At 68.8% G+C, this 100,009-nt stretch carries 92 protein-coding genes and 1 pseudogene (1 of these 93 only partly in view); 43 read left to right on the forward strand and 50 right to left on the reverse strand.

Annotation, left to right across the window (positions count from 1 at the left end):
- The 3 genes from ACZ6YV_RS22445 to ACZ6YV_RS22455 form a co-directional block, all read right to left on the reverse strand.
- Positions 1 to 933: the 5' portion of a type III PLP-dependent enzyme gene (locus ACZ6YV_RS22445; protein WP_465511476.1), read on the reverse strand. 210 nt of this gene lie to the left of the window's left edge; only the first 933 of its 1,143 coding nucleotides appear in the window; it begins with the start codon at positions 931 to 933; its stop codon lies beyond the left edge, outside the window.
- 45 nt (positions 934 to 978) lie between these two features.
- Positions 979 to 1,167, reverse strand: coding sequence for a hypothetical protein (locus ACZ6YV_RS22450; RefSeq protein WP_093935756.1), 189 nt, complete (start codon positions 1,165 to 1,167; stop codon positions 979 to 981).
- 152 nt (positions 1,168 to 1,319) lie between these two features.
- Positions 1,320 to 2,504 (reverse strand): MFS transporter, encoded by a 1,185-nt coding sequence (locus ACZ6YV_RS22455; RefSeq protein WP_465511477.1) that lies wholly within the window; start codon positions 2,502 to 2,504, stop codon positions 1,320 to 1,322.
- A 93-nt stretch (positions 2,505 to 2,597) separates the two neighbouring features.
- Here ACZ6YV_RS22455 and ACZ6YV_RS22460 point away from each other — a divergent pair, with 93 nt between their 5' ends.
- The 3 genes from ACZ6YV_RS22460 (at position 2,598) to ACZ6YV_RS22470 (ending at position 5,971) form a co-directional block, all read left to right on the forward strand.
- Positions 2,598 to 3,101 carry an Lrp/AsnC family transcriptional regulator gene (locus ACZ6YV_RS22460; RefSeq protein WP_378245776.1) on the forward strand — a complete coding sequence of 168 codons (504 nt, stop codon included), beginning with the start codon at positions 2,598 to 2,600 and terminating at the stop codon, positions 3,099 to 3,101.
- Between the two features lie 12 nt (positions 3,102 to 3,113).
- Positions 3,114 to 3,353, forward strand: coding sequence for an alpha/beta hydrolase (locus ACZ6YV_RS22465; RefSeq protein WP_465511478.1), 240 nt, complete (start codon positions 3,114 to 3,116; stop codon positions 3,351 to 3,353).
- A gap of 233 nt (positions 3,354 to 3,586) precedes the next feature.
- Positions 3,587 to 5,971 carry an ATP-binding cassette domain-containing protein gene (locus ACZ6YV_RS22470; protein WP_465511604.1) on the forward strand — a complete coding sequence of 795 codons (2,385 nt, stop codon included), beginning with the start codon at positions 3,587 to 3,589 and terminating at the stop codon, positions 5,969 to 5,971.
- A gap of 82 nt (positions 5,972 to 6,053) precedes the next feature.
- Here the strand turns inward: ACZ6YV_RS22470 and ligD are convergent, their stop codons facing one another.
- Complete coding sequence (ligD, locus tag ACZ6YV_RS22475) at positions 6,054 to 6,992, reverse strand: non-homologous end-joining DNA ligase (RefSeq protein WP_465511479.1); 939 nt, start codon at positions 6,990 to 6,992, stop codon at positions 6,054 to 6,056.
- 61 nt (positions 6,993 to 7,053) lie between these two features.
- On the opposite strand from ligD, the gene ACZ6YV_RS22480 reads away from it, so the two are divergent.
- Entirely contained in the window at positions 7,054 to 7,740 is a 687-nt protein-coding gene (locus ACZ6YV_RS22480; protein WP_465511480.1) for a TetR/AcrR family transcriptional regulator, read from the forward strand.
- Here the strand turns inward: ACZ6YV_RS22480 and ACZ6YV_RS22485 are convergent.
- Positions 7,694 to 8,014, reverse strand: a complete 321-nt coding sequence (locus ACZ6YV_RS22485) for a sporulation protein (RefSeq protein ID WP_465511481.1) — start codon at positions 8,012 to 8,014, stop codon at positions 7,694 to 7,696. The genes ACZ6YV_RS22480 and ACZ6YV_RS22485 overlap by 47 nt on opposite strands.
- Positions 8,015 to 8,581: a TetR/AcrR family transcriptional regulator gene (locus ACZ6YV_RS22490; RefSeq protein WP_465511482.1), complete on the reverse strand. Its 567-nt coding sequence runs from the start codon at positions 8,579 to 8,581 to the stop codon at positions 8,015 to 8,017.
- A gap of 86 nt (positions 8,582 to 8,667) precedes the next feature.
- Here ACZ6YV_RS22490 and ACZ6YV_RS22495 point away from each other — a divergent pair, with 86 nt between their 5' ends.
- Positions 8,668 to 9,825, forward strand: a complete 1,158-nt coding sequence (locus ACZ6YV_RS22495; protein ID WP_465511483.1) for an agmatine deiminase family protein — start codon at positions 8,668 to 8,670, stop codon at positions 9,823 to 9,825.
- Here ACZ6YV_RS22495 and ACZ6YV_RS22500 read toward each other — a convergent pair.
- A complete protein-coding gene (locus ACZ6YV_RS22500) occupies positions 9,813 to 10,472 on the reverse strand; it encodes a GntR family transcriptional regulator (RefSeq protein WP_378245763.1) in 660 nt (219 codons plus the stop codon). The two genes, ACZ6YV_RS22495 and ACZ6YV_RS22500, sit on opposite strands and share 13 nt — an antisense overlap.
- Positions 10,473 to 10,575: 103 nt before the next feature.
- On the opposite strand from ACZ6YV_RS22500, the gene ACZ6YV_RS22505 reads away from it, so the two are divergent.
- Complete coding sequence (locus ACZ6YV_RS22505; protein ID WP_465511484.1) at positions 10,576 to 11,376, forward strand: carbon-nitrogen hydrolase family protein; 801 nt, start codon at positions 10,576 to 10,578, stop codon at positions 11,374 to 11,376.
- Positions 11,377 to 11,484: 108 nt separating this feature from the next.
- Here ACZ6YV_RS22505 and ACZ6YV_RS22510 read toward each other — a convergent pair whose 3' ends face one another.
- The 3 genes from ACZ6YV_RS22510 to ACZ6YV_RS22520 form a co-directional block, all read right to left on the reverse strand.
- The gene (locus tag ACZ6YV_RS22510; RefSeq protein WP_465511485.1) at positions 11,485 to 12,822 is read right to left on the reverse strand and encodes an alpha/beta hydrolase family protein; all 1,338 of its coding nucleotides are present in this window, start codon (positions 12,820 to 12,822) and stop codon (positions 11,485 to 11,487) included.
- On the reverse strand, positions 12,819 to 15,140 hold the full coding sequence (locus ACZ6YV_RS22515) for a penicillin acylase family protein (protein ID WP_465511486.1): 2,322 nt from the start codon (positions 15,138 to 15,140) through the stop codon (positions 12,819 to 12,821). Before ACZ6YV_RS22515 ends, ACZ6YV_RS22510 begins: the two co-directional genes overlap by 4 nt.
- A 114-nt stretch (positions 15,141 to 15,254) precedes the next feature.
- Positions 15,255 to 15,818, reverse strand: a complete 564-nt coding sequence (locus ACZ6YV_RS22520) for an ArsR/SmtB family transcription factor (RefSeq protein WP_465511487.1) — start codon at positions 15,816 to 15,818, stop codon at positions 15,255 to 15,257.
- Between the two features lie 250 nt (positions 15,819 to 16,068).
- On the opposite strand from ACZ6YV_RS22520, the gene ACZ6YV_RS22525 reads away from it, so the two are divergent.
- Together ACZ6YV_RS22525 and ACZ6YV_RS22530 are read left to right on the forward strand one after the other, a co-directional pair.
- On the forward strand, positions 16,069 to 17,274 hold the full coding sequence (locus ACZ6YV_RS22525; protein WP_465511488.1) for a lytic transglycosylase domain-containing protein: 1,206 nt from the start codon (positions 16,069 to 16,071) through the stop codon (positions 17,272 to 17,274).
- An 80-nt stretch (positions 17,275 to 17,354) separates the two neighbouring features.
- Entirely contained in the window at positions 17,355 to 17,783 is a 429-nt protein-coding gene (locus ACZ6YV_RS22530) for a pyridoxamine 5'-phosphate oxidase family protein (RefSeq protein ID WP_465511489.1), read from the forward strand.
- A gap of 48 nt (positions 17,784 to 17,831) precedes the next feature.
- On the opposite strand, the gene gcl is transcribed toward ACZ6YV_RS22530, so the two are convergent.
- The 3 genes from gcl to ACZ6YV_RS22545 are packed head-to-tail and all read right to left on the reverse strand — an operon-like array spanning position 17,832 to position 21,241.
- Positions 17,832 to 19,526, reverse strand: coding sequence for a glyoxylate carboligase (gene gcl, locus ACZ6YV_RS22535; RefSeq protein WP_465511490.1), 1,695 nt, complete (start codon positions 19,524 to 19,526; stop codon positions 17,832 to 17,834).
- Between the two features lie 3 nt (positions 19,527 to 19,529).
- Complete coding sequence (locus ACZ6YV_RS22540) at positions 19,530 to 20,417, reverse strand: NAD(P)-dependent oxidoreductase (protein ID WP_465511491.1); 888 nt, start codon at positions 20,415 to 20,417, stop codon at positions 19,530 to 19,532.
- Positions 20,414 to 21,241, reverse strand: coding sequence for a hydroxypyruvate isomerase family protein (locus tag ACZ6YV_RS22545; RefSeq protein ID WP_465511492.1), 828 nt, complete (start codon positions 21,239 to 21,241; stop codon positions 20,414 to 20,416). Before ACZ6YV_RS22545 ends, ACZ6YV_RS22540 begins: the two co-directional genes overlap by 4 nt.
- A gap of 112 nt (positions 21,242 to 21,353) precedes the next feature.
- On the opposite strand from ACZ6YV_RS22545, the gene ACZ6YV_RS22550 reads away from it, so the two are divergent.
- Both ACZ6YV_RS22550 and ACZ6YV_RS22555 read left to right on the forward strand, forming a co-directional pair.
- Positions 21,354 to 22,538 carry an epoxide hydrolase family protein gene (locus tag ACZ6YV_RS22550; protein ID WP_465511493.1) on the forward strand — a complete coding sequence of 395 codons (1,185 nt, stop codon included), beginning with the start codon at positions 21,354 to 21,356 and terminating at the stop codon, positions 22,536 to 22,538.
- Between the two features lie 45 nt (positions 22,539 to 22,583).
- Complete coding sequence (locus ACZ6YV_RS22555) at positions 22,584 to 23,399, forward strand: MerR family transcriptional regulator (protein ID WP_465511494.1); 816 nt, start codon at positions 22,584 to 22,586, stop codon at positions 23,397 to 23,399.
- A 57-nt stretch (positions 23,400 to 23,456) separates the two neighbouring features.
- On the opposite strand, the gene ACZ6YV_RS22560 is transcribed toward ACZ6YV_RS22555, so the two are convergent.
- On the reverse strand, positions 23,457 to 24,278 hold the full coding sequence (locus ACZ6YV_RS22560) for an alpha/beta fold hydrolase (protein ID WP_465511495.1): 822 nt from the start codon (positions 24,276 to 24,278) through the stop codon (positions 23,457 to 23,459).
- A 51-nt stretch (positions 24,279 to 24,329) separates the two neighbouring features.
- Between ACZ6YV_RS22560 and ACZ6YV_RS22565 the strand changes: the two genes are divergently transcribed.
- Both ACZ6YV_RS22565 and ACZ6YV_RS22570 read left to right on the forward strand, forming a co-directional pair.
- The gene (locus tag ACZ6YV_RS22565; RefSeq protein WP_465511496.1) at positions 24,330 to 24,896 is read left to right on the forward strand and encodes a GNAT family N-acetyltransferase; all 567 of its coding nucleotides are present in this window, start codon (positions 24,330 to 24,332) and stop codon (positions 24,894 to 24,896) included.
- On the forward strand, positions 24,893 to 25,519 hold the full coding sequence (locus ACZ6YV_RS22570) for a LysE family translocator (RefSeq protein ID WP_465511497.1): 627 nt from the start codon (positions 24,893 to 24,895) through the stop codon (positions 25,517 to 25,519). The genes ACZ6YV_RS22565 and ACZ6YV_RS22570 overlap by 4 nt, the downstream gene beginning before the upstream one ends.
- Positions 25,520 to 25,542: 23 nt before the next feature.
- Here ACZ6YV_RS22570 and ACZ6YV_RS22575 read toward each other — a convergent pair whose 3' ends face one another.
- The gene (locus ACZ6YV_RS22575; protein ID WP_465511498.1) at positions 25,543 to 26,601 is read right to left on the reverse strand and encodes a cobalamin-independent methionine synthase II family protein; all 1,059 of its coding nucleotides are present in this window, start codon (positions 26,599 to 26,601) and stop codon (positions 25,543 to 25,545) included.
- Positions 26,602 to 26,858: 257 nt separating this feature from the next.
- Here ACZ6YV_RS22575 and ACZ6YV_RS22580 point away from each other — a divergent pair, with 257 nt between their 5' ends.
- From ACZ6YV_RS22580 to ACZ6YV_RS22605, 6 genes are all read left to right on the forward strand, one after another.
- A complete protein-coding gene (locus ACZ6YV_RS22580; RefSeq protein WP_465511499.1) occupies positions 26,859 to 27,125 on the forward strand; it encodes a DUF3040 domain-containing protein in 267 nt (88 codons plus the stop codon).
- Between the two features lie 62 nt (positions 27,126 to 27,187).
- On the forward strand, positions 27,188 to 27,613 hold the full coding sequence (locus ACZ6YV_RS22585) for a YciI family protein (protein ID WP_465511500.1): 426 nt from the start codon (positions 27,188 to 27,190) through the stop codon (positions 27,611 to 27,613).
- Between the two features lie 9 nt (positions 27,614 to 27,622).
- On the forward strand, positions 27,623 to 28,684 hold the full coding sequence (locus ACZ6YV_RS22590) for a DNA polymerase IV (protein WP_465511501.1): 1,062 nt from the start codon (positions 27,623 to 27,625) through the stop codon (positions 28,682 to 28,684).
- A gap of 250 nt (positions 28,685 to 28,934) precedes the next feature.
- Positions 28,935 to 30,410, forward strand: a complete 1,476-nt coding sequence (ahcY, locus tag ACZ6YV_RS22595; RefSeq protein ID WP_465511502.1) for an adenosylhomocysteinase — start codon at positions 28,935 to 28,937, stop codon at positions 30,408 to 30,410.
- A 479-nt stretch (positions 30,411 to 30,889) separates the two neighbouring features.
- Positions 30,890 to 31,045 (forward strand): DUF6131 family protein, encoded by a 156-nt coding sequence (locus ACZ6YV_RS22600; RefSeq protein WP_005159014.1) that lies wholly within the window; start codon positions 30,890 to 30,892, stop codon positions 31,043 to 31,045.
- A 117-nt stretch (positions 31,046 to 31,162) separates the two neighbouring features.
- The gene (locus tag ACZ6YV_RS22605; protein ID WP_465511503.1) at positions 31,163 to 31,369 is read left to right on the forward strand and encodes a DUF2795 domain-containing protein; all 207 of its coding nucleotides are present in this window, start codon (positions 31,163 to 31,165) and stop codon (positions 31,367 to 31,369) included.
- Between the two features lie 157 nt (positions 31,370 to 31,526).
- On the opposite strand, the gene ACZ6YV_RS22610 is transcribed toward ACZ6YV_RS22605, so the two are convergent.
- The 7 genes from ACZ6YV_RS22610 to ACZ6YV_RS22640 all read right to left on the reverse strand — a co-directional run bounded on the left by ACZ6YV_RS22610 (position 31,527) and on the right by ACZ6YV_RS22640 (position 36,763).
- Entirely contained in the window at positions 31,527 to 31,739 is a 213-nt protein-coding gene (locus ACZ6YV_RS22610; RefSeq protein ID WP_378239269.1) for a hypothetical protein, read from the reverse strand.
- Positions 31,740 to 31,889: 150 nt separating this feature from the next.
- The gene (ku, locus tag ACZ6YV_RS22615) at positions 31,890 to 32,744 is read right to left on the reverse strand and encodes a non-homologous end joining protein Ku (protein WP_465511504.1); all 855 of its coding nucleotides are present in this window, start codon (positions 32,742 to 32,744) and stop codon (positions 31,890 to 31,892) included.
- Positions 32,745 to 32,859: 115 nt separating this feature from the next.
- On the reverse strand, positions 32,860 to 34,086 hold the full coding sequence (locus ACZ6YV_RS22620) for a styrene monooxygenase/indole monooxygenase family protein (protein WP_465511505.1): 1,227 nt from the start codon (positions 34,084 to 34,086) through the stop codon (positions 32,860 to 32,862).
- A gap of 24 nt (positions 34,087 to 34,110) precedes the next feature.
- A complete protein-coding gene (locus ACZ6YV_RS22625) occupies positions 34,111 to 34,728 on the reverse strand; it encodes a GTP-binding protein (protein WP_465511506.1) in 618 nt (205 codons plus the stop codon).
- Positions 34,703 to 35,086 carry a DUF742 domain-containing protein gene (locus ACZ6YV_RS22630; protein WP_039918479.1) on the reverse strand — a complete coding sequence of 128 codons (384 nt, stop codon included), beginning with the start codon at positions 35,084 to 35,086 and terminating at the stop codon, positions 34,703 to 34,705. The genes ACZ6YV_RS22625 and ACZ6YV_RS22630 overlap by 26 nt, the downstream gene beginning before the upstream one ends.
- A gap of 19 nt (positions 35,087 to 35,105) precedes the next feature.
- Entirely contained in the window at positions 35,106 to 35,540 is a 435-nt protein-coding gene (locus ACZ6YV_RS22635; RefSeq protein ID WP_005159022.1) for a roadblock/LC7 domain-containing protein, read from the reverse strand.
- Entirely contained in the window at positions 35,537 to 36,763 is a 1,227-nt protein-coding gene (locus ACZ6YV_RS22640; RefSeq protein ID WP_465511507.1) for a sensor histidine kinase, read from the reverse strand. The genes ACZ6YV_RS22635 and ACZ6YV_RS22640 overlap by 4 nt, the downstream gene beginning before the upstream one ends.
- A 272-nt stretch (positions 36,764 to 37,035) precedes the next feature.
- Between ACZ6YV_RS22640 and ACZ6YV_RS22645 the strand changes: the two genes are divergently transcribed.
- The 4 genes from ACZ6YV_RS22645 to ACZ6YV_RS22660 all read left to right on the forward strand — a co-directional run bounded on the left by ACZ6YV_RS22645 (position 37,036) and on the right by ACZ6YV_RS22660 (position 43,045).
- Entirely contained in the window at positions 37,036 to 37,689 is a 654-nt protein-coding gene (locus ACZ6YV_RS22645) for a TetR/AcrR family transcriptional regulator (RefSeq protein WP_465511508.1), read from the forward strand.
- A 31-nt stretch (positions 37,690 to 37,720) separates the two neighbouring features.
- On the forward strand, positions 37,721 to 39,454 hold the full coding sequence (locus ACZ6YV_RS22650) for an ABC transporter ATP-binding protein (protein ID WP_465511509.1): 1,734 nt from the start codon (positions 37,721 to 37,723) through the stop codon (positions 39,452 to 39,454).
- Positions 39,454 to 41,478, forward strand: coding sequence for an ABC transporter ATP-binding protein (locus ACZ6YV_RS22655; RefSeq protein WP_465511510.1), 2,025 nt, complete (start codon positions 39,454 to 39,456; stop codon positions 41,476 to 41,478). Before ACZ6YV_RS22650 ends, ACZ6YV_RS22655 begins: the two co-directional genes overlap by 1 nt.
- A 127-nt stretch (positions 41,479 to 41,605) precedes the next feature.
- Positions 41,606 to 43,045, forward strand: a complete 1,440-nt coding sequence (locus ACZ6YV_RS22660; protein ID WP_465511511.1) for a DNA polymerase ligase N-terminal domain-containing protein — start codon at positions 41,606 to 41,608, stop codon at positions 43,043 to 43,045.
- A 4-nt stretch (positions 43,046 to 43,049) separates the two neighbouring features.
- On the opposite strand, the gene ACZ6YV_RS22665 is transcribed toward ACZ6YV_RS22660, so the two are convergent.
- The 3 genes from ACZ6YV_RS22665 to ACZ6YV_RS22675 all read right to left on the reverse strand — a co-directional run bounded on the left by ACZ6YV_RS22665 (position 43,050) and on the right by ACZ6YV_RS22675 (position 45,915).
- On the reverse strand, positions 43,050 to 43,403 hold the full coding sequence (locus ACZ6YV_RS22665; protein ID WP_465511512.1) for an STAS domain-containing protein: 354 nt from the start codon (positions 43,401 to 43,403) through the stop codon (positions 43,050 to 43,052).
- A gap of 75 nt (positions 43,404 to 43,478) precedes the next feature.
- Positions 43,479 to 44,987: a CYTH and CHAD domain-containing protein gene (locus tag ACZ6YV_RS22670; protein WP_465511513.1), complete on the reverse strand. Its 1,509-nt coding sequence runs from the start codon at positions 44,985 to 44,987 to the stop codon at positions 43,479 to 43,481.
- Between the two features lie 70 nt (positions 44,988 to 45,057).
- The gene (locus ACZ6YV_RS22675) at positions 45,058 to 45,915 is read right to left on the reverse strand and encodes a helix-turn-helix domain-containing protein (protein ID WP_465511514.1); all 858 of its coding nucleotides are present in this window, start codon (positions 45,913 to 45,915) and stop codon (positions 45,058 to 45,060) included.
- Positions 45,916 to 46,508: 593 nt separating this feature from the next.
- Here ACZ6YV_RS22675 and ACZ6YV_RS22680 point away from each other — a divergent pair.
- Positions 46,509 to 47,627 carry an erythromycin esterase family protein gene (locus ACZ6YV_RS22680; RefSeq protein WP_465511515.1) on the forward strand — a complete coding sequence of 373 codons (1,119 nt, stop codon included), beginning with the start codon at positions 46,509 to 46,511 and terminating at the stop codon, positions 47,625 to 47,627.
- Positions 47,628 to 47,799: 172 nt separating this feature from the next.
- Here the strand turns inward: ACZ6YV_RS22680 and ACZ6YV_RS22685 are convergent, their stop codons facing one another.
- Complete coding sequence (locus tag ACZ6YV_RS22685; RefSeq protein ID WP_465511516.1) at positions 47,800 to 50,766, reverse strand: AfsR/SARP family transcriptional regulator; 2,967 nt, start codon at positions 50,764 to 50,766, stop codon at positions 47,800 to 47,802.
- Between the two features lie 87 nt (positions 50,767 to 50,853).
- Complete coding sequence (locus tag ACZ6YV_RS22690) at positions 50,854 to 51,564, reverse strand: DJ-1/PfpI family protein (RefSeq protein WP_378239283.1); 711 nt, start codon at positions 51,562 to 51,564, stop codon at positions 50,854 to 50,856.
- Between the two features lie 98 nt (positions 51,565 to 51,662).
- Between ACZ6YV_RS22690 and ACZ6YV_RS22695 the strand changes: the two genes are divergently transcribed.
- Positions 51,663 to 52,640: a GlxA family transcriptional regulator gene (locus ACZ6YV_RS22695; protein ID WP_465511517.1), complete on the forward strand. Its 978-nt coding sequence runs from the start codon at positions 51,663 to 51,665 to the stop codon at positions 52,638 to 52,640.
- Between the two features lie 41 nt (positions 52,641 to 52,681).
- Entirely contained in the window at positions 52,682 to 54,112 is a 1,431-nt protein-coding gene (locus ACZ6YV_RS22700; RefSeq protein ID WP_465511518.1) for a YibE/F family protein, read from the forward strand.
- Between the two features lie 93 nt (positions 54,113 to 54,205).
- On the opposite strand, the gene ACZ6YV_RS22705 is transcribed toward ACZ6YV_RS22700, so the two are convergent.
- Both ACZ6YV_RS22705 and ACZ6YV_RS22710 read right to left on the reverse strand, forming a co-directional pair.
- Positions 54,206 to 54,862 carry a hypothetical protein gene (locus tag ACZ6YV_RS22705; protein ID WP_465511519.1) on the reverse strand — a complete coding sequence of 219 codons (657 nt, stop codon included), beginning with the start codon at positions 54,860 to 54,862 and terminating at the stop codon, positions 54,206 to 54,208.
- Positions 54,862 to 55,470 (reverse strand): MBL fold metallo-hydrolase, encoded by a 609-nt coding sequence (locus ACZ6YV_RS22710; RefSeq protein WP_465511520.1) that lies wholly within the window; start codon positions 55,468 to 55,470, stop codon positions 54,862 to 54,864. Before ACZ6YV_RS22710 ends, ACZ6YV_RS22705 begins: the two co-directional genes overlap by 1 nt.
- 156 nt (positions 55,471 to 55,626) lie before the next feature.
- Between ACZ6YV_RS22710 and ACZ6YV_RS22715 the strand changes: the two genes are divergently transcribed.
- From ACZ6YV_RS22715 to ACZ6YV_RS22725, 3 genes are read left to right on the forward strand one after another with little or no spacing between them, the layout of a single operon-like run.
- The gene (locus ACZ6YV_RS22715) at positions 55,627 to 56,487 is read left to right on the forward strand and encodes a peptidylprolyl isomerase (protein ID WP_378239289.1); all 861 of its coding nucleotides are present in this window, start codon (positions 55,627 to 55,629) and stop codon (positions 56,485 to 56,487) included.
- Between the two features lies 1 nt (position 56,488).
- Complete coding sequence (locus ACZ6YV_RS22720) at positions 56,489 to 57,274, forward strand: aminotransferase class IV family protein (RefSeq protein WP_465511521.1); 786 nt, start codon at positions 56,489 to 56,491, stop codon at positions 57,272 to 57,274.
- 59 nt (positions 57,275 to 57,333) lie between these two features.
- Positions 57,334 to 58,047 (forward strand): LysM peptidoglycan-binding domain-containing protein, encoded by a 714-nt coding sequence (locus tag ACZ6YV_RS22725; RefSeq protein ID WP_465511522.1) that lies wholly within the window; start codon positions 57,334 to 57,336, stop codon positions 58,045 to 58,047.
- A gap of 43 nt (positions 58,048 to 58,090) precedes the next feature.
- On the opposite strand, the gene ACZ6YV_RS22730 is transcribed toward ACZ6YV_RS22725, so the two are convergent.
- A complete protein-coding gene (locus tag ACZ6YV_RS22730; protein WP_465511523.1) occupies positions 58,091 to 58,870 on the reverse strand; it encodes an enoyl-CoA hydratase/isomerase family protein in 780 nt (259 codons plus the stop codon).
- A gap of 60 nt (positions 58,871 to 58,930) precedes the next feature.
- Between ACZ6YV_RS22730 and ACZ6YV_RS22735 the strand changes: the two genes are divergently transcribed.
- Complete coding sequence (locus tag ACZ6YV_RS22735; protein WP_465511524.1) at positions 58,931 to 61,105, forward strand: NACHT domain-containing protein; 2,175 nt, start codon at positions 58,931 to 58,933, stop codon at positions 61,103 to 61,105.
- On the opposite strand, the gene ACZ6YV_RS22740 is transcribed toward ACZ6YV_RS22735, so the two are convergent.
- From ACZ6YV_RS22740 to ruvC, 8 genes are all read right to left on the reverse strand, one after another.
- The gene (locus ACZ6YV_RS22740; protein ID WP_465511525.1) at positions 61,102 to 63,432 is read right to left on the reverse strand and encodes a RelA/SpoT family protein; all 2,331 of its coding nucleotides are present in this window, start codon (positions 63,430 to 63,432) and stop codon (positions 61,102 to 61,104) included. The two genes, ACZ6YV_RS22735 and ACZ6YV_RS22740, sit on opposite strands and share 4 nt — an antisense overlap.
- Before the next feature lie 78 nt (positions 63,433 to 63,510).
- Positions 63,511 to 64,029, reverse strand: a complete 519-nt coding sequence (locus tag ACZ6YV_RS22745; RefSeq protein ID WP_465511526.1) for an adenine phosphoribosyltransferase — start codon at positions 64,027 to 64,029, stop codon at positions 63,511 to 63,513.
- Positions 64,030 to 64,137: 108 nt separating this feature from the next.
- Positions 64,138 to 65,346 (reverse strand): protein translocase subunit SecF, encoded by a 1,209-nt coding sequence (gene secF, locus ACZ6YV_RS22750; RefSeq protein WP_465511527.1) that lies wholly within the window; start codon positions 65,344 to 65,346, stop codon positions 64,138 to 64,140.
- Positions 65,343 to 67,040 carry a protein translocase subunit SecD gene (gene secD / locus ACZ6YV_RS22755; protein ID WP_465511528.1) on the reverse strand — a complete coding sequence of 566 codons (1,698 nt, stop codon included), beginning with the start codon at positions 67,038 to 67,040 and terminating at the stop codon, positions 65,343 to 65,345. Before secD ends, secF begins: the two co-directional genes overlap by 4 nt.
- Before the next feature lie 232 nt (positions 67,041 to 67,272).
- A complete protein-coding gene (gene yajC / locus ACZ6YV_RS22760) occupies positions 67,273 to 67,680 on the reverse strand; it encodes a preprotein translocase subunit YajC (RefSeq protein ID WP_378239299.1) in 408 nt (135 codons plus the stop codon).
- Positions 67,681 to 67,825: 145 nt separating this feature from the next.
- Entirely contained in the window at positions 67,826 to 68,902 is a 1,077-nt protein-coding gene (ruvB, locus tag ACZ6YV_RS22765; protein WP_465511529.1) for a Holliday junction branch migration DNA helicase RuvB, read from the reverse strand.
- An 8-nt stretch (positions 68,903 to 68,910) separates the two neighbouring features.
- Positions 68,911 to 69,510, reverse strand: coding sequence for a Holliday junction branch migration protein RuvA (ruvA, locus tag ACZ6YV_RS22770; RefSeq protein ID WP_465511530.1), 600 nt, complete (start codon positions 69,508 to 69,510; stop codon positions 68,911 to 68,913).
- Positions 69,507 to 70,106 (reverse strand): crossover junction endodeoxyribonuclease RuvC, encoded by a 600-nt coding sequence (ruvC, locus tag ACZ6YV_RS22775; protein WP_465511605.1) that lies wholly within the window; start codon positions 70,104 to 70,106, stop codon positions 69,507 to 69,509. The genes ruvA and ruvC overlap by 4 nt, the downstream gene beginning before the upstream one ends.
- 85 nt (positions 70,107 to 70,191) lie before the next feature.
- On the opposite strand from ruvC, the gene ACZ6YV_RS22780 reads away from it, so the two are divergent.
- A complete protein-coding gene (locus tag ACZ6YV_RS22780) occupies positions 70,192 to 70,638 on the forward strand; it encodes a cupin domain-containing protein (protein WP_465511531.1) in 447 nt (148 codons plus the stop codon).
- Positions 70,639 to 71,330: 692 nt separating this feature from the next.
- On the opposite strand, the gene ACZ6YV_RS22785 is transcribed toward ACZ6YV_RS22780, so the two are convergent.
- Positions 71,331 to 72,764: a carotenoid oxygenase family protein gene (locus tag ACZ6YV_RS22785; protein WP_465511532.1), complete on the reverse strand. Its 1,434-nt coding sequence runs from the start codon at positions 72,762 to 72,764 to the stop codon at positions 71,331 to 71,333.
- A 75-nt stretch (positions 72,765 to 72,839) separates the two neighbouring features.
- Here ACZ6YV_RS22785 and ACZ6YV_RS22790 point away from each other — a divergent pair, with 75 nt between their 5' ends.
- Both ACZ6YV_RS22790 and ACZ6YV_RS22795 read left to right on the forward strand, forming a co-directional pair.
- The gene (locus tag ACZ6YV_RS22790; protein ID WP_465511533.1) at positions 72,840 to 73,538 is read left to right on the forward strand and encodes a TetR/AcrR family transcriptional regulator; all 699 of its coding nucleotides are present in this window, start codon (positions 72,840 to 72,842) and stop codon (positions 73,536 to 73,538) included.
- A 97-nt stretch (positions 73,539 to 73,635) separates the two neighbouring features.
- A complete protein-coding gene (locus tag ACZ6YV_RS22795) occupies positions 73,636 to 74,577 on the forward strand; it encodes an alpha/beta hydrolase-fold protein (protein ID WP_465511534.1) in 942 nt (313 codons plus the stop codon).
- Positions 74,578 to 74,583: 6 nt separating this feature from the next.
- On the opposite strand, the gene ACZ6YV_RS22800 is transcribed toward ACZ6YV_RS22795, so the two are convergent.
- The 6 genes from ACZ6YV_RS22800 to tig all read right to left on the reverse strand — a co-directional run bounded on the left by ACZ6YV_RS22800 (position 74,584) and on the right by tig (position 80,450).
- Positions 74,584 to 75,504, reverse strand: a complete 921-nt coding sequence (locus ACZ6YV_RS22800; RefSeq protein ID WP_465511535.1) for an anti-sigma factor RsbA family regulatory protein — start codon at positions 75,502 to 75,504, stop codon at positions 74,584 to 74,586.
- Positions 75,505 to 75,581: 77 nt separating this feature from the next.
- On the reverse strand, positions 75,582 to 75,965 hold the full coding sequence (locus ACZ6YV_RS22805; protein WP_465511536.1) for a hypothetical protein: 384 nt from the start codon (positions 75,963 to 75,965) through the stop codon (positions 75,582 to 75,584).
- Between the two features lie 101 nt (positions 75,966 to 76,066).
- On the reverse strand, positions 76,067 to 77,362 hold the full coding sequence (clpX, locus tag ACZ6YV_RS22810) for an ATP-dependent Clp protease ATP-binding subunit ClpX (RefSeq protein ID WP_465511537.1): 1,296 nt from the start codon (positions 77,360 to 77,362) through the stop codon (positions 76,067 to 76,069).
- 230 nt (positions 77,363 to 77,592) lie between these two features.
- On the reverse strand, positions 77,593 to 78,264 hold the full coding sequence (locus tag ACZ6YV_RS22815; RefSeq protein WP_016332354.1) for an ATP-dependent Clp protease proteolytic subunit: 672 nt from the start codon (positions 78,262 to 78,264) through the stop codon (positions 77,593 to 77,595).
- 27 nt (positions 78,265 to 78,291) lie between these two features.
- A complete protein-coding gene (locus ACZ6YV_RS22820; RefSeq protein ID WP_026466638.1) occupies positions 78,292 to 78,894 on the reverse strand; it encodes a ClpP family protease in 603 nt (200 codons plus the stop codon).
- Positions 78,895 to 79,079: 185 nt separating this feature from the next.
- Entirely contained in the window at positions 79,080 to 80,450 is a 1,371-nt protein-coding gene (gene tig / locus ACZ6YV_RS22825) for a trigger factor (protein WP_465511538.1), read from the reverse strand.
- A gap of 451 nt (positions 80,451 to 80,901) precedes the next feature.
- On the opposite strand from tig, the gene ACZ6YV_RS22830 reads away from it, so the two are divergent.
- Both ACZ6YV_RS22830 and ACZ6YV_RS22835 read left to right on the forward strand, forming a co-directional pair.
- Entirely contained in the window at positions 80,902 to 82,914 is a 2,013-nt protein-coding gene (locus ACZ6YV_RS22830) for a fatty acid desaturase (protein ID WP_465511606.1), read from the forward strand.
- A gap of 153 nt (positions 82,915 to 83,067) precedes the next feature.
- Positions 83,068 to 83,277 (forward strand): annotated as a pseudogene (locus tag ACZ6YV_RS22835) (transposase); the annotation flags it as partial.
- Positions 83,278 to 83,467: 190 nt separating this feature from the next.
- Here the strand turns inward: ACZ6YV_RS22835 and ACZ6YV_RS22840 are convergent.
- Positions 83,468 to 84,001, reverse strand: a complete 534-nt coding sequence (locus ACZ6YV_RS22840) for a hypothetical protein (RefSeq protein ID WP_465511539.1) — start codon at positions 83,999 to 84,001, stop codon at positions 83,468 to 83,470.
- 174 nt (positions 84,002 to 84,175) lie between these two features.
- On the opposite strand from ACZ6YV_RS22840, the gene ACZ6YV_RS22845 reads away from it, so the two are divergent.
- The 6 genes from ACZ6YV_RS22845 to ACZ6YV_RS22870 all read left to right on the forward strand — a co-directional run bounded on the left by ACZ6YV_RS22845 (position 84,176) and on the right by ACZ6YV_RS22870 (position 92,597).
- Positions 84,176 to 85,714, forward strand: coding sequence for a sensor histidine kinase (locus ACZ6YV_RS22845; RefSeq protein WP_465511540.1), 1,539 nt, complete (start codon positions 84,176 to 84,178; stop codon positions 85,712 to 85,714).
- Positions 85,715 to 85,718: 4 nt separating this feature from the next.
- Positions 85,719 to 87,632, forward strand: a complete 1,914-nt coding sequence (locus tag ACZ6YV_RS22850; RefSeq protein ID WP_465511541.1) for a glycosyltransferase family 39 protein — start codon at positions 85,719 to 85,721, stop codon at positions 87,630 to 87,632.
- A gap of 74 nt (positions 87,633 to 87,706) precedes the next feature.
- On the forward strand, positions 87,707 to 88,969 hold the full coding sequence (locus ACZ6YV_RS22855; protein WP_465511542.1) for a bifunctional glycosyltransferase family 2/GtrA family protein: 1,263 nt from the start codon (positions 87,707 to 87,709) through the stop codon (positions 88,967 to 88,969).
- 4 nt (positions 88,970 to 88,973) lie between these two features.
- Positions 88,974 to 90,860 (forward strand): glycosyltransferase family 39 protein, encoded by a 1,887-nt coding sequence (locus tag ACZ6YV_RS22860; protein ID WP_465511543.1) that lies wholly within the window; start codon positions 88,974 to 88,976, stop codon positions 90,858 to 90,860.
- A 44-nt stretch (positions 90,861 to 90,904) separates the two neighbouring features.
- Positions 90,905 to 91,726, forward strand: coding sequence for a hypothetical protein (locus ACZ6YV_RS22865; protein ID WP_465511544.1), 822 nt, complete (start codon positions 90,905 to 90,907; stop codon positions 91,724 to 91,726).
- A 172-nt stretch (positions 91,727 to 91,898) separates the two neighbouring features.
- Positions 91,899 to 92,597, forward strand: coding sequence for a PP2C family protein-serine/threonine phosphatase (locus ACZ6YV_RS22870; RefSeq protein WP_465511545.1), 699 nt, complete (start codon positions 91,899 to 91,901; stop codon positions 92,595 to 92,597).
- A 9-nt stretch (positions 92,598 to 92,606) separates the two neighbouring features.
- On the opposite strand, the gene ACZ6YV_RS22875 is transcribed toward ACZ6YV_RS22870, so the two are convergent.
- Genes ACZ6YV_RS22875 through ACZ6YV_RS22890 form a run of 4 tightly spaced genes read right to left on the reverse strand, consistent with a single transcriptional unit; the run spans position 92,607 to position 95,539 of the window.
- Entirely contained in the window at positions 92,607 to 93,071 is a 465-nt protein-coding gene (locus tag ACZ6YV_RS22875; RefSeq protein ID WP_465511546.1) for a DUF2127 domain-containing protein, read from the reverse strand.
- A gap of 59 nt (positions 93,072 to 93,130) precedes the next feature.
- Positions 93,131 to 93,535: a hypothetical protein gene (locus tag ACZ6YV_RS22880; RefSeq protein ID WP_465511547.1), complete on the reverse strand. Its 405-nt coding sequence runs from the start codon at positions 93,533 to 93,535 to the stop codon at positions 93,131 to 93,133.
- A gap of 44 nt (positions 93,536 to 93,579) precedes the next feature.
- The gene (locus ACZ6YV_RS22885) at positions 93,580 to 95,037 is read right to left on the reverse strand and encodes an amidohydrolase (RefSeq protein WP_465511548.1); all 1,458 of its coding nucleotides are present in this window, start codon (positions 95,035 to 95,037) and stop codon (positions 93,580 to 93,582) included.
- A 49-nt stretch (positions 95,038 to 95,086) separates the two neighbouring features.
- Positions 95,087 to 95,539: a MarR family winged helix-turn-helix transcriptional regulator gene (locus ACZ6YV_RS22890; RefSeq protein WP_465511549.1), complete on the reverse strand. Its 453-nt coding sequence runs from the start codon at positions 95,537 to 95,539 to the stop codon at positions 95,087 to 95,089.
- 143 nt (positions 95,540 to 95,682) lie between these two features.
- Between ACZ6YV_RS22890 and ACZ6YV_RS22895 the strand changes: the two genes are divergently transcribed.
- The 3 genes from ACZ6YV_RS22895 to ACZ6YV_RS22905 all read left to right on the forward strand — a co-directional run bounded on the left by ACZ6YV_RS22895 (position 95,683) and on the right by ACZ6YV_RS22905 (position 99,786).
- Positions 95,683 to 96,864 carry an MFS transporter gene (locus tag ACZ6YV_RS22895; RefSeq protein ID WP_465511550.1) on the forward strand — a complete coding sequence of 394 codons (1,182 nt, stop codon included), beginning with the start codon at positions 95,683 to 95,685 and terminating at the stop codon, positions 96,862 to 96,864.
- A gap of 29 nt (positions 96,865 to 96,893) precedes the next feature.
- Positions 96,894 to 97,727: an aldo/keto reductase gene (locus tag ACZ6YV_RS22900; protein WP_465511551.1), complete on the forward strand. Its 834-nt coding sequence runs from the start codon at positions 96,894 to 96,896 to the stop codon at positions 97,725 to 97,727.
- Between the two features lie 217 nt (positions 97,728 to 97,944).
- Positions 97,945 to 99,786, forward strand: coding sequence for a M48 family metalloprotease (locus tag ACZ6YV_RS22905; RefSeq protein WP_465511552.1), 1,842 nt, complete (start codon positions 97,945 to 97,947; stop codon positions 99,784 to 99,786).
- The last annotated feature ends 223 nt before the right edge of the window (positions 99,787 to 100,009 follow it).

The raw sequence follows: 100,009 nt of genomic DNA on the forward strand, positions 1-100,009 counted from the left end.
TTCCGGACCTTTGACGCCGACGGCCTCCAGCCGATACGCGACAGCTTCGTTCTCGCACTCCGCCATCCCGTTGTACCTGCCGACGTCGAGATAGACCCAGCGGCGTTCGTCGGCGGCGGCGCGAGTGGTCACCAAGACGACTTCGGTCCGGATGAGCCCGGCGTCGGCGACGATCACGCGGCCCGGCTCCAACAGCAACTCCGGTCCTGACAGGTGCTCTTCGAGGGCGGCGTGGATCACCGCCGCGTAATCCGTCAGTGACGGCACGGATTCGCGGTGCTCGGTGGCGAACCCGCCACCGATGTTGAGCCGCTCCAGGCCGACGCCCGCGTCGGCGGCGACCTTGGCCGCGGTCGCGATCCCGATCTCCCAGGCCGCCGGGTCAGGCTGCTGCGAACCGACGTGGAACGCGATTCCGGGCCGCAGCCCGGCTTCCGCGGCCTGGCGCAGCAGCGTGGCGGCCACCGCAGGTTCGCAGCCGAACTTGTGGCCGAACGGCGTCACCGAGTCCGGGCCGCCGGTCAGCAGGCGGACCGAGACCAGCGAACCGGGCGCGTGCTCGGCCAGGTTCGCCAGATCACCGCCGGAATCCGTGGTGAACTCGCGGACCCCGCGCGCATACGCGAACGCGATGTCCGCGGGCTTCTTGATCGTGTTGCCGTAGGCCAGCTCCGCCGCCCGCGCGCCACGGGACAGGCACAGCGCGATCTCGGCCGTGCCTGCCACGTCGAACCCCGCTCCCGCCGACAGCACCGCGTCGAGCACCTCGGGAGCGGGATTCGCCTTGACCGCGTACCTGATCAGCGCGTCCGGGAACGCCGTCGACACCGCGGCCGTGCGCTCCGCCACCAGGTCGGTGTCCACGACCAGGCAAGGTGTCGGCGGCTCGCGGTCCGCCAGGAAGGCGCGGATCCGGTTCAGGCTTTCGGTCACACGCCCCAGGGTGTCAAAGGCCGATCACCGGTACGGAACCCGGGGTCACGCCCGGGCGTCGTCCGAGGCCTGCTCCGGCAGGTCCACGCCGTGCTCGGCGGCCAGTCGCTCCAGGTTGGCCAGATCGGCGCCGACGGCCGAGGCGCGATCGTCGTCCGAGTCACGCCTGGCGATCCGGACGTCTTCCCTGGCCTGTCGTACCCGGTCCCGCAGATTCACCGCGAACTCGCTCATCGTGCACCCCCGATCTCCCGCACCTTGTCTGCTTTCACCCTAAGACCCTCCGAATCGGTCACCGACGTGATCTGCGTCATCACGGGTTCGTTCGTGTCGGTTCGTTCGTGTCGGAGTGAAGCAGTATGACGGCAGGACCCGGGTTTCGCAGATCAGCGGAGCCCGGCTTTTTCACCGGGCGCCGGAACACCCGCCCGGCGGCCGATCACCGCGAGCGGGACGAGGGCGCACAAACCGCCCGCGACGGCGACCAGAACGTAACCACCCAGGCCGAACAACTGCCCCGCGAGCAAGCTCGCCACCGCGGAGGTCCCCCACACGAAGGCGTCGACAGTGCCCTGCGCCCTCCCGCGCTGGGCGGGCGGGAGATCACGGCTGAGCATGCCGCTGCCGCCGACGAACACCAGGTTCCAGCCGTAGCCCAGCAGGAACATCGCGAGGGGGATTCCCACGTGATGCGAATCGGGGGCGCCGATCGCGGTGACCGCCGCGACGGTGAGCGTGCCGATCCCGCCGAAGATGGTCGCGCGGCCGCCCCAGCGGTCGGTGATCCAGCCGGACAACGGCGCCAACGCGAACATCCCGATCAGATGGGCGCTCAGCACCCAGCCGACGACGTCGAGCCCCTGACCGTGCTCGTGCAGCTGGACCGGGGTCATCGTCATCACCGCCACCATGGCCAACTGCGCGCCGACCATCGCCACGAGTGGCCCGAGGATCACCGGGTTCCGCACGGACATCCGCTCACTCCTCGGCGCCCTCTCCGCCGGGCCGGCGAGGCCCCGCGGCAGAGTGGCGACGGCGATCACGGCGATGGCCACGACGATCGCCCCCGCGGCGATCGGACCGGACAGGGCGGGCAGCTCGGCGGCTTCCGCCCGCGCCGCGGCGGGCGCGATCAGCGCGGGCCCCGCGACCGCGCCCACGGTCCCCGCCCAGACCATTGTGGACAGTGCGAAACCCTTGCGGTGCTCGGGCGCCAGGTCGGCCGCCGTGTACCGCGAGAGCTGTGCCCCGCTGTTGCCGAAGCCGATCAAGGGCATCCCCGCCACCAGCGCGAGCACGGAATCGCCGAGCACCCCGGCGAACGAGATCACCGCGCCCGCCACCGCCGCGCCGTACATCAGGATCAGGACGAGCCGCCTGCCGTAGCGGGCGGCCAGCGTTCCCGACGACAGCGAACCCACGGCCGAGCCGAGTACCAGCACGGCGTTCGGCAGCCCGCTCCACGCGGCACCGGCGTGCTCGACCACGATCAACGCCGCCGTGGTGGACAGGCCGACGACCGCGGTACTGAGGCAGGCGACGCCCGTGAAGAGCGCGAACATCGGTTTCATGATTCAAACCTAGGTTTTCCCGGTGCTCCGGCGAATAGGCTGACGAAGGCCTCGCGGGGGTGCGAGGCGCATCATGAAAGGAATCCGGGCTCGATGACCTTACGATCGGAAAGAGCGCTGGACGACCTCGACTGGAGGCTCGTCGAAACGCTCCAGAACGACGGCCGGCTCTCGTTCAAGGAGCTGGGCCGACGGGTGAACCTCTCCGCCCCCGCGGTCGCCGAACGGGTCCGGCGGCTGGAGGAGGCGGGCGTCATCACCGGCTACCGCGCCCAGGTCGACGCGCGCCGCGCCGGGTACGGCCTGCAGGCGTTCGTCGAGATGCGCTGCTCGCTCGGCAGCTGCCTGCTGCGCACCAGCAAGTCCGAGGACTACCCCGAGGTGGTCGAGCTGCACCGGCTCAGCGGCGACCGCTGCACCATGCTGAAGGTGCGGGCCGTGTCGCTCGAACATCTCGAAGGCCTCTTCGAACGGCTGGGCAAACACGGCGAGATCAGGTCGTCGGTGGTGCTGTCGACCCAGTACGAGGGCAGGCCGGTCGGGCCGCCGGTCGAGGACTACCTGAAGGCCACCAAGAGCGAGGGCTGGAGCGTCTGAATACTGGGCTCCATGAGTTTGCTCTTCGCCGGCGGGTGGTTCGGTCCCGAACCCGGGGACTGGCAATCCGAGTGGTGTGACCGGTACCCGGGTTCGAAACGCTTCGCGCAGGACGATTGGGACGAGCCCGTCCGCGAAGACTGGGTCACCAGACTGGACGAGGCGCTCGCGCCTCCCGTCCTCGTCGGGCACCTCACCGGCGCCCACGGGCCGTGGCCCGAAGGCGAGAAGCTGCTCGCTCCCCTGCTCTAGTGCGGTGCAGGTGGTCGTGAGTGGCAAGTGGGGTTAGAACGACACTTGCCACTCACGACCGAGGTCGTCACCGGTCAGGAATCGAGAAGCGACGGCGGCCCGGATTCACCTAGCGTGATCATCGTCGCGGACGTACCGCACGAACGAAGAGGACGAACGGCTCGAAGCTGGTTAGATCGAGCCCGGTGAGGCTGACGGACCGTACACGCGGCCCACATCAGGATGGAGACATGATGCGCAAGACCACCAGGCCGCAGCCGCCCGAGGAACACCCCGCCGACAGCCACGACCTGATCCGTGTCCTCGGTGCGAACGAGAACAACCTCAAGAACGTCGCTGTCGAGCTGCCGAAGCGCCGGCTGACGGTGTTCACCGGTGTTTCCGGATCGGGCAAGAGCTCTCTGGTCTTCGACACGATCGCGGCCGAGTCACAGCGGCTGATCAACGAGACGTACAGCACCTTCGTGCAGGGCTTCATGCCGACGCTGGCCCGGCCCGAGGTCGACGTGCTCGACGGCCTGACCACCGCGATCATCGTCGACCAGCAGCGGATGGGCGCCGACCCCCGCTCCACGGTCGGCACCGCCACCGACGCCCACGCGATGCTGCGCATCCTCTTCAGCCGGATCGGCAAACCGCACATCGGTTCGCCGCAGGCCTTCTCCTTCAACGTCGCCTCGATCTCCGGCGCGGGCGCCGTGACCACGGAGAAGGCCGGACGGACCACGAAGGAACGCCGCGAATTCAGCATCACCGGCGGGATGTGCTCCCGCTGCGAAGGCCGGGGCAAGGTCAACGACATCGACCTCACCGCGCTGTACGACGACACCAAATCCCTCAACGAGGGCGCGCTGTCGGTCCCCGGGTTCTCCATGGAGGGCTGGTTCGGCCGCATCCTCCGCGGCTGCGGCTTCTTCGACCCCGACAAGCCGATCAAGAAGTACACCAAGCGGCAGCTGGACGACCTGCTCTACAAGGAGCCGGTCAAGCTCAAGATCGACGGCATCAACCTGACCTACTCGGGGCTGCTCCCCACGATCCAGAAGTCGTTCCTGTCCAAGGACAGGGAGGCGATGCAGCCGCACATCCGCGCTTTCGTGGACCGGGCGGTCACGTTCACCGTCTGCCCCGAATGCGACGGCAGCCGCCTCAGCGAGCTCGCGCGGTCTTCGAAGATCAAGCGGGTCAACATCGCCGACGCGTGCTCGATGCAGATCAGCGACCTGGCCGACTGGGTCCGCGGGCTCAAGGAGCCGTCGGTGGCGCCGCTGCTGGAGAAGCTGCTCCACACGCTCGACTCCTTCGTGGACATCGGCCTCGGCTACCTCTCCCTTGACCGGCCGTCCGGCACGCTTTCGGGTGGTGAGGCGCAGCGCACGAAGATGATCCGGCACCTCGGCTCTTCGCTCACCGACGTCACCTACGTCTTCGACGAGCCCACCATCGGCCTGCACCCGCACGACATCCAGCGGATGAACAACCTGCTCCAGCAGTTGCGCGACAAGGGCAACACGGTGCTGGTCGTGGAGCACAAGCCGGAGACGATCGCGATCGCCGACCACGTCGTCGACCTCGGCCCCGGCGCGGGCACCGCGGGCGGGACGATCTGCTTCGAGGGCACCGTCGAAGGCCTGCGCGCCAGCGACACCAGCACCGGCAGGCACCTCGACGACCGCGCGTCGCTCAAGGACAGCGTCCGCAAGCCGACCGGCAAACTGGAGATCCGCGGCGCGGACCGCCACAACCTGCGGAAGGTGAACGTCGACGTCCCGCTCGGCGTCCTCTGTGTCGTCACCGGTGTCGCCGGCTCCGGCAAGAGCTCGCTGATCCACGGCTCGATCCCCGCCGCGGAAGGCGTGGTCTCGGTCGACCAGACGCCCATCCGCGGCTCGCGGCGAAGCAACCCCGCCACCTACACCGGCCTGCTCGAACCGATCCGCAAGGCCTTCGCCAAGGCCAACGGCGTGAAGCCCGCGCTGTTCAGCGCCAACTCCGAGGGCGCCTGCCCGAACTGCAACGGCGCGGGCGTCATCTACACCGACCTCGGCATCATGGCGGGTACGTCGACCACCTGCGAGGAATGCGACGGCAAACGGTTCCAGGCCTCGGTGCTGGAGTACACCTTCGGCGGCAAGAACATCAGCGAGGCGCTCGCGATGCCGGTGTCCGAAGCGGTGGAGTTCTTCTCCGAAGGCGAGGGACGCATCCCCGCCGCGGCCGCGATCCTCGGCAGACTCAACGACGTCGGCCTCGGCTACCTCAGCCTCGGCCAGCCGCTCACCACGCTCTCCGGCGGTGAACGGCAGCGGCTGAAGCTCGCGACGCACATGGGCGACAAGGGCGGCGTCTACGTCCTCGACGAGCCGACCACCGGTCTGCACCTCGCCGACGTCGAGAACCTGCTCGGCCTGCTGGACAGGCTCGTCGACGCGGGCAAGTCCGTGATCGTGATCGAGCACCACCAGGCGGTCATGGCGCACGCCGACTGGATCATCGACCTCGGCCCCGGCGCCGGTCACGACGGCGGCAAGGTCGTCTTCGAGGGCACGCCGTCCGATCTCGTCGCGACCGGTTCGACGCTGACCGGCGAGCACCTGGCGGCCTACGTCGGCAAGTGACTCTCCCGGCCCAGTGAGTGGCGGCCTCGTGAGTGGTAAGTCGCGTTCTAACAATCCTTGCCGCTCACGAGGTCAGGGAGCCTCACTCACCGTCGGCGTCGAGACCGTCCCGGTCCGCCCACTCCAGCAGGGTGTCGAGCGAGTAAGCCGTGTCGTCGATGCCCGCGTGCAGGTCGCCGAGTTCGGCGAAGCGCGCGGGCACGGTGGCGATGGTGCACTCCCGCGGCTCGACGTCGTCGATCTCGTCCCACCTGATCGGCGTCGAGACGACGGCTTCAGGCACTCCGCGCACCGAGTAGGCGCTCGCGATCGTGTGGTCGCGAGCGTTCTGGTTGTAGTCGACGAACAGCTTTGAGGGGTCGCGGTCCTTGCGCCACCAAGTGGTGGTGACCTCGTCGGGCATCCGGCGCTCGACCTCGCGGGCGAAGGCGAGCGCCGCCCGGCGGACCTCCTGGAAACCCCACCGTGGCTCGATCCGGACATAGACGTGCAGACCGGCGCCACCTGAGGTCTTCGGCCAGCCGACGATGCCGAGTTCGTCCAGGATCTCGTGGACGGTGTGGGCGACCTTCCGCACGGTGGAGAACGGGCAGTCGGGCATCGGGTCGAGGTCGATCCGCCATTCGTCGGGGCGTTCGGTGTCGGCGCGGCGGGAGTTCCAGGGGTGGAACTCGACGGTCGACATCTGCACCGCCCAGATCACGTCGGCGGGATGCGTGACGCAGAGTTCGTGGGCGTGCCTGCCGGAGGGGAAGTCGACGCGGACGGTCTGCAGCCAGTCCGGGGCGCCGTTCGGGACCCGCTTCTGGTGGACCTTCTCCCCCGCGACCCCGGACGGGAACCGGTGCAGCATGCACGGCCGCTCCCGCAGCGCCCGCACGATCCCGTCGCCGACGGCGAGGTAGTACTGGACGAGATCGAGTTTGGTCTCACCCCGCGCCGGGAAGTAGACCCGATCCGGGCTGGAGACGCGCACCGTCCGGTCGCCGACCTCGATCTCCACCGCCGCGCTTTTCGCCATACACGGAAACTAGCCCGAAAGTGACCGGCCCGCGTCCGCTCGATCCTGTCAGGATGGCGGCATGGCACAACGGACCCGCGCGGACGCCCTGACGCGCGAGCGCATCGTCGAGGCCGCCGTCGAGCTGCTCGACGCGGACGGCGAGAGCGGGCTGACCTTCCGGACGCTGACCGAACGCCTCGCCACCGGCCCCGGCGCGATCTACTGGCATGTGGCGAACAAGGGCGAACTGCTCGACGCCGCGACCGCGTCCGTCATCGGCGGCGCCCTGGCCATCGAGGTCACGGGTTCGCCCCAGGACGAGATCCGAGCCATCGCGCTCGGCCTCTTCGACGCGGTCGAGCGGCATCCGTGGCTTCCCCCGCAACTCGCCGTCCAGCTCTCCCGCAGTCCGTGGAGTTCGGTGACGCCGCGGATCTTCGAAAGCATCGGGCAACGGGTCAGCCTGCTGGGCGTCCCCGAGTCCACTTGGTTCACCGCGACGTCAGCGCTGGTGCACTACGTTTTCGGCGCAGCGGGCCAGAACGCCGCGAACGCCCGCGTGCTCGCGCGAGGCGTGGACCGCGCCGAACTCCTCGACGCCGCCGCGAACGCTTGGGAAGAACTCGATCCCGGCGATCACCCGTTCTTGCGGGCCATCGCCGGCCAGGTGCGGGGGCACGACGACCGGGAGCAGTTCCTCACCGGGATCGACCTGATCCTCACCGGGATCGCCGGCGCCGCGCCTTGTGGATCGACGCGACCGTGATGGCGAAGACCACGCCCAGGAAGGTCAGGTCCATCGCGGGCACCCAGCGCACGTCGCCGCCCTTGAGCACGTACGCGCCGACAGGCCGCGCGGCGAGCATGAAGCCGCCGCCCTCACCTTCCTTGCCCTGTTCGGTGCCGTGCCCGCCGCCTCCGCCGCCGATGACGCTCGCGGCCGGGATCACCACGACGCCGTCCTTCTCGACGGGCTCGCCGTAGACGCGCCTGACGGTGAGGTTGTCCCGCATGACGCTGACGATCTTTTCGAGTCCCATTCAGGCCCCCAGCCTGTCCAGTTCCAACGCGATCGCGCCCCGCAGGAGGCCTCGCGCCCGGTCCAGGTCCATCGAACCAGAAAGCCACCGCTCGCTGAGTCCTTCGACCAGGCTGGTGAGCCGTTCCGCGGCGTCCTCCGCCTCGACTCCGGCGCTGTCGACACTCCGGATCACGTCGGCGACCTCGTCCACCCAGATCCGGGTCGACTCCGCCAATGGTTCCCGCAGTTCGGGGGTGAAGACGGCACTGGCCCGCAACTCGCCCCAGGCCGTGCTGTTCTCCCGCACCGCCTGGGTTTCCTGGAATTCCCCGAACAGCATCAGTTCCAGCTCGGCGCGGGGATCCGCCGCCTCGGCCGAGGCCTCTTCGGTGTACGCCGCGGCGCGGTCGCTGACGAATTCCAGTGTCTTCCGGAGCAGCCCGGCGCGGTTGGTGAAGTGGTAGTAGATCAGCGATGTCGAGATCCCGGCCTCGGCCGCGATCTTCTCGACCCGCAGGCCCCGTACACCGCTGCGCGCGATCACCCGCACGGCCGCTTCCAAGATCTTCTGCTGACGTTCGAACACGAGTGCTCACCCTAGCGGTCTGATCCTGACTGAATTTTCAGTCAGGATGCTATCGTGTCGTCATCGGTTCAGCCAAGGAGTGCACAGTGTTCGATTCGTCCCTTCCCCGTCGCACGATCCTGCGTGCCCTGACCGCGGTCGGCGCCGTCGCCGTCGGGAGCGCGGCGTGTTCCGATCCGGGCGGAAGTCCCGCCGCACCGGCGGCCGGCTCGCCGGAGCCCGCCGCGGCGGGGGTTCGCAGGCTGGGCGCCGAATGGGAAAGCCACGCGCGGACGTACCTGTCGTGGCCCGCGTCGAAGTCCATCTGGGCGGAGGATCTGCCCGCCGTCCGCGAGGAGATCGCCGGTCTGGCCAAGGCGATCGCCGGTTACGAACCGGTGGTACTCCTCGCCCGGCCCGAGCACGCCGAAACCGCTCAACAGGCGTGCGGCGACACCGTCGAGGTCGTCCCGATCCCGGTCGACGACCTGTGGGCGCGTGACACCGTCCCGGTGTTCGTCGAAGAGGCAGGCAAGGTCGCGGGCGTCGATTTCAACTTCAACGGCTGGGGCGGCAAGCAGAAGCCGCACGACAAGGACAACGCCGTCGCGCGGTCCGTGCTGGGCAAGTACGGCCTGGCCCGCACCGAAACCTGGATCACCGCCGAGGGCGGTTCGTTCGAGACCGACGGCGCCGGCACGCTGATGGTCACCGAAAGCTCACTGGTCAACGACAACCGCAACAAGGGCAAGAGCCGCCAGGAGATCGAAGACGAGCTGAAGAAGGTGCTCGGCGTCCGGAAGGTCATCTGGTTCGCGGGCGTGCGCGGCGAGGACATCACCGATGCCCACGTCGACTGCCTGGCCCGGTTCACCGCTCCCGGCGTCGTGCTCCTGGACAAGGCGGCGCCCGGCACCCCGCCGGACTCGTGGTCCCGCGCGGCCGATCAGGCGAGGTCGGTGCTCGCGAGCGCCACCGACGCCGACGGCAAACCCTTCAAGGTGATCGACCTCGTCCAGCCGGCTCCGGACAAGGTCGAGGGCTACGGCGAGGACAGCGTGATCTCGTACGCAAACTTCTACGTCGCGAACAAGTCGGTCTTCGTACCGAAGTTCGGCGACGCGGAGGCGGACGAGCGCGCGCAGCAGATCCTGCGCGAGCAGTTCCCCGGCCGCGAGATCGTTCCGGTGAAGATCTCGACCATCGCCTCGGGCGGCGGCGGGATCCACTGCTCGACGCACGACCAGCCGGGTCAGCCTTCCTGAGGCAGCACCGACATCACTTCGGACACCGGGCGCAAATGCTGCTCCAGCAACCGTGACGCCTCTTTCGCGTCATGGTCGTCCAGCGCGGCGACCAGCTCCCGGTGTTCGTCGTTGATCACCGTCAGCCTTTCCGGGCGTGCCTCCAGCGCGCGGACCGTGACGCGCTGCTGCCGCGAGCGGAGCGTGTCGTACAGCTCGGTCAAGACGGTGTTGCCCGCGGCGTTCACGATGGCGCGATGGAAGCGCCGGTCCAGCCCCGAAACGGCGAACCAGTCGCTTTCGGCACCGGCGCGCACCATCGCTTCGATGAGTTCCGTCATTTCGGCGGGAGCACCGGCCCTGTTCGCACAGAGCGTCGCGATGGCGTGGCCTTCGATCAGCCGCCTGCTCTGGTAGACCTCTTCCAGCTCCCTGGCGGTGACCGTGCGCACCTGGGCGCCCTTGCGCGGCAAGAGACTGATGAACCGCTCGGCGGCCAGCCGGTGGAACGCCTCGCGCACCGGCGTCCTGGAGACCCCGACGACACCGGAGACCCACATTTCGTCGAGGAAACGGCCGCCCTCCAGCTCACCCGAGATGATTCCGTCGCGCAGCCACGTGTAGACCCGCTCGCGCGCCGGGCCGCCCCCTTCGGCGGTCACAGTCATCTCGTTCCCCCTCTATTCCGTTACTTTCCGCGACTGAGCCTACACCTGGACCAGCCAAGTATCCATCATGTATACAAGACTTCCACTGATTGGAAGGGGTCCCATGGTGCACGTCGCGGTGGCGCAGTTCGCGCCCGGCAACGACAAAGAGGCCAACCTCGCCCGCATCGCCTCTCTCGTCGGCGAAGCGGCCGACCGAGGTGCGCGAGTGGTCGTGCTCCCCGAGTACTCGCTGTTCACCGTACCGACGATGAGCCGGGAATTCGTGACCTCGGCGGAAGAACTCGACGGACCGTTCGTCACCGAGCTGCGCGGTCTCGCGAAGGACCGCCAGATCACCGTCGTCGCGGGAATCAACGAAGCCCTCCCCGGTGGCGAGCGGATCTCGAACACCCTCGTCGCCGCCGGTCCCGACGGCGCCATCGCCGCGCTCTACCGCAAGCTGCACCTGTACGACGCCTTCGGTTTCCGCGAATCGGAGCTGGTCCGGCCCGGCGACATCGAAGCCCCGGAGACGTTCGAGGTCGACGGGATCACCTTCGGCCTCCAGACCTGCTACGACCTGCGGTTCCCGGAAGTCACCCGCCGCCTGGTCGACGCGGGCGCCGACGCGGTGGTGCTGCCCGCGGAATGGATGCCCGGCCCGCTCAAGGAGGACCACTGGACCACGTTGGTCCGGGCGCGGGCGATCGAGAACACGATCTACCTCGTCGCGGCGGGACAGGCGGCTCCGGCGGGCTCGGGGCACAGCATGATCGTCGACCCGATGGGTGTCGTCGTGGCCTCGCTCGGCGAGCGCACGGGCACCGCGACCGGCGAGGTCTCCGCCGAGCGGATCTCCGAGGTACGCGCCAAGAATCCCGCGCTGGAACTGCGCCGGTTCGCCGTCACCCCGAAGTCCTGAGTATCTTCTGAACCGGAGGTCCGTTCGTGAAGACACGCCCTCGGGCGTGGTGACGCGGCTTCCGTTCGCCTGGGTGCCGGGTGGCCGCCCGGCACCCAGGCTCTCACGTCACGGCACCAGCAGTCCCCAGTGGACGGCCCACGGCACGAACAGCACGGCTCCGGCCAGCAGCAGACCGACCCGGACTCCGCCCTGTTCCTTCCTGCGCCACCACGAAACCGCCGTGACCGCCCCAGCGGCGACGACGCCGACAGCGATCAGCTGCAGCGCGAGCCACGGCAACGTCCGTCCGAAAAGGACCGGACCCGGCGCCATCGCCGCACCCGTCGTCAGCACGACGTAGTAGACGAGGAATCCCGCCGTGGCAGCCAACCCTGTCGACGCCAGCCAGCGTGCCGGCCGGGCGAGCGGGACATCCTTACGTCGGCGGAACAACGCCGTCACCGGATAGGCCGCGAACGCCAGCAACGCCAGCGCCCACACGCCGATCTGCACCCACGGCGCCTCGTACCAGGCAAGCGGTGCCAGGGCGACACTCGCGCTCGCCTGTACCGGTGGCGGGTCGGCGGACGGCCGGACCGGCCCGTCCTTCAGGCCGTTCACCCAGGTCCCGACGAGGTCGAGGTAGCCGGGAGCGAAGCCGTCGAGCTTGTCGAAACCGTCCGTGGTCCGCCGAAGCCCGTGCTGTGCCTGCGGGAACACCTTCAGCGTGTACTGCCGGTTCCCTGTCCTCTCCAGCGTTTCCCGGAAGATCCGGACGGCTTCGCCGGGTGGGGTCAGCCGGTCCAGCTCACCCCACAGCCCGAGCACCGGCTGCCGCAGCTTCTCCAGCACCGGCACCGGGTCGTACCCGGCCTCCGGGAACGCACCGGCGCCCGCGAGGGTCCGCATGTTCGTTGACGCCACCATGTCCACCATCGAGCCGGTGACCCCGCCGTGCCGCAGGTAGGTCTCGAAGGCCCACGACTGCTGGCGGTCCGGTGAGACCCCGTTGGCCCCGACAGTGACCGCGAAAGCGACGTCTTTCGACTTCGACGCCGCCAACGGCGCGACCCAGCCGCCTTCGCTCAGGCCCCACACCCCGACGCGGGCCGGGTCGACCCCCGGACGCGAACGCAGTGCCTGGACCGCGGCGAGCGCGTCGTCGGCCAGCACCGAGTAGTCCCGCTCGAACAGCGAATAGCCTTCGGTCCGCTTGTCGTAGATCAGGGTCGCGATCCCCGCCTTGGCGAACGCTTCGGCCTCGGTGCGGTAGTCGTCCCTGTCGTGCTCGCCCGAGCCGTGCACCATGACGATCCCCGGCACCGGGCCGCCGCCTTCCGGCGCGACCACCGTTCCGTGCAAGGTCACGCCGTGGCTGGTGAACGAGACGTCGCCCGCCGGAGCGGCTGCGGGCACCGGCGACGACACCGCCACCACCGCCGCCGCGAACAATGCCGCGATCATCGCCTGCTCACCCGGACCACCTCGAGCGACGGCGACGCGAGGATGTCCTTCTCGCAGTACCGTTCGGTGACCCACTGCTTGCGTGAGTACAGCTCCGTCTGGTCGCTGTGGTGCGCCGACCTCGGGTTCGCGGACTGGGAGTAGGTCAGCAGCGTCGTCGTGTCCGGGCAGCCGGTGCCGTTGAACGCGACGACGTGCAGGTACGTCCCGCCGTGCACGATCTCGGTGTACCCACGAGCCGGATCCCAAGGCCCGCCCAAGGAGTCATAGACCCCACGCCCGGCGGTCCCGCCACCCAGCGGGACCTTCCGGCCGTCGCGGACGACGTAGTGATTGTCACCGTAGGGCGCGTCGAGCGGGATGTTCGCCGCTTTCAGCTCCGCGACCGCACTGGAAAGCGCCTTGCGGATCGCCGCGTTCCCGGTGTCAAGGGTGTTCGGGGTGTTGACCGGATCCTTGACGTCGAAGGGGACCTTCCAGATCTCCGGCCCCATCCGGCCCACCCTGGACCAGAACCGGTCGAACAGCAGCGCGCCCCGGCTCTCGGCGTCGGAACGCCCGTCCCAGTTCGCCAGCGCCGCGCAGGCCGCGTCCATTTCCGGCATCGTGCGGCACATCCCGACGACGTCCTCCCGGACGAGTTCGGCGGCGTGGTCCCGATGAGAGAACATCAGGTCTCGCATCGCTTGCCCGGTGAAGCCGCCTTTCGCCAACTGGTCGGCGATTGCGACGAAGCCCCCGCGTGTCCGCATGTTCTGCTCGTACCGGACCGGTCCCACGATGCGAGGGAAACCGGTCTTCGGCTCGGCGGGATTGAACAGCCAGTAGCTGTCGTTCGAGTTCGCCAGGTAGTCGTCCCTGCTCAGGGTGGGCAGGCTGGAAGGGCCGAAGACGCCGGGCCGCAGCGCGTCACGGTCGCGGCCCCACGCGCAGGCCGTCCTGGAACCGTCGAGCACCGCGATCCCGTCGGCGTCGAACAGTTCCTTGCCCAGCGGCGTGTCGCAGCGCGCCGCCTTCTCGTCGGTGACGTGCGGGACTCCGTGGATCTGGCTGTACTCCACCTTCCCGCGATCATCGGTGGCGAGGATGTTCATCCACGGCAGTCCCTGCGTCTTGCGGACCGCGCCGATCATCTCCCCCGCCGTCCGGCCGCGGGCGATCTCGAACATCGAGTTCGTCATCGCGAGGTTCCCGGCGTTGGCGTCCGCTATCGCGAAGGCGCTCGACGCCGTCCACGGCAGTTCCCGCTTCCCGAGCCGGGTCGTCACAGGCCCGTACCTTGTCGTCCACTGTGGACGCACGACGCGCTCCAGGGAGCCGTCCGCCTTGCGCGACAGCACACTCACGTCGCCGCGCCGCATCGGCTCGAGCTTCCCGTCGACCAGGTACGTCGTCGGCGAACCGGGCACGAGCTTCAGTTCGAACAGCGTGTACGTGCGGGTGGTGTCGGTGGCCGTGCCGCTCCAGGCGGCGGTTTCGTTGTGTCCCAGCCACATCATCGGGATACCGGGGATGCCGGCGCCGCTGACGTTCAGCTTGCCCGGCAGGCTCAGCTGCGACTGCCACAACCTGGTCCCGCTCAGCTGCCACGGCAGATGCGGATTGGCCAGCGAGACACCCCGCCCGTTCGCCGAGGCGGCCGAGCCGATCGCGATCGCGTTGCTGCCGATCCCGCTCTCCCCGGTCATCTGCTCACGGCCGGTGCCCGCGGGCGGGGCGCCCGGCAGGGACGCGGTGATCGAGTCCGCGACGCCGCCCTGCCCGAAGATCATCCCGACCGCGTGGCTGTGCCGGTAGACGTCGAGTTCGGTGATCGGCTTCAGCCAGCCGGCGCCCCGGCAGGCCGGGTCGGTGATCTCGCCGGTGCGCAGGTACTTGTTCACGCCCTCGACGTACCCGCGGATCAGTTCGCGGACCTCGCGATACGGCCCGCGTGGCGCGGGTTCCGCGGCGAGGCGTTCGACCACGCCGCTTTCGTTGAGGCCTTGGAAATACAGGTCACTGGCGAGGTTCGTGCTCGCCTGGCTCACGCCGCTCGTCGGCGGCGCGTCCGGGCCGAGCCAGCGGGAGCGCTCGGCCCGGGTCGTGACAGCGACGTCCTCGATCGTGCAGAGGTTGTCCTTGGCCGCGGCGTATCCCTGCCCGAAGCCCAGGCTCACCCAGTCGTTCGCGACGATGTGCGGGATGCCGTACTCGGTGTAGCGGATAGTGGCACCGTCACGGGATGCCCCGTCCGGCGGTTGCGCGGCCGTCGCGGTCCCCGCCGCGAGCAGGCTCGCCGCGGCGCCGACGGCCGCGATTCTCTTCCAGAGCAGCATGCTGCTCCCCCTTTGTGTGGAGTTGTCGTTCGTGAAGACACGCCGTCCGGCGTGGTGACGCGATCCGGTGGTCGAGTGGCCGCTCTCCCACCGGGCTTTTTCAGCTCCCCTCCCTCACTCTCCGTCCGGATCCGGGAACGCCGTCCAGCGCACGAACACCTTCCGCGCGTCCGGGCCGGGTTCCGGCCGCCAGTAGCGGCGCAGCAGGTCCAGGTACTCCTCCCAGAACTGCTTGAGCTCCTCGAGGTTCACGTGCACCGCGCCGCGCGAGAACACCAGCGCGTCTCCCCATTCGCCCAGTTCGTCGCGACGCCGCAGGAAGCGCGCCATCTGCTCCAGGTCCTCGGTGAACGCGGCGCGATGTGCCTCGCCGAACACCGCGCGCATCTCTTCGCTCTGCTCGCTGTGCCGTGGCCAGCGGATGTCTCGATGCCGGGCGCGCCACCAGCGTTCTTTGCCGTGCGCGAGTTCCGGCGCCTCGTCGACGAACTCGTACTTCGCCAGTTCTCGCAGGTGGTAGCTGGTCGCGCCCGAACTCTCCCCCAGTTCCTTGGCCAGCTTCGTCGCCGTCGCGGGTTCCCTGCCCAGCGACTCCATGATCCGCCTGCGCAGCGGATGCATCATCGCCTTCAACACGGCGGGATCGGTGATCTCTTCGGGTGACGGCGGGCCGGTCATGCCACCAAGATAGCCGTGCAAAGGAGATTGTGCAAAGACGTCTTTGCACGCAGTCCGGACCGCGTTCCCGAAATGCCGGACGATTGTGCTGGCGTTTCGGTGAACTCAGCGTGAAATTGACAACTTCACTACGAAGGTCTTGTGCCGGGCGGACGAAAACTCGACAGGTTCGCGGATTTTTCGTTGTGTCCTCCCCGGAATTCGGTTGTATCGGATAGTTTTGCCCGGAGTCGACCTTGCGGGAGAAAACATGCCGAAGCACCGCCCTCGACAGACGGACAAGTTGTCCGCCCGGCACCGGACGGCCTTCGCGCTCGCCGGTGGCGCGCTCGCCGTCCTGCCCGCGGTCACCGCGTCGGCAGGTCCCGATGCGCCCATCGCGGCACCGAAGCCGGCCGTACCGCAGAACCAGGCGGCGGCCTGGCAACCGCCGGTGGGCACGGTCCCGGAGATCGCCGTCGACGGCAGCCTCCCCGAGCCACCCAATCCGGACCCGCTGACCGTCCCCGGCGGCACCGGCAACTCCGGTGGCTCGTTCGCCCCCTCGGGCGCGCTCGGCATCCCGGCGAGCATGATGAAGGCGTACAAGAACGCGGCCGACATCCTCGCGAAGGAACTGCCCGGCTGTCACATCGACTGGGCGCTGATCGCCAGTATCGGCCGGATCGAGTCGAACCACGCGCGCGGCGGATATGTCGACGCGAAGGGCAACACCCTCGAACGGATCCTCGGCCCGCAGCTCAACGGAGCCGGTCCGTTCGCCGCGATCCCGGACACCGACGGCGGCAAGTACGACGGCGACACCGTGTGGGACCGCGCCGTCGGCCCGACGCAGTTCATCCCGTCCACGTGGAAGGGCTACGCCTCCGACGGCAACGGCGACGGCGAGTCGAACCCGAACAACATCTACGACGCGACACTGGGCTCGGGCCGCTACCTCTGCTCCGGCGGCGTCGACCTGACGTCCGAGCAGACCCAGCGCGTTGCCGTGTACCGGTACAACCACTCGCTGTCCTATGTGGACACCGTGATCCGCTGGGCGGTCTCCTACCGCGGCGGTGTCGCGACGTTCCCGGACAGCCAGGTCCCGGTCGGCGCGCCCGACTCCTCGAACGTCGCCGCCGACACGCCCGGCGGCCAGCTCCCGGTCCCGACGCTGCCCGGCACTCCCCCGCCCGGTACGACCACGCCGCCGCCGATCCCGTTGCCCGGCACGTCGTTCCCGCCGAGCAGCAGCACCCCTCCGAGCAGCAGCACCCCTCCGAGCAGCAGTTCGCCCTCGAAGCCGACGAGCACACCGCCGTCGTCGACGCCTCCCTCGTCGACTCCGCCTTCGAGCACTCCCCCGTCCTCGACGCCTCCGCCGTCCAGCACGTCTTCGGCGGCGCCGTCGTCGACCCCGGCGGGGAACACCGGCGAGACGACCCCGACCAGCTCCACCTCGGCCAAGCCCTGACCACCGCCGCCCGGAATGTCCTGAACCCGGCCCGCGTTATCGCTTCTCGTAGATCGTCAACCGAGAGAAGCGAGACACGGATGTCGTCTTTCGTCATGACCGCCGAGGAACGGGAAGCCTTCCTGAGCGAGGTCCACATCGGGGTCTTGGCCGTGGAGCGCGAAGGGCGGGCCCCGCTGGCCGTGCCGGTCTGGTACGACTACGAGCCCGGCGGCGAACTCCTGATCTGGATGGACGGCGGTTCGGTCAAGGACAAGGCGATCAAGAAGGCGGGCAGGCTCAGCCTGGTCGCGCAGTCGGAGACCTTGCCGTACAAGTACGTGACGGCCGAGGGTCCGGTCGTCGCCAACGACGCGCCGCCGAGCCGGGAGCAGGCGCTGAAGATCGCGCACCGCTACCTGCCGGAGGACGAGGGCACGAAGTACGTCGACGGCGCGCTCAGCGACAACTCCGTTCTGGTCCGCGTCCGGCCGGAGAAGTGGCTGAGCAACGACCAGGGCAAGGCCTGACGAACCGACGGTGCCCGGTCGCCGCAGGGCAGCGGCCGGGCACCGTCATCAGCCCGCGATCGGCTCGAACTCGACGACACTGTCGAGCGCCTTGCCCATCGCGGCGTTCCCTTCGCGTTCGATCATGATCTCCACCAGCACCGGCCGCGAGGTCCGCTCGGCCTCCTTGCGCGCCCACTCCAGCGACGCCCGGATCTCGCCCGGCTCGGTGACGCGGGTCCCGGAGCAGCCGTAGGCCTCCATGACCTTGACGTTGTCCGTGCCGTTCTTGTCGTAGTGGATGTCGACCTCGAAGTTCATCTCGTAGCCGGTCTCGGCCTGCCGGATGAGCCCGAGGTACTCGTTGTTGAGCATGATCAGCACGAACCCGACGTCGTACTGCGCGGCCACCGCCAGCTCCTCCACCAGGAACTGGAACGAGTAGTCCCCGACGACGCCGACGACCTCGGCCTCCGGTTTCGCCTTCTTGACGCCGATCGCCGCCGGGATCTCCCAGCCGAGCGGGCCGGCCTGGCCGCAGACCTGGTAGTGCCGTGGCTTGTGCGCGCGCTGGAACTGCCCGGACCAGATCTGGTACAGCCCGATCGCGGTGACGAAGTAGGCGTCCTCGCCGTAGAACTCGTTGATCTCCTTGAACACCCGGGGCGCCTTGATCGGCGTGTCCTCGAAGTCTTCCCGTCGCGGCAGGCTCTCCCTGAGTTCGCCGATCCGCCGCGGCCACGCGCGATCCCGCGCCGGAGAACGCTTCGACGCCGCTTCGATCAGCGCGTCGAGGAAGGCGCCGGTGTCCGACACGATCCCGAGGTCGGGCCCGAACACCTTGCCCAGCTGTGTCGGCTCGATGTCGACGTGGATGAACTTCCGGTCGCCGCGGTAGACGTCGAGGTCGCCGGTGTGCCTGTCGCCGAACCGCGCGCCGAGCGCCAGCACCAGATCCGCTTCGAGAAAGGCCGCGTTCGCCCAGCGCTGCGACGTCTGGATGCCCGCCATGCCGGCGAACAGGTCATGGTCTTCGGGGAAGGTCCCCTTGCCCATCAGTGTCACGCCGACCGGGACGCCGAGCAGTTCGGCCGCGGTCCGCAGCCGGTCGCTCGCGCCGCCGAGCACCACGCCACCGCCCGCGAGGATCAGCGGTCGTTCGGCTGCCAGCAACAGATCCAGTGCTCGTTCGACCCTGGCGGGCGACGGCGTCGCCACGATCACCGGCAGCGGCGAGTCGATGCTGGAGTCCCATTCGATCTCTTGGCGCTGGACGTCGATCGGCAGGTCGATCAGCACCGGACCCGGGCGGCCGGACCGCGCGATCCGGAACGCCTCGCGGAACACCCACGGCAGCTGGGCCGCCTCTTTGACCTGCACCGCCCACTTCGTCACCGGTTTGGCGATCTCGACGATGTCGACGGCCTGGAACGCCTCGGTGTGCAGTTTCCGCGAGTCGGCCTGCCCGGTGATGCACAGGATCGGGATCGAATCGGCCTGCGCGGTGTAGAGCCCGGTGATCATGTTCGTCCCGGCGGGCCCGGAGGTGCCGATCGCGACCCCGACGTTGCCGGTGGTCCTGGCCCAGCCGTCGGCCATATGGGTCGCGCCTTCTTCGTGGCGCACGATCAGATGCTCGATGCCGCTGCCCTGCATCGCGTGGTAGAGCGGGAGGATCGCGGCGCCGGGACAGCCGAAAGCGGTGTCGACGCCTTCACTGACCAGGACGTCGACGACGGCCTGCATGGCGGGGATTCTGGGCATTCCTCACTCCTTGCTTTCCGCGCCGGACAGCGCTTCGACGACCTTCAGCAGTGCGGAGTGATCGAGCGAGCCGTGGCCCATCGCCCGTCCGGCGGCGACGAGCTGGGCGACCAGCCCGGTGATCGGCAGCGCGACGTCGGCCTGCCTGGCGGCGGCGAGCGCGATACCCATGTCCTTGTGGTGCAGGTCGATCCGGAAGCCCGGCGCGAATTCCCGCGCCACCATGGACTTCCGCTTGAGTTCGAGGATCCGGCTGCCCGCCAGGCCGCCCGCGAGGACGTCCAGCCCGACTCCGGCGTCCACGCCGGAAGCCTCCAGCAGCACGATCGCCTCGGCGATCAGTCCGTACGTCCCACCGACCACCAGCTGGTTCGCGGCCTTGACGACCTGTCCGGCGCCATGCGGCCCCACATGGACGATGGTCTTGCCGACGGCCTCCAGGATCGGGAGCGCGGCGACGAAATCCTCGTCGTCACCACCGGCCATGATGGACAGTGAGGCCTGCTCGGCGCCGGCCTGACCACCGGAAACGGGCGCGTCCAGCACGCGGATCTCCCGTTCACCGGCCCGTTCGGCCACCTCGATGGAGGTCTCCGGCCGGATCGTGCTCATGTCGATCAGCAGGGTGCCCGGTTTCGCCGATTCCAGCACGCCGCCCGCCGCCAGCACGACCGCCTCGACCTGCGGGTGGTTCGGCAGCATGGTGATGACGACTTCGGCGCCGGCCACGGCGTCCGTCACCCCGTTCGCGGCCCGGCCGCCCGCCGCTTCCAGCCTCGCGAGCGCGTCGGCGTTCGTGTCGAATCCGCTCACCTCGTGGCCGGCGGCGGCGAGATGTCCCGCCATCGGCCCGCCCATGATCCCCAGGCCGATGAATCCCAGCTTGGTCATGCCAGTCCCCTTCGTTCGAAAGGCAGCCACGACAGCGATTCCGCGCTCGGCCCGTCGGGTTTGTACTCCACGCCGACCTGCCCGCGGTAGCCCGCCGTCTGCAGCTTCTCCAGGTATCCTTCGATGTCCAGCGTTCCGGTCCCCGGCTGGTGGCGCCCTGGGGCATCGGCGATCTGCACGTGGCCGATCCGTCCGGTGTGGACGGTCGTGACCGTGTCGAGGTCGTCTCCGTTGACCGCCAGGTGGTACAGGTCGGCCAGCAGCTTCACGTTGTCCCGCCCGAGTTCGTCGAGCACATTCAGGACGTCGTCCGCGGTCTTGAGCGGGTACTTCTCCGCTCCCGACAACGGTTCCAGGACGATCTCCGCGCCGATCCGCGCGGCCGCGTCCGCCGCGAGCGCCAGGTTCGACAGGCCGAGCTTGTCCTGTCCCGCCGGGTCCGCGGCGTCGATCCGGTTGCCGTAGAGCGCGTTGAACCGGCGGCACCCGAGCCGCTCGCCGAGGTCGATCGCGGAAGCGACGCCGCGGGTGAAGTCGTCTTCGCGGCCGGGCCAGGTGACCAGGCCTCGGTCGCCTCCCGCCATGTCGCCGGGAAAGAAGTTCAGTCCGGTCACCGCGACGCCCGCCCGCTCGACCGAGGCCACGAACGCGTCGACCTCGGCGGCGTCCGGCACCGGCGTCTCGAACGGCCACCAGTACTCGACCGCGGTGAAGCCCGCCGCGCGCGCCGCCTCCGCGCGGTCGAGCAGCGGCAACTCGGTGAAGACCAGCGACAGGTTCAGCACGTAGGGCAGCGCATGACGCGAACCCGCAAGATCAGCCATCGAAACCTCTGCAATTTCGCTCTGCGGAAACTTTCTTTCGTATATCGAGAATAGCCCGCCGACCTGCCTGCGGTCAACGGGCGGTATACCGGATGAGTGGTCCTACGGATTTTTGTCGGACACCCTTGTTAGCGTCGGCGGGTATGGAGACCACGCCCTTCCGAGCCGGATTCCGGAGGCCGATCTCGAAGACCTCCGCACCCGGCTCCGCCGCACCCGCCGGCCCGAAGACGAGACCGTCGAAGACTGGTCGCAAGGGGTACCCGCCGCGTACCTGCGTGAGCTCTGCTCCTACTGGGCGGAGACCTACGACTGGCGTGCCGCGGAAGCGCGGCTCAACGCGATTCCCCAGTTCCGCACCGAGATCGACGGGCTCGGCATCCACTACCTGCACGCCCGCTCCCCGCATCCCGGCGCACTGCCGCTCATCCTCAGCCACGGCTGGCCGGGGTCGGTCTTCGAATTCCTCGACGTGCTCGGCCCGCTCACCGATCCGGTCGCCCACGGCGGCGACGCGGCCGACGCCTTCCACGTCGTCGTGCCTTCCCTGCCCGGGTACGGCTTCAGCGACAGGCCCGCGAAGACGGGCTGGTCGATCCAGCGCATCGCCGACGCGTGGATCCACCTCATGGACGGCCTGGGTTACGAACGCTACGGCGCCCAAGGCGGCGATTGGGGCACGAGCATCACCACGCTCATGGGGCGGACGGCGCCCGAGCGCCTGGCCGGGATCCACCTCAACCCGCCGCTCGCGGCACCGGATCCGGCGACGTTCGGCGATCTCACCGAAGCCGAGCGGAAATCTCTCGACGATCTCGAACGCGGGAACGCGGACGGGTCGGGTTACGCGAACCTGCAGAGGACGCGACCGCAGACGATCGGCTACGCGCTGGCCGACTCACCGGTCGCGCTGTGCGCGTGGATCGTCGAGAAGTTCCAGGCGTGGACGGATTGCGACGGCCGTCCGGAGAACGCGCTGAGCCGCGACGCGATGCTCGACGACATCACGCTCTACTGGCTGACCGGCACCGGCGCCTCGTCGGCCCGGTTGTACTGGGAGAGTTTCGCCGAAGTGTCGAGCTGGTTCACCGAATCCCTTGTGGACACGATCGCCGTGCCGACGGGCTGCTCGATCTTCCCTCGCGAGTCGCCGCGCCCGTCCCGTCGCTGGGCCGAACGCCGGTTCACCGACATCCGGTACTGGAACGAACTGGAGCGGGGCGGCCACTTCGCGGCCTTCGAACAGCCGGCCGTGTTCACCGAGGAGGTGCGGTCGTTCTTCCGGCTCGTACGGTGACCGCTTGACTGTGACACCGTGTCAGGCTGTCCGGTGGGAGGCATCATGTTCAGCATCGGAGATTTCGCCAAACACGGCCGGGTATCGGTCCGGATGCTGCGTCACTACGACGCCATCGGGCTGCTGCGGCCCGCCCACGTGGACCCGTTCAGCGGCTACCGTTCCTACACCGGCGACCAGCTGGCCCGGCTCAACCGGGTGATCGCGCTCAAGGATCTGGGCTTCACGCTCACCCAGGTGCAGGAGATCCTCGACGCGGAGATCGGCGCGGACGAGCTACGCGGGATGCTGCGGCTGCGCCGGGCCGAACTCGAAACGGCCATCGCGGCCGACGAGGCACGGCTCCAGGCCGTCGAAGCGAGGCTCCGATCGATCGAAAGCGAGGGAAGCATGCCTTCCGAAGACGTCGTCGTCAAAAGCCTGCCCGCGGTGCGCGTCGCCGAGCTGACCGGGACGGCGAGCGGATACGTGAACGAAGAGATCGGGCCGGTCGTGCAGGGGCTGTACAAGGACCTGTTCGGCGCGCTCGGCCCGATCACGCCGTCGGGACCGCTCATCGCCTACTACGAGGACGACACCGACGGCGAACGGGTGCTGATCCACGCCGCCGTCCCGATCGCGGCCGAAACCGACGGCTCCGAAGGATTCTCGACGGTGAGCCTCGCCGAAGTGGCGACCGCGGCCACGATCCTGCACCGGGGCTCGATGGAGACCGTGCTTTCCAGCTACCAGGCGCTGGCGAGGTGGGTCGACGCGCACGGATACCGCGCGAACGGCCCGGCGCGGGAGTTCTACCTCGAGTGCCCGGACGACGGGGACAAGTGGGTCACCGAGTTGCAGCAGCCGATCATCAAGGCCTGACGCGCGGCGATGTCATGAAAGGGGCTTTCAAGACGTTTTTCGTCCTGAAAGCCCCTTTCATGACACCCCCGGGCGGCCATCCAGGAAAGCGACCACGGCGGCGCGGAACTCGTCCGGCGCCTCCAGCCACGGCACGTGCCCGACACCGGGCAGCCGCACCCGGGTCACCGAGGGCAGCGCCCGTTCCAGCGAGTCGACGGCCCATCGGGGCCGGTTGTCCGCCATCCCGTCCACGATCAGCGTCGGCACCGGCAGCGACCGGCAAGCCGGGACGAGCGCGGATTCCGACACCGTCCGCATTTCCTCGCTCAGCGCGGCATTCGCCTCGTAGTTGATCGGGAACCAGGGCGTCGCCATCGCTTCGGCATGACGCGCGCCCTCCGCCACGAAATCGGCCGTCCACTGCAGCACAGCGAGTTCACGTTCTTCGGCCTCGTCGCGATCCTTCTCGCGAAGCTCGGCCCACCGCGAATATCGCTCCCCCAGCACCCTCTCGAAGTTCCGCTCGAACTCCGGGCGCCAGTCGTGCCCGAGGCCGACACCCGACACGTAGACGAGCGCGCTCACCCGCTCCGGATGCGCGAGGGCGTAGAGGAGACCGAGATGAGCGCCCCACGAATGCCCGAGCACCGGGACGCGGTCGAGTCCGTGCCACGCACGGACGGCGTCGACGTCGGCCACCATCCGCTCCAGCGTGTACGGGCCGCGCGCCTCCGAGCGGCCGGCGCCGCGCTGGTCCCACCGGATCAGCCGGAACCCCGGGCGTGGATCGAGGGTGCCGAACATGTCCCACAGACCCGGGCCGCCGTGGCAGCACAGGATCGGTTCACCCCGGCCGGTCGCCGAAGTCCACAGCTCGCAGCCGTCGCCGGTGATCATCCCGCGATTATCCGGTAGGCGCGGCCGTCGTCGTTGGCTATCTTCCGCGGCATGACGACGTACACGCCGCCGCAGCGGACGGCCACCCTCGCCGACGCGCCCGCCATCGCGGCACTGATGCGGGCTTCGGTGCTGGAGTTGTTCCCCCGGTTCTACGACGAGACGCAGACCGCGAGCGCGGCGGAGCACATCGCGGCCATCGACCTGCGGTTGATCGAGGACGGCACCTACTTCGTGCACGAGGCGGACGGCGAGATCGTCGCCTGCGGAGGCTGGAGCAGGCGCAACAAGACGCACGCCGGCGCGGGCGACGCGGCCGACGACGAACGCCCGCTCGACCCGGCCACCGAACCGGCGCGGGTGCGCGCCATGTTCGTCCGCGGCGACTGGACCCGGCGCGGGCTCGGACGCGCGATCCTCGAGTCGTGCCGTCTCGCGGCGAAAGCCGAGGGGTTCACTTCGCTGACGCTGACCGCGACCATGCCCGGTGTCCCGCTGTACCTGTCGTTCGGCTTCACCGAAGTCGAACGGGTGACGGTGACGACGCCCGACGGCGTCGATCTTCCGGGCGCTGTCATGGCCAGGGACGTCGAACAGCCGGATAGGATCGGAGAATGATCTCCGGGGCCACCGCACTTTCGTTCGTCTTGATCTGCCTGCTCGGCGCGATGGCACCGGGCCCGGATTTCCTGGTGGTGACCCGCAGCGCGATCCTCGGCGGGCGCAAGGCCGGGATCGCCGCCGGACTCGGCATCGCGCTCGGCGTCTTCGTCTGGGTGGTCGCGATCGCGCTCGGCGTCGCGGCGGTCCTCACCGTGTCCGCGATCGCCTTCACCGTGGTCAAGCTGATCGGCGCCGCGTACCTGGTCTTCCTCGGCGTCAAGGCGTGGCTGGCGGTGCGCCGCGGCGACTACAGCGACCTCAAGGACAAGGTGGCGCCCGTCCTCGCGCCCAGGGAAACGTTTCGACAGGGCCTGCTCACCAACCTGCTCAACCCGAAGGTCGCGGTCTTCTTTCTCGCGCTGATCCCGCAGTTCCTTCCGCACTCGGCCTCGACCGGGCAGACCCTGCAGCTGGCTGTGCTGGCCACGACGGTGGCCGTGGTGTGGACCTTCACCCTGGCGACGCTGGTCGGTTCACTGCGGCGGTTCTTCAGCTCCGGCCGGGTGCGTCGCGCGATGGACGCGGTGATGGGCACCTTCCTGGTCGGGCTCGGGATCCGCGTCGCGGTCCAGAACTGACCGAAGGCGCCCATCACACGGCGTCAGAGGGATTCGGCGGCGAGGCGGGTGCCTTCGACGCGGGCGGCGATCTTGGCGAACGCGGTCTCCCGCGACGTCGAGGTGTCGTCTGCGAACGGCGAGAACCCGCAGTCGTCACAGGTGCCCAGCTTCTCCGGCGGGATGAACTGCGCCGCCCTCAGAACCCTGTCCCGGACCTCTTCGGAGGTTTCGACGCGCGGGTCGATCGGATCGGTCACGCCGACGAAGATCCGCTGCTCAGGACGGGAGTGCTCGGCGATCACCCGCAGCGCCCGATCGGGATCCGCCTCGCTGGCCAGCTGGACGTAGACGTTGCCCACCTTCAGCTGGAACAACGTCGGCAGCAGCCCGGCGTAGTCGACGTCGAGACTGTGCACCGAGTCCTGGTCCCCACCGGGGCAGGTGTGCACGCCGATCTTCGTCCGCTCCTCGTCGGAGAACCGGTCGAGCACGGCGTTGTTCAGGTCCACAAAGGATTGCAGCAATCCCCCGGACGGGTCGAGCTTCAGCGACAACCTGCCCTCGGTGAAGTCGATCTGAACACTGTCCGCGCCCGCGTCGAGACTGCGGCGGATATCGGCCTCCGCCTCATTCACCAGGTCGGCGATGAACTGTTCTCTGTCATATCCGGCCAATTCTTCACCGGGGTAGACGAGCCCGATCGCCGAAGCCGCGATCACCGCCTGTTTCACCGGTTTGGCCGTGTGCTTCTTGGCCTCGCGCAGATAGGTGTCGGCATAGGTCTGATAGCGGAAAGGCCCGGCGGTGAGCCGCGGAAGCTGCCGGGTGTGCCCGTCGGCGAAGGGGATGACGACACCGTCCGGCGCCAGCGACGTGAGACCCGCCAACGGGTAGGTGGCGAAGCTCGGCTTGCCCTGTTCGCCATCGGTGATGACCGGCGAACCGGTCTCCTCCAAGCGTTTGATGGTGTCGACGAGGGCCTGCTCCTGCAACTCGCCGAGCCCGTCGGCGTCGAGCCGTCCAGCCGAATGCTCACCGAGCGCTTCGATGAGATAGGCCGGACGGGGAATGCTGCCGATCGGTTCGGTGGGTATGGTCATCGCGCGCGTCCTCCCGGATGGAGCAGCTTGCGGCCGCCGTGGCCACAAGCGCAGAAACTACCGATCACGCCACTCCTTGACGATCTTTCTGCGTGCCGAAACCACTAATGGTGCAACCATTCGGCCTAAACGGGGTGTTCCGCTCGCCGAGACGTATAGGTCGTTATACGAAATTTCGCGAAATTCGATGCTTACCTCGCCTTGCGCCTGGGTATTCCGTGGATGTCGACGGGCGGGGCGCGCCGAAGGAGAAACCGATGCTGAGCCATCACGATCGGCAAGAGCTGGAGAAGATCGAGCGCTGGTTCGAGCTCACCGAGCCGACGCTGGCCGCCCGGCTCCGTTCCGGAAAGCCCGCGCGGCCTCCCCTGGTCCGCCTGGCGGTCGTCCTGAGTCTCGACATCACCGCGGGTTTGCTGATGCTGCTGGGCATGGTGCTGAACAGTCCCGCTCTCCTGCTGGCCGGGATGATCACCGTGACCACGGCGGTGATCGTGCACCTGTCCCGGTTCGGGCGCGACTGATCCGTCTTCCCGTCCGCCGGTAGAGTCCGGGCGATACGTCCGGTTCACTGGGAGGAAGACGCATGCGGTTCATGATCATCATCAAGGCGGACGAGGATTCCGAAGCCGGGAAGATGCCGCCGATGGAGGCCTTGACCGCGATGGCGAAGTTCAACCAGGACATGCTCGACGCCGGGGTGCTGGTGGGCGGCGAAGGCCTGCAGGAGAGCTCGAAGGGCGCGCGGGTCACGCTCAGCGCCGCCGGGTCCACGGTCACCGACGGGCCGTTCACCGAGGCCAAGGAACTCGTCGGCGGCTTCTGGATCGTCGATGTCCCTTCTCGCGCCGAAGCGATCGAGTGGGCGAAGCGCTGTCCCACTCCCCCGACCGGTGACACCGTGCTCGAGGTCCGCAAGATCCTGGAAGCCGAGGACTTCGGTGAGAACTTCACGCCGGAGCTGCAGGAGAACGAGCAGCGGATGCGCGACGAGATCGCCGAACGGTCCTAAACTCCCGGCATGGCCGTCCGGGAGTGCGTGAGCTGGGTACTTCACGTCGACCTCGACCAGTTCATCGCGGCGGTCGAGGTCGCCCGGCGGCCTGAGCTGCGCGACAAGCCCGTGATCGTCGGCGGCACGGGCGATCCGGCCGAACGGGCCGTGGTGGCGACGGCGTCCTACGAGGCGAGGGAGTTCGGCATCCGGTCCGGGATGCCGTTGCGAACCGCCGCGAAACGCTGTCCCGACGCGATCTTCCTGGCCACGGACGCGCCCGCGTACCAAGAAGTCTCCGATCGGGTGATGGCGACGCTGCGGGAGTTCCCGGTGGTGGTCGAGGTGCTCGGCTGGGACGAAGCGTTCCTCGGCGCCACCACCGACGACCCCGAAGCACTCGCCGCCGACATCAGGCGTGCGGTGGCCGAGGAGACCGGGCTGTCCTGCTCGGTCGGTGTCGGGGACAACAAGCTGCGCGCCAAACTCGCCACCGGATTCGCCAAACCGGCCGGGATCTTCCGCCTCGTCCAGGAGAACTGGTGGGACGTCATGGCCGAGAAGCCGGCGGACGCGCTCTGGGGCATCGGCGCCAAGACCACGAAGAAGCTCGCCGAGGCGGGCTACCGCACCGTGCTGGAGCTGGCAGGCGCCGATCCGGCGGACCTCGCCGCCCGGTTCGGCCCGAAGCTCGGCCCGTGGTACCGGATCCTCGCCGGCGGGATCGGCGACGCCGAGGTCACCGCGACGCCTTACGTGGCACGGTCCCGCAGCCGCGAGACGACCTTCCAGCAGAACCTGACCGATCCCGGGGCCATGGCCGCCGAGGTCGTCGCGCTGGCGAAACGGGTCTCACAGGACGTCGCCGAGGAAGGCAGGCCCGCCGCACGGGTCGCGGTCAAGGTGCGGTTCGCACCGTTCCTGACCCATACGCACAGCGTGACCCTGCCCGCACCGACCTCGGACCCGGCCGAGATCGAGAAAGCGGCGTTGGCCGTCCTCGACATGTTCGATCTCGCCAGACCGGTCCGCCTGCTGGGCGTCCGGGCCGAATTCCTCTCGGTGGCGGCGCGACCCACGTCGCCTTGACAGCGCTCGCGGCGCTTTGCCATCCTGGTTCCGGGCCGAGAGGCGCTGCGACGGAATTCTTCCGCCACGCTCGGCCCGCTGCGACAGACGTAAGGGCGCCTCCCGCTGCGGAGGTGCCTTTCTTGCGTCAGAACCCTTTTCCGGCCGTCGTCGTCGAGGCCGTGCGCTGAACCCCCGCACTGACACCGTTCTTCCCGCCACCGGCGAGAAGGACCGCTCCGCCTTGCCTTCCTTGATGAATGGAGAACCAGTGAGCCCCACCCTGTCCAAGGTCAACGGGATCGAATTCGCCGTCGCCGACCTCTCCCTCGCCGAGGCCGGTCGCAAGCAGCTGCGCCTCGCCGAGGTCGAGATGCCCGGCTTGATGGCGCTGCGCCGCGAATACGCCGACTCGCAGCCGCTGAAGGGCGCGCGGGTCGCGGGTTCGCTGCACATGACCGTTCAGACCGCCGTGCTGATCGAGACGCTCGTCGCACTGGGCGCCGAGGTGCGCTGGGTGTCCTGCAACATCTTCTCCACGCAGGACGAGGCGGCCGCGGCCGTCGTCGTCGGCCCGGACGGCACCGTCGAGAAGCCCTCGGGTTCGGCCGTGTTCGCGTGGAAGGGCGAGACGCTCGCCGAGTACTGGTGGTGCACCGACCAGCTCTTCGACTTCGGTGACGGCCTCGTCCCGAACATGGTCCTCGACGACGGCGGCGACGCGACCCTGCTGATCCACAAGGGCGTCGAGTTCGAGGCCGCCGGCGCCGTGCCGCAGGCGACCGAGGAGGACGGCGAGGAGTACGGCCTCGTGCTGGAGACCCTGCGCCAGAGCCTGACCAAGGAGACCGGCCGGTTCACCCGCATCGCCAAGGAGGTCCGCGGGGTCACCGAGGAGACCACCAACGGCGTCAAGCGGCTCTACAAGCTCGCCAAGGAAGGCGAACTGCTCTTCCCGGCGATGAACGTGAACGACTCGGTGACGAAGTCGAAGTTCGACAACAAGTACGGCATCCGCCACTCGCTCATCGACGGCCTCAACCGCGGTACCGACGTGATGATCGCGGGCAAGGTCGCGGTCATCTGCGGCTACGGCGACGTCGGCAAGGGCGCGGTGGAATCGCTGCGGGGCCAGGGCGCCCGCGTGGTCGTCACCGAAATCGACCCGATCTGCGCGCTGCAGGCGGCGATGGAGGGCCTCGACGTCGTGGAACTCGACGACGTCCTCGAGCGTGGCGACATCTTCATCACCACCACCGGCAACTTCGACATCATCATGGCCGACCAGATGGCCAAGATGAAGCACAACGCGATCGTCGCGAACGTCGGGCACTTCGACAACGAGATCGACATGGCAGGCCTCGCGAAGATCCCGGGCATCCAGAAGATCGAGATCAAGCCGCAGGTGCACGAGTGGGTCTTCCCCGCGACGGCCGACCGCGAAGCGCACTCGATCCTCGTGCTGTCCGAGGGCAGGCTGATGAACCTCGGGAACGCGACCGGCCACCCGAGCTTCGTGATGTCGAACTCCTTCACCAACCAGACGATCGCGCAGATCGAGCTGTTCACGAAGCAGGGCGAGTACGCCACCGACGTCCACGTGCTGCCGAAGCACCTCGACGAGAAGGTTGCGCGCCTGCACCTCGACGCGCTGGGCGTCCGGCTGACGAAGCTGACCAAGCGCCAGGCCGAGTACATCGGCGTGGACGTCGAAGGCCCGTACAAGCTGGACCACTACCGGTACTGAGGTCTTGCCGCCTCGTGAGTGGCGATTCGGGTTCTATTTGAGGGGTAAGGCAAAGGTGTCGGGTCGACGAGGGCGCGAGTTGTCACTCAGGGTGAGGGGTGTGTGGAAATAGGGACGCTCAACGTCCCTATTTCCACACACCCTCCCTGTCCGACTGTCGTGACCGGTCCGGTCACGACAGGACTGTGTGGATTTCTGGTCATCCAACGCACCAAAATCCACACAGTCGACGCCACAGGCCCGGTGTCGCGCAGAGTCACCGACACCGTCCACAAACACGCCAGGTTTGCCTTACCCCTCAAATAACCCCAATCGCCACTCACGACCCGGCACCTCACCAACCCGGCGAAGCACTAGGCCGAATGCGTGAAAACTACGGCCGGATGGACCTGTTTCTCGCGGTTTGAAGCGGGAATCCCCTTAGTAGCCACACCCCGGCAGCAGTCGAGCCGGGCGACTACGAAGGAGAAGGTGCCCCCGTGATCATTCTCGGCGTCATCCTGATTGTCATCGGTGTCATCGCCAGCATCCCTGTTCTGTATTCGATCGGGATCGCGCTTGCGGTCATCGGCATCATCCTGGCCGTTCTCGGGAACACCGGGAAGGCCATCGGCGGTCGCGCCCACTGGTACTGAGCACCAGCCCTCAAGCAGACCGGGCACCCGGCGTTCCCCTCACGCCGGGTGCCCGGTCTGTTTCCGTTCTCCGCCCGTCGGGTATCCGCAGCGGACGAGCAGAAGGAGAGATGGCCGATGGCCGGAACGGACCCTCGCCCGTACTTGGCGGAGGCGAGCTACCCGTGCGGACGCGACGAACTCCTGCGTGCCGCCGCGGCGGCCGGAGCGGGCGACGACGTCCTAGGTCCGCTGGGAGCACTTCCCGCGAGTGACTACGCGGACGGAGACGGGGTTTGGGACGCGGTCTGCGTTTCTGACGGCACCACGAAGGAAGCACAGTGACATGAAGGGGTCCCCCGGCTCCGAGGGGGAGGGAGAGCCGGAGGACCCCGTCATAGTTAACACATGTCCGGCCACTATGTACACGAATGCATACACCTTCGAGTGGCAATCGGTCCTGATCACCCGATTCGGGCGGGACTGGTGTATTGACCGTCGGTCAAGAAGCTCGCAACAGCAGCTGAGCCGACACCTCCGCGCACGAGCAACCGCCATCGACGTCGAAGCAGTCGATCGTCAGCGTGTGCCGGGCGAAGTCGAGGTCGACGCAGCCGTCTTCGCTGCATTCGGCGAATCCACCGTCGAGGTGGACCACCAGGGTTCCGTGGCAGTGGTCGAGTCCGCCAGTGCAGAACGCGCACTCCATGCTCATGCCGCCTCCCGCGATCAGATCGAAGATCGCTCCGGAAAAGTTCTCCTCGATTGCCTTACTACCACCGAGGGGCGACAGATCCTGGCATACGCACGGCGTGTCGCGAGACCCGGCCGGGTGATGCCGGGCACAACTGTCCACAAAGGAGAGTCAGGCGCTCTTGGGGGTCCGCTTGCCGGAAGCGGGTTTCTTGGCGGCGGTGGCCTTCTTGGCCGTCGACGGTTTCCGGCTCTTCTTCGCCTCGCTCACGCTGGCCTGCAAGGCCTCCATGAGATCGACGACGTCGGCTTTCGCGCCGACGGCCTTCGGTTTCGCCGTCTCGTTGCCCGCGGCCTTGGCCTCGATCATGGCCTCCAGCGCCTCGCGGTAGGAGTCGTTGTACTTCTCGTGCTCGAACACCGGCTCCGACAGGGAGTCGATCAGCGAACCCGCCATCGTCAGTTCCTGCGGCCGCACCTGCGGCGGATCCTCGTGCAGGAACCCGAAGTCCGGGACACGGACCTCGTCGGGCCACAGCATGGTCGTCATCATCAGGACGTCGCTGTGCACCCGCAGGATCGCGAGCGTCTCCCGCTGCCGGATGGCGACCTTCGCGATCGCGACATGGCTCGCCTTCTCCAGCGCGTCACGCAGAACCACGTACGGCTTGACGGCGTTCTTCTGCGGTTCGAGGTAATAGGTCTTGTCGAAGTGGATCGGGTCGATCGACTCCAGCGGCACGAACTCGAGCACGTCGATCGCCCGCGAAGACGCCAGCGGCAGCTCGGACATGTCCTCGTCGGTGAGCACGACCATCTCGCCGTCGGGCAGCTCGTAGCCCTTGGCGATCTCGGCGTAGGGCACTTCCTCGCCGTCGATCGTGCAGAACCGCTTGTACTGGATTCGGCCGCCGTCGGATTCGTGCACCTGGCGCAGCGAGACGTTCTTGTTCTCGGTGGCCGCGTAGAGCTGGATCGGGATGCTCACCAGCCCGAAGGACACCGAGCCCTTCCACATCGAACGCATCGCGCCGCACCTCCGCCGTCACCTGCCGTACTCACGCACGGTGACAACGGTAACCCGAAAAGGCTCACCGCGACAGTCCCGCGAACCCGGTCGCAGGACTGCCGCGGTCCTCGAATCAGGCTTCGGCCAGGTACTTCTCCGCCTTCGCGGGATCGAAGAACCAGTGCTGGAAGTCGGTCGGATCGGAGAACCCGTTCGCGAACCGCTGCGCCACGGCGGGCTTCTCCCCCGCCGCGCCGATGATCTGGAGCACGTGCGGGGGCGGCGGCTGCAGCATCGCGTTGGTCCAGGTCGTGACGTGCTGGGCGTACTCCCAGTACTTCTCGAACGACGCCGTCATCCATTCCTCGTCGAACGGCTTGTCCCCGCGTTCGAGGATGGAGTCCAGATAGGACGCCGCGCAGTGGCTCGCGTTGTTGGAGCCCTGGCCGGTGATCGGGTCGTTGGCCACCACGACGTCGGCCATGCCGAGCACGGCGGTCCCCGACGCCAGCTTGCCGACCGCGCTCCGCACGACCGGGGTGTACCCGCCGGCCAGCGTCGCCTTCTCGTCGGTCAGCACGGCGTCGCGCGAGCGCTCGTACTCCCACGGGAGGAACTGCTTCATCAGCGACAGGATCCTGTCGAGATGCTGCTGCGGCGTAGGCCGATCGCCCCAGCAGTCGAGCGGCCCGCCGGGGATGCCCTCGAAGAACAGGATGTCGCAGTTCCCGCTCAGCGTGTACGCGGGGATCATGAACAGCTCGCCCACACCGGGGATGATGTTGAAGCGCACCGCCGCCTTGTCCGGGTGCTCGGGCCGGGGCTCGAGGCCGTGCACGTAGGCGAGCGAAAGCGCGCGCTGCGGTTCGGTGTACGGCGAACGCTCCGGCATCCGGTCGAACAGCTGGACCAGCTCACCCTTGCCCGCCGCGATGACGACCAGGTCGTACAGCTTCGCCAGCGGCGCCAGATCCGAAGTGGTGACGCCGTGGATGACGACCTTGCCGCCGCGATCCTCCACCAGCTCCAGCCAGGCCGCCATCTTCACCCGCTGGTCCACCGACTGCGCGTAGTTCTCCAGCGGCGCGAACCAGTCCAGCACGCGAGCGGAATCCGGTCCGGCGATGGACACGCCGAGTCCCTCGACCCGGACGGTCTCGTCCTCCCACAGGTTCAGCTTGTGGTCCCGCTCGTGCTGCAAGGCGGAGTGGAACATGCACTGGGTCGACATCACCTTGCCGGACCGGATCTCGTCCGGTGTCCGCGCCGACATCACCGTGACGTCGTAGTCGTGGTTCAGCAGGCTCAAGGCCAGCTGCAACCCCGACTGCCCGGCACCGACGATCAGAACCTTGCGCATCCTCGACGTTCCTCCCAGAACTGTTCAGCTGAGTGAAGCAAATTCCCGACCTGGTCCGGAGACCACCGCGAGGGACAGCGTGTGGGACACCAGTTCCCGCAACGTCGCGACCGCCGACTTCGGGTCGCGGGCGTCGCAGGTGACCAGCGGGATGTCCGGGGACAGCGCCAGCGCGTCGCGGACCTCCTCGAGGTCGTGCACCGCCGTCCCCTCGAACTGGTTGACCGCGACGATGAACGGCAGCTCAGAGTCGTTCTCGAAGTAGTTGATCGCGGCGAACGACTGGTCGATCCGGCTGGTGTCGACCAGCACGACGGCGCCGAGCGCGCCGCGCGAGAGGTCGTCCCAGAGGAACCAGAAGCGAGCCTGACCGGGAGTGCCGAACAGGTACAGGAGCAGGTCTTCACGCAGGGTGATCCGGCCGAAGTCCATCGCGACCGTGGTCGTGGATTTGGTCCCGGGCGGCACCAGCTCGTCGACCCCGGCGCCTGCCTCGGTCATCCATGCTTCGTTGCTCAGGGGCGGGACCTCGGAGACGGAGCCGACGAACGTCGTCTTGCCCACGCCGAATCCACCGGCGACCACGATCTTGGCGGAGATCGCCAGAAGATCGGCGTCAGACCGGGAGGCGCTTGAGTCCATCGAGGATCCTCTCGAGCACGTTCGTATCGTGGTTGTAAGCGTGGGCCGTCGGGTGCACGAAGACGGCGCCCTGGGTGGCGAGGTCGCCGATGAGCACACGGACCACGCCCAAGGGCAGATCCAGTCCCACCGAGAGCTCGGCGATCGACGAGCGTTCGCGGGCGCGCTCGTACAGTGAACGCGATTCGGGCATCAGCGCCTCGGCCAGCGAAGGGTCATAACGCGGAACCGAGATCAGGGTCTCCACCAGCAGCAGCTGGCTGCTCTTGGTGCGGCCGCCGGTCAGCGCGTACGGCCGGATTCTGCGGCTGCGCATCTTGACCGGCCGGTCCGGAGCTTGGTCGCTGGACACGGTCATCCCTTCCTTCTCCGGATTCTCAGGCCTGCGGCCGTCGGGCGGTCAGGACCTGCCGGAGTCCCGCCCGCACCTCGGGGGTGAGGGCGTGACCGGCGTTGGTGATGAACTGGGTCATCTCGTAGGCGACGACCTTCATGTCGCAGTCCGGTTCGGTGAGCACCGCGAGCCCGGCCTCGGCACCGATCCCCATGAACAGGAAGTACCCGCGGGTGAGCCGGATGATGATCTGCTCGCAGTTGCCCTTGCCGAACAGCGCGGCGCTGTTGCCCGCGAGGCTGAGCAGGCCGCTCGCGATGGCGGCGAGCTGCTCGGCGTCGTCACTGGACACCGATTCCGAAGCGGTCAAAGGGAAACCGTCGACGGACATGATCAGCGCGTGACTGGCGCCGTGCACCTTGCGCACGAAGTCGTCGAGCAGCCACGTGAAATCCGTGGTCGCGTCCTGGGCGGTCACTGGGTGTTTCCTCCGGTCTCACGCTCGTGCCGGTCATCGAGAGCGGCGCGCTCGCCGTCGCTGAAGGCATCGAGGTCGGCCAGCAGCGCCTCGTGCCCGTCCGCCGCGTCGGCGGGCGGGGTGGTCGGCAGGGCCGGTTCGTCGGGCAAAGTCCTGATACTGCGGGAAACCCGGCGCGGAAGACCGCTCGCCGTGGTGCCGCCGTCGGCGGCGGGCGGCTGGAAGGCCGTGCGCGGACGCGGGCTGGGCTTGCGTTCCGGTTCCACCGAGGTGGCCGGGCGGCGCCTCGGCAGCCCGGACGGCGTCGCGACGGGGTTCCCCACGGGGGCTCCGTTGGTGATCCTGGCCTGCGGCAGCACCACGGTCTGCGAGCCGGACCACTGCTTCTCGGCCAGTTCCGAGACCACCGGGACCGGCAGCAGCACGGTGGCGACCGTGCCGTGCGGGGTACGGCGGTCGAGTTTGACGATGATCTCGTGCCGGTCGGCGAGCCTGCCGACGACGGCGAGTCCCATGTGCCGCACCGAATCGTCGTCGAGTACCGGACCTGCCGCGAGGCGCTCGTTCAGCACCGCGAGGCGATCGGGCGGCATGCCGATGCCCTCGTCCTCGATGCGGATCAGCACACTCCCCTGTTCGGTGAGGTGCGCGCTGACGCTGACCGGAGAACTCGGCGAAGACTGGTTCGCCGCGTTGTCGAACAGTTCCGCGAGGATCCGGCTGACGTCCTCGGCGGCGAAACCGACGACACCGAGCGAAACGACGCGGCCGATCGTGATCCGCGAGTAGTGGTCGATCGACGACATCGCGGCCCGCATCACGTCGAGCACGGACGAGATCCCGGCAGCCGTGTCGTCGGCGTCGCGGCCGGCGAGCACGCGCAGGTTCTCGGCGTTGCGCCGCAGGCGGGTCGCCAGGTGGTCGAGCCGGTAGAGCTCGGCGAGGCGGTCGGAATTGTCCTCCCCCGCCTCCATCGTCTCCAGTTGCGCGAGCAACTGGTCGAGCAGATTGAGGTCGCGCAGCGCGACATTGGAACAGACGCCGGCTAGCGCGCCGGCGTCTGGCGCCTCCACAGCGGGCCGCTGTTCCACCACCGGCGGTTCGGCGGGCGGAGCCGACGGAGCGTGCCGGGGCGGTGCGGCGAGGAACTGCGCCGCGGCGACCCTGGAACGGTCCAGAAGAACCCGTGAGCGGTCAAGCAAGCCTCGAGCCCGCGTCACCATGTGCTTCCACTTCTTTCTCTTTCGCGTACCCGGACCGGTGTCGCACTCCCCAGCACAACGACGGTCATGCAAGCAGAAGTCACTATCCGTGTCCACAGTCGGTTTCCGTCCAACAGCTGGCAGTGACGCGGTCTCGAAAGCGTTACGGCTGGTGAGCGGTGCCCACTAGGCCATTCGGCTCATCTTGAGTGTCCTGCGACACGGGGGATGTCCGAAAAGTGCGGACTGCGCAGAAATTTGCGCGCCCCGCAACTTTTGCCTACTCTGTCGGGGTGACCCTCGACCCGACCGTTCCTCTCGGACTGCGCGAACGCAAGAAACGCGCGGCCCGTCGCGCCATGAGCGAGGCAGCGCTCAGACTCGCCGTCGAGAAGGGCGTCGAACAGGTTCGCGTCGAAGACATCTCCAACGCCGTCGGAGTCTCCCCGCGCACGTTCAACAACTACTTCTCCAGCAAGGAGGAGGCGATCTGCTCGTTCATCGTCGAACGGCAGGAACTCCTGCGGGAGGCGCTCCGTGACCGGCCCGCCGAAGAGACGCTGTGGAAGGCGGTCAGCGCCGCGACGCTGGAGGCCTACAGCAGCTTGGGAGAACCGAACCGCGACTCCGTGACGCTGGCACGGTCACTGCTCCTGCACCCGTCGATGCAGGGCGAGTTCCTCAAGGCGCACGCCAAGGTCGAGCAGGTCTTGGCCGACGCCATTCTGGAACGCGCGGGCGCGGGCGCGGAAAACGCGTTGAACGCGCGGCTGATGGCGGCGATCGTGGAGTCCGCGGTGAAGACGGCGTTCTTCAGCTGGCTGATCCACGAGGGAGCCGGGCCCTTCCTGGAGACACTCGCGGTGCTCCTGCACGAAGCCTCCGCGGGCATCCCCTCGCTCACCGGATCCGGACCCGAACCGGTGAAAAAACAGAAGAAGCAGTAACACCCTACCCACCACTGGGGGAGAAACCGTTGTGCTGACAAAGCTGTTGCGCATTCACCTGCGCCCCTACCGGCGAGACCTGTGGCTGATCGTGCTGCTGCAGTTCGTCCAGACCCTCGCCGGGCTCTACCTGCCCACGCTGAACGCCGACATCATCGATCACGGCGTGGTCAAGGGCGACATGGACTACATCCTCGGTGTCGGCGGCGTCATGCTGCTGGTGTCGCTGGTGCAGATCGCCTGCTCGATCGGCGCCGTCTACTTCGGCGCCCGCACCGCGATGGCTGTCGGCCGCGACGTCCGCGGCGCGATCTTCCACCGGGTGCAGGACTTCTCCGCCCGCGAGGTCGGCCAGTTCGGCACGCCGTCGCTGATCACCCGCACCACCAACGACGTCCAGCAGGTGCAGATGCTGACGTTGATGGCGTTCACCCTGATGGTGTCCGCGCCGATCATGTGCTTCGGCGGCATCATCATGGCGCTGAACCAGGACGTCACGCTCTCGTGGCTGCTCGTGGTCGTGGTGCCGATCCTCGGCGTCTCGGTCGGGATCATCATCGCGAAGATGCGGCCGGCGTTCCGGCTGATGCAGGAGCGGATCGACAAGATCAACCAGATCCTGCGCGAGCAGATCATGGGCATCCGCGTGATCCGGGCGTTCGTCAAGGACACTCACGAGCGGCGGCGGTTCACCAAGGCCAACACCGAGCTGCTGGACGTCTCGCTGATCGTCGGCAGGCTCATGGCGCTGATGTTCCCCATCGTCATGCTCGTGATGAACGCCTCCAGCGTCGCCGTGCTGTGGTTCGGCGGGCTGCGCATCGACGACGGCAGCATGCAGATCGGCGCGCTCACCGCGTTCCTGTCCTATCTGATGCAGATCCTGATGGCGGTCATGATGGCCACCTTCATGTTCATGATGGTGCCGCGAGCCGAGGTCAGCGCCGAGCGCATCACCGAGGTGCTCGACACGCACACCAGCGTCGTCCTCCCGCCGAACCCCGTCAGCCCCGGTGAAGTGCACGGACGGCTCGAACTGTCCGATGTGGAGTTCCGCTACCCCGGTGCGGAGAAGCCGGTGCTGCAGGAGATCTCGCTGCTGGCCATGCCCGGTGAGACGACCGCCGTCATCGGCAGCACGGGCAGCGGGAAGACCACGCTGCTGAACCTGATCCCCCGGCTGATGGACGCCACCGACGGCTCGGTGCGCGTCGACGACGTCGACGTCCGGGAACTGCATCCGACAGTGCTGTCCGACGCCGTCGGGCTGGTGCCGCAGAAGCCGTACCTGTTCGCAGGGACGGTGGCGAGCAACCTTCGCTACGGCAAGGCCGACGCCACCGACGAGGAACTGTGGCACGCGCTGGAGGTGGCACAGGGCAAGGACTTCGTCGAGCGGATGCCCGAGGGGCTGGACTCCCCCATCGCCCAGGGCGGGACCAACGTCTCGGGCGGGCAGCGGCAGCGGCTCGCGATCGCGCGGATGCTGGTGCGGCGCCCCGAGATCTACCTCTTCGACGACTCCTTTTCCGCGCTCGACTACGCGACCGACGCCGCGCTGCGGCGGGCGCTGGTGGCCGAGACCGCCGAGGCGACTGTGGTCATCGTCGCGCAGCGGGTCAGCACGATCCGCCACGCCGACCGCATCATCGTGCTCGACGAAGGCCGCGTCGTCGGCAACGGAACGCACACCGAACTCATGGACGGCAACGAAACCTATCGGGAGATCGTGCTGTCCCAGCTGACCGAGCAGGAGGCCGCCTGATGAGCGCGCCCGAATCCACGGCGGACACTTCGACCGCCCCGGCCAAACCGGCGGGTGAGCGCGCGAGCGCGGCACGCGGGCCCGGTCCCGGCGGAGGCGGTTTCGGCCGCGGCCCCGGCGCCTTCATGGGCGGACAGCCCGCCGAGAAGGCCTTGGACTTCAAGGGATCACTGAAACGCCTGCTGCGCCTGCTGCAGCCGCAGCGCGCCATGCTGTACGGCATCCTGCTCTTCGGCGTCGCCAGCGTCACGCTGAGTGTCGTCGGCCCGAAGATCCTCGGCATGGCGACGGACCTCATCTTCGCGGGCGTCGTCGCGAAGGACATGCCCCAGGGGGTGAGCAAGGACGCGGTCATCGCCGGGCTGCGGGCGGAAGGCAACACCACGCTCGCCGACCTGTACTCGGGGATCGACTTCGTACCCGGCCAGCGGATCGACATCGACGCCGTCGGCCAGGTCCTGATGTGGGTGCTGCTGCTCTACATCGTGGCGTCGTTCTTCGCGCTCCTGCAGTCGCGGCTGACCACGAACCTGGTCCAGCGGGCGGTCTTCGAACTGCGGGAACAGATCGAGGCGAAGTTCGCCAAGCTCCCGCTGAGCTACTTCGACCGCCAGCCGCGCGGTGAGGTGCTGAGCCGGGCGACCAACGACATCGACAACCTCGCGCTGTCCCTGCAGCAGACCCTCGCGCAGATCGTGTCGTCGCTACTGATGGTCATCGGCGTGCTCGTGATGATGTTCGTCATCTCGCCGGTACTCGCGCTGGTCGCACTGCTTTCGGTGCCTGCTTCGGTGTTCGTCGCGGCCAAGATCGGCAAGAAGGCGCAGCCGCAGTTCATCAAGCAGTGGTCCACCACCGGGCGGCTCAACGCACACATCGAGGAGATGTACACCGGGCACTCGCTGGTCAAGGTGTTCGGCCGCCGGGAGGAGGCCGAAGAGGTCTTCCGCGAGCACAACGACACGCTCTACGGCGCGAGCTTCAAGGCGCAGTTCATCTCGGGCACCATCCAGCCCGCGATGATGTTCATCGGCAACCTGAGCTACGTGCTGGTGGCCGTGATCGGCGCACTGCGGGTGGCGTCCGGGACACTGTCGCTCGGTGACGTCCAGGCGTTCATCCAGTACTCGCGGCAGTTCAGCCAGCCGGTCACGCAGATCGCCAGCATGGCGAACCTGCTGCAGTCCGGCATCGCGTCCGCCGAGCGGGTCTTCGCGCTGCTCGACGCCGACGAGCAGGAGCCCGAGCCCGCCGAAGCCGCGCGGGTGGAGAAGGTGCGCGGCCAGGTCGAGTTCGAGCACGTGTCCTTCCGGTACGCCGCGGACACACCGCTCATCGAAGACCTGTCGCTCACCGTCGAGCCTGGGCACACCGTGGCGATCGTCGGCCCGACCGGCGCGGGGAAGACCACGCTGGTCAACCTGCTCATGCGGTTCTACGAACTCGACGGTGGCCGGATCACCCTCGACGGTGTCGACATCGCCGAGATGGACCGCGAGGACCTGCGGTCCAAGACCGGCATGGTGCTGCAGGACGCGTGGCTGTTCGGCGGCACGATCGCGGAGAACATCGCCTACGGTTCCGAGGACGCCACGCACGAGGAGGTCCTCGCGGCGGCCAAGGCGACCCACGTCGACCGGTTCGTCCGCACCCTGCCCGACGGCTACGACACGGTGATCGACGACGAGGGCGGCACGGTCAGCGCCGGCGAGAAACAGCTGATCACCGTCGCGAGGGCGTTCCTGGCGAAGCCCGCGATCCTCATCCTCGACGAGGCGACCAGTTCGGTCGACACCCGGACCGAGGTGCTGATCCAGCGAGCGATGAATTCGCTGCGCGAAGGGCGGACGAGTTTCGTCATCGCGCACCGGCTCTCCACCATCCGGGACGCGGACGTCATCCTCGTGATGGAGAACGGTGCGATCGTCGAGCAGGGCGATCACGAAACGCTGCTGCTCACCGGAGGGGCGTACTCACGGCTCTACGCCGCGCAGTTCGCGGAGGCACTGGCCGAAACCGACTGAACCACGCCGGAACGAAAGCCCCTTTTCCCGCCTTCGCAGCGGGAAAAGGGGCTTTCATCACCCGTACGGACCGTGAACGGCGCTAGGCTTGCGTGACCGGATCCGGAGAGGGGTGCGCTGGCCGACCATGGCGGAGAGACTCGGCGAATACCGCCGTAAGCGCAGACCGGGGCGGACTCCCGAACCCCTTCCGGATCGCGATGGGGAGACCGGGGCCGACGACCTCTTCGTCATCCAGGAACACCATGCCGGCAGTCTGCACTGGGACGTCCGCCTCGAACGGGACGGTGTGCTGGTCTCCTGGGCGGTGCCGAAGGGCCTGCCGATGTCACCGGACCTCGAACGCCTCGCCGTGCACACCGAAGACCATCCGATGGAATACCTCACCTTCGAAGGCGAAATACCCGCCGGCGAATACGGCGGCGGCACCATGACGATCTGGGACACTGGCCGGTACGAAACGCTGCACTTCAACAACCACAAGGTCGAAGTCGTCTTCCACGGGAAACGGGCACGCGGGAAATACCTGTTCCTCAATGTGAAGAAGGACGGGAACGATCGCGGCTGGCTGCTCAAACGGCTCGACCCGGCGGAACCGGGCCGCGCGGAACTCCCCCCGTTCCTCGCCCCGATGCTGACCAAACCGGGGCGGCTCCCCTCGACCGGCGAAGACGCGGAGTGGGCCTACGAGTTCGATTGGTCAGGGCGCCGCACGTTGATCCGCGTCTCCGGGGGCAGGATCACCGCCTACGACGATTCGGGCGACGACGTCACCGGGCTGTACCCCGAATTCCGCGGGCTGGGCGAGCAGCTCGGTGCCGCCGAAGCCTTTCTCGACGGGGAAATCGTCGTCTTCGACGGCGGGAAGCCGAGTCCGGAAGGGCTCGGGCACCGCGCACGGGCGACGAAGAACTCCGCGAAACGGCTCACCGCGCGCTATCCGGCGTTCTACCTGGTGAACGACCTCCTGCACCTGGACGGCCGTTCTTGCGCCGAGTTGCCTTACGTCGAACGTCGGGAACTCCTCGACGGGCTCGGCCTCGCCGGACCGCACTGGCAGGTCCCCCGGTTCTACCTCGGGGACGGTGGCGCTGTCGCCAGGGCGGCGCGCGAGCACGGGCTCGCCGGTATCGTCGCCAAACGGGCGAACTCCGCTTACCACCCGGGAAAACGTACCGGGGAATGGCTTTCCATCACCGGGACCAGGGTCCAGCAGGTGGTACTGGGCGGCTGGCGGCCGGGCGGGGGCAGCCGGGCGGGCACGTTCAGTTCGCTGCTGCTCGGTGTCCCGCACGAAGACGGCTTGCGGTACATCGGAAACGTCGGCGTCGGCTTCGCCGCCGAAGAGCTGGAGGAACTGTCCCAGCGGCTGTTCCGCTTGGAGCGCAAGACATCCCCGTTCAGGTCCGTCCCGGACAAACAGGCGCGGGACGCGCACTGGTCACGGCCGACCATCGTCGGCGAGGTCGTCTTCGGCGGCTGGACCGACGCGGGCTGCCTGCGCAATCCGCGCTGGCGCGGCCTGCTGCCGGACGTCGCCGCGGACGAGGTCGAACTCGACGATTAGCGCCCTAGAGTCGCACGTCCTCGACGTCCCGCCGGACGTCGAGGTCGGCTCCGACCCCGCTGATGTCCAGAATCCGTGACACCAGCGCGGTTTTCACGATCACCGAGAACCGGGGCGACGCGGCGTTGGCCTCCTCGAGGGCGTGCAATCCGGCGCAACTGAGGAAACCAACGCCGGAAAGGTCCAGGATCACCTGATTTCCCGTGCCGCAGGCACCGGTGAGCTCGGTGCGGAACCGTCCGATCGTGGCCGCGTCGATCTCCCCCACGGCGGTGAGGATGAGGACGCCGTCGTCACGGCGGCTGGTGGTCACGGCCAGGGGCGGCGATTCGCCGGGTACGCGCTGGCCAGGCAACATTGGGGGCGCCTCTCTCCAGACCACCAAGTCCCCACGACGGTACTCACGACGGGCGAGAGGTCAACCCGGGCTACCTCATTTGAGCCATTTCGGTCGAGAACCTTTACTCAGCTCTTGCCATTCTCCTGCGAAGCGCCGGTGCGCGGCCTCAGCCGCGGCGACGGATCGACCGTGCAGAAGGCCGTAGGTGAAAGCGTTTTCGCTCTCGGCGTAGGCGCGGAGACCGAGAAGCCGCAAGACCTCCCGGGTGACCACGACGTCGTGATGCGTGCCGAGCGTGGTTTGCACCGCCTTGACGTTCTTTCGCCATTTTCGAAGCTTCTTGCCTGTCACCGGCCGGACCGTGTCCGCGGCGTACCGGGCACGCTTGGCCTTCTTGCGCACCTCGTGCAACGCGGCGTCCTGCTCCGCACTGGGCTTAAGCTCGCTCGCCGCGGCGACTGCAGCGCGCAACTTCCGATCCGAACGCGCGACCGCCTTCCGCAGCTCCTCCTTGCCGTCCTTGATCTTCCTCGGCTTGCGGACGATCTTCTCCAGTGATCGCAACAGATCCGTGTACCGCTTGCTGTCGAGCGCCCGGAGGGCCCGCTCCTTGGCCTCTTCGGCCTCGCGCGCGAAGTGCCTCGTCATCAGCTGCTCGACGTTGCCCAGCACCAGTTCGGCCGGAAGCGCCTTGACCTCGGCGTGCAGCCGTGCGGCCATCACCTCGTTGTCTCTCGCCGGCCCGAGTTCACCACCGAGCCAGCGGAGTTCGGCGGCGAGCCCGTTCGCGACGTCGGCGTCAAGGGAGCGACGGAAGGTTTTCAAGCCGCTCCGCAGGCGCCTGCTCGCGACCCGCATCTGGTGCACCGCGTCTTCGGTATCCCGGCGGACCCCGATGTCGTTGCGGCGCAGCACGTCCAGCTGCGTGGCGAAGTAGTCCGCCAGTACCGAGCCGGATGCTCCCCCTGCCGACGGGACGAGTTCGTCGGTCAGCCGCCGGAGCTTCGACGGCCACCTCGACCGCTCCGCGCCCGCCTTCACGACGGCCTGATCCAGGCTGTCGAGCACCTCGGGATCGGTGCCGGGCGAGAGTTCGATCTCGATCTCCCGCCAGCGGTCGAGGTGCGCCTTCTCCCCGCCCGCCTCGCCCGTGACGACGTCGTCGGTGAGGGTCGCGACCTCGCGACCCTTCGCGTCGAGCAGGGCATACGACGTGCGCTCGGTGCGCAGATGCGCGGCCTGGACGAGTTTGGCGCCGAGGGTGTGCGCTCGGACCAGTTTCGCCAGTACCCCGGGCACCTTGTCCGGCTTGCCCGACAGCGGGAGCCGGAGTTCCTCGCGTTTGTCCGCGCTGACAGGGAGTTTGAGATGCCAGCCCTCGTCGCTTCCGCCGAGCCTCCGCCGCAGCGTGATACCCGCCTGCGCGAGCCGGAAGTCGGCGGTGTCGAAGTACGTGGCGTCGAGGACGTCGACCCTCGGTTCGGCCTGGTTCGTCACGGGACCGGCCGGGACCAACGGCGGGATGGGCTTGTCCGCCGCCAGGTCGTACTTCCGCTCGATCTCCGCCTCGACGACCGGGGCTCCGCCATGCGTCTTCGTCACCACGTTCTCCTTCTCCTCGACTACCCGGAACGATTACCCCAGGAAGAGCCTGCGGGAAACCCCGATCGGGTCACTCCTCCATCCGGTCGTACCGGTCCGCCCACTCGGCGAGCATTTGACGCGATCTCTCCTCGGTCAGGATATCGCTTTCCAGTCGTGAGACAAGCGAGTAATACGCCTCGACCGCCACTCGATCATCGATGAACACTCCCGCCGCATAGGAATCCGTGTACACCACCGCCGGATGCTCCGCGAATTCCATGATGGTGAACGAATTTTCGATTGTCCTGCTCACTTCGTTGCTTTCGGGGACGACACGGATCGAGCAATAGGGCAGGTTCGCGGACAGGACGAGGTGGAGCAGTTGTTCGTGCATGATCCGGGGACCGCCGACGACCGAGCGGAGCGCGCGCTCGTGGACGTAGAACCGGCACTGCGGCGGACGGTCCCGCCGCAGCAGCTGCTGCCTGTCCATCCGGGCGTTCACGACCTGGTCCAGCTGAGCCTGATCCCGGTTGCCGATCAGTTCGTAGGCGGTGCGGGCGTACGGTTCGGTCTGCAGCAGCCCGGGGAGCGTCAACGACTCGTAGCGCACCACGGTGTGCGCGAGATCCTCTTGGATGGACAGGGATTTCATCGGATCGACGAGTTCGTCGAAGTACGGCCGCACCCAGTACAGGTCGCTGCCCGCCTGCGTCAGTTCCAGCAGCAGGTCACGCTCGGGCTCCACTTCGCCGCAGGTCGCGAGGTACAGCGCCGCGTCCACCACGGACAGTTCGCGCAGCCCTTGCTCCCACCTCGTGACCTTGCTCTGCAACCAGCCGTTACGGCGGCTGACGTCGGCTCCGCTGAAGTGCCTGCGCTGCCGGAACGCCTTCATGCGGTGGCCCAGTTCCCGGGTCCGCGCCGTCGAATCCTTCTCAACCATGCGGGACAAAGTAGAGCGGAACTCCGGCCGCGCGGTGATTGCCACGCGGTAATTCACCTCAACTGCTGATAACTTGCGGTCCCGCATTTCCGCGAAGGCCTGCTTCGCGAGCGAAGCACCTTCGCTCGCGAAAGGTTCTTTAAGCTTTATAGCGGAAGAATGGAATGGGGTCGAGTTATTCGAAAGTGGACTTGTTGCGGGGCCGCGAGCTTCGCGCGGCTCGCAAGTGACGTTCCGGCGGAGCGTCGATGGCGCCCGACTGGATGCGGTCCGTGAAGGCCGCCTTGCGCACTGAAGGCCCCCTTCACGTACTTGAGGTCGAGTTTCCTCGGCTGAGCCGAGGGAAGGGGTCCTTCACGCGCGCCCGCTGTGGCTGCTGGTGCGCGTGGGGCGCGAACGTGGCGATCGGCAAGTCCGTGAAGGCCGTGGCCAGAAATCCAGTAGGTACCTAAGACACTGTTGGCTCTAATCCGAATCGCCACTCACGACCAGCCCGACCCACACCTAACCACCGGTTTTAAACTCAACTGCACCCCACCTGCACAACTGGAACCAAAGTCTCAATCGAAGCATCAACGATATGCTTGAACCTCATGAGTCAAGACATCCGAGACTTCGTCACCCCCTCCTGCGACCTGCTCGCCCTGGGCGAGCCGACGCACGCGACCCCGGTCTTCGCGGAGGTCCGCAACGCACTGTTCGCCCAGCTGGTCGACCGCGGCTTCCGCTCGATCGCCCTCGAAACCGATCGCGTGGCAGCGCTCGTCGCGAACGACTACGTCCAGGACGGGACCGGAAGCCTCGACCTCGCGATGAGCGAAGGCTTCACACACGTCTTCGGCACCGTGGACGCCAACCGGCAGCTGATCGCGTGGCTGCGCGAGTTCAACGACGATCGCCCTCCCGCGGAACGGCTTTCGTTCCACGGCTTCGACACCCAGACCGAGAACACCTCCGCGCCCAGCCCTCGGCGCTACCTCGAGTACGCCCGCGATTTCCTGGGACTCGACGTGGACATCGCGACCACGGCCGGTGACGACGAACGCTGGAGCCGCACCGAAGCCGTCATGGACGCGGCTTCGTCGATCGGTGCCACGGCCGAGGCCTACCGGCTGCGCGCGATAGCGGCCGACCTGCTCGCCACGCTCCGCTCGCGGAAGCCGGAACCGGTCACAGACGCCTGGTCACGAGCGGAGATCAACCTCATGGCGGGGATCGACCTGCTGCGCTACCACCGGCAATGCGCCGAACCGCTCGAGCCGAGCGAGCGGTACTTGCCGCTCGTCGCGATCAGGGACGCGATCATGGCGCGGAATCTGCTGGACATCCGCGCCGCCGAAGCCGATCGGGGCAGGACGCTGGTCTTCGCCCACAACCTCCATCTGCGCCGCCAGGCGAGCACGATGCACGTGGCCGGGACGGAGACCACCTGGTTCCCGGCTGGCGCGCTGGTGGCTCCGCTGCTCGGGGATCGCTACACCTTCGTCGCGACCAGCCTCGGCCGAAGCAAGGCCATAGCGCTCGAAGAGCCCGAGCCCGACACCTACGAGGGGTTCCTGCAGAAGCACGTCACCACGGACTGGGGCCTGCTCCCCGCTTCGGACGTCCCGCCTGCCCGCGTCCGGACCGACCCCGTTCCGCGACAGGGCTACTTCCCGCTCGACCAAGGGATCCTCGGCGAGGCGGACGCGCTGCTGCACGTCCGCGGCTAGCGTCGAACCGGGTGACGCCTCCTGCCCTCGGAAGGCGTCACCCGGCCACGAGTACGCGCCGCCACCCCCAGTTCCGCGATTTCGGGGCGGCGCGAAGTCCGCTCACTTGAGCGACTCAACACGCCGTCGCCATAACTTCGCCAAACGCAGCGGCCGGTGGCGCCTCGCCGGGCTATGCCGGAGTCACTCCGAAGCGGATCTTCGTCAAGGCTTCACGAGCCCGGTCGCGCTGGCGTCCGCCACTGTCGACGGCGGAGAGGTCCTGGAGCGCGCGCAGTTCCCACATCGGGAATCCCAGTTCCCGGAACAGGCCCGCCGCGGTTCGGAGACCTTCGGCGGCTTCGGTCGCAACGCCTTCGGCCGCCCGTAGACGCCCGAAGCTGAGCAGGGCATATCCGCCGCCCCGGCGGTCGCCGAGCTCGCGGAACGTGCTCATCGCGAGCGCCAGGTGTTCCCCGGCCCGGACGTGCTCGCCCGCGAGGCGCAGGGACTCACCGAAGCTCCGATGCGTGTACGCGGCGGCGTGCCGGTGTCCGACGTGTTCGAACAATTCCAGCGAGCGCGAAAGACAGCGTTCGCTCTCCCCCGCGTCGCCGGTTTTCGCGTGAAGATCGCCGAGGCTGCGGAGGACGTGCGCCTCCCAGTGGCGTTCACGCGAGGTCCGGGTGCCGGTCAACGCGCTCGTCAGCAGCTCACCGGCCTCGTCCAGGCGGCCGTTTCGCCGCAGGACATCGGCGTACCGCTTGGCGGACCTGTCGTGCTGCTGCCCGTCCTCGCAGTGAAGCGAGAGCAGGAGACTTGCGTCGAAGCATTCCTTCGCCCGCCGGAAATCGCCGAGATCGTCCCAGAGCGAGCCGAACTGGGCCGACGCCATCGCCTGCCCGGTGAGGTCACCGCTGTCCCGCAACAGGTCCAGCGCCTCCCGCAGCGCGTCGACCGCCGAGTGGGTCCGGCCGGAGTCCGCGTCGACGTCGGCGAGCGCGACGAGCGCGGACCCGGTGCCCCGCCGGTCGCCCGAGGTACGGAATCGGGCCTCGGCGAGCGAGAAACACGTCCTCGCCCGCGCCAGATCCCCCGCGTTGGCATGCGAATGGCCGAGCTTCAGCAGTTTCTCCGCCTCCGCCGGGAGGTCGAGGCGATCGCGCACGATGCCGAACCCGAGCCAGGCAGGCGAGCCGCCGTTCCGGGGGCCGACGAGGTCGCTGTAGGCGTCGGCCAGCCGCGCGGTCAGCTGAGTCCAGCCGTAGCTCTTCGCGGTCCGGACTGCGAGCGCGAGGTTCGCGGTCTCGGCAGCGCGCCAGCCGCTCGGATCGGCCGCGACGCGGTCCGAAGCCGCCGCGGGGACGTCCGAACGGCGAGGCGGCGGGTACTCGACGTCGAGCGCGGCGACGGCGTACTCGGCCAAACCCGCCATGACCGTCAGCGCGCGCCTGAGAGCGCCGGGGTCCGGCGGTTCCCGAAGCGCGAGCCGGACCAGGCCGGGCAGCCGGTACCGGAGGAAACCGGCCTGATCCGGCTCGGCGTGAAGCAGATGATCGTCCACCAGTTCGTCGAGCAGTTCGGCCGCCTCGCGGGACGAACAGCCCAGCAAGGCCGTAGCGAACCAGTCGGCGACCTGGGTCGAGCCGGGGAAAGTAAGCAACCGCAAGGAGTTCCGCTGCCGCAGCGAAAGCGCGGTGATGACTTCGGCGAGCACGGGGCGGACGGCCAGGTCACCGGCGGCGAGTTCGTCGAGGCGCAGGCGCTCGCTCTCCAGGCGCGCCGCGAATTCGGCGACGCTCAGTCTCGGCCGCTGCAGCAGCTTCATCCCCGCCACCCGCACCGCCAGCGCGAGCCCGTCGCAGCAGGCCAGCACCCGGCGGACGGCGTCGGGTTCGGCGGACAGCCGGTGCTCCCCCGCGATCGCGCCGAGCAGGATCCGCGATTCCCCGGAGGACAGCGCGCCGACCTCGACCGGCCTGGCCCCGACGAGCCCGGCCAGCCGTCGCCGCGTCGTGACGATCGTCCCGCAGCCGGGACCGCTCGGCAGCAACGGCCGCACCTCGGCCTCGGACCGGGCGTTCTCGAGGATCACCAGGAGCCGCCGGTCCGCGGTATGGCTCTGCCACAACGAGATCAGCCCGGCGCGGTCGGCGGGGAGTTCCGCTTCCGCGAGGCCGAGTGTGCGGAGGAACCCGGCGAGCACGTCACCGGTCTCCCGCAGATCGGCGACGAGCTGACCGTCCGGGAACCGCTTGCGCATCCGCCAAGCGGCCTGGACGGACAGCGCGCTCTTCCCCGCGCCCGCCGCGCCGTGCAGCACGACCGGCGCGGGGGTTCGCAGCGCGCGGCCGACTTCCGCGAGTTCCCCGGCTCGGCCGGCGAAATCCGGCGTCGCCGGGGGAAGACCGCACGGCGGGCCGCCCACCGACCAGCCGGTGCCGGCGATCCGGCGGTGGACCGCGAGCAGATCTTCGCCCGGCGAGACGCCGGCGTGCTCCCATAGCGCTTGACGGCATCTGTCGAGGACGGCCAGCGCGGCGTCCCGCCGCCCCAGCCCGTGCAACGCCTCGGCGTACCACCCGGCGAAGCGCTCGTCACCCGGCCGGGTGACGAGCTCGGGTGCCAACCGATCGGCGACAGCCTTGTGGTCACCGTCCGCCAGTTCGAGTTCCACCAGCCTGCCCAGTACCGAACACCGCTGTTCTTCGAGCCACAGCCGGTGCGCCTCCACCAGCGGACCGGCCGGGACGTCGGCGAACGCCTTGCCGCGCCACAACCCCAGCGCCCGTTCGAGCAACGCCCTGCGCTCGACACTGTTCGCCGTCGCGGCCGCGGCTGTCAGCCCGGAGAAACCGGTGGCGTCCAGTTCGCCTTCCGACACCGTCAGCCGGTAGCCACCGCCGCCGGACCGCAGCCGCTGCCGGACGTCGTCCACCGGCAGTCCGGGCGACAACGCCTTGCGCAGCTTGGAAACGGCCATCTGCACGACCGCGGCGGCACTCGACGGCGGGTTCTGCGGCCAGAGTTCGTCCACGAGGGTGTCCCGGTGGACGAACTCGTTCGGCCTGGCGAGGAGCACCGCGAGCACCCGACGGGGCTGCGCCGCCGACGGGAGCGGGACCGAGGCCCCGAGCGGGCCGAGCACCTTGAACTCCACGGGCCACCTATCACCTGGACGGATGACCAGAATGTAACCCAGCGCAGTCCCCGTTTCGGCGGTTTCTCACCCGGATGGCCGTCCCTCTCATTTCCCGGTGTGCGCGAGCAGCCGGTCCCTCAGGGCGGGTTCGTCCGCGAGCGCCTCGTTCAGGGTGTGCTCCAGCAACGGCTTGAGGTCCCCATACGGCCGCTTCGACCAGTCCAGCGGGCCGAGCGGCGGCTCCGGGTCGTATTCGATGACGAACTGGATCGTCCGCGCGATCTCGGCACCGACGAGCCGTTCGACCAGATGCAGCGCGAGGTCGATCCCCGCCGACACCCCGGCGGCGGTGATCACGTTCCCGTCCTCGACCCAGCGTTCGGCGACCGGTTCCGCCCCGAACGCGCGCAGGAACTCCCGGAACATCCAGTGCGTCGCTGCCCGGCGGCCCTCCAGCAAGCCGGCCTGCCCCAGCAGCAGCGATCCCGTGCACACCGAGGTCACGAGTTCCGCGCTCTCCCCGGCCTTCCGCAGGTAGCCGATCAGTTTCTCGTCGGCGAGCGCCTTCAGCGTCGGCGCGGCGCCACCGGGTACGAGCAGGGCGTACGGCGACGGGACCTCGTCGTAGGTGTGGGTCGCCACGAGCTTCAGCGGGTTGTCGGTGACGACAGGGTCCTTCGTCTCGCCGACCACGACCGTCCGGTACTCCTGCGCCGTGCTCGCCATGCCGTCCAGCACGGTCAGCGGTCCGACCATGTCGAGCGGGGTCATCCCCGGGTAGACCACGAACGCGATGATCTTCTTGTCGTCTGTCATGGGACAACGGTGTCGCAGCGAAGAGGCCTCGGCGGGCCGGATGTCCGGATTCCTGCGAACTACGTCCGACGGCCGGGCGCTACTGCTAGCGTTCGATCATGCCGGGTTCACCCAGACGAGTGTTGATCGTCGGCTACAGCAATGCCGAGATGCTCGACATCGCCGGCCCGGGGGACGTCCTGGACGCCGCGAGCAAACTCGGCGGCAAGCCGGGTTACGAGATCATGCTCGCCAGCGTCGACGGCCGCGGCATCCGCTGCGAATCCGGGCTGGTTCTCCAAGCGCAATACCGGCTCGACCAGGTGACCGGCGAGCTGGACACACTGATCGTCGCGGGCGGCACCGGGCACGAAGCCGCCGCCGCCGATCCCCGGGTCGTCACCCACGTCCGCAGGCTCGCGCAGCAGAGCCGTCGCGTCGCCTCGGTGTGCACCGGCGCCACCGTGCTCGCCGCGTGCGGGCTGCTCAACGGGCGCCGCGCCACCACCCACTGGCGGTTCGCCAACCGGCTCGCGACGAACTATCCGCAGGTGAACGTGGACCCGGTGCCGCTGTACGTGCGCGACGGCAACGTCTACACGGCGGCGGGTGTCACCAGCGGGATCGACCTCACCCTCGCGTTCGTCGAGGAGGACCACGGTCCGAGCGTCGCCAGGGAGGTCGCCCGCATGCTGGTGACCTACCTGCAGCGGCCGGGCAACCAGGCGCAGGTGAGCATGTTCCTGTCCGGTCCGCCGCCGGAGAACCGGCTGGTCCGCGACATCACCGCGTACGTCGCCGAACACCTGGCGGGTGATCTCGGCACCACTGTCCTCGCCGAGCGGGCGGGCATCAGCACCCGGCAGCTGACCAGGTTGTTCGACGCGCACCTGAGCACCACGCCCAGCAGGTACGTGCGGGCGGCGAGGACCGAGAACGCGGCGAAACTGTTGTGCGGCACCGAACTCCCGCTGACTTCGATCGCGAGGCGATGCGGCTTCGGGTCGACCGAGACCCTTCGCCAAGCGTTCCTCGACCACTTCGACACCCCTCCATCGGCCTACCGCCGGGTCCACCTGAGGCAGGCATTCGGCTAGGCCGTGTGCGGCACCCGTCACGGACTGTGGAGGATGTGCGGGTGAACCGCCGCGACATCTCCGACGACGACACCGGCCCGATTCGCCGGGTAACGGACACCCCGTCCGATCGTTCGCCCGGAACGTCCCGTTCGCCGCGCCGGACCCCGCCGCCGGAAGGTGCGCGACGTCCCCGGCCCCCGGCCCAGCGGCCTCGACCGGCCGAGCCGGGCAAGCGCCGTGCCGCCGAACCGAAGCCGGAACCCGAGCCCGAACCCGTGATCGAACCGGTCGGTCACGGGCACTCGCACGGTCACGGCCCCGCCGCGCCCGCGTCACGCCGGGTCCGGCAGCTGCTGATGTGGCTCCTGATCCCGCTCGCCGTCGCGACCGTCGCCGGCATGATCCTGCTCTACCCGTGGGGCAAGGATCCGGCGAAAAGCGTCTTCCCCCAGGGGACTCCGGTGAGCGCCACGGTCACCGCGACGATCACCGGACCGTGCCTCGCCGAAGGCCAGGTCCAGGTCGGCGAGCCGCCACCGGACGCGAAACCTTGTCTCACCAGCGAAGTGACGATGACCGACGGTCCCGCGACCGGGAAACCGCTGAAGCTGACGCTCCCGATCGAGCCGAGCACGCCGCGGTTCGCAGCGGGCGACAAGGTCGTGCTGTCCTACAACGGCGGCGACGTCGCGAACCCGTCGTCGTTCCAGATCGTCGACTTCCAGCGCGGAACACCGTTGCTGCTGCTCGCCGGGTTGTTCGCGCTCGCGGTGATCGTGCTGGGCCGATGGCAGGGGCTCGCCGCGCTGATCGCGCTCGGGCTGAGTTTCCTGGTGCTGGCGCTGTTCGTGCTGCCGTCGATCCTCGCCGGGGAAAGTCCGCTGCTGGTGTCGATCGCGGGCGCGGGCGCGATCATGTTCGTCGCGCTCTACCTGACCCACGGGCTGTCCGCGAGAACCTCGGTGGCGGTGCTGGGCACCTTGGTGAGCCTGATCCTGATCGGTGTCCTGTCGGCGATCTTCTCGGCCGCGGCGTCGCTGACCGGGCTGGACGACAGCACGTCGCAGCTGATCGGCTCGCTCGGGCACGGGATCGACGCGCGGGGGCTGCTGCTGGCGGGCGTCGTGATCGGCGCGCTCGGTGTGCTGGACGACGTCACGGTGACGCAGACGAGCGCGGTGTGGGAACTGCGGCGGGCGAACCCGTCCCTCGGCTGGCGCGAGCTCTACGGCGCGGGTCTGCGGATCGGGCGGGACCACGTCGGCTCGGCGGTCAACACGCTCGTGATGGCGTACGCGGGGGCGGCGTTGCCGGTGCTGCTGTACACGTCGCTTTCCGGGGTCGGGCTCGGCTCGATCCTCGGCGCGGAGGACATCGCGCAGGAGATCGTGCGGACACTGGCCGGAAGCGTCGGCATCGTCGCGGCGGTCCCGGTCACCACTGTGCTGGCCGCCCTGATCGCCTCGCGGGAGCCTCAAGAGTCCCTGTAGTCACAGGCACCCGGGGGAAGTGTCATGAAGGGGTCGTTCAGGACGAAAAATATCCTGAACGACCCTTTCATGACACTCGCGGGGCCTCTGCGGCTAGTCCAGCGTCGCCACGAACCGGCTGACGGCTTCCATCGTGAACCGCTGGATGTACTTCCCGGAGGGCGCCGCCGAAGCCAGCCGGTAGAGCGGCCGCTCCGCCGCAGCGTCCCCGCGTGCCTCCGACTTCAGCTGCGCCACCAGCAGTTCCGAGAACACCAGGCCGTTCGCGTCGGTGTTGTTCAGCAGCGCGTTCGCCAGCTTGCGCAGTTGCAGGATGCCGAGTTCCCGGCCGCCCGCGCCGGAGTACACGGCCAGGTCGACCTTCGCCACCTTGCGGCGTTTGCCCGCGTTGACCAGCAGGCTGACCGTCCGGGTGCCGCGCACGTCGCTGATCACCAGGTCGATGCGCTCGGCCGCGGTCAGGTCGATCCGCCGCACGCCCCAGGTCCGCACGATGAGCGTCTCGCCTTCGAGCCAGACACGGCGGCGCAGGTTGTACAACATGATGTAGACCAGCGGCAGCGCGATCACCCCGGCGACGACGAGGCCGACGATCTCACCGCCGATCAGCCCGGCGATCCCGCCGAACGCGGCCGCGAAGATCACCACCCCGGCGATGCTGGAGCAGCCGCGCCTGCGGCGGAGCTTGGGGTCGTCGTGGAACAGCGGGAGACGCTCCGGGGTCTCGGGCGTCCCTGTCGGCTCGGTCATCACACGCCCGTCCCGGCGAGGAACGGGTTGCCCGCCCGCTCCTGCCCGATCGTGGTGGCCGGGCCGTGGCCCGGCAGGACGACGGTGTCGTCGGGCAGCGTCATCACCTTGGCGCCCAGGGACCGCACGAGCTCGTCACCGTCGCCGGAGGACCGGCCGATCGAACCGGCGAACAGGCTGTCCCCGGTGAGCACGATCCGGCCGCCCTCGGCGGAGGTCAGCCCGAAGACCACCGAACCGGCGGTGTGCCCCGGTGTGCGGGACACCGTGATCTCCAGCCCGGCCAGCCTGAGCGGGCCATCGACGAGTGACACGATCCCGTCCTTCCGTTCCCCGGCGTCCGGGCCGAGGAGTGGCCGGTCCGCCTCGTGCAGGTAAAGAGGTATCCCGTGGCGCGCGCCGACCTCGGCCGCCGAGGCGACGTGGTCGGGGTGGCCGTGGGTGGCGAGCATCGCGACCGGAGTCAGCCCGTGTCCGGAAAGGGCGGCCTCGAGCGGTTCGGCGACGTCCTCTCCCGGATCGACGATCACGCACTCCCTGCCGCCCTCCGGGGCGAGCAGGTAGCAGTTGGCTTCGAGGGGGCCTGCCGGAAAACCGACAACCAGCACGAAACGCCTCCTCAGTTCTTCCGCCGAACAGGTGACAGGATGGCCCTGATCACGATCAAGTAAGCCTAGCGGCCCCTGTACGGGGGCCTCACAGGCTGTGCCCATAGACTTCCGCTACCTCAGACGTGTGACATCGAGTGGAAACGGGGAGGGCGGGTGCCGACCAACCAGCAGCGCCGCGAAGCCGCGAAGCGCAAGCTCGAGCGACAGATCGTGCGACGGACCGAGAAGGCCAAACGCCGCAAGATCGTCGGCTCGGTGGCGGTCGTCGGCGTCGTCGCGATCGTGGCAGGCGCGGTGTGGTGGATCGTCAGCAGTAGCGGCAGTGGTGACGATGCCGCCTCCGACGCTTCCCCGAGCTCGGCTCCTCCGACCCCCGAGGTCACGATCCCCTCGGAGCGCACTCCGATGCCGAAGCGGCCGACGCCGCTGGCGAACCCGGTGGCGTGCGACTACAAGGACGACGCCAGCAAGGCGGCGGCGAAGAAGGTGAACAAGCCGGAAGGCAAGGACGTCTCTTCGAACGGCACGGTGAACCTCGTGCTGAAGAGCACCGCGGGCGACATCCCGCTGACGCTGGACAGGGCACTCGCCCCGTGCGCAGTCCAGAGCTTCATCAGCCTCTCCCAGCAGGGCTACTTCAACGACACCAAGTGCCACCGGCTCGGCACCACCGGCCTGCAGATGCTGCAGTGCGGTGACCCCGAGGCCAGCGGCATGGGCGGTCCGGGCTACACGATGCCGGACGAGGCGTTCAAGGAGATCAAGTACGGCCGCGGCATCCTCGCGATGGCGAAGACGCAGCAGCCGAACTCCGGCGGAAGCCAGTTCTTCATGGTGTACGGCGAGGCCGAACTCCCCGCGGAGTACTCGGTCTTCGGCAGCATCTCCGACGAGGGCCTGAAGGTGCTCGACAAGGTCGCCAAGGCAGGCGCCAACGCCCAAGCGGGCAACGGCGACGGGACCGGCCCGCCGAACACCGAGGTCAAGTTCACCGGCGTCACGGTCAACGCCTGACGTGAAGCTGGAGATCAACGGCGCGCCCGCCCGGCCGGAAGACCTGGCGGGCGCGTTCGGCTATGGCCACTTCACCGCGATGCAGGTCCGCGACGGCAAGGTCCGCGGCCTGGACGTCCACCTGCACCGGCTCGTGACGAGCACCCGGCGGATGTTCGCCGGCGAACTCGACACCGAGGCCGTGCGCGGATACGTGAGGCAAGCCATCCAGGGCGAGGACGCGCTGTCCGTGCGGGTGCTGATCTTCTCCCGCGCGATGGACTGGTCCGATCCCGGCGCGCCCGCGGCCCCGGACGTCCTCGTCCGGACAGGGCCGCCGAAAGAACACGAACTGACGCCGCTGCGCCTGCGCTCGGTGCGTTACGAACGGGTGCTGCCGGAGGTCAAGCACGTCGGCACGTTCGGCCTGGTCCATCACTCGCGTGAGGCGATGCTGGCGGGCTACGACGACGCGCTGTTCGTCGACTACCAGGGCCGGGTCAGCGAGGCGTCGATCTGGAACGTCGGGTTCCTCGACGGCGGCACGGTCGTCTGGCCGCAGGCTCCCGTACTCGACGGGATCACCCGGCAACTGATCCGGCGCGGCTTGACGCGCCACGGGATCCCGCAGGAGACCCGCGAAGTCCGTCCGGCGGAACTGCCGGGTTTCGACGCCATGTTCCTGACCAATTCGGAGTCGGTCGGCTGGCCGGTGGCGTCGGTCGACGACGTCGTGCTGCCGTTCGCGCCGGAGACCGGCCGGATCCTGACCGAGGCGTACGAGAGCAACCCCTGGGACGAAATCTAGCTCGAACCTTCCTTCGCGCCGGCACGTGTGGTGAGTAGCCGTCCGGAAAGGAAGGACCCTTGGCCGCTCACCGGGTTCGCACCAGTTTCGCTCTCGCCGTACTGTTCGCCGGCTCCCTGGGCGGCCTCGCCCAGGCACAGGAACAGCCGTCCGGCGCGGTCGTCAAATACTTCGTGGTCCCGTTCTCGGCTGTCCCCGACGAGAACACGCTCTTCCGGATCGCGGAGCAGACCCTCGGCGCGGGGGCGCGCTACCCGGAGATCTTCCGGCTCAACCAAGGCAGGACCCGGCCGGACGGCACGACGTTCACCAATCCGGCCTCGATCCAGCCAGGGCAGGTCCTGCAACTCCCGTCCGACGCCCGAGGCGCGATCGACGGCCCGCTGCCCGCCGCTCCGGCCGCTCCCCCGCCCAGGCCTGCTCAGACAGCCATCCCGGCCGCGTCCGCGACGTCGGGGAGTCTCGTGGCGTCTCTGGCGACCGGGATCGGCGGCGCGCTGCTGGGCCTGCTCGGCGGGCTCAGGCTGCGGCGGGCGTGGGTCCGGCGCACCCTGAAGTCTCCCGAGCCCGATCCCCTCGACTTCCCGCCCAGTACCGGAACGCTCGACCTGCCCTGGCAACCCGGCGGGCATGCGTACTTCTTCCTGAGCACGGCCGACACCCAGGTGCTCGCGGCCGTCCCGACGGACGCGCGCGTCACCGTCACCGTGATGACCGCGCCGCTGCCGAAACCGCTGGTCATCGACATGCCGGACGACCGGCGGCCCCAGTGAACGATCAGCCCAGCCCCGCATTCAGAGGACGAAACGCGCGGCCTCAGCGGTAGGTGAACTTCGGCGGCCGCCGCGCGAGGAACGCGGCCACCCCCTCGGCGTAGTCCTCGCCGTGCAGGGCACCGAGCCGGATCTCGTCCACTTCGGCGTCGGACTCCTCTTGCCCCGCCACGATCTTCTCGATGATCCGGTTCATCCCGCGCACCGACGCCTGCGAACGCGAAGCCAGCGTCTGGACGAACTTCGCCGTCGAGGCCTCCAGTTCGTCGGCGGGGAAGACGTCGTTGAGCAGCCCGATCTCCCGCGCCCGCCGCGCGTCGACGAGTTCGCCTGACAGCAGGAAGTACTTCGCGTGCGCCGGGCCGACCAGGGAGACCAGCCGCCGGGTCGAGTCGAAGTGATAGACGATGCCGAGCTTCGCCGGCGTGATGCCGAAGCGTGAGCCTTCCGCGGCGAAACGGAAGTCGCACGCGACCGAGATCTGGCAGCCGCCGCCGATGCAGTTCCCCTGGATCATCGCCACCGTCGGCTTCCGCGACGCCGTCAGCGCCGCGACGGCCTCGTCGACGGCCTTGTCGTAGGTCTCGGCCGCGTCGGCGGTGGACCGGAGGTCCCGGAACTCGCTGATGTCCGCGCCCGCCGAGAAATGCGCGCCCGCGCCGGTCACCGCGAGGACCTTGATCGCCGGGTCCGCCTCCACCCGCGCCACCACGTCCGGGATCGCCGACCACATCCCGTAGGTGATCGCGTTCATCTTCTCCGGCCTGGTGAACGTCAGCCGCGCGACCTCGCCGTCACGAGTGAATTCGAACCCGTCAGTCATGTTCCGCACCCTAAGTGCGCGCCTCCACCGGAACCAGTCGGATGTGGGCAAGATGGCCTGATGGGTTCGCGATTCGACCGACGGCTATGGCCGGCCGTCGTCCTCGTCGCCGGGACGGCAGGGCTGTTCTGGCTCACCTCGTGGTTACTCGGCAAGGGCAACGACGGCGCGGGTATCGCCAACGTGCTCGCCCTGCCTGTCGCGGTCCTCGGCAGTGTGGCCGCCTTCGTCGCTCTTCGGCCGCGTCCTGAAGCCGACGACGCCAAGCTGAAGGCCAAGGCTTCGACGTTGCTCGACCAAGTCGTCACGGCCGAGGCCAGGGCGTTGCAGCAACTGCTCGGTGACACCGGACACCCCGAACCCGCCGACATCGGTTTCGCCCGCACCCACCCGGACGACGTGGAGGTCCGTTGGCGGGACGACGGCGGTCCCGAAACGGGATCCCTGAGCACGGTCACCGAGTTCTACGAGAGCCTGCAGTTCGGCAGGTTGCTCGTACTCGGTGAACCCGGCTCGGGCAAGACCGTCCTCATGGTCCGGCTGTTGCTGCACCTGGCGGAGAAGGCTCGCGCGACGACCGGCGAACGGGTCCGGGTCCCCGTCCGGCTCAGCCTTCCCGCGTTCTCGGAGGTCAAAACGGGGTCGTCCGAGATTCGCGAACGCCTCGACGTCTGGACCAGCGAGCAGCTCACCGCCGTCTACGGCGTGCCGGGATCCGCGGCCAAAGCGCTGGTCGCCGGCGGCTGGATCCTGCCGATCCTCGACGGTTTGGACGAGATGGACGCCGCGGCCGACCCGCGCCGGGCCGTCGAGGTCATCACCGCGCTGAACACCGCCGGCGGGTCGCACCGATGGCCGGTGGTCGTGGCCTGCCGGATGGAGAACTACCGGCGCATCGCCCGCAAAACGCCGTTGCAGGACGCCACAGCGGTGACCGTAAAAGCGCTCGAAGTCGGGCAGATCGTCGACTGGCTCTCGCACCGCTTCCCCGATCCGAAGCAACCGGACAGAACACAGGCCCGCTGGCGGCCGGTGCTGAACCTCGTCCGAACGCATCCGGCGGGCAGGCTCGCCAGGTTCCTCTCCTCACCGCTGAACCTCTACCTCGCGGTGAACGTCTACCGAGATCCCGTCACCGGCCCGGATCCTCGCGAACTCCGCAAGCTCACCGAGGCCGAACTGGACGACTTCCTCCATGACCGGCTCCTCCCTGCCGTGGTCGAGCACTATCCAAGCCCGGACGGCACGCGTTACCGCGCCGAAGACGTCCGCACCTGGCTGAGCACGCTCGCGAACCATCTCGCGTGGATGAGCGTCCACGGTTTCTCGGGTACGGACATCCATCTCCACGAGTTGTGGCGGACGGCCGACGACCCGGCTCTTCGGGGCCGACGCGTCCGGCTGCTGGCGGCCGCGGTCATTTCAGGACTCACCGTCCTGTTCCTGTTGCTGCTGTTCATTCGTGCGTGGTTCGTCGGCGGAAGCGACGATTTCCGTTCCCATCCAGGACGCTGGTTCATCGTCATCCCCGCGCTGCTCGGCATCGGCGCGGTCATCTTCCGATTCACGGCTACGACCTCGACGCGAGCCATGGAACGCATGGAACCCCGGCTGCTCACGACCCGCGCTGGATTCCGCAAGGTTCGCCGGACCGCCGTCACCTGGATGCTGTTGGGTGGTTTGGCCGGTATCCCGGCGGGAATCGCCGCAGGCCTGCTCTCCGGCGCCGGAGACCTGCACAGCGTGGCGCTCGGTGGCTCACTGACACTGGGAGCGATCGGTTTCGCCATGGGACTCATCGGCGGAGCGGGTGACTCGACGACCCGGCTCAAGACCGCGACCCGGCCGAGCGAACCACAGCACCAGGTCCGCACGACGGTCGCGATCCAGAGCGCCCTCACCGCGCTTCTTTTCCTCGCGCTGGGCAGCTTTCCCGGCGGCATCGTCGACGGCGCCGTCGTCGGACTGGCCGCCGGCCTCGCGCTCTTTCTCGGCGGCGGCCCGACACCCCGGCTCCGTCACGAGCTCGCCATCCGCTACTACGCCCGTCGGCACCTTCTCCCACCGCGGCCCGAGACCTTCCTCGACTGGGCTTACCGTGCGGGACTGGTCCGCCTGGCGGGTACCGCAGCCCAGTTCCGTCACCGCGAGGTCCAGCAGCGGCTCACGACGAACGGGCCGGACGACGCCGTGGACTGTCCCCGGCGTGACACTCGGGACGTCGATCTGCGCTAGGACGCCGAAGTGACCCGGTAGACGTCGTAGACGCCTTCGACACCTCGGACCACCTTCAGCACGTGGCCGAGGTGCTTCGGGTCGCCCATCTCGAACGAGAACCGGCTGACCGCGACCCTGTCCCGCGACGTCGTGACCGACGCGGACAGGATGTTGACCTTCTCGTCCGCGAGCACTTTGGTGACGTCCGAGAGCAGGCGGTGCCGATCCAGCGCCTCGACCTGGATCGCGACGAGGAAGACCGACGACGCCGACGGCGCCCACTCGACCTCGACCAGCCGCTCCGGCTGGGCTGTCAGGTCGTCGGCGTTGGTGCAGTCGGTGCGGTGCACGCTGACACCGCCGCCACGGGTGACGAAACCGAGGATCTCGTCGCCCGGCACCGGCGTGCAGCAGCGGGCGAGCTTGGCCCAGACATCGCTGGCGCCCTTCACCACGACACCGACGTCGTTCGAGCCGCGGCGGCGGGTGACCGTGGACGGTGTCGCGCGCTCGGCGAGCTCCTCTTCCGCCTCGTCGACCCCGCCGATGAGCGCGACCAGCCGCTGCACGACGTGCTTCGCGCTGGTGTGGCCCTCGCCGACGGCCGCGTACAGCGAACTGATGTCGGGGTGCCGGAGTTCGGTGGCGACGGCGCCCATCGACTCGGCGGAGACCAGCCGCTGGATCGGGAGGCCGACCTTGCGGACCTCCTTGGTGATGGCCTCCTTGCCGCCTTCGATCGCCTCGTCGCGGCGTTCCTTGGCGAACCACTGCCGGATCTTCGCGCGGGCCTTGGGCGAACCGGCGAATTGCAGCCAGTCGCGGCTCGGCCCCGCCGTCTCGGCCTTCGAGGTGAAGATCTCGATGACCTCGCCGTTCTCCAGCTTGCGCTCGAGCGCGACGAGCCTGCCGTTGACGCGGGCGCCGATGCAGCGGTGCCCGACCTCGGTGTGCACGGCGTAGGCGAAGTCGACCGGGGTCGACTCGACTGGCAGCGTGATCACGTCGCCCTTGGGCGTGAACACGAAGATCTCGCGCGAAGCGAGCTCGTAGCGCAACGACTCGAGGAAGTCACCCGGGTCCGCGGCTTCACGCTGCCAGTCGAGGAGCTGGCGCATCCACGCCATCTCGTCGACGTCCACGGCGTTCCCGCTGTGGGTGCCTTTGGTCTCCTTGTACCGCCAGTGCGCGGCGATGCCGTACTCGGCGGTGCGGTGCATCTCGTAGGTACGGATCTGGACTTCGAGGGGTTTGCCGTCCGGGCCGATCACCGTCGTGTGCAACGACTGGTAGACGCCGAAACGGGGCTGCGCGATGTAATCCTTGAACCGGCCGGGAACCGGCTGCCACAGCGCGTGGACGACACCCATCGCGGCGTAGCAGTCGCGGACGTCCTCGACCTGGATCCGCACGCCCACCAGGTCGTGGATGTCGTCGAGGTCGCGACCGCGGACGATCATCTTCTGATGGATCGAGTAGTAGTGCTTCGGCCTGCCCTCGACCTTGGCGGTGATCCGCGAGCCTTCCAGGTTGCTGGTCAGCTCGGTGATCACGGACCGCAGGTAGGTGTCGCGTGAGGGCGCGCGATCGGCGACCAGGCGGACGATCTCGTCGTACTTCTTCGGCTGCAGGATGGCGAAGGCCAGGTCCTCCAGCTCCCATTTGACCGTCGCCATGCCGAGCCGGTGCGCCAGCGGGGCGAGGACTTCCAGGGTCTCGCGGGCCTTGCGGGCCTGCTTCTCCGGCGGCAGAAAGCGCATGGTGCGCATGTTGTGCAGCCGGTCGGACAGCTTGATGACCAGCACGCGCGGGTCGCGCGCCATCGCGATGACCATCTTGCGGATGGTCTCGGCCTCGGCGGCCGTGCCGAGCTTGACCTTGTCCAGCTTGGTGACCCCGTCGACGAGCTCACCGACCTTCTCGCCGAAGTCGGCCTTCAGGCTCTCCAGCGAATAGCCGGTGTCTTCGACGGTGTCGTGCAGCAGCGCCGCGACCAGTGTCGTGGTGTCCATGCCGAGTTCGGCGAGAATGGTCGCGACGGCCAGCGGATGCGTGATGTACGGGTCGCCGGACTTGCGCCGCTGCTCGCGGTGAAGCTCTTCGGCGACGTCGTAGGCGCGCTGAAGCTGCGCGAGGTCCGCGTTCGGATGCAGCTCGCGATGGATGACGGCGAGTGGTTCGAGGACCTGCTTGACCGGCGCGGCGCGCTGAGCGGTGATCCGGCGGGCGAGACGGGCGCGGACACGGCGCGTCGCGGACGGCGTCGGCGCGGCCCCCTGTCGCGCTGCACCGTTCTGCTCGGTGCCGTCCTTCGAGGACACCGCGGCATCGAGCTCTTGGCTCACCCGCACCTCCTGCGCTTCGTGCGGCCTTCGGACGTCAAGGGTAACCGCTCCCCCTCGCGGCTCACTTGGTACGCCCGTTCAACACACCCGGAGGGCCTCCACACGACGCCCTTCAAGCACGGAACGACCACCGAGCGCTTCGAGTTCCATGACCACCGACACCCCAGTGACCTGCACCTTCGCGTCTTCCAGCAGCTTGCAGGTGGCCGCGACCGTGCCGCCGGTGGCGAGCACGTCGTCGAGGACCGCGACACGCTGGCCCGGCTCGACGACTCCTTCGGGGAGTTCGACGGTCGCCGTGCCGTATTCCAGCGTGTATCCGACCCGGCCCGCGACGCGGGGCAGCTTGCCGGGCTTGCGGATCAGCGCGACGCCGAGGCCGAGGGAGTAGCCGACGGCGGCCGCCAGCAGGAACCCGCGCGCTTCCACCCCCGCCAGCAGCTCGGCCCCGGGATCGACGGTGGCGGCCAGCGCGTCGGTGACGGCCTTGAAGCCGCCCGCGTCGGCGAACAGCGGGCTCAGGTCCCGGAACAGCACGCCGGGTTCCGGGAAGTCCGGTACGTCGGCGATCAGGTCGAGTGCCTTGTCGAGCTCCATGACTTCCTTGCTCTCAGCTTGCGTGGTGTTCGTGACCGGTCGTTATGAAGGGGACTTTCATTGCAAAATTTGCAATGAAAGTCCCCTTCATAACGCTTGAAACCGGGGTTATCGCTTGCGCTTGCCCGACGGACGCCCCTTGTGGGCCTTCTGGTTCCGAGCCGGGACGCTCGCCGCGGCGGCGTACGCCTTCTCCTTGCGGAGTTCGGCGGCGAGAGAGTCCTCGTCGGTCGGGTCGAAGTCGTCGTCGTCGCGCTCGGCGGCCTTGCGTGCCTGGCTCGCGCGCCGCGAGGCGACCCGCTCGGCCTGCTGACGGTACTTCGGATCACGCATCTTGAAGTCCACCAGCAGCGGGGTGGCCAGCGCGACCGAGGACAGCACGCCGACCACGGTGCCGGTGAGCTGCACCAGCGCGAGGTCCTGCAGCGTGCCGGAGCCGAGCAGGATGTACCCGACGACGAGCAGGCCGAGGATCGGCAACATCGCGATCAGCGCGGTGTTGAACGACCGCATCAGCGTCTGGTTCAGCGCCAGGTTGGCCGCCTCGCCGAAGGTCCGGCGGGTGAGCCCGAGCAGGCCGGTCGTGTTCTCGCGGACCTTGTCGAACACCACCACCGTGTCGTACAGCGAGAACCCGAGGATCGTCAGCAGACCGACGACCGTCGCCGGCGTGACCTCGAAGCCGATCAGCGAGTACACACCAGCCGTCACCACGATGTCGTGCAGCAGTGAGATCAGTGCCGCGGCGGCCATCCTGGTGTCGAAGTACAACGCCAGGAACAGCGTGACCGCCAGCAGGAACACCCCGAGTGCGATCAACGCCTGCCGCGAGATCTCCCCGCCCCAGGACGCGCTCACCGCGCTGTCACTGATCGCCTGGACACTCGGCTGCCCGTTGGACCCGATCGGGCCCAGCTTCTCGAACAGCGCTTCTTTGAGCTTGTTGACCTCGGACGTCTCCAACGTTTCCGAACGGAGCTGGATGGTCGAGGACCCGCCCGTTCCGACCTTCTGCGCCTCGTCGGCGGGCCTCCCGAGGGCTTCGGCGAAGACGTCCTTCGCCTGCTGCTCGGTGATCTGCCCGCTCTTGCCGTTGGCGGGCATCTGGACCTGGGTGCCACCTTCGAAGTCGATCCCGAAGTTGAACCCCTTGATCCCCATCGACGCGATGCAGACCAGGACCAGCGCGCCGAAGAAGAGATACCAGCGCTTGCGCTTGCCGACCACGTCGAACGCGCCTGTGCCCACGTAGAGGCGGCGGAAGACGCTCTCGCGCTTGCCCGCGGTGGTGGTGGTGTTGTCGTCGACCACGGTCACGCCTCCTTGACGTTCGGGCGACCGGTGGCGGGACGGGCCGCCTTGCGCTCCGAGCCCAGCTGCTGCACGGCACCGAGGCCGAGGTTCTTGGGGTTGGACAGGATCTTCGACTTCGACCTGGAGATCAACGCGACCAGCGGGTGGGTCACGAGGTAGACCACGACGAGGTCGAGAACGGTCGACATGCCGAGGGTGAACGCGAAGCCCTTGACCTCACCGACGGCCAGCCAGTACAGGATGGCCGCGGCGAGGAAGCTGACCGCGTCCGAGGCGAGGATCGTGCGCTGGGCACGGGACCAGCCGCGTGGCACCGCGGACCGGAACGACCTGCCTTCCCGGATCTCGTCTTTCAGTCGTTCGAAGTAGATGACGAACGAGTCTGCGGTGATACCGATCGCGATGATCAAACCCGCCACGCCGGCGAGGTCGAGGGTGTACCCGATCCACCGCCCCAGCAACACCAACACCGCGTAGACGAGCGAGAACGACAAGGCGAGCGACAGGATCGTCAGCACGCCGAGAAGCCGGTAATAGAACAAGCAGTAGATGAAGACGATCAGCAGGCCGATACCGCCCGCGATCAGGCCCGCCTGCAGTGAGGCGAGACCCAGCGTCGCGGAAACCGTCGTCGCGTCCGAGGACTCGAACGACAGCGGCAGCGAGCCGTACTTCAGCACGTCCGCCAGGTCCTTCGCCTCGGCCTGGCTGAACCGGCCGGTGATCTGGGTCTGACCGCCCAGGATCGCGGACTGGATGGTCGGCGCGGAGACGACCTGCGTGTCGAGGACGAACGCGGCCTGCTTCTGGACGTTCTTCGAGGTGAAGTCGCCCCAGATACGCGAACCGTCGCCCTTGAAGTTCAGGTTGACGACCCACTGGGAGTTCTGGGTGTCGTAGCCCGAGGAAGCGTCGGCGATCTCCGTTCCGGGGAGGAACTCCGGCTCCAGCAGGTACTTCATGGTGTTCTTGTCACCACAGGCGACCAGCGGCTTGTCGGTGAGGTCGTTGCCGACCAGCGGATCCGTCACCTTGGGGTCGCAGTTGAGGGCCGCGAAGGCCTTCTCGGCGGCCGCGGCCTGCTTCGCCTGGTCCGTCGAAAGCAGATCGGGGTTCTGCCGGAGGCTCCGGGCCTCCTCGATCTCCTTCTTGGTCTGCTCGTCGGAGCCGCCCTGCTGCTGCGGCGCACCGACGGCGCCACCGCCGCCGTTGGCCGGGCTGCTCGGCGGAGCGCTCGCGCCCGGGGCACCGGAGGGGGAGGGCGCCGACGAAGGCGCGCCTGAAGCCGGCGGGGTCGACGGCTGCGGGACCGGGGTCGACGGCTGCGACGTCACGACCTTCCGGAAGCCCAGCTTCGCGGTCTTGCCCAGGGTCTTGGCCTGGTCGCCCTGCTCGCCGGGGACGGTGATGACGACGTTGCTGCCGTCGAGCACGACCTCGGTGCCACCGACGCCGATACCGTTGACCCGGCGCTCGATGATCGAGCGGGCCTGTTCGAGGGACTCTCGCGGAGGGTCGCCGCCGTCGGGATTACGGGCGGACAGGGTGACCCTCGTGCCGCCTTGCAGATCGATGCCGAGTTTCGGCGTCGGCTTGCCGCCACCGGTGAAGAACACCAGGGCGTACAGCGCCACCACGATCAGGGCGAAGAAGGCGAGATAGCGTCCCGGGCGGAGATGCCCGGCCGGTGCGGCCACTGTGCTTCGGTCTCCTCGGACGGACTGGGTTTTCCCCAATGGACTTGGCTGTTCACTCGCCGGACGGGAGTCCGGTGGTACCGCGAACCTGCCTCGATGACGATGCCCGGTGAACGGGCACGACTATGACGACGGACACGCACGCAGCACCGAGACACTACTCGGTGCTGCGTGAGCCCGGCGTTGACCCCGCACCTACGAAAGTCTGGTGTCGGGGATGGCCTTACAGGCGCTACTTCTTGCCGTGCTCCAGCGGAGGAGCGATCTGCGCGCCCGCCTTCTCTTCGACGCGCTCGTCGTCCTTCGACTCGACGACCGGCGCCTCGACGACAGCCTCGGCTTCGACGGCGTCAGCGTCGTCCACGTCGGTCTCGACGACCGGCTCGACCTTCTCGCGGACGGCCTGGCGCAGCCAGGTGGTCACGACGCCCGGAGCGATCTCGAGGTCGATCGTGGTGTCGGCGGAGGCATCGGCGACAGACGCGTAGAGACCGGAGGTGGTCATCACCCGGTCACCGGGAGCAAGGCTCGAGAGCAGCTCCTGCTGCTTTGCCGCCGCCTTCTTCTGCTTACGGGTGCCCATGACGAGAGGAATCGCCACGACGGCCATCAGGAGCAGCGGCAGCAATAACTGGTTCATGATTCTCCATTTCGAGCGGACGCCGCGCGGTGCGCTGTTTTGTCCGGTTTGGCGGGGTGTGCTCTACCCGAGTGTGCCAGGTGCCAGCGGAAACTCCACCACCACCCGTCGCCACCACGGGCCTTGGACCTCGTGAACGGTCCGGTCAGTCCTGGTCGAACAGGTTCGGGCCACCCTGCTCGCCCCGTGTGGCACCGGCCGGAGCCGGCAGGCCGAGATGTTCCCACGCGGCCGCTGTGGCGACCCGGCCGCGAGGAGTGCGGGCGAGCATACCGGCGCGGACCAGGTAAGGCTCACACACTTCTTCCACCGTAGTCGGTTCTTCCCCCACCGCGACGGCCAGCGTGGACACGCCGACCGGGCCTCCGCCGAAGGACTTGACCAGCGCCGTCAGCACCGCGCGGTCGAGCCGGTCGAAGCCCAGTTCGTCGACGTCGTAAACCTTCAGCGCGGCGCGCACGACCTTGCGGGTGGCGTGCCCGTCAGCGCGAACCTCGGCGTAGTCGCGTACCCGGCGCAGCAGCCGGTTCGCGATCCGGGGTGTGCCGCGGGACCGGCGGGCGATCTCCGCGGAACCGTCGCGGTCGATCTCGATCTCCAGAATCGTGGCGGCCCTGCGCACGACGAGGTCGAGTTCGCTGTCGGTGTAGAACTCCATCTGGCCGGTGAAACCGAACCGGTCGCGCAGCGGGCCGGTCAGCGAGCCGGACCGCGTCGTGGCTCCGACCAGCGTGAACGGCGCGATCTCCAGCGGGATACTGGTGGCGCCGGGCCCCTTGCCGACGACGACGTCGACGCGGAAGTCCTCCATCGCGAGGTACAGCATTTCTTCGGCGGGCCGGGCGATCCGGTGGATCTCATCGATGAACAGGACGTCGCCGGGCGCCAGGTTGGACAGCATCGCGGCGAGGTCCCCCGCGCGTTCCAGTGCCGGCCCCGAAGTGATCCGGATGGCGGCGTTGAGTTCGGCGGCGACGATCATCGCCATACTCGTCTTGCCCAGTCCGGGCGGGCCGGAGAACAAGACATGGTCCGGCGGGACGCCCCTGCGGCGTGCACTCTCCAGGACGAGTTCGAGCTGCTCACGGACTCGTGGCTGGCCGATGAACTCGTCGAGTTTACGCGGGCGAAGCGTGGTCTCGACCTCGCCTTCGCCGGTCTGTGGCAGCGCCGAAAGCGTCTCGTCGTCGGCCTCGAAATCCGTCACGGCCTCATAGTCCATGTGGCGAGCTACCGCTTACGCCCGAGGGTGGCCAACGCGGCGCGCAGCACGGAGGACGTCGTGTGGCCGTCGCCCTCGCTGAGCACCTTGTCGACGGCCTGTTCGGCCTGCTTGGCCGGGAAACCGAGACCCGCGAGCGCCTCGACGACCTCGCCCCGCAGCACGCCGGGCGCGGTGACCACCGGCGAGCCGTCGGTCGGGCCCGCGAGCGCGGTGACCTTGTCACGCAATTCGAGCGTGAGCCGCTCGGCACCCTTGCGGCCGATTCCGGGCACCTGCGTGAGCACGGTGATGTTGCCTTCGACCAGCGCGGACCGCAGCTTGTCAGGATCGAGGACGGCCAGCGTCGCCAGCGCGAGCCGCGGGCCGATCCCGGAGACCGTCTGCAGCAGACCGAACAGTCCTCGGGCGTCGGCGTCGGCGAAACCGAACAGCGTCAAGGAATCCTCGCGGACCACGAGCGCGGTGTGCAGCATCGCCTCCTCGCCGCGGCGAAGCGTCGCGAGAGTGGCGGGTGTGGCCTGTACGGCGAGGCCTACTCCCCCGACTTCGATCACGACGTGGTCGAGACCGATGGCGAGGATTTCACCGCGTACCGAGGAGATCATCGAGCCGCTCCCTGAGTCTTTGCTTCGTTTTTCTTGGCGCGCTGTGCCGCGGCGGCGAGCCTGGCCTTGTGGTTCTTGGCGATCTCGGCCGCTCTGGCTTCGGCTTCGGCAAGCCGGACGCGCATCGGTTCGCGCCACAGATGGCAGATGGCGAGCGCGAGCGCGTCCGCGGCGTCCGCCGGATGCGGTTTGACCTCGAGGCCGAGCAGCCGCATGACCATACCGGTGACCTGCGCCTTGTCCGCGCGGCCGGAGCCCGTGACGGCGGCTTTGACCTCGCTCGGTGTGTGGAACACGACCGGCAGCCCGCGCCGGGCCGCGGCGAGCGCGACGACGCCGCCCGCCTGCGCGGTGCCCATCGCGGTGCGCACGTTGTGCTGCGCGAAGACCCGCTCCACTGCGACGGCTTCGGGCTTGTAGCGATCCATCCACTGCTCGGCGGCGTCGGAGATCCCCAGCAGGCGCACGGAAAGATCGGCGTCCGGCGGGGTCCGCACGACGTGGACGGCCACGGCGCGGACGGTGCGGCCCGTGCCGCCGTCGACCACTCCGAGCCCGCACCTGGTCAGACCGGGGTCGACCCCGAGTACCCGCACGCTTTCCTCCGCTGCTCCGACTTCTCCGGCGAACATCAGTTCGAGCCTGAGGCTACCCGGAGCCGGCTCCGGGCAAGATGAGGACATGCCGAGCCCTGACGACTTCGCCGCCCATCTGGGTCTCCAGCCGTTGCCCGTGGAGGGCGGTCGCTGGGCGCAGAGCTGGCGCGACGAGACCGCCTCCGCGATCTACTACCTGCTCGCTCCGCCGGAAACCTCGGCGCCGCACCGGCTGGACCGGCTGGAGATCTACGCCCACCACGCCGGTGCGCCGGTGCGGATGCTGCTGCTGTATCCGGACGGGCGGATCTCACGGCCGGTGCTGGGGCCGGACGTCGAGGCCGGGCAACGTCCGCAGGTGGGGGTGCCCGCCGGGGTCTGGCAGGCGTCGGTGAGTACCGGTGAGTGGAGTCTGGTCGGGACCGTGGTGGTGCCGCCTTATACGGACGACTGTGTGGAGTTTCGGTCCGCGGCTGCTTTGGTGGCGGAGTTTCCGGGGGCGGCGGAAGACCTGGCGCCCTGGCTGGAGTGAGTGCCGCGGCCTGGCGTGAGTGGCGATTCGGGCTGGAGGGATTCTGGGCGCGGACTTGCGGGCCGCCACACCTGCCCCACACGCACCAGGAGTCACACCAGCCACGTGTGAAGGGGTCCTTCACGTACTTCAAGTGGACGGGCGGCGGCACGGAGTGGGTCGAGGTGGTCGTGAGTGGCGATTCGGGTTATTGAGGGGGTAAGGCAAACCTGGCGTGTTTGTGGACGGTGTCGGTGACTCTGCGCGACACCGGGCCTGTGGCGTCGACTGTGTGGATTTTGGTGCGTTGGATGACCAGAAATCCACACAGTCCTGCCGTGACCGGACCGGTCACGACAGTCGGACAGGGAGGGCGTGTGGAAATAGGGACGTCGAGCGTCCCTATTTCCACACACCCCTCACCCTGAGTAACAACACGCGCCCTCGTCGACCCGACACCTTTGCCTTACCCCTCAAATAACCCGAAACGCCACTCACGACCCCCCTGCACCCGGCGCGCCCCGGCAGCGCCCAGCGTCGCGAAAGCCACTTTCGAGACGTCGGGTGTCCCGAAAGTGGCTTTCGCGACACCCGAAGCAGCAGACAACCGAAGCAGCAGAAGCGCGAACAGCGGGTGCCCAGCCTCATGAGCGGCAAGAAACCTCGTGAGTGGCAGGGACGGTTCTAACCGTCCCTGCCACTCACGACCCCCTTCAGCCCTCCGTGCCCACCCAGTTCCCGTGGAACCCGTTGGGCACGCGGTCCGGCAGGTGCACCGCGCCGACGGTCTCCAGCGTCCCCGCGTCCAAAATGGTCAGATCGCTCTTCTGCGTCGCGGGATCGTAGACGAAACCCATCAGCACGCCTTCGTCCTCGCCCGCGTCCACTGAGGACGGGACGAACACGAACTCCCCCACCTGGCTGCCCGCGCCGAACTCCCTCGACGCGACCGAACGCTTCCACAGGTCGTGCTTGAGCAGGGCACCCGAGGACGCCGAGCCATCCTTTGTGGACACCGAGTAGCCGAAGCGGTGCGGCCGCCCGACCAGTCGCTCGTCGACGCGTGGGAACTCCTGGCCCTGGTCGTCGAGGCGTTCCTCGACGACCTTGCCGACGGCCAGGTCGATCGTCCAGCGATCCAGGGTCGGCGGCCCCTCGGCGGGCCCGAGAAGCTCGGTGTCGAACATCTTCGGGTGCCGGACGACGTCCAGCACGATGTCGTCGCCGTCGTCGTAGGCGTTCATCGGGTGGAACACGTAGCACGGCTCGATCTCGAACCAGCGGACGTCGCCGTTGCCGCCCTCCCGCGGCATGACGCCGATCCGCGCCGGGTACCGGGGGTTCCAGCGGTACGGCAGGCCCGAGTTGCCCGAGATCCGCTGCCGCAGCTTCGCACTGAGGGGATCCGGCACCTTCACCTTGCCCACCAGCGCGGACACCACGAGCCGCGCGGGCGTGCGCAGGAACGACGGGACGGACGCGGCGACGGCCTGTTCGGTCTCGAACGTGACCGGGAGGTCGTAGAAGATGACGTACTTCTCGGTCAGGGAGAAGTCGTGCATCATCGGCGAACCGGTGACCTCGACGTCGACGGTGCGCCGCGCGCGGCCCTGTGCGTCGATCACCGAGTACTGGACCTTGTTGCCCCAGCCGAAGAAGTACGACACGGCGTGCAGTTCGCCGGTCTCCGGATCACGCTTCGGGTGGGCGGTGTAGCCGCCGGGGAGCGTGCCGTCGAAGTCGCAGGCGCCGACGGTGTCGAGTTCGTCGGTCAGTTCGAAGCTCGTCGCGCCGCCCTCGATCAGCGCGAGCGTCTTGCCGGCGTGGCCGATCACGTTCGTGTTGGCCCCCATGGAAGCGGGCCCGCCGTCCCAGTGCTCGCCGAGGTCCTGCGCGAGCCGGGGGTTGCGCACCCAGCGGTTGCGGTACCACTCGGCGCGGCCGTCGCGCAGCCGGACGCCGTGCACCATGCCGTCGCCCATGAACCAGTGGTAGGTCTCCGGGTCCACTTCGGACAGCGGGTTCGGGCCGTTCCGCAGATAGCGCCCGTCCAGGTAGTCCGGGATGTGCCCGGTGACGCGCAGTTCGGTGATCGTTTGCTCACGGCGGACGGGGGCGAAGTTGCCCTCGAGGAACTTGTTGCCCATCACTGGCCCCCTGGATCGGTGACTATAACGTGGTTATGGATACATTTATAACAGGGTTATGGGACACTGGCAAGCATGTCACCGAAACCCGCTGCCGCCGAGGTCAAGGCCAAGCTGATCGAGGCGGCGATCCGGCTCCTCTCGGACGGCGGCCCGGAGGCGCTCCAGGCCCGCAAGCTGGCCGCCGAGATCGGCGCGTCGACCATGGCCGTGTACACCCACTTCGGTGGGATGGGCGCGCTGGTGGACGAGGTCGCGCGCGAGGGATTCCGGCGGCTGTCGGCGAATCTGGGCAAGGTCGAGGAGACCGAGGACCCGGCTGCCGACCTCCTCACCCTGGCGCTGGCCTACCGGCGGACCGTGGTGGACAACCCTCAGCTCTACGCGGTCACGTTCGGCCAGAGCCAGCCCAACGGGCAGAAGGCGGCGCTGGGCGACATGACCAACGAGGAAACCCGCCAGAACGCCAGCGAAGAGGGCATCGAGGCCTTCGGCTACCTCGTCCGCGCCGCGAACCGGCTGATCGAAGCGGGCCGGTTCCGTCCCGCCCCGGAGTTCGCCGTCGCCGCCCAGCTCTGGAGCGCCGTGCACGGCTACATCACGCTGGAGGTCGCCGGTCACTTCGGCGACGGCGAGAATGGTGTGGACCACATCTTGATTCCCCTGGCCACCGCGCTCGGGGTGGGCCTCGGCGACACTTTCGAGGCCGCGACGCGGTCCGCGCGGGTCTCGGTCGACGCCTGGCGCGCGAAAGAGGGAAACATCGGCACCTGATCCGGCGATACCCCGGTCACAGGTCGGTGACACGTGCAACCTTCGAGCGAGAGCGCACGTCTGACCTGGTAGAAGATCAACGGGGGAACGGGGACGGGTGAACGACGACGACCAGGGGCACGCGACGCTGCCGGGGGTGCAAGGCGCCCGCCGTTGGCTGAGCCGTCGTTCCGTGCTGATCGCCGGCGCTTCCGGACTCGGTGTCGCGGGGCTCGCCGCCGGAACGGCCACCGGAGCCCTGCCGTTCAGCGAAGCACTTCAGCGGGCACTCGGCGTCGCTTCGCCGACCCCTGCCACCCAGCTGGGCAGCCCCCGCGTCGAACGCGTCTACTCCGAAGCCCGCGGCCGCGAGGTCGACCTCGTGCTGATGCTGCCGACCAAGGCACCGCCCAAGGGCCTGCCGATGTCGCTGATGCTGCACGGTCTCCACGGCACCGCGCGGCACGCCGCCCCGACAGGACTGCTCAAGCAACTCGGCAGCGACGTCGCCCGCAAGGCGGTGCCCCCGTTCGGGTTCGTCGCGGTCGACGGCGGCGACCACTACTGGCACGAGAACCAGCCCGGCGACAACCCGATGGCGATGCTGCTCGAAGAGGTCCCCCGCTGGCTGGCCGCGCGCGGCCTCGGCGGCCGGGACGGGCTGCCGTTCGCCGCCACCGGGCTTTCGATGGGCGGCTTCGGCGCCCTGCTCTACACCCGGCGCCGCCTGGAACGCCGTCGCCCGCCCGCCGCGGTCGCGGCGCTCGCGCCCGCCCTGATCACGTCGTGGACGGAGATGAGCAAGCGGCGCGCGTTCCGCGACGCCACCGACTGGGGCTCGCTGGACCCGTTGCGCCACATCGACGTCACCAAGAGCGTGCCGACCGGGATCTGGTGCGGGACCGAAGACCCGTTCATCGGCGGGGTGCGGAAGTTCATCTCCGAAGCGCGGCCCACGGTCGCGCACACCGCGCGCGGCAAGCACGGCGACGCCTTCAACCGGACGGTCGTGCCGAGCCTGATCGCCTTCCTCGGCAAACACGTGCCGAAGAACGCCTGACAGCGGTCAGACGCGGAAGAAGATCCTGGTCACGGTCGACCCCGGTCTGCGGTACTGCCGGACCAGGTCGGCGACCTGGTTGACCAGCACGAGGCCACGGCCGCCGATCTGGCCCGGCGAGGCGGGACGGCGGCCCGCCAGCGGATCGCTCAGCGTGCCTTCGTCGATGACCTCGCAGAGCACGTGATCCTCGTCACGCCAGACGCGGACCACGCCGTGGCCCGAACCGTGCAGCACGCTGTTGGCGGACAGCTCCGCCACGGCGAGCACGAGATCCTCCACCCTGTCCGGGGTCAGCCCGCTCTCCTCGGCCCTCTCCTGCGCGAAGTGGCGCACCGCCGCGAGCCTGGCGAGGTCGAAGCGGAACGCGTCGGCCGCCCGCGGTTCGGGCAGCGGCAGGTTGTACTTCTCGACGACAGCGTCGGGGGCGTAGCCCTCGCTCGGACGATCACCGTCGGCGCCGGACAGGGTCGGATGGGTTCGCTCGACGTCGGCGAGGACGTCGTCTTCGAGCCGGGTCCGGTCGTACGGGCACAGGATGGCGAGGTCACGGTCGCCGAAAGCGAAGTTGATCAGCGCCTCGTGCTGCGCGCACGCCGGGTACTCGATGGCCGACCGGCCGGCCCAGATCGGCTCCCCGACGATCCGGACCGGCCCCTGCCGGTTGTCCGCGAACGCGAGGAGCACGCCGGGGAGGATGCGGCCCGGGTTGCGGCCCGCTTCGGTCATGTCGATGAGTTCGACGTCGGCGGCGGAATCGCCCAAGGCCGCTTCGATCAGGGTCAGATTCCGGCCCGGGACGGCCACCGCGACAGGCTCGTCGAGTTTCAGGCCTTCGAGGATGTACGGAACCGTACCGTTCAGGTACTCGGTGTCACCGGAGTAGAGCAAGCCCACGTGGGAGAAGGGGCCCGCGGTGACTGTCACGGACTCGTCTTACCCCGTGGAAGAGGTTCTGAAACCCCGCTAAGGGAGGAAACTTCGAAAATCGTCCGCGCGGCTGTTCAGCCGAGCCAGCGTCCCGCCATCGAGATCAGCCAGAACCCGGCGAGCGTCGCAGCGGTGAACAATCCGGTCCAGGCGACGAGCGAACGGTTCGCCTCCGCGTTCCGCGCGGCCTTGATCCGGATGAGCGCGTATGCCGAACCGGCGAACAAGGGCAGCGGGATCAGCGGCAGCGGCGACAGCCGCACGACACCGGCCACCAGGCAGGTCGCGACCAGCACGCCGAGCACGATCGTCAGCGCGCGCGGGATCCACGGATGCCCGCGATAGGCCCCGAGGACGATGCGTTCGGTGAGTTCGACGAGTCCCCTGACCTCGCGTGGACTCGCGGCTGCCAGCTCGGGAGCCTCGTTCTCGTCCTTCGTGGAAGTCAGCGGCACCATCGCATCCTATCCCGGTCCGGTCACCGGCCGGACCTGGCCGGAGAAACCGATGCCCCGGTCCGGAAGGATCCGGCCGGGGCATCGGTGACGAAGATCGCCGCTCAGGCGGACTTCTCGCCGCGCTCGCTGCTGCGACGACGTGTCGGCTGACGCGCCACGATCGTCGGGTTCACGTTCTCGCGGACCGTCTGCTCGGTGATGACGACCTTCGCGACGTCGTCGCGACTGGGGATGTCGTACATGACCGGCTGCAGGACCTCTTCCATGATCGCGCGCAGGCCACGGGCGCCGGTGCCGCGGAGCACGGCTTGGTCGGCGATGGCCTCGAGCGCGGTCTGGGTGAACTCCAGCTCGACGTTGTCCATCTCGAAGAGCTTCTTGTACTGCTTCACCAGCGCGTTGCGCGGCGTGGTCAAGATGCTGACCAGCGAGTCCTTGTCCAGGTGCGTCACCGTCGCCACGACCGGGAGGCGGCCGATGAACTCCGGGATGAGCCCGAACTTGATCAGGTCCTCCGGCATCGTGTCGGAGAAGATGTCGCTCTCGTCGATCTCGGCCTTGGTGCGGATCTCCGCGCCGAAACCGAGGCCGCGCTTGCCGACCCGCTCGTTGATGATCTTTTCCAGCCCGGCGAACGCGCCGGCCACGATGAACAGCACGTTCGTCGTGTCGATCTGGATGAACTCCTGGTGCGGGTGCTTGCGGCCGCCCTGCGGCGGCACCGACGCCGTGGTGCCCTCGAGGATCTTCAGCAGCGCCTGCTGCACACCCTCACCGGACACGTCGCGGGTGATCGACGGGTTCTCCGACTTCCGGGCGATCTTGTCGACCTCGTCGATGTAGATGATGCCCGTCTCGGCCCGCTTGACGTCGTAATCCGCCGCCTGGATCAGCTTGAGCAGGATGTTCTCGACGTCCTCGCCGACATACCCGGCTTCGGTGAGTGCTGTCGCGTCCGCGATCGCGAACGGGACATTCAGCATCTTCGCCAGCGTCTGGGCCAGGTAGGTCTTGCCGCAGCCCGTCGGGCCCAGCATCAGGATGTTGGACTTCGCCAGTTCGACGGTCTCGTCCTTGGAATCCTTCGGCCCGGCCTTGTCGTCGGATTGCACACGCTTGTAGTGGTTGTACACCGCCACGGCCAGCGAACGCTTCGCGTCGTCCTGGCCGATGATGTACTGCTCGAGGAAGTCGTGGATCTCGGCGGGCTTGGGCAGCTCGTCGAGTTTGACCTCACCGGCCTCGGCCAGTTCCTCTTCGATGATCTCGTTGCAGAGATCGATGCACTCATCGCAGATGTAGACCCCGGGGCCGGCAATGAGCTTCTTCACCTGCTTTTGGCTCTTGCCGCAGAAAGAACATTTCAGCAGGTCGCCGCCGTCACCGATCCGTGCCATGGCCGTTGACCTCGTCCCCTCCGGCGCAGTGTCTGCGCCTGCACTGTCGTGCCTGACTGTCGTACCCCGGTCACGGATGACCTCTCGGAGCCTCACACATTGCCACTGACGGTACCCGTCCGATGCCATCGGCGGGAGAACCCGCGTCACATCTCAGCACGCCAGAAGCTGACCTTAGACCAGGGATCCGGTGCGTGTCGTCTCCCGACACGCACCGGATCCCGGCACGATCAGCTGCTCGAAGCCTTGCGGTACTCGAGCACCTCGTCGACGATCCCGTACGCCTTGGCCTCGTCGGCCGTCAGGATCTTGTCCCGCTCGATATCCTTCTTGACCTCGTCGGCGTCCTTGTTCGTGTGCTTCGCCAGGATGACCTCCATCTGGCGCCGCACCCGCTGGATCTCGTTGGCCTGGATCTCCAGGTCCGACACCTGGCCATAGGTGCCCTCGGTGGCGGGCTGGTGGATCAGCACGCGCGAGTTCGGCAGCGTGAAGCGCTTGCCGGGGGTACCGGCCGCCAGGAGCACCGCCGCGGCCGAAGCGGCCTGGCCGATGCACATGGTGACGATGTCGGGGCGGACGTACTGCATCGTGTCGTAGATCGCCATCAGCGCGGTGAACGAGCCACCGGGCGAGTTGATCAGGATCATGATGTCGCGGTCCGGGTCCTCGTGCTCGAGGTGCAGCAGCTGGACCATCACGTCGTTGGCCGACGCGTCGTCGATCTGCACGCCGAGCATGATCTGACGCTCTTCGTACAGCTTGTTGTACGGGTTCGATTCCTTGATGCCGTAGCTCGTGCGCTCGACGTACGAGGGCAGGACGTACCGCGACTGCGGCAGCTGGAGCCGCGACTGCATCCCCGGCGCCTGCGACCCGATCGGAAGCTGGAAGTTGCTCATTGGAATTCTCCTGTGTGCCGGCGCGGATCAGCTGGTGGGAAGCGGGTTCTCGCGCGTGAGGACCTGATCCACGAAGCCGTAGTCCTTCGCCTCCTGCGCGGTGAACCAGCGGTCACGGTCGCCGTCCTTGACGATCTGCTCGACGGTCTGGCCGGTCTGCTCCGCCGTGATCTTGGCGAGCTCCTGCTTCCACTTGCCGAACACCTCGGCCTGGATGGCGATGTCGGAGGCCGTGCCGCCGACGCCCGCCGAGGGCTGGTGCATGAGGATGCGCGCGTGCTGCAGCGCGTACCGCTTGCCGGGCGTGCCGGAGGAGAGCAGGAACTGCCCCATCGACGCGGCCAGGCCCATCGCGTAGGTCGCGACGTCCGGGCGGATCAGCTGCATGGTGTCGTAGATCGCGAAACCCGCGGTGACCGAGCCACCGGGCGAGTTGATGTAGAAGCGGATGTCCGACTCGGAGTCGTCTGCGTCGAGCAGCAACAACTGGGCGGTGATCCGGTTCGCGACCTCGTCGTTGACCTCGGAGCCGAGGACGACGATGCGCTCCTGGAGCAACCGCTCGAAGACCGAGTCGGTGAGGTTGAGCCCCGCGGTTCCGGTCCGCGCCTCGGGCATGTGCTGCGTCACGTCTGCCTGCCTTTTCGCCGACGGCGGCCAGCCGTGCCTCGGCCGCCGCTTGTATGTCCAGATGCTGTGTCCAGGTGCTGAGGATCTTGCAACCGACCCTAACGAACTTGGGCGGTGCAGAATGCCTGACACCGCCCAAGTTCGCTTACAGCTTTACGGTCCGTTTCGACCGGACCGGGTATTCCCTATTCGGCCGCAGTCTTCGCGGTCTCTTCGGTGACCTGCGTCTCCTCGGCTGCGGGGCCGAAGAGCTCTTCGAGGTCGACCGCGGAGCCGGAGGCGTCGGTCACGGTGGTCTTGCGGACCACGGTGGCCAGGGCCTTGCCGCGGCGGACGTCGGCGTAGATCGCGGTCAGCTGACCGGACTGCTGCGCCCGCTGGACGTACTCGTCCGGGCTGACGCCGAAGCGCTGCGCCTGGTAGATGATCCGCTCGGTGAGCTCGCCGTCGTTGACCGACGTCTGCTCGGCGTCGGCGATGGTGTCCAGCAGCAGCTGCGTGCGGACCGCCTTCTCCGACTCCTCGCGCACCTCGGTGTCGAACTCTTCGACGGTGCGGCCTTCGGCCTCGAGCGCCTGCGCGAACTGCGCCTCGTCGTGGTCGAACGGGTGGATCGCGTCGTGCTTGCGGTTCTCGATCTCGGCCTCGAGGACCTTCTCCGGGATCGCGATCTCGGTGCGCTCGAGAAGCTCCTCGAGGACCTTGTCGCGGGCCTGGACGCCCTGCTGCATCTTCTTGACGCGGCCGAGACGCTCGCGAAGGTCGCCCTTCAGCTCGTCGATCGTGTCGAACTCGCTCGCCATCTGGGCGAACTCGTCGTCCGCCTCGGGCAGCTCGCGCTGCTTGATGGTCTGCACGGTGACGGTGACGTCGGCGTCCTTGCCGGCGTGCTCGCCGGCGACCAGCTTCGTGGTGAAGGTCTTGGTCTCGCCGGCGTTCGCGCCGATGATCGCCTCGTCGATGCCGTCCACGAGCTGGCCGGAGCCGATCTCGTAGGACAGGCCGGTGGTCGAGGCCTCCTCGACCTCCTGACCGTCGACGGTGGCCGCGAGGTCGATCGAGACGAAGTCGCCGTTCTCGGCGGCGCGCTCGACACCGGTCAGGGTGCCGAAGCGGGCGCGCAGCTCGTCGAGCTGCTCGTCGATCTCGGCGTCGGTCAGTTCGACGTCGTCGACGCTGACAGCGAAGCCTTCGAGGTCGGGCAGCGAGATCTCCGGGCGGATGTCGACTTCGGCGGTGAACTCGAGAACCTCACGGTCCTCCAGCTTGGTCACCTCGAACTCGGGCTGGCCCAGCGTGCGGACCTCGCCCGCGCGCACGGCTTCCATGTACTTGGCCGGAATGACCTCGTTGACGACCTCGTCGAGCACCGGGGCTCGCCCGATCCGGCTTTCCAGCACGCGAGCCGGCGCCTTGCCCGGGCGGAAGCCGGGGATGCGCACCTGCTGGGCGATCTTGCGGTAGGCGCGGTCGAAGTTCGGCTTGAGCTCGTCGAACGGCACCTCGACATTGATCTTGACTCGCGTCGGGCTGAGCTGCTCGACGGTGCTCTTCAACGTATTCTCCTCGAGCGGTAAACGATGTGATTGAGCATCCGCAGCGGTCGACAGCGGATGTGCCCTGGCCAGCTTGCAGACCGGGCCGTCCGAGTCTAGGCCGTGTCCTTCATCGCGCTGGGCCCGGGGCCATCCCCGCGTCCTCCCCCGCCGATCACAGCTTTCGAGAGCCGTCCGGCGAACCGGACCCTGACCACCCGATCGGACCAGTTTTCGGTTCGTCTCTGTTACGAAGCGGCCCTTCCCTGGACACGGATGCGTGCCACAGCTCACCATCGGGCGCCGTGACGTGGCATTTCGTCAGTCAGATGAAGTTTACAAACCAGTACCAGTTGTCTACGGTGTGACAGCTTGTCCCGGTAGCATCGACCGAGGGGAACGATCGATGACCGTCGCCGTATCCCGGTCCGAGGACACGGGGGAAATACCCGCGAGAAAGCTGAGACGCGGGGTGCCCAACCCGCGGATCCCGCTGCCGGTGGTCTCGGTGCCGACGGTGCTGCTGTTCACCGGCGGCGCCATGGTCTGGACAGGCGCCACCTGGCTGGTGGTCAACGAAGCCGCGCCGCTCTGGGTGACCATTCCCCTGCACGCGCTCGTCACCTTCACGATGTTCACCGTGCTGCACGAGTCGACACATCACGCGGCCGGGCAGCTCACCTGGGTCAACGAACTGCTCGGCAGGCTCGCGATGCCGTTCGTGGCCGGCTACGGCTCCTTCCCCCTGGTGCGCTACATCCATCTTGAGCACCACCGCAACACCAACGAGGACGCCTACACCGATCCGGACGCCTGGACCGCGCACGGCCCGTGGTGGCAGTTGCCGCTGCGCTGGCTGACCATCGACTTCTGGTACGCCCGCTTCTACGTGGCGCGGCAGCGCACCCGGCCGCCGTCGGAGCGGATCGAGTCCGCCGCCGTGCTCTCGCTGAGCCTCGCCGCGTTCGCCTGGCTGACCACGACCGGTCACGGCTGGGAACTGCTGGTGGTCTACCTGATCCCGCAGCGCATCGGCCTGGCCGTGCTGGCCTGGTGGTTCGACTGGCTCCCGCATCACGACCTCGGCGAGCAGCGGCAGAACCGGTTCGGCGCCACCCGCGTCCGCGTCGGCCTCGAATGGCTGATGACGCCGATCATGCTGTGCCAGAACTACCACCTGGTGCACCATCTCCACCCGGCGATCCCGTTCTACCGGTACCTGCGCGCGTGGCGGGACAACCGCGACGCCTACCTCGCCAGGGACGTCCCGATCGCGACGGCGTGGGGCCGCGAGCTGACGTCGACGGAGTACCGCGAGTGGCGGCAGCTCACCGGTTCGTTCGGCGAGGACCCGCCCGCTCCCCAGCCCCGGCAGCCGAGCCTGTTCCACTCGCTGCGGGTCTCCGACGTCCTGCCGCTGTGCGAGGGCGCCGTCACCGTGACGTTCGAGGTGCCGGAACGGCTGCGGGAGACCTTCCGGTTCACCCCCGGCCAGCATCTCGTCATCCGCGCGGAGGTCGACGGGGAAGAGGTGCGCCGCGCCTACTCGATCTGCTCGACGCCGGACTCGGGGGTGCTGCGGATCGCGATCAAGCACCAGCTCGGCGGCGCGTTCTCGACATTCGCCACCAGGGAGCTCGCCGCGGGCGACGTACTGGACGTGCTGCCCCCTGACGGAATGTTCACGCTAACTCCGGCGCGGGGCCGCTCCGGCCGGTACGTCGCGCTCGCCGCCGGGAGCGGGATCACGCCGATCCTGTCGATCCTGACCGCGACCTTGCGGGACGAGCCGAACAGCAAGGCGACCCTGCTGTACATCAACACCTCCGGCGCCAGCACGATGTTCGCCGCCGAACTGGGCGTCCTCGCCGCGCAACTGGGCGGGCGGCTGCACGTCGTGCACTACCGCACCGACGAACGCGACCCGGACCTGCGCACGCCGCGGCTCGAGAAGCCGTTCGACATCGTCGGCGAGGCGCTGGCGATCTCGCACGAGCGCTACCAGCGCGGCCGTCTCGACAGCACCCGCCTCCGCGCGCTGCTGCAGGCCCGGCTGCATCCGGCGAAGGTGGACGACTGGTTCCTGTGCGGCCCGCGCGACCTCGTCGACATGGCCCGCCGGACGCTGGCGGACCGGGACGTCCCCGAAGAGAACGTCCACTTCGAGCTGTTTCAGGGCGCGCTTCCCGTCCGCCCCTCGCGGCGGCCGGGCCCGGTGCTGACCGTGACGGCGGGCGGGAAGACCGCCGAAGTCCCCGCGACGGACGGCGAAACCGTCCTCAGCGCCGCGCTGAGACACGGCGTCGACGCGCCGTACGCGTGCATCGGCGGGGCTTGCGGGACGTGCCGGGCGACGGTGGTGCGCGGCAGCGCGCGGATGGACGTGCACTACGCGCTCGGGGACGAGGAGGTCGCGGCCGGGCGGATCCTGACCTGCCGGGCGGTGGCGACTTCGGACGAGCTGAGAGTGGACTACGACCGCTGAGGTCGCTCTTTCGCGTTTAGTCGCCTACTTGCGGCTTCTCGGCAGGGAGTCTTGGTCCACGCCACGTTTGCCCCAGGCGCACCAGGAGCCACAGCGGTCACTGAACCGCCCCGGGTTTGATGGAGGCTCCATCGTGTGAGTGAGGATGGAGTTATGGGCCGGTCTTCGAGGCATCCGCGTGAGGTGCGTGAGCGTGCGGTTGCGTTGGTGTTTGAGCAGGTAGGGGCGTATTCGTCGCAGTGGGAGGCGATCACGTCGATCGCGGCGAAGGTGGGGGTGTCGGCCGAGTCGTTGCGCCGGTGGGTGCGGCAGGCCGAGACCGATGGGGGTGCGCGGCCGGGTGTCACGACCGCGGAGTCGGAGCCGAACCCGGGGCGATTCACACAGCCGCTGCGCGTGAGTGGTGCGCCCAATGTGGCATTGGGGACACTGGGCGTCCCCAATGCCACATTGGGCGCATGGCCGCGGAGAGTTCTCGGTGCCTCGCGAGCGACGGTGGAGGGTTGCGGACACTGGGCGTCCCCAATCCTCCATCGTCGCGAAGGCACCCCGGTCACTGGCCCGGCGGCGTCCCTCCGGAACCGCCGTCTTGCGGCGGCCCCTGGTCCTCCCCCGTCGACTCCCGCACCGACTGCGCGGTCGCGGTCGTGCCCGAGGTCGTGGCGACCACGCTGACCGTGTCCCCGGTCGCGACGCCGGTCACCACCGACGAGTCGATCGTGTAGACCTTGCTGAACCCGTCGTCGCTCACCGCGGTCAGCGACGTCGCGCTCAGTTCGGTCACCTTCCCGGTCTGCGTGAGCTGCGTGGTGTAGCCGCCGTTGCCGTCCGAGACGACGTACTCGCCGAGAAGGGCACGGGAGCCGCCGGGTCCGCCCATCCCCGCCCCACCGCCCGGCGCGGCGGAGGCGACATCGGCGTCGGCCGACGAACTCGCGGCCCAGATCGCCGCGCCGCCACCGAGGGCGAGGACAGCCGCGGCGCCACCGGCGATGACGGCCTTGCGTTTGCCGCCCCGAGCGGGCGCCGGAGCGCCCCAGTCCGAAGTGGACGGAGTGACTGGAGTGGACGGCGTGGTTTCGTTCATGGTCTTCGGCTCCTGTGGTCTCGTCGTTAGCCACCACCGTCCGCACCGCGGCTGTGCCGGGCCTGTGCCCGCCGTCAGACCTTTCTGTGACCCACGCAAACAGACCCCCAGCACACAGCGGACTCACAGGCGGGACACAACGCGCACCTACGACCTCGGCGCACGCTCGAGGGCATGGCACCCGGTTCGGTCCCGACCCCCGGCCCGCGCCGGTGGTCCCGGCCCGGGCGGCTTTCGCTGCGCGCCAAACTGACCGGCTCGATGGTGCTGTTGCTCGCCTTCGTCTGCCTGGTGATCGGCGTCGCCAGCGAAATAGCGCTGCGGTCGTTCCTCACCGGCCAGATCGACGGCCAGCTCTCGGCCGCGTCGGCCCGCGCCCACGACTACGCGAACCGGCCGCCGGACGGTCTGCCCGGTTTCGGCCCCGACCCGCTCGACGCGCCGGGCCAGGCGTCGGGGACGCTGAGCGTCCGCTTCACCGGCGACAAGGTGCTCTACGCCGGATTCCTTTCGGTCAAAGGACTTCCCGAGGGTCTGTCGGCTGAGCAGGAGACGCGGTTGCGGTCCGTTCCGGCCGACACGCCGCCGACGTCGCTCGCGCTCGGGGAGCTCGGCGACTACCGGCTGCAGGCCGTCTCGATCCCCGGCGGCGTGGTCGTGACCGGACTCCCGCTCGAACCGGTGCAGGACACCTTGGCCACGGTCGGGTGGATCCTGTTCGGGGTCGCGGCGGCGGGCGTCGCCGGCGCCGGGTTCCTCGGCGCGTTCGCGGTCCGGCGCACGTTGCGGCCGCTCGACCGGGTCGCGGCGACGGCGGGCCGCGTGTCGGCGATGCGGCTCGACCGCGGCCAGGTCGCGCTTTCCGTGCGGGTGCCCGAGATCGACACCGATCCGCGGACCGAGGTCGGCCAGGTCGGTTCGGCGCTGAATCACATGCTCGGGCATATCGCGCAGGCGCTGGAAGCGCGGCAGGCCAGTGAGACCCGCGTCCGCCGGTTCGTCGCGGACGCGAGCCACGAACTCCGCACCCCGCTCTCGGCGATCCGCGGATACGCCGAACTCGCCGGCCGCGGCAGCGCGCTGGTCCCGCCCGAGGTCGCGCGTTCGATGTCGCGGATCCAGTCCGAGGCCGCCCGGATGACCACCCTGGTCGAGGATCTCCTTCTGCTGGCGAGGCTCGACGCCGGACGGCCGCTCGAAGCGGGCGAGGCCGATCTCACCCGGCTGACCGCGGACGCCGTCGGGGACGCGCACGTCGCCGGTCCCGGACACCGCTGGGAACTGCGTCTCCCCCGAGAACCCGTGCTGGTCCGCGGCGACGTCCAGCGTCTGCACCAGGTGCTGGCGAACCTGCTGTCCAACGCGCGCACGCACACCCCGCCGGGCACCACGGTGATCACCGAACTGGGCCGCTCCCGCACCGGGGCGGCGGTGCTGACCGTCACCGACGACGGGCCCGGTATCGCGCCCGAACTCCTGCCGAGCGTGTTCGAACGCTTCGCCCGCGGAGACTCCTCGCGGTCGCGGATCGCGGGCAGCACCGGGCTCGGCATGGCGATCGCGTCGGCCATCGTCGTGGCCCATCACGGCACGATCGAGGTGCACAGCCGTCCCGGGCACACCGAGTTCGCCGTCCATCTCCCCGTGATCGGATCCTCACAGCGGGTGCACAGCTTCGGCACAACCCCACCCCAGGTCGAGATCCGACGCTGAGCCCATGACCCTCCTCGCCTCCCGCGACGAAGCCGATCAAGCCGCTCCACCCGCCCGAGGCAGGCCCTCCGACCCGCGCTGGGTCCGGCCCTCCCTCGCCGCGCTTCTGCTCGCGACCGCCGTCCTCTATCTGTGGAACCTCGGCGGATCCGGCTGGGCCAACGCCTTCTACTCGGCGGCGGCCCAGGCCGGATCGCTGAGCTGGAAGGCGTTGTTCTTCGGCTCCAGCGACGCCGCGAACGCGATCACGGTCGACAAGACACCCGCCGCGTTGTGGGTGATGAGCCTTTCCGCGCGCCTGTTCGGCGTCAACGCCTGGAGCATCCTCGTACCGCAGGCGCTGATGGGTGTCGGTTCGGTCGCCCTGCTTTTCGCCGCGGTGCGCCGGACGTCCGGCCCGGCCGCGGGTCTGCTGGCGGGCGCCGTCCTCGCGCTCACCCCGGCCGCCGCGTTGATGTTCCGGTTCAACAACCCCGACGCCCTGCTCGTCCTGCTCCTGGTGGCCGGCGCCTATTGCGTCGTCCGCGCCCTGGAGAAGGCGAGCCCGCGCTGGCTGGCGCTGGCCGGGGTCGCCGTCGGATTCGGCTTCCTCGCCAAGATGCTGCAGGCGTTCCTGGTGCTGCCCGCGTTCGGACTCGCCTACCTGATCGCCGCGCCGACGTCGGTGGGACGCCGTCTGCTGCACCTGGCAGGAGCGCTGAGCGCGACGATCGTCTCGGCGGGCTGGTACCTAGCCGTCGTGGCCTTGTGGCCCGCCGCCGACCGGCCGTACATCGGTGGCTCGCAGGAGAACAGCCTGTGGGAACTCGTCTTCGGCTACAACGGTTTCGGCCGCATCACCGGTGACGAGGTCGGCAGTGTCGGCGGAGGCGGCAACGGCGGCTGGGGCGGTACCGGCTGGGACCGGTTGTTCGGCAGCGAGATGGCGGGCGGGATCGCCTGGCTGCTCCCCGCCGCCGTCATCGCGCTGGGCGCCGGGCTGTGGTTCACCCGCCGCGCCCCGCGCACCGATCGCGGCCGGGCGGCGCTGATCGTGTGGGGCGGCTGGTTTCTGGTGACCGCCGTGGTGTTCAGCTACATGGGCGGCATCATCCACGCGTACTACATGATCGCGCTCGCCCCGGCGATCGCCGGGCTCGTCGGCATCGCGGGCACGCAGTTGTGGCGGGCAAGGGGGAATCCGGCCGCCGCGGGTGCCTTGAGCGCCGGGATCGGGCTGACCGCGCTGACGTCGTATCTCCTGCTCTCGCGCCAATCCGACTGGCTTCCCGGACTGGCGATCGCGATCCTCGTGGCCGGTCTCCTGTGCGCGTTCCTGGTCTTCTTCGCCGCACGATTGCCTTATGCGGCAAGGCGTCTGGTCGCCGTCGGCGCACTGGTCACCGTTCTCGCGGGCACCGGCGCGTACACGGTCGCGACAGCGGCCGTCCCGCATTCCGGCGCGCTGCCGTCGGCGGGTCCGGCGACCGGACGCGGCATGGGTCCGGGTGGCGGCGGCCTCGTCATCGGCGGGCAAGGCGGGCAGATCGTCCGCGGCGGACCGGGTGGAGGACTGCTCGACACCAGCTTGCCCGGCGCCAACCTCGCCGCTCTCCTGGGAAAGGACAGTGCTGACTACACGTGGACGGCCGCGACCGTGGGCTCCAACAACGCGGCGGGCTACCAGCTCGGCGGCGGGGCGCCGGTGATGGCCGTCGGCGGGTTCAACGGCACGGACCCGGCTCCCACCCTGGAACAGTTCCAGGAGTACGTCCGAAGTGGACAGATCCACTACTTCCTCGGCGACGGCATGATGATGCGCGGGGAGACCGGCAGTGACGCCGCCGAGCGGATCGCCGAATGGGTCGCCGAATGGGTCGCGGAGAACTACACACCGACCACTGTGGACGATGTCACCGTCTACGACCTGAGCCGGTGAATCCCGTGACAGAACACAGCGACGGCACAGCTCCGGCACAAGCCGGCCTCAGCGCGATGGCCGAGATTGACGCTATGACAGCCGCGATCCTCTCCGGCGCCGAAACCGGCCGCCGCCCCGCCATCGCCCCGACCGGCACGGCCGTTCTCGACGTCGTCATCCCGGTCTACAACGAGGAAACCGACCTCGAACCGTGCATCCGACGGCTGCACGCGTACCTCGTCGAGCAGTTCCCGTACCCGTTCCGGATCACCGTCGCGGACAACGCCAGCACTGACGGCACCCTGCGCGTCGCCGAACGGCTGAGCCGCGAGTTCGAGGACGTCGAAGTCCGCCACCTCGAAGAAAAAGGGCGCGGCCGGGCATTGCACGCCGTCTGGTCCACTTCGGACGCTCCGGTGCTGGCCTACATGGACGTCGACCTTTCGACCGATCTGGCCGCGCTCGGCCCCCTTGTCGCGCCGCTGCTGTCCGGGCACTCCGACCTCGCCATCGGCAGCAGGCTCGCCCGCGGCGCGCGGGTGGTGCGCGGACCGAAGCGAGAGTTCATTTCCCGCTGCTACAACCTGATCCTGCGCGGCACGCTGGCGGCGAGGTTCAGCGACGCGCAATGCGGGTTCAAGGCGATCCGCGCCGACGTCGCCGAGCGGCTGCTCCCCCACATCCAGGACACCGGCTGGTTCTTCGACACCGAATTGCTGGTGCTGGCGCAAAAGGCCCGACTGCGGATCCACGAGGTCCCGGTGGACTGGGTGGACGACCCGGACTCGTCGGTGAACATCGTCGCCACCGCGACAGCCGATCTCAAAGGCATCGCGCGGCTGACCAAGGCGACGATGACCGGCAGGATCCCGATCAGCGGCCTGCGCGAACAGCTCGGCCGCGCGCCGATCCAAGTACAGGCACCGGGAGTGGCGCCTAGCCTCGTGCGGCAACTGGTGCGGTTCGCCGCTGTCGGCGTCGCCAGCACCGTCGCCTACCTCGTGCTTTTCCTGCTGCTGCGGACGTTCACCGGCGCCCAGGTGGCGAACTTCGTCGCACTGCTCGTGACGGCGATCGGCAACACCGCGCTCAACCGGCGCCTGACCTTCGGCATCCGCGGCAAGGAAGGCGCCGGGCTGCACCAGTTCCAGGGCCTCATCGTGTTCGGCCTCGGGCTCGCGCTCACCAGCGGCGCGCTGGCGCTGCTGCACACCATGACGGCACCCGGACTGCCGCTCGAAACCACCGTGCTCGTGCTCGCGAACCTCACGGCCACCGTTCTGCGATTCCTGTTGCTGCGCGGCTGGGTCTTCCGCTCGTCCCGCCGCCGGCCCGCCACCGAAATGGAGAGCTGACCCCATGACCACCGCACTCGCTTCCCGGGTGGAGCCCCGCCCCGTCGAGGAAGACGTCGCGAAGCCGCCGGGCCGCTGGGTCCGTCCCGCGGTCTTCGGCCTGCTCGCCGCCACCGCGCTGCTGTACTTCTGGAACCTGACCGCCTCCGGCTACGGCAACTCGTTCTACGCCGCGGCGGTGCAGTCCGGCACGCAGGACTGGAAGGCGTGGCTGTTCGGCTCCCTCGACGCCGGGAACGTGCTGACCGTCGACAAGCCACCGGCCGCGCTCTGGGTCACGACGGCGTTCGCCCGGATCTTCGGCTTCTCCAGCTTCACCGTGCTGGCCCCGCAGGCGCTGATGGGGGTCGCTTCGGTGGGTCTGCTGTACCTGACGGTCAAGCGGACCTCCGGGCCGGTCGCCGGCCTGTTCGCCGGGGCGGCGTTCGCGCTCACCCCGGTCGCCGCGCTGATGTTCAAGTTCAACAACCCGGACGCGCTGCTGACGCTGCTGCTGATCGCCGGCGCGTACTGCACGATCCGCGCGATCGAAAAGGCGAGTCCGCGCTGGCTGGTCTTCGCCGGTGTCGCCATCGGGTTCGGCTTCCTGACCAAGATGATGCAGGCGTTCCTGGTGCTGCCCGCGTTCGGCCTCGCCTACCTCATCGCCGCGCCGGCGTCACTGGGCAAACGCTTGCTCCACCTGCTCGCCGCGGTCGTTTCGGTGGTGGTCTCGGCAGGCTGGTTCATCGCGCTGGTCGACCTGTGGCCGACAAGCTCACGGCCGTACATCGGCGGTTCGACCGACGACAGCCTGCTCGAACTGGCACTGGGCTACAACGGGCTCGGCCGGATCTTCGGCGGAGGCCGCGGTGGGGGCGGCGGAACCATGGTGGTCGGGACCACGGGTGGGGGCATGGTCGAGACCACGGGCGGGGGTATGGGCGGGAACGTCGGCTTCGGCGGCGAAAGCGGCCTGACCCGGATGTTCGGCGCCAGTTTCGGCGGCGAGGTGTCGTGGCTGCTGCCCGCCGCGCTGATCGGGCTGGTCGCGGGGCTGTGGTTCACCCGGCGGGCCGCCGGGACCGACCGGACGAGGGCCGCGCTGATCGTCTGGGGTGGCTGGATGCTCGTCACCGCGCTGGTGTTCAGCTACATGGGCGGCATCGTGCACCCGTACTACGCCGTCGCGCTGGCGCCGTCGATCGCCGCCGTGGTGGCGATCTCCGGGACCTCGTTGTGGCGCGGCCGGGCACATCTCGCGCCGAGGGTGTTCCTGTCGCTGATGATCGCGGCCGGCGCGGTCTGGGCCTGCATCCTGCTGGACCGCGACGCCGACTGGCTGCCCGCGCTGCGCTGGATCATCGCGGGGCTCGGCCTGGTGACCGCGACCGTCGTGCTGGTGGGTGTGCCGCCGCTGCGCAAACTCGTCGCCGTCGTCGCGACGGTCGCCGTGCTGACCGTCGGCCTCGGCACTGCCGCGTACGCCGTCGAAACCGCTTCTCAAGCGCATTCCGGCTCGATCCCGACGTCCGGCCCCGCCACCGGCGGTGATCGCGGCATGGGCGGGCCGGGCATGGAAGAAGAGGGCTCGTCCGCCGAGATCGGGGCCGCGCTGGCCGCGACCACGACGAAGTGGGCGGCGGCGACGTCGAGTTCGCAGTCGGCGGCGAGCCTGGAACTCGCGAGCGGGAAGTCGGTGATCGGCATCGGCGGCTGGAGCGGCTCGGATCCGGCGCCGACCCTGGCCGAATTCCAGCAGTACGTGGCCGACGGCGACATCACCTACTACGTCGAAGGCGGCCGCGGCGGTGGCCCCGGTGGCGGCTCGAACGAGATCTCCGAATGGGTCGCGGCGAACTTCACCGCCACCACGGTCGGCGAGCAGACGGTGTACCACCTGCTTTCCTGAAAATGCTTCGACAAACGTTGGGGCGCACGGGAATCCTGGACGGCGTGAATCGGCCGTACCGCTGGGACCTCGTGCGCCCCGACCAGCTCGGGACGCTGGTGGAACGCGCCGGAAAACCGTCGCTGTGGTTCCTGGACGAGCTGATCGAATGCGCCGCGAAGGTGATCGCCCGCGCCGGTGACGCGGACCTGTACTTCGTCGGGCGCTCGGCTGACAGCGTGTACGACCTGCTGAGCGGAACGCCGTGGCGGGAACGGATCCACCAGCTGCCGCTGTCGTTCGCGGGCATCCGCGGAAGCCTGACGGCCGACGACGTCGCCCGGCTGCGCGCCAATCTCACCGCGGCGGGGCTGAGCCCGCACGACCTGGCGCGCGGACGGCCGAAGGTCTTCGTCGACCTCGTCTACACAGGACAGACGTTCACCGAGCTGTACGAGGTGCTGCGGGACTGGATCGACGACGAACGTGAGGCCTGGAGCGTCATCCGAAGCAGGCTCCGGTTCCTCGGGATCACCATCCGCGAAGACACGGACCCGTCGGCGTTCCGCTGGCAACAGCACTTCGGCTGGCCCGCCGAACTGCCCGCGAACGGCGTCCGGAACATCTCGCTCGACTGGCCGGTCTGGCACTACTTCGGCGACGTGCAGGCCAAACTCACCGCCTCCTTCCCGCGGCCGCGCTGGTCGGACGAGAACGGCAGCGCGCCGGAGCATTCGGAGCCGCGGCTGCGCGGGCTGGCCGAGGCGGTCGCGATCGTCGAAGCGGGGCGTTCGAGGGCCGCGCGGGACCTGCTGGTGCGGCACCTGCGGAGCGAACCCGCGATGGCGGAGAGCTGGCTGCGGACGTTGATCACGCGCCTGCGGTAGCGCACACGCCCGCGGTAGTGCTTCGGGTCTCGTGAGTGGCTAGGGCGGTTCTAACCGTCCTAGCCACTCACGAGACCCGACCGACAGCCGGTTATCACGAACCCCTCAGCCGCCACACAGGAAACAGGCGGACGCTGGAAGCAGGCGATCACCCAGGGGTGAGGAGAAGACCATGAGGGAACTTCCACACTGGCACACGGCGAGCGCGCAGGGGCCGCGCAAGCACAACGCGGACGCCGTCGGGGCGTACGCGGCGGCGGGCGGGGCGGGAATCGTGTTCGCACTGGCCGATGGAGTCGGAGATCACCCGAAAGCGGCACACGCGGCGCGAACGGCGGCTTCGGCGGCGGCCCGGACGCCGGTCGAGCAGGGCGCCGTCGCGGCTGTTTTAGCTGCTCAGAGGGCTGTTCTAGAGCTCGGCGGGACCGGTGACTGCGTCCTCGTCGTGGCCGTCCCGACCGACGAGGGGTATGGCGTCGCGTGGGTCGGGGACGCCCGGGCGTACGCTTGGGACGGTTACACCGTGCGGCAGGTGACGAAGGACCATACGCTCGCGCAGTACTTCCGCGACCACGACCAACCCGTGACACCGCGGATGGAACACGTCGTCACCACCAGCGTCCGCACGGCCGGTACTCACGAGATCGACACGGCCACCGTCACGACCGGAGGGCTTCTGCTCACCAGCGACGGCGTGCACAAGACGCTCGACGGGCCGACCATGCTCGGCATCCTCGGGATGCCGGGCGGGGCGGCCACGGAGCTGGTGCGGACGGCGATCTCGCTCGGTGGCTCCGACAACGCCACCGCGATCGTGGTGGATCCGCCCAGCGCGGATCTCACCACGGAAAAGTTTCGCGTCGCGGCCTGAACCGGGCGGTCAGGCCGCGACGCGATCCCTTTTGAGTTGCCGGTACTCGCGCAGGACCAGCACGACGATCACCACGTCGAGGGCGGCGAAGAACGGCAGCGCGAGCGAGTGTGTGTGGATCGCGCGGAAGACCTCGTAGACCACGAATGCCGAGAGCACGACGGCGGCCACGGGGTAGGCGCGCATCACCTTGCGCGCCAGCGCCCAGACCAGGCCGAGCTTGATGAGCCCGTGCGCGACGAGGTACACGACGGCGAACGTCCGGCCCTCGACGAAGTGACCGGCCGCGAGTTCGAGGTGCCGGGCCAGCGCCCCCTCGGGGTCGCCGAGCAGGTCCCGGGTGACCACGGCGTGCGCGAAACCGGTGATCACCGACGCCGGGACGACCATCAGGACGAGCCCGCCCACCAGCTGCAAGGCGCCATCGAGCCCCTTCAGGGTGATGGCGATCCGGAACAGCTTCTCGGTGCTCATGGGCGCTCCCTCCGCGATCACCTCACCCTGCCGCACCCTGCCGCCGCTCGCAGCCGCCGTCACCGGAACAGGCGGTCCCCGCAGGTCCGGCACCGCTCGTGCCGCGCCGTCCGGCCGGAGGGGTCCCTGCCGTAGAAGGGAAAGCACGGCGCGCCGCAGACGGCGAGATAGATGCGCCCGCAGCGCAACGGCCGCGCGCCGACGTGGTGGGCCACGACCAGTGCCTGGTGGCGCTCGCCCGCTTCGGGCAGCCAGCCGTCTTCGGGCAGCTTCGCGAGCACGTCGGCGTCGACGTCGTCCGAGCGGCGGAGCAGGGCCGCGCCGAGGTCGGTGAGCCGTTCCCCGAGATCACGGAGGACGTCGGCGCGCGGCACGTCGTCCTCGACCATCCGGGTGACGAAGGTGATGTCGGTGCCCAGGGAGCCGTGGAGGTCCCGGAGCCGGTCGAGCAGGCGGTGATCCATGCCTTCCCATTAAGGCGTTGCCGCGGGGCAAGGAAAGTCGCGCCTTACGCCGTGTAGGTGATCCGGCCGTTCATCACGGTGGCGGCGACGGGGATGTCGCGCAGCCCGGCCGGGGAAAGCTTCGACGGATCCACCGCGGTGACGACCAGATCCGCGACGTCCCCGACGGCCACTCCGGTCCGGCCGCCGGACGCCGCCGTGAGCGCGGCTTCCAGCGGCATCGCCTGCTCGGGGTGCCACGGCGGGCGGTGGTCGTCGGTGCGGCTGACCGCCGACGCGATCGCGTCCCACGGGTCCAGCGGCGCGACCGGCGCGTCCGAGCCGAACTCCAGGGGCACCCCGGAGCGATGCAAAGCGCCGTAAGGGAAAGCCCGATCGGTCCAGCCGTGCCAGTGCCTGTCGGCGACGTCGCGGTCGTCGGGCTGATGGGCGGGCTGCACACTCGCGACGACACCCAGTTCGGCGAACCGCGCGACGTCCTCGGCACGCAGCAACTGCGCGTGCTCGATCCGGCCCGGGCACCCGACGCTTCCGAAGGCATCGAGCGCGATCTTGTTGGCGTGGTCGCCGATCGCGTGCACCGCCGGCGAGAGCCCGTTCTCGAAAGCCTTGCGCATCAACGGTTCCAGCTCGTCGAGCGGTAGTTCGAGCAGCCCGTGGGAGTCGGTTCCGGCGTAGTGCCCCAGGCAGTACGCGGTGCGGGTGTTCAACGAACCGTCGACGAACAGTTTGAACGGGCCGACCGTGAGCAGCCCGCCGGTGTCTTCGAGGACGTCGCCGGTGCGGTGGCCGCGTTCGACGGCTGTCTCCAAGAGGTACTTCGCGATCACGCAGGAAACCCGGACCGGCAAGGGTTTCCTGGCCAGCCGTCGCCGCCAGTCGGTGACGGTGTCGGCGTACTCGTAGTCGACGATCTTGGTGACGCCGCGGGCGGCCGCCGCGGCGAGCGCGTCGGCGACCCAGCCGTCGATGACGTCTTCGGGGGCGACGGGGAGTTCGGCCGTCACGCTCATGCAGTCGTTCTCCAGCAGCACACCGGTCGGGTGCTCGCGGCCGATGAGCTTCAGCGCGGCGGGGCTGAGCCACAGCGTGTGGAGGTCGGCGCTGAACAGGGCGACGGGGTGCCCGGGCAGGGCCTTCTGCAGCAGGTCCTTGTGCGGGGCGTCGGGCCAGAGGCCGTCGCGGAACCCGGCGCCGAGCACGAGATCGCCGGGCGGCACGGGATGCGCCAGCAGGTGGGCGAGCACGAGATCGACCGTGTGCGCGGCGGACGTCGCCTCCCCCAGCGGGATCCGGCGGCGCGCGGCCGACCACTGCGCGGTGTGCACGTGCGCGTCGACGAGGCCGGGCAGCAGCGTGCCGCCGTGCCCGTCCAGGATCTCCGACGCCTCACCCGCTTGCCCGGGGCCCGCGACGGCCGCGATCAGGCCGTTCTCGATCAGCACATCCGACAGGGAACCCGCCAAGCCGACCCGGACCCGGCGCACCAGAAGATCGTCCACTCCCCCACCTTGCCAGCCGGTCCGCGTTTCGTCCTCTGAATGCGGTGGGTCAGGAGCGGGCGAAGGTGAGCTTTCCGAGCGCGGCGACCAAGGGCGCGAGTTCGGGGAGTTCCTCGGCGGCGGCCAGCGCCTCGGCGAGCACGGTGTCGTGCGTCGGCCTCGCGGCCGCGAGGAGCTCCTGCCCCGCCGGGGTGACCTCCGTGTAGATCCCGCGCCGGTCGTCCGCGCACAGGTAGCGCTGCAGCAGTCCCCGGCCCTCCAGTCGCGACACCAGCCGCGTCGTCGCCGACTGGCTGAGCACGACGGCGTTCGACAGCTGGTTCATCCGCAGATGGAAGCCGTCCTGACGGGCGAGCACGTCCAGCACGGTGTACTCGGTGACGGACAGTTCGTGCTTCTGCGCCAGCGCGCGCTCGAGCGCGTCCTCGATCCGCGCGTGCAGCGCGGCCAAGGTCCGCCAGCCTTGCGCGCGCGCCTCCACGGCGTCGTCGGCCAGTGACACGGTTCACCTCTTCCCCGGTTGCCCGAGCTTTGTTGCGTCGTGCATCATCAAGCGTGTGCAATATACGGCGTGTGCAACTATTTCAGACGCTCGTAGTTGCTCACGCCAGTCAACACCACTCTACGGGAAGAAGTGAGCCTCCAATGCCTGCCGCTCTGCTCGCACTGGCGATCAGCGCCTTCGGTATCGGCACCACCGAATTCGTGATCATGGGCCTGTTGCCCGAGGTCGCGGGCGACTTCGGCGTCTCGATCCCCTCCGCGGGGCTGCTGATCTCCGGCTACGCGCTCGGCGTCGTGGTCGGCGCCCCGGTGCTGACCGCCCTCGCGTCGCGGGTGCCGCGCAAGACCGTCCTGGTCGGCCTGATGGTCCTGTTCATCGCCGGCAACGTCGTTTCCGCGCTGGCCCCCGCCTACGGCCTGCTGATGACCGGCCGTGTGGTCGCCGCGCTCTCGCACGGCGCGTTCTTCGGCGTCGGCGCTGTCGTCGCGTCCTCGCTGGTCGCGCCGAACAAACAGGCCAGCGCCATCGCCCTGATGTTCACCGGGCTGACCGTCGCCAACGTCCTCGGCGTCCCCGCCGGCACCGCGCTCGGCCAGGCGTTCGGCTGGCGTTCGACGTTCTGGGCGGTCAGCGTCCTCGGCGTGATCGGCCTGATCGGGATCCTCGCGCTGATCCCCGCGCAGGCGACGACGAAGAGCGCGGGCCTGCGCAACGAACTCGCCGTGTTCCGGCGGCCGCAGGTGTGGCTCGCGCTGGCGATGACCGCGCTCGGGTTCGCCGGGGTGTTCGCGTCCTTCACCTACATCGCCCCGATGATGACCGAGGTCGCGGGCTTCTCCCCCGGCGCGGTGACCTGGCTGCTCGTGCTGTTCGGCGGCGGGCTGTTCGTCGGCAACCTGCTCGGCGGCAAGGCGGCCGATCGGGCGCTGATGCCCAGCCTCTACGTCATCCTCGCCGTGCTCGCGGCCGTGCTGATCGTGTTCGTCTTCACCGCGCACGCCCAGCTTCCCGCCTCGATCACCATCGCCGTCTTCGGCGCCGCCGGTTTCGCGACCGTCGCGCCGCTGCAGGCCCGCGTCATGGACAAGGCCGAAGGCGCGCCCGCGCTGGCTTCGGCCGCCAACATCGCCGCGTTCAACCTCGGCAACGCGGCGGGTGCGTGGCTCGGCGGCCAGGCCATCGAAGCCGGGCTCGGCTACACCGCGCCCAACTGGATCGGCGCCGCGCTGGCACTCGCCGGACTGCTGGTCGCGGTCATCTCAGGCATGCTCGACCGCGGGCGGCGAAAGGCTCGTCGCGCCGAACTGGCCCCCGCCGCCTGACCCGTCAAACCCCCACGAAAGGAACGCAAGTGACCGACATTCCCACCGTCAAGCTGAACAACGGGGTGGAGATGCCGCAGCTCGGGTTCGGCGTCTTCCAGGTGCCGGACGAGGAGACCACCGCCGCGGTCAAGGCCGCGCTGGACGCGGGCTACCGCAGCATCGACACCGCCGCCGTCTACGGCAACGAAGCGGGCGTCGGCAGGGCACTCGCCGAGTCCGGGATCGCCCGCGACGAGCTGTTCGTCACCACCAAGCTGTGGAACAGCGAGCAGGGCTACGACGCCACGCTGAAGGCGTTCGACGTCAGCCTGGAGAAGCTGGGCCTGGAGCGGCTGGACCTCTACCTGATCCACTGGCCGACGCCGGAGCGCGACCTCTACCGCGACACGTGGAAGGCCTTCGAGAAGCTCTACGCCGACGGCCGGGTGCGCGCGATCGGCGTGTCCAACTTCCAGCCCGTCCACCTCGAACGCCTGCTCGACGCCGGTTCCGTGACCCCGGCGGTCAACCAGGTCGAGGTGCACCCGTACCTGCTGCAGGCCGAGGTGCGCGAGTTCGACGCGAAGCACGGCATCGCGACCGAGGCGTGGAGCCCGCTGGCCAAGGGCGGCGACCTGCTCGGCGAAGACGCGGTGAAGGCGCTGGCCGCCAAGCACGGCCGCACGCCGGCGCAGGTCGTCCTGCGGTGGCACCTGCAGCTGGGCAACGTCGTGATCCCGAAGTCCGTGACGCCGTCGCGGATCAAGGAGAACCTCGACGTCTTCGGGTTCACGCTGTCGGAGGAGGACATCGCCTCGCTGTCCGTGCTGGACCGCGGTCTGCGGACCGGGCCGGATCCGGACACCTTCAACGTCGCGTAAGCGTCTGGTCTCGTGAGTGGTAACGACGGTTAGAACCGTCCTTACCACTCACGAGGTCTTGGGCGGGCTTTCCCAGGTCGCGGGCGTAGCGCTTTGTTTCCGCACGAGCCCGCTGCGTAGCCGGTTACTATTCGGCCGCACAGACGGCACTTGTGCGAAAAGAGGTAACCGGACGATGCAGGCCCGAGGACGCGCCGTCCTCGCGACACTTCTGCTCGTGGCGTTCCCAGTGGTGGTCGTCGCGGTGGGTGTCGCCAGTGTGCTGGCGGGCCTGCGAATCCCGGGCAAAACCGGCATTTACGTCATGCTGGGCGGGCTCGCGATCATGATCGCGCTCGGCTTCGGGCTGGTGAGCGCGCTGCGGGCACGGCGTCCCCCGATCGAAGGGCCGCGGCTGGACCGCGACGCCCATCCCGCGCTGTGGGAGATGATCGACGACCTCGCCGCCCAGGTGAAGACCCGGCCGCCGGACGAGATCGTGCTGATCGGCGAGATCAACGCGGCGGTCAGCGAGGACGCCCGGTTCCTCGGCCTGCGGCCGGGCCGCCGCACGATGCTGATCGGGCTGCCGTTGCTGGCCGCGATGAGCGTGAGCGAACTGCGCTCGGTGCTCGCGCACGAACTCGGCCACTACAGCGGCGGCCACACCCGGCTGCTCGCGTTGACCTACCGCGGCACCCAGACACTCGCCTTCACCGTCGACAGGCTGGACGGCGGACCCGCCAGGGCCCTGCTCTCCGCCTACTCGAAGCTGTACCTGCTCATCGCGCGGTCGGCGAACCGGCGACAGGAACTGCAGGCCGACGAGGCGTCCGTGCTCGCCGCGGGAAGCCGGACGGCGGCCGCCGCGCTGCGTAAGGCCGCGACGCTGAGCCCGCTCTGGAAGGACTACTCCGAGCGCTATCTCTCGCTCGGCGCGACCGCGCGGCGCACTCCCGCGGTCCTGCTGGGGTTCCGTTCGTACCTCAACCACCCTGCCCAGCGAGACTGGGTGACCGAGTACGCCGAAGACCTCCTCGACGGCGAAGAGCTCTCGAAGTACGACAGCCATCCGCCGACGAAACGCCGGATCGCCGCGCTGGCCGGGGTGCCGGACAACCCGGTGAAGCCGGACGCGCGGCCGGGCTGGTCGCTGCTGGGCGCGCCGAAGGTCGACGTGCCCGAGGCGGAGCTGGACGTGCTGGTCCACGACGTCGGGCCGCGGGCGGACTGGGACGAGGTCGTCAAACGCGCGGGCCGGGCGTCGGTGGCGGAGGGCGCGAGGCTGCTGACCTCCGCCGGGATCGAGAGCAGGCTGGCGCCGCGCGGCACGATCGGCGAAGTCGTTCGGGTCCTGCGCGACGGTGACGCCGACGCGCTCGCCAAACCCCTGCGGGCCCCGTCCCGCCAAGAGGGCCGCGACCTGCTGACCGACTTGTTCGCCGACACCGTCACGGCCGCGATGATCGACAACGGGGTCGCCGCGCACCAGCTGAACTGGGGCGGCGGCTGGGAACTCTGCCTGGGCGACGGCGAACCCTTCGACGTCGTCGAGCTGGTCGGCCCGGCGGTGCAGAGCCCGCGCGCGGTCGACGAGCTGGTCAACAATCTGCAGCTGCTGAACGTGCCCGCCGGATACTTCTGCAAACAGGAGCCCCGCCGGGATCCCGACCCCGCCGAAGCCCGGATGCTCGGGATGTTCACCGCGCTGAAGGCCAAGCGGAAGCTCTACGACTTGGTCGTCTGCGACAGCGAAGTGGTGCTGCTGCCGATGGCGCGGGCGGTGCTGATCCGCCGCGGGCTCGCCGGCCTGATCGGGGCGCGCGGGGTGTCGGACCGCAAGCGGATCCGGAAGCTGCGGGAACGGGGCCTCGACGATCTCCGTGCCGAACCGGGCGCGCGGCGGATCCCGTTTACCGACATCGTCGCGGGTGGTTTCCCGCGACGGAAGCTCACCGGCTACCTGACGCTGGAACTCTCCGACGGCGAGACGCTGGAACTGGCGATGACGGGCAACACCGAGGACTTCGGGACCGCGCACGACGAACTGACGGCGTTCTTCAAGTCGCTGAAGGCTTGACCCAGGTTGGCCCTTGGGCGCCGGTGCAGACGTCGTGAGTGGCAGGTGTCGTTCTAACCATCCCTGCCACTCACGAGGTTTCTTGCCACTCATGAGGCCGAGCACCCGCTGCACCCCGCTGCTCGCGCGTCCGCGGGTCCAGGTGGTGGGGGGGGGGGGGGGGGGGTTTTAACACACATGGCCCCCAACCCCCCACCCACCCAACCCCGTCGCCCCCCCCCCC

The organism is Amycolatopsis sp. NPDC102522, from assembly GCF_055584485.1.

Coding starts and splice junctions, on each gene's coding strand:
- ACZ6YV_RS22500 (WP_378245763.1), bottom strand. CDS start 10,472: ATGACTGTGACCGCCGAAGGGGGCGGCCCGGCGCGCGAGCGGGTCTAC.
- ACZ6YV_RS22790 (WP_465511533.1), top strand. CDS start 72,840: ATGTCACCGAAACCCGCTGCCGCCGAGGTCAAGGCCAAGCTGATCGAG.
- ACZ6YV_RS22555 (WP_465511494.1), top strand. CDS start 22,584: ATGTTCAGCATCGGAGATTTCGCCAAACACGGCCGGGTATCGGTCCGG.
- ACZ6YV_RS22570 (WP_465511497.1), top strand. CDS start 24,893: ATGATCTCCGGGGCCACCGCACTTTCGTTCGTCTTGATCTGCCTGCTC.
- ACZ6YV_RS22480 (WP_465511480.1), top strand. CDS start 7,054: ATGGCACAACGGACCCGCGCGGACGCCCTGACGCGCGAGCGCATCGTC.
- ACZ6YV_RS22870 (WP_465511545.1), top strand. CDS start 91,899: ATGAGGGAACTTCCACACTGGCACACGGCGAGCGCGCAGGGGCCGCGC.
- ACZ6YV_RS22780 (WP_465511531.1), top strand. CDS start 70,192: ATGCCGAGCCCTGACGACTTCGCCGCCCATCTGGGTCTCCAGCCGTTG.
- ACZ6YV_RS22530 (WP_465511489.1), top strand. CDS start 17,355: ATGTCGTCTTTCGTCATGACCGCCGAGGAACGGGAAGCCTTCCTGAGC.
- ACZ6YV_RS22545 (WP_465511492.1), bottom strand. CDS start 21,241: ATGGCTGATCTTGCGGGTTCGCGTCATGCGCTGCCCTACGTGCTGAAC.
- ACZ6YV_RS22735 (WP_465511524.1), top strand. CDS start 58,931: ATGGGTTCGCGATTCGACCGACGGCTATGGCCGGCCGTCGTCCTCGTC.
- ACZ6YV_RS22855 (WP_465511542.1), top strand. CDS start 87,707: ATGACAGCCGCGATCCTCTCCGGCGCCGAAACCGGCCGCCGCCCCGCC.
- ACZ6YV_RS22485 (WP_465511481.1), bottom strand. CDS start 8,014: ATGGGACTCGAAAAGATCGTCAGCGTCATGCGGGACAACCTCACCGTC.
- ACZ6YV_RS22610 (WP_378239269.1), bottom strand. CDS start 31,739: ATGAGCATGGAGTGCGCGTTCTGCACTGGCGGACTCGACCACTGCCAC.
- ACZ6YV_RS22875 (WP_465511546.1), bottom strand. CDS start 93,071: ATGAGCACCGAGAAGCTGTTCCGGATCGCCATCACCCTGAAGGGGCTC.
- ACZ6YV_RS22785 (WP_465511532.1), bottom strand. CDS start 72,764: ATGGGCAACAAGTTCCTCGAGGGCAACTTCGCCCCCGTCCGCCGTGAG.
- ACZ6YV_RS22730 (WP_465511523.1), bottom strand. CDS start 58,870: ATGACTGACGGGTTCGAATTCACTCGTGACGGCGAGGTCGCGCGGCTG.
- ACZ6YV_RS22680 (WP_465511515.1), top strand. CDS start 46,509: ATGAGTCAAGACATCCGAGACTTCGTCACCCCCTCCTGCGACCTGCTC.
- ACZ6YV_RS22460 (WP_378245776.1), top strand. CDS start 2,598: ATGACCTTACGATCGGAAAGAGCGCTGGACGACCTCGACTGGAGGCTC.
- clpX (WP_465511537.1), bottom strand. CDS start 77,362: ATGGCACGGATCGGTGACGGCGGCGACCTGCTGAAATGTTCTTTCTGC.
- ACZ6YV_RS22450 (WP_093935756.1), bottom strand. CDS start 1,167: ATGAGCGAGTTCGCGGTGAATCTGCGGGACCGGGTACGACAGGCCAGG.
- ACZ6YV_RS22690 (WP_378239283.1), bottom strand. CDS start 51,564: ATGACAGACGACAAGAAGATCATCGCGTTCGTGGTCTACCCGGGGATG.
- ACZ6YV_RS22625 (WP_465511506.1), bottom strand. CDS start 34,728: ATGGACTCAAGCGCCTCCCGGTCTGACGCCGATCTTCTGGCGATCTCC.
- ACZ6YV_RS22895 (WP_465511550.1), top strand. CDS start 95,683: ATGCCTGCCGCTCTGCTCGCACTGGCGATCAGCGCCTTCGGTATCGGC.
- ACZ6YV_RS22565 (WP_465511496.1), top strand. CDS start 24,330: ATGACGACGTACACGCCGCCGCAGCGGACGGCCACCCTCGCCGACGCG.
- ACZ6YV_RS22815 (WP_016332354.1), bottom strand. CDS start 78,264: ATGAGCAACTTCCAGCTTCCGATCGGGTCGCAGGCGCCGGGGATGCAG.
- ACZ6YV_RS22455 (WP_465511477.1), bottom strand. CDS start 2,504: ATGAAACCGATGTTCGCGCTCTTCACGGGCGTCGCCTGCCTCAGTACC.
- ACZ6YV_RS22665 (WP_465511512.1), bottom strand. CDS start 43,403: ATGTTGCCTGGCCAGCGCGTACCCGGCGAATCGCCGCCCCTGGCCGTG.
- ruvA (WP_465511530.1), bottom strand. CDS start 69,510: ATGATCTCCTCGGTACGCGGTGAAATCCTCGCCATCGGTCTCGACCAC.
- ACZ6YV_RS22850 (WP_465511541.1), top strand. CDS start 85,719: ATGACCCTCCTCGCCTCCCGCGACGAAGCCGATCAAGCCGCTCCACCC.
- ligD (WP_465511479.1), bottom strand. CDS start 6,992: ATGGCGAAAAGCGCGGCGGTGGAGATCGAGGTCGGCGACCGGACGGTG.
- ACZ6YV_RS22620 (WP_465511505.1), bottom strand. CDS start 34,086: ATGCGCAAGGTTCTGATCGTCGGTGCCGGGCAGTCGGGGTTGCAGCTG.
- ACZ6YV_RS22745 (WP_465511526.1), bottom strand. CDS start 64,029: ATGGAGCTCGACAAGGCACTCGACCTGATCGCCGACGTACCGGACTTC.
- ACZ6YV_RS22505 (WP_465511484.1), top strand. CDS start 10,576: ATGGTGCACGTCGCGGTGGCGCAGTTCGCGCCCGGCAACGACAAAGAG.
- ACZ6YV_RS22845 (WP_465511540.1), top strand. CDS start 84,176: ATGGCACCCGGTTCGGTCCCGACCCCCGGCCCGCGCCGGTGGTCCCGG.
- ACZ6YV_RS22655 (WP_465511510.1), top strand. CDS start 39,454: ATGAGCGCGCCCGAATCCACGGCGGACACTTCGACCGCCCCGGCCAAA.
- ACZ6YV_RS22590 (WP_465511501.1), top strand. CDS start 27,623: ATGGCCGTCCGGGAGTGCGTGAGCTGGGTACTTCACGTCGACCTCGAC.
- ACZ6YV_RS22880 (WP_465511547.1), bottom strand. CDS start 93,535: ATGGATCACCGCCTGCTCGACCGGCTCCGGGACCTCCACGGCTCCCTG.
- ACZ6YV_RS22705 (WP_465511519.1), bottom strand. CDS start 54,862: ATGACCGAGCCGACAGGGACGCCCGAGACCCCGGAGCGTCTCCCGCTG.
- ACZ6YV_RS22510 (WP_465511485.1), bottom strand. CDS start 12,822: ATGATCGCGGCATTGTTCGCGGCGGCGGTGGTGGCGGTGTCGTCGCCG.
- yajC (WP_378239299.1), bottom strand. CDS start 67,680: ATGAACCAGTTATTGCTGCCGCTGCTCCTGATGGCCGTCGTGGCGATT.
- ACZ6YV_RS22695 (WP_465511517.1), top strand. CDS start 51,663: ATGCCGGGTTCACCCAGACGAGTGTTGATCGTCGGCTACAGCAATGCC.
- ACZ6YV_RS22640 (WP_465511507.1), bottom strand. CDS start 36,763: ATGGTGACGCGGGCTCGAGGCTTGCTTGACCGCTCACGGGTTCTTCTG.
- ACZ6YV_RS22540 (WP_465511491.1), bottom strand. CDS start 20,417: ATGACCAAGCTGGGATTCATCGGCCTGGGGATCATGGGCGGGCCGATG.
- ACZ6YV_RS22860 (WP_465511543.1), top strand. CDS start 88,974: ATGACCACCGCACTCGCTTCCCGGGTGGAGCCCCGCCCCGTCGAGGAA.
- ACZ6YV_RS22575 (WP_465511498.1), bottom strand. CDS start 26,601: ATGACCATACCCACCGAACCGATCGGCAGCATTCCCCGTCCGGCCTAT.
- ACZ6YV_RS22605 (WP_465511503.1), top strand. CDS start 31,163: ATGGCCGGAACGGACCCTCGCCCGTACTTGGCGGAGGCGAGCTACCCG.
- ACZ6YV_RS22515 (WP_465511486.1), bottom strand. CDS start 15,140: ATGCTGCTCTGGAAGAGAATCGCGGCCGTCGGCGCCGCGGCGAGCCTG.
- ACZ6YV_RS22465 (WP_465511478.1), top strand. CDS start 3,114: ATGAGTTTGCTCTTCGCCGGCGGGTGGTTCGGTCCCGAACCCGGGGAC.
- ACZ6YV_RS22660 (WP_465511511.1), top strand. CDS start 41,606: ATGGCGGAGAGACTCGGCGAATACCGCCGTAAGCGCAGACCGGGGCGG.
- ruvB (WP_465511529.1), bottom strand. CDS start 68,902: ATGGACTATGAGGCCGTGACGGATTTCGAGGCCGACGACGAGACGCTT.
- ACZ6YV_RS22840 (WP_465511539.1), bottom strand. CDS start 84,001: ATGAACGAAACCACGCCGTCCACTCCAGTCACTCCGTCCACTTCGGAC.
- ACZ6YV_RS22585 (WP_465511500.1), top strand. CDS start 27,188: ATGCGGTTCATGATCATCATCAAGGCGGACGAGGATTCCGAAGCCGGG.
- ACZ6YV_RS22630 (WP_039918479.1), bottom strand. CDS start 35,086: ATGACCGTGTCCAGCGACCAAGCTCCGGACCGGCCGGTCAAGATGCGC.
- gcl (WP_465511490.1), bottom strand. CDS start 19,526: ATGCCCAGAATCCCCGCCATGCAGGCCGTCGTCGACGTCCTGGTCAGT.
- ACZ6YV_RS22580 (WP_465511499.1), top strand. CDS start 26,859: ATGCTGAGCCATCACGATCGGCAAGAGCTGGAGAAGATCGAGCGCTGG.
- ACZ6YV_RS22525 (WP_465511488.1), top strand. CDS start 16,069: ATGCCGAAGCACCGCCCTCGACAGACGGACAAGTTGTCCGCCCGGCAC.
- ku (WP_465511504.1), bottom strand. CDS start 32,744: ATGCGTTCGATGTGGAAGGGCTCGGTGTCCTTCGGGCTGGTGAGCATC.
- ACZ6YV_RS22560 (WP_465511495.1), bottom strand. CDS start 24,278: ATGATCACCGGCGACGGCTGCGAGCTGTGGACTTCGGCGACCGGCCGG.
- ACZ6YV_RS22470 (WP_465511604.1), top strand. CDS start 3,587: ATGCGCAAGACCACCAGGCCGCAGCCGCCCGAGGAACACCCCGCCGAC.
- ACZ6YV_RS22675 (WP_465511514.1), bottom strand. CDS start 45,915: ATGGTTGAGAAGGATTCGACGGCGCGGACCCGGGAACTGGGCCACCGC.
- ACZ6YV_RS22805 (WP_465511536.1), bottom strand. CDS start 75,965: ATGGTGCCGCTGACTTCCACGAAGGACGAGAACGAGGCTCCCGAGCTG.
- ACZ6YV_RS22520 (WP_465511487.1), bottom strand. CDS start 15,818: ATGACCGGCCCGCCGTCACCCGAAGAGATCACCGATCCCGCCGTGTTG.